This is a genomic window from Pirellula sp. SH-Sr6A, assembly GCF_001610875.1.
GTDB lineage: Bacteria > Planctomycetota > Planctomycetia > Pirellulales > Pirellulaceae > JBKCUI01.
In genome coordinates this window covers 2929518-3044860 of record NZ_CP011272.1, presented here as the reverse complement: position 1 = coordinate 3044860, position 115343 = coordinate 2929518, and the positions used below count along the sequence as shown (strand labels likewise).

The 115343-nt window shown below is 55.8% G+C and carries 79 protein-coding genes (2 of these 79 cut by a window edge); 41 read left to right on the top strand and 38 right to left on the bottom strand.

Annotated features, from left to right (window positions below; translation table 11 throughout):
* From VN12_RS11850 to flhA, 4 genes are all read right to left on the bottom strand, one after another.
* Positions 1-47, bottom strand: the start of a protein-coding gene (locus VN12_RS11850) for a PQQ-dependent sugar dehydrogenase (protein ID WP_240491404.1). It extends 1459 nt beyond the left edge of the window; 47 of the gene's 1506 nt are visible here — the first part of the coding sequence; its start codon is at positions 45-47; the stop codon falls past the left edge of the window.
* Positions 48-99: 52 nt separating this feature from the next.
* Positions 100-3801 carry a family 16 glycoside hydrolase gene (locus VN12_RS11845; protein WP_168164352.1) on the bottom strand — a complete coding sequence of 1234 codons (3702 nt, stop codon included), beginning with the start codon at positions 3799-3801 and terminating at the stop codon, positions 100-102.
* A 253-nt stretch (positions 3802-4054) separates the two neighbouring features.
* Positions 4055-5752, bottom strand: a complete 1698-nt coding sequence (locus VN12_RS11840; RefSeq protein WP_168164351.1) for a methyl-accepting chemotaxis protein — start codon at positions 5750-5752, stop codon at positions 4055-4057.
* A 480-nt stretch (positions 5753-6232) separates the two neighbouring features.
* Positions 6233-8311, bottom strand: coding sequence for a flagellar biosynthesis protein FlhA (gene flhA, locus VN12_RS11835; RefSeq protein ID WP_146677035.1), 2079 nt, complete (start codon positions 8309-8311; stop codon positions 6233-6235).
* Positions 8312-8556: 245 nt separating this feature from the next.
* Here flhA and VN12_RS11830 point away from each other — a divergent pair, with 245 nt between their 5' ends.
* Positions 8557-9618 (top strand): sulfotransferase family protein, encoded by a 1062-nt coding sequence (locus VN12_RS11830; RefSeq protein ID WP_168164350.1) that lies wholly within the window; start codon positions 8557-8559, stop codon positions 9616-9618.
* Between the two features lie 14 nt (positions 9619-9632).
* On the opposite strand, the gene VN12_RS11825 is transcribed toward VN12_RS11830, so the two are convergent.
* Positions 9633-10166 (bottom strand): DUF456 domain-containing protein, encoded by a 534-nt coding sequence (locus VN12_RS11825; RefSeq protein WP_146677033.1) that lies wholly within the window; start codon positions 10164-10166, stop codon positions 9633-9635.
* A gap of 289 nt (positions 10167-10455) precedes the next feature.
* Here VN12_RS11825 and VN12_RS11820 point away from each other — a divergent pair, with 289 nt between their 5' ends.
* The 3 genes from VN12_RS11820 to VN12_RS11810 all read left to right on the top strand — a co-directional run bounded on the left by VN12_RS11820 (position 10456) and on the right by VN12_RS11810 (position 11965).
* A complete protein-coding gene (locus VN12_RS11820) occupies positions 10456-11070 on the top strand; it encodes an HNH endonuclease (RefSeq protein WP_146677032.1) in 615 nt (204 codons plus the stop codon).
* A 15-nt stretch (positions 11071-11085) separates the two neighbouring features.
* Complete coding sequence (locus tag VN12_RS11815) at positions 11086-11637, top strand: DinB family protein (RefSeq protein ID WP_146677031.1); 552 nt, start codon at positions 11086-11088, stop codon at positions 11635-11637.
* Positions 11638-11731: 94 nt separating this feature from the next.
* Positions 11732-11965 (top strand): hypothetical protein, encoded by a 234-nt coding sequence (locus VN12_RS11810; RefSeq protein WP_146677030.1) that lies wholly within the window; start codon positions 11732-11734, stop codon positions 11963-11965.
* A 94-nt stretch (positions 11966-12059) separates the two neighbouring features.
* Here VN12_RS11810 and VN12_RS11805 read toward each other — a convergent pair whose 3' ends face one another.
* Positions 12060-13403, bottom strand: coding sequence for a ThuA domain-containing protein (locus tag VN12_RS11805; protein WP_146677029.1), 1344 nt, complete (start codon positions 13401-13403; stop codon positions 12060-12062).
* 486 nt (positions 13404-13889) lie between these two features.
* On the opposite strand from VN12_RS11805, the gene VN12_RS25815 reads away from it, so the two are divergent.
* The gene (locus VN12_RS25815; protein ID WP_168164349.1) at positions 13890-14495 is read left to right on the top strand and encodes a hypothetical protein; all 606 of its coding nucleotides are present in this window, start codon (positions 13890-13892) and stop codon (positions 14493-14495) included.
* Positions 14496-14999: 504 nt separating this feature from the next.
* Positions 15000-16343, top strand: coding sequence for a glycosyltransferase family 4 protein (locus tag VN12_RS11795; RefSeq protein WP_146677027.1), 1344 nt, complete (start codon positions 15000-15002; stop codon positions 16341-16343).
* On the opposite strand, the gene VN12_RS11790 is transcribed toward VN12_RS11795, so the two are convergent.
* On the bottom strand, positions 16340-17959 hold the full coding sequence (locus VN12_RS11790; RefSeq protein ID WP_146677026.1) for a M28 family metallopeptidase: 1620 nt from the start codon (positions 17957-17959) through the stop codon (positions 16340-16342). The genes VN12_RS11795 and VN12_RS11790 overlap by 4 nt on opposite strands.
* A gap of 213 nt (positions 17960-18172) precedes the next feature.
* Positions 18173-18346: a DUF1328 domain-containing protein gene (locus tag VN12_RS11785; protein WP_146677025.1), complete on the bottom strand. Its 174-nt coding sequence runs from the start codon at positions 18344-18346 to the stop codon at positions 18173-18175.
* A 545-nt stretch (positions 18347-18891) separates the two neighbouring features.
* Here VN12_RS11785 and VN12_RS11780 point away from each other — a divergent pair.
* Genes VN12_RS11780 through VN12_RS11770 form a run of 3 tightly spaced genes read left to right on the top strand, consistent with a single transcriptional unit; the run spans position 18892 to position 20177 of the window.
* Entirely contained in the window at positions 18892-19146 is a 255-nt protein-coding gene (locus tag VN12_RS11780) for a hypothetical protein (protein WP_205855252.1), read from the top strand.
* A 55-nt stretch (positions 19147-19201) separates the two neighbouring features.
* Complete coding sequence (locus VN12_RS11775) at positions 19202-19726, top strand: hypothetical protein (RefSeq protein ID WP_146677024.1); 525 nt, start codon at positions 19202-19204, stop codon at positions 19724-19726.
* A gap of 31 nt (positions 19727-19757) precedes the next feature.
* Entirely contained in the window at positions 19758-20177 is a 420-nt protein-coding gene (locus VN12_RS11770; RefSeq protein ID WP_146677023.1) for a hypothetical protein, read from the top strand.
* Positions 20178-20220: 43 nt separating this feature from the next.
* Here the strand turns inward: VN12_RS11770 and serS are convergent, their stop codons facing one another.
* Positions 20221-21498 (bottom strand): serine--tRNA ligase, encoded by a 1278-nt coding sequence (gene serS, locus VN12_RS11765; RefSeq protein ID WP_146677022.1) that lies wholly within the window; start codon positions 21496-21498, stop codon positions 20221-20223.
* Positions 21499-21775: 277 nt separating this feature from the next.
* Here serS and VN12_RS11760 point away from each other — a divergent pair, with 277 nt between their 5' ends.
* Both VN12_RS11760 and VN12_RS11755 read left to right on the top strand, forming a co-directional pair.
* Positions 21776-22972 (top strand): redoxin domain-containing protein, encoded by a 1197-nt coding sequence (locus VN12_RS11760; RefSeq protein ID WP_146677021.1) that lies wholly within the window; start codon positions 21776-21778, stop codon positions 22970-22972.
* A 50-nt stretch (positions 22973-23022) separates the two neighbouring features.
* Positions 23023-23940, top strand: a complete 918-nt coding sequence (locus VN12_RS11755) for a flagellar motor protein MotB (RefSeq protein ID WP_146677020.1) — start codon at positions 23023-23025, stop codon at positions 23938-23940.
* Here the strand turns inward: VN12_RS11755 and VN12_RS11750 are convergent.
* Complete coding sequence (locus VN12_RS11750) at positions 23918-26605, bottom strand: ComEC/Rec2 family competence protein (protein ID WP_168164348.1); 2688 nt, start codon at positions 26603-26605, stop codon at positions 23918-23920. The genes VN12_RS11755 and VN12_RS11750 overlap by 23 nt on opposite strands.
* Positions 26606-26818: 213 nt before the next feature.
* Here VN12_RS11750 and VN12_RS11745 point away from each other — a divergent pair, with 213 nt between their 5' ends.
* Positions 26819-28468 (top strand): sigma-70 family RNA polymerase sigma factor, encoded by a 1650-nt coding sequence (locus VN12_RS11745; protein WP_240491403.1) that lies wholly within the window; start codon positions 26819-26821, stop codon positions 28466-28468.
* Positions 28469-28577: 109 nt separating this feature from the next.
* Here VN12_RS11745 and VN12_RS11740 read toward each other — a convergent pair whose 3' ends face one another.
* The 4 genes from VN12_RS11740 to VN12_RS11725 form a co-directional block, all read right to left on the bottom strand.
* Positions 28578-28781: a hypothetical protein gene (locus VN12_RS11740; protein WP_146677017.1), complete on the bottom strand. Its 204-nt coding sequence runs from the start codon at positions 28779-28781 to the stop codon at positions 28578-28580.
* 22 nt (positions 28782-28803) lie between these two features.
* Positions 28804-29853, bottom strand: a complete 1050-nt coding sequence (locus VN12_RS11735; protein WP_146677016.1) for a DUF1559 domain-containing protein — start codon at positions 29851-29853, stop codon at positions 28804-28806.
* A 418-nt stretch (positions 29854-30271) separates the two neighbouring features.
* The gene (locus VN12_RS11730; protein ID WP_146677015.1) at positions 30272-30460 is read right to left on the bottom strand and encodes a hypothetical protein; all 189 of its coding nucleotides are present in this window, start codon (positions 30458-30460) and stop codon (positions 30272-30274) included.
* Positions 30461-30507: 47 nt separating this feature from the next.
* On the bottom strand, positions 30508-31617 hold the full coding sequence (locus VN12_RS11725) for a DUF1559 domain-containing protein (RefSeq protein WP_168164346.1): 1110 nt from the start codon (positions 31615-31617) through the stop codon (positions 30508-30510).
* A 601-nt stretch (positions 31618-32218) separates the two neighbouring features.
* Between VN12_RS11725 and alaS the strand changes: the two genes are divergently transcribed.
* The 3 genes from alaS (at position 32219) to VN12_RS11710 (ending at position 38508) form a co-directional block, all read left to right on the top strand.
* Positions 32219-35035, top strand: coding sequence for an alanine--tRNA ligase (gene alaS, locus VN12_RS11720; protein WP_146677013.1), 2817 nt, complete (start codon positions 32219-32221; stop codon positions 35033-35035).
* Positions 35036-35260: 225 nt separating this feature from the next.
* Entirely contained in the window at positions 35261-35788 is a 528-nt protein-coding gene (locus VN12_RS11715; RefSeq protein WP_146677012.1) for an RNA polymerase sigma factor, read from the top strand.
* A 125-nt stretch (positions 35789-35913) separates the two neighbouring features.
* Complete coding sequence (locus VN12_RS11710) at positions 35914-38508, top strand: VWA domain-containing protein (protein WP_146677011.1); 2595 nt, start codon at positions 35914-35916, stop codon at positions 38506-38508.
* A 107-nt stretch (positions 38509-38615) separates the two neighbouring features.
* Here VN12_RS11710 and VN12_RS11705 read toward each other — a convergent pair whose 3' ends face one another.
* Entirely contained in the window at positions 38616-40004 is a 1389-nt protein-coding gene (locus tag VN12_RS11705) for a hypothetical protein (RefSeq protein WP_146677010.1), read from the bottom strand.
* A gap of 267 nt (positions 40005-40271) precedes the next feature.
* Here VN12_RS11705 and VN12_RS11700 point away from each other — a divergent pair, with 267 nt between their 5' ends.
* Together VN12_RS11700 and VN12_RS11695 are read left to right on the top strand one after the other, a co-directional pair.
* Positions 40272-41879, top strand: a complete 1608-nt coding sequence (locus VN12_RS11700) for a Na+/H+ antiporter (protein WP_146677009.1) — start codon at positions 40272-40274, stop codon at positions 41877-41879.
* Positions 41880-42064: 185 nt separating this feature from the next.
* Positions 42065-42286: a hypothetical protein gene (locus VN12_RS11695; protein WP_146677008.1), complete on the top strand. Its 222-nt coding sequence runs from the start codon at positions 42065-42067 to the stop codon at positions 42284-42286.
* 56 nt (positions 42287-42342) lie between these two features.
* Here the strand turns inward: VN12_RS11695 and VN12_RS11690 are convergent, their stop codons facing one another.
* Positions 42343-42612 (bottom strand): TIGR03643 family protein, encoded by a 270-nt coding sequence (locus VN12_RS11690; RefSeq protein WP_240491402.1) that lies wholly within the window; start codon positions 42610-42612, stop codon positions 42343-42345.
* Between the two features lie 240 nt (positions 42613-42852).
* Here VN12_RS11690 and VN12_RS11685 point away from each other — a divergent pair, with 240 nt between their 5' ends.
* Positions 42853-43653 carry an enoyl-ACP reductase gene (locus tag VN12_RS11685; RefSeq protein WP_146677007.1) on the top strand — a complete coding sequence of 267 codons (801 nt, stop codon included), beginning with the start codon at positions 42853-42855 and terminating at the stop codon, positions 43651-43653.
* 159 nt (positions 43654-43812) lie between these two features.
* On the opposite strand, the gene VN12_RS11680 is transcribed toward VN12_RS11685, so the two are convergent.
* The 4 genes from VN12_RS11680 to VN12_RS11665 all read right to left on the bottom strand — a co-directional run bounded on the left by VN12_RS11680 (position 43813) and on the right by VN12_RS11665 (position 54375).
* Entirely contained in the window at positions 43813-44193 is a 381-nt protein-coding gene (locus VN12_RS11680) for a GxxExxY protein (RefSeq protein WP_146677006.1), read from the bottom strand.
* Positions 44194-44371: 178 nt separating this feature from the next.
* A complete protein-coding gene (locus VN12_RS11675) occupies positions 44372-50401 on the bottom strand; it encodes a hypothetical protein (protein WP_146677005.1) in 6030 nt (2009 codons plus the stop codon).
* 8 nt (positions 50402-50409) lie between these two features.
* Positions 50410-51798 (bottom strand): DUF1501 domain-containing protein, encoded by a 1389-nt coding sequence (locus VN12_RS11670; protein WP_146677004.1) that lies wholly within the window; start codon positions 51796-51798, stop codon positions 50410-50412.
* 18 nt (positions 51799-51816) lie between these two features.
* A complete protein-coding gene (locus tag VN12_RS11665) occupies positions 51817-54375 on the bottom strand; it encodes a PSD1 and planctomycete cytochrome C domain-containing protein (RefSeq protein WP_168164345.1) in 2559 nt (852 codons plus the stop codon).
* Between the two features lie 187 nt (positions 54376-54562).
* On the opposite strand from VN12_RS11665, the gene VN12_RS11660 reads away from it, so the two are divergent.
* The 5 genes from VN12_RS11660 to VN12_RS11640 are packed head-to-tail and all read left to right on the top strand — an operon-like array spanning position 54563 to position 60116.
* Positions 54563-56149: an HD domain-containing protein gene (locus VN12_RS11660; RefSeq protein WP_146677002.1), complete on the top strand. Its 1587-nt coding sequence runs from the start codon at positions 54563-54565 to the stop codon at positions 56147-56149.
* Between the two features lie 8 nt (positions 56150-56157).
* Positions 56158-57468, top strand: a complete 1311-nt coding sequence (locus tag VN12_RS11655) for a DUF58 domain-containing protein (protein ID WP_146677001.1) — start codon at positions 56158-56160, stop codon at positions 57466-57468.
* Between the two features lie 8 nt (positions 57469-57476).
* The gene (locus VN12_RS11650; protein WP_240491401.1) at positions 57477-58565 is read left to right on the top strand and encodes a tRNA dihydrouridine synthase; all 1089 of its coding nucleotides are present in this window, start codon (positions 57477-57479) and stop codon (positions 58563-58565) included.
* A gap of 4 nt (positions 58566-58569) precedes the next feature.
* A complete protein-coding gene (locus VN12_RS11645) occupies positions 58570-58920 on the top strand; it encodes a hypothetical protein (protein WP_146676999.1) in 351 nt (116 codons plus the stop codon).
* A complete protein-coding gene (locus VN12_RS11640; protein ID WP_146676998.1) occupies positions 58917-60116 on the top strand; it encodes a DUF1080 domain-containing protein in 1200 nt (399 codons plus the stop codon). Before VN12_RS11645 ends, VN12_RS11640 begins: the two co-directional genes overlap by 4 nt.
* A gap of 14 nt (positions 60117-60130) precedes the next feature.
* Here VN12_RS11640 and VN12_RS11635 read toward each other — a convergent pair whose 3' ends face one another.
* The 5 genes from VN12_RS11635 to VN12_RS11615 form a co-directional block, all read right to left on the bottom strand.
* Entirely contained in the window at positions 60131-62089 is a 1959-nt protein-coding gene (locus VN12_RS11635) for a TolC family protein (RefSeq protein ID WP_146676997.1), read from the bottom strand.
* Between the two features lie 248 nt (positions 62090-62337).
* Positions 62338-64083, bottom strand: a complete 1746-nt coding sequence (locus tag VN12_RS11630) for a cation acetate symporter (protein ID WP_146676996.1) — start codon at positions 64081-64083, stop codon at positions 62338-62340.
* A gap of 69 nt (positions 64084-64152) precedes the next feature.
* Entirely contained in the window at positions 64153-65307 is a 1155-nt protein-coding gene (gene mqnC / locus VN12_RS11625) for a cyclic dehypoxanthinyl futalosine synthase (RefSeq protein ID WP_146676995.1), read from the bottom strand.
* Positions 65304-66263 carry a menaquinone biosynthetic enzyme MqnA/MqnD family protein gene (locus tag VN12_RS11620; protein WP_240491400.1) on the bottom strand — a complete coding sequence of 320 codons (960 nt, stop codon included), beginning with the start codon at positions 66261-66263 and terminating at the stop codon, positions 65304-65306. The genes mqnC and VN12_RS11620 overlap by 4 nt, the downstream gene beginning before the upstream one ends.
* Before the next feature lie 153 nt (positions 66264-66416).
* Positions 66417-68234 (bottom strand): hypothetical protein, encoded by a 1818-nt coding sequence (locus VN12_RS11615; protein ID WP_146676994.1) that lies wholly within the window; start codon positions 68232-68234, stop codon positions 66417-66419.
* A gap of 473 nt (positions 68235-68707) precedes the next feature.
* On the opposite strand from VN12_RS11615, the gene rimO reads away from it, so the two are divergent.
* Genes rimO through VN12_RS11600 form a run of 3 tightly spaced genes read left to right on the top strand, consistent with a single transcriptional unit; the run spans position 68708 to position 71765 of the window.
* Complete coding sequence (gene rimO / locus VN12_RS11610; RefSeq protein WP_146676993.1) at positions 68708-70132, top strand: 30S ribosomal protein S12 methylthiotransferase RimO; 1425 nt, start codon at positions 68708-68710, stop codon at positions 70130-70132.
* Positions 70129-70701: a CDP-diacylglycerol--glycerol-3-phosphate 3-phosphatidyltransferase gene (gene pgsA, locus VN12_RS11605; protein WP_146676992.1), complete on the top strand. Its 573-nt coding sequence runs from the start codon at positions 70129-70131 to the stop codon at positions 70699-70701. The genes rimO and pgsA overlap by 4 nt, the downstream gene beginning before the upstream one ends.
* A complete protein-coding gene (locus tag VN12_RS11600) occupies positions 70698-71765 on the top strand; it encodes a CPBP family intramembrane glutamic endopeptidase (RefSeq protein ID WP_146676991.1) in 1068 nt (355 codons plus the stop codon). The genes pgsA and VN12_RS11600 overlap by 4 nt, the downstream gene beginning before the upstream one ends.
* Here VN12_RS11600 and VN12_RS11595 read toward each other — a convergent pair.
* On the bottom strand, positions 71754-72623 hold the full coding sequence (locus tag VN12_RS11595) for a hypothetical protein (protein ID WP_146676990.1): 870 nt from the start codon (positions 72621-72623) through the stop codon (positions 71754-71756). The genes VN12_RS11600 and VN12_RS11595 overlap by 12 nt on opposite strands.
* Before the next feature lie 266 nt (positions 72624-72889).
* Here VN12_RS11595 and VN12_RS11590 point away from each other — a divergent pair, with 266 nt between their 5' ends.
* From VN12_RS11590 to VN12_RS11570, 5 genes are all read left to right on the top strand, one after another.
* Entirely contained in the window at positions 72890-73138 is a 249-nt protein-coding gene (locus VN12_RS11590; RefSeq protein ID WP_146676989.1) for a hypothetical protein, read from the top strand.
* 13 nt (positions 73139-73151) lie between these two features.
* Positions 73152-73874: a 1-(5-phosphoribosyl)-5-[(5-phosphoribosylamino)methylideneamino]imidazole-4-carboxamide isomerase gene (hisA, locus tag VN12_RS11585; protein ID WP_146676988.1), complete on the top strand. Its 723-nt coding sequence runs from the start codon at positions 73152-73154 to the stop codon at positions 73872-73874.
* A gap of 198 nt (positions 73875-74072) precedes the next feature.
* On the top strand, positions 74073-74699 hold the full coding sequence (locus VN12_RS11580; RefSeq protein WP_146676987.1) for a hypothetical protein: 627 nt from the start codon (positions 74073-74075) through the stop codon (positions 74697-74699).
* Between the two features lie 69 nt (positions 74700-74768).
* Entirely contained in the window at positions 74769-75980 is a 1212-nt protein-coding gene (locus VN12_RS11575; protein WP_146676986.1) for a TadG family pilus assembly protein, read from the top strand.
* 23 nt (positions 75981-76003) lie between these two features.
* Positions 76004-76504 (top strand): TadE/TadG family type IV pilus assembly protein, encoded by a 501-nt coding sequence (locus VN12_RS11570; RefSeq protein ID WP_146676985.1) that lies wholly within the window; start codon positions 76004-76006, stop codon positions 76502-76504.
* A gap of 10 nt (positions 76505-76514) precedes the next feature.
* Here the strand turns inward: VN12_RS11570 and VN12_RS11565 are convergent, their stop codons facing one another.
* The 4 genes from VN12_RS11565 to VN12_RS11550 form a co-directional block, all read right to left on the bottom strand.
* Positions 76515-77354 (bottom strand): TrmH family RNA methyltransferase, encoded by an 840-nt coding sequence (locus VN12_RS11565; protein ID WP_146676984.1) that lies wholly within the window; start codon positions 77352-77354, stop codon positions 76515-76517.
* Positions 77351-78523, bottom strand: a complete 1173-nt coding sequence (dusB, locus tag VN12_RS11560) for a tRNA dihydrouridine synthase DusB (protein WP_146676983.1) — start codon at positions 78521-78523, stop codon at positions 77351-77353. The genes VN12_RS11565 and dusB overlap by 4 nt, the downstream gene beginning before the upstream one ends.
* Positions 78524-78583: 60 nt before the next feature.
* Positions 78584-79486 (bottom strand): alpha/beta hydrolase, encoded by a 903-nt coding sequence (locus VN12_RS11555; protein WP_168164344.1) that lies wholly within the window; start codon positions 79484-79486, stop codon positions 78584-78586.
* A gap of 455 nt (positions 79487-79941) precedes the next feature.
* On the bottom strand, positions 79942-80211 hold the full coding sequence (locus tag VN12_RS11550; protein ID WP_146676981.1) for a carbon storage regulator: 270 nt from the start codon (positions 80209-80211) through the stop codon (positions 79942-79944).
* A gap of 518 nt (positions 80212-80729) precedes the next feature.
* Between VN12_RS11550 and VN12_RS11545 the strand changes: the two genes are divergently transcribed.
* The 5 genes from VN12_RS11545 (at position 80730) to VN12_RS11525 (ending at position 87393) form a co-directional block, all read left to right on the top strand.
* Positions 80730-82130, top strand: coding sequence for a c-type cytochrome (locus VN12_RS11545; protein WP_146676980.1), 1401 nt, complete (start codon positions 80730-80732; stop codon positions 82128-82130).
* The gene (locus VN12_RS11540; RefSeq protein WP_146676979.1) at positions 82120-83193 is read left to right on the top strand and encodes a COX15/CtaA family protein; all 1074 of its coding nucleotides are present in this window, start codon (positions 82120-82122) and stop codon (positions 83191-83193) included. The genes VN12_RS11545 and VN12_RS11540 overlap by 11 nt, the downstream gene beginning before the upstream one ends.
* Positions 83193-84140 carry a heme o synthase gene (gene cyoE, locus VN12_RS11535; RefSeq protein ID WP_146676978.1) on the top strand — a complete coding sequence of 316 codons (948 nt, stop codon included), beginning with the start codon at positions 83193-83195 and terminating at the stop codon, positions 84138-84140. The genes VN12_RS11540 and cyoE overlap by 1 nt, the downstream gene beginning before the upstream one ends.
* A 98-nt stretch (positions 84141-84238) precedes the next feature.
* Positions 84239-85738 (top strand): MATE family efflux transporter, encoded by a 1500-nt coding sequence (locus VN12_RS11530; protein WP_146676977.1) that lies wholly within the window; start codon positions 84239-84241, stop codon positions 85736-85738.
* Between the two features lie 236 nt (positions 85739-85974).
* The gene (locus tag VN12_RS11525; RefSeq protein WP_168164343.1) at positions 85975-87393 is read left to right on the top strand and encodes an alkaline phosphatase family protein; all 1419 of its coding nucleotides are present in this window, start codon (positions 85975-85977) and stop codon (positions 87391-87393) included.
* Positions 87394-87481: 88 nt separating this feature from the next.
* Here VN12_RS11525 and VN12_RS25810 read toward each other — a convergent pair whose 3' ends face one another.
* The 3 genes from VN12_RS25810 to VN12_RS11510 form a co-directional block, all read right to left on the bottom strand.
* On the bottom strand, positions 87482-89200 hold the full coding sequence (locus VN12_RS25810) for a hypothetical protein (RefSeq protein WP_168164342.1): 1719 nt from the start codon (positions 89198-89200) through the stop codon (positions 87482-87484).
* A 222-nt stretch (positions 89201-89422) separates the two neighbouring features.
* Positions 89423-90691, bottom strand: a complete 1269-nt coding sequence (locus VN12_RS11515; protein ID WP_146676974.1) for a TIGR03000 domain-containing protein — start codon at positions 90689-90691, stop codon at positions 89423-89425.
* A gap of 101 nt (positions 90692-90792) precedes the next feature.
* Positions 90793-93582, bottom strand: coding sequence for a S8 family peptidase (locus VN12_RS11510; protein ID WP_146676973.1), 2790 nt, complete (start codon positions 93580-93582; stop codon positions 90793-90795).
* Between the two features lie 390 nt (positions 93583-93972).
* Between VN12_RS11510 and VN12_RS11505 the strand changes: the two genes are divergently transcribed.
* Positions 93973-94515 carry a hypothetical protein gene (locus tag VN12_RS11505; RefSeq protein ID WP_146676972.1) on the top strand — a complete coding sequence of 181 codons (543 nt, stop codon included), beginning with the start codon at positions 93973-93975 and terminating at the stop codon, positions 94513-94515.
* Between the two features lie 138 nt (positions 94516-94653).
* Positions 94654-95073, top strand: a complete 420-nt coding sequence (locus tag VN12_RS11500; RefSeq protein WP_146676971.1) for a hypothetical protein — start codon at positions 94654-94656, stop codon at positions 95071-95073.
* A gap of 194 nt (positions 95074-95267) precedes the next feature.
* Here the strand turns inward: VN12_RS11500 and VN12_RS11495 are convergent, their stop codons facing one another.
* Both VN12_RS11495 and VN12_RS11490 read right to left on the bottom strand, forming a co-directional pair.
* A complete protein-coding gene (locus tag VN12_RS11495) occupies positions 95268-95516 on the bottom strand; it encodes a hypothetical protein (RefSeq protein WP_146676970.1) in 249 nt (82 codons plus the stop codon).
* Positions 95503-96315 (bottom strand): (5-formylfuran-3-yl)methyl phosphate synthase, encoded by an 813-nt coding sequence (locus VN12_RS11490; protein ID WP_146676969.1) that lies wholly within the window; start codon positions 96313-96315, stop codon positions 95503-95505. The genes VN12_RS11495 and VN12_RS11490 overlap by 14 nt, the downstream gene beginning before the upstream one ends.
* 111 nt (positions 96316-96426) lie before the next feature.
* Here VN12_RS11490 and VN12_RS11485 point away from each other — a divergent pair, with 111 nt between their 5' ends.
* Positions 96427-97617, top strand: a complete 1191-nt coding sequence (locus VN12_RS11485) for a ribonuclease D (RefSeq protein ID WP_146676968.1) — start codon at positions 96427-96429, stop codon at positions 97615-97617.
* On the opposite strand, the gene bioD is transcribed toward VN12_RS11485, so the two are convergent.
* Entirely contained in the window at positions 97614-98285 is a 672-nt protein-coding gene (bioD, locus tag VN12_RS11480) for a dethiobiotin synthase (RefSeq protein WP_168164341.1), read from the bottom strand. The genes VN12_RS11485 and bioD overlap by 4 nt on opposite strands.
* Complete coding sequence (locus VN12_RS11475) at positions 98279-100306, bottom strand: M13 family metallopeptidase (RefSeq protein ID WP_146676966.1); 2028 nt, start codon at positions 100304-100306, stop codon at positions 98279-98281. Before VN12_RS11475 ends, bioD begins: the two co-directional genes overlap by 7 nt.
* A 118-nt stretch (positions 100307-100424) precedes the next feature.
* On the opposite strand from VN12_RS11475, the gene VN12_RS11470 reads away from it, so the two are divergent.
* A complete protein-coding gene (locus tag VN12_RS11470; protein ID WP_146676965.1) occupies positions 100425-101489 on the top strand; it encodes a methionyl-tRNA formyltransferase in 1065 nt (354 codons plus the stop codon).
* Entirely contained in the window at positions 101486-102268 is a 783-nt protein-coding gene (locus VN12_RS11465; RefSeq protein ID WP_146676964.1) for a Nif3-like dinuclear metal center hexameric protein, read from the top strand. Before VN12_RS11470 ends, VN12_RS11465 begins: the two co-directional genes overlap by 4 nt.
* A gap of 30 nt (positions 102269-102298) precedes the next feature.
* Here VN12_RS11465 and VN12_RS11460 read toward each other — a convergent pair whose 3' ends face one another.
* Positions 102299-115343, bottom strand: the 3' portion of a protein-coding gene (locus VN12_RS11460; protein ID WP_146676963.1) for a GEVED domain-containing protein. Its footprint extends 2000 nt past the window's final position; the window shows 13045 of its 15045 coding nt (coding positions 2001-15045); its start codon lies beyond the right edge, outside the window; it ends in the stop codon at positions 102299-102301.

Below are 115343 nucleotides of genomic sequence, written 5' to 3'. Positions count from 1 at the left end.
GTGCATCGCATCGAGAGCGCTCGCGTCATGATTCTCTTTCTCTTCATTTCAATCGTCTGACTATGGATGTGTTCATTGAATTCGTATGGCTACTCGACATCACCAATCGATTGTCTGTGTGATCACGGTCTCGCTTCCAACGGGGAGTTCCGCTCTCCACTCGACGCGGCCCTCGATTTGCACTCGCTGCAGCGGTATTCCATCGATTCGCACCGTGGTGCGATCATCGAGCAAGTATTCGCCACTGGGCCGTTCTTGGATTTCCCCGGCGGCGATGCGAAAAACAACCCGCTCCCCTGATAGCTTGTCGATGGAGGGAACGCGAATTTTCAATGTCCGTTTCAATTGCGTCTCGCCGTCACTCGTTTCGCTCTCCTCTTGGGGGCGGTAGGGAATGATCGTATCGGTAACCGAGCAGTCTCGAATTCGATATTCGAAGCTCGGTTGCCCGGCTTCATTCAGCCGGTAACCGCCGAATCGGAATCCACGCTGCCGACTCGTTCCCCCCGGCCATTTCGAGTCGAGTGACTCAAGAAGGGCTATAGGAGAAGTGTTTTCAATGCGCACTACGGAATCTCCCAACGGACCTTGATTTCCCGGTCCTCGTCCCACCCAGTGCTTGCTCGCATCGATAAACTCATTCTTCCAAATCAATCGAAGCGCCATCTCGTTGGCATCCCAAGCGATATTCACTTTTTCCGGATAGCCTACAGCGATTCCACGCGGCGTCAGTCCCTCGAGGAAATTGCGGTAAAGGATCGGTCGATCGGTCGGAGTTAGGACAATCGCCTCCCCGTCCAAGCCAATAGGGCTCTTGGCTTGCGTCCCTTCGGATAAGTAGGCCCAAAGTGCATCGATTTGTTTGTCAGCATCGCCGTGAAAAATACTGGTCACTGCGGACTTGCCATCCGGGAAACTGAGGGGCATTCGAGTCCCCGGTCGGTAACGCGTTGGATCGAGCATGTACCGATGAAACCAATCTTCCCGAAGCCGACTGGTCATCCGCAGCAAATCCATCGCTTGGATACCGGGCGTCGACTTGCCTCCAAACACGTGGCACTTGATACATGCCAACCCATCGCTGCCAACCAGTTTTCTCCCGGCGATCGAGAGCTCTTGACCTTCCTCGCTATCTCGCGGTGGAAAGGGCTTCTCTCGCATGGATTCGCCGTCTAGCCGAATCGTATCTTCCTTCACGAAAGCATGGGTCAACCGTTCCGAGACTGCGGCCCCGAACCCGGGCATTCGGGTCAGCATATAAGGTCGATCTTTTGCTCCATTTGCAACAATGCTCGCCAGCACCTCTTCTTTGAGCTTTCTCCCGACGTCTTGGATCATCGGAGGTACTCGCCCCTCGTTGCCCATCTCTTGGGTTGTGGTCAAAAAGAGCCGATCGCGCGTTACTTCCGGACCACCGATCTCGCCCCGCTGGTGGCAGGCGTAGCAGTTCGATGCCATGAGTTGATGGTGCAACGCATTGTTCTGAGACTGGGGGTCGCGGAGGCTCTGCAACGCCCGTTGCAAGACGTGTCGTTGCTCACGGGTCAAGTAATACTGGGGCAGGCCAACCGGAACCTTCCCACTTAAACAACCTTCAGAACCGCTTAACTCTTCTAAACGCTTGGCTTGCAAAAGACCGGACGGAGCCTCTTTCGACTCCATAGCGTGGCACTTCACACATCCCTTATCGAAAAAAATCTGCTTCCCTTGTTCGACGAGCGAATCATCCGGTCGGAACTGAGAAGGAATCAGCTCCTGTTGCACTTCGCTCTTCGGGTCCAACGTGACGAGCATCGAAGCGGGTACTCGGCCGGTGTCGGGAGACTCGACTTCGAGGGAGAGTGACTCCTGACCATTTCCTTCGAAATACTCCAATCGCAAACGATGAACGCCCGCTTCCAATCGCACGCGCCCCGATTTCTCCGTGTGGGGATGGATACCGTCGTGGCGAATCACTTCTCGGTCGTTGATCAGCAGTCGGCTCCCATCGTCCGAGCCCAGAAAGAAACGGACTTGTCCCGCGTTGGCTAACGGTAAGTAGGCTTCGAACACCATCGCAAACTGATCGGAACGCCCCGCGAACGATAGATCCAAACCGTTTGTTTTGCCGCTCTTTACTGGAGTCAATTTGGAAAAGTCGGGCAATCGATCCCATTCGCCGTGAAACACAGTCGTTTGAAACTGCTCGGAGGAAGGAGCCAGAATACGGTCACCGAGCAAATAGCATGCGATGTCCCTAGCCTCGGTACGGTTCTGAACCAGTTTGGGCATCGCTCCCCCGGCGCGGATAGCGTGAGGGTCTAAAAGGAAATCACTCAAACTCCCGACCGTGTATTTCTCGGTCAGATTCCCAAGGGGAATGCCACCGAGTGCTTCCGACTTCTCATCGCCCCTTGGAGCATGGCATGCCACGCATCCGATGGAGTGATAGAGTTTCGATCCTCGTTCGGCAGCTGCTGCATCCCCAGGGCGGTCGACGATTCGGCCGGTGGTTGCTAGGTAGCTTGCGAGGGCTCTCCCCGCTCTGTCCCTCTCACCTTCCGGGAGCCCGTGCAGCAGGTCCGGCATCGTGGTCCCCGGCTTGGCATGGGAGGGATTCGATGCAATGGCTAATAAGTGATCTGGACGGACGCGTTTCCCCACCGAACTGAGATTCGGCGCCGGTTGCGGTACGGGCAACGATTGACTCGATGCGTGACAGGCGGTGCACCGAAGTTGGGTTAAGAGCGCAATCCCCGACGCACTTTCGTCGGATTGAAATCGCTCGAAGCCCGCCACCCACGGGCGTATCGCATCGCGTTGGGAGTCGCGAGGTACTAACCAAATATTGCGGTAGAGGACCGGGCTTTCGTGATCCTGCAGGTGTATCGGTCCTGGGTTAGGCCCTTCGTTCTGAATGGACGAACGGGTCGCCGAAGGGACGGATACATTTCGTTGCACCCATTGGCCGTTGAGACGAACACTTAATGTCGCTTCACGGATCTTGTTTCCATGGGTATCGAATCGCGCGGCGGTGAAGTCGACATCGTACGTTTGCCAAACTCCCGGCGGCAACGCTGCATTGAAAACCGGAGCGCTGACCTCATAAATACTGCCCGCATCTCGATTCGTGGGGTTCAATCCAAAAGAGTCGAGAACTTGTGTTTCATATCGACCTTGATGGTAGACCCCGCTGTTGCCGCGGGATTGACCTTCCGCCTGGGGTTCAAAGGGAATGCGAAACTCCAGGTGAAGGGAGTAGTCTTGAAATCCCTGTCGTGTCGTCGCGCCGGCCAGGAGCGCCCTTTCATCCCCTGCCGATTGCTCGCTGAACTTCGCCCCGGGTAGCCAGTTCCGTTCTAGCGATTCCGCCGACCCATCGAATAGTACCATGGCTTCGGCGGGAGGCTTGGTACCCAGAGTCGGGCTCGAGCGCTCTGTTTTTTTGACGCCACGCACCGAAGCGATTCGTCGGACCGTATCACGATCACCTTCGATCCGCTCAGGATCCAGTCGATCCCACCCGGCGCCAGGAAGGCCTCCACCGAAGAGGACGATCTCGAACGAATCGTCCCCCAAGGCGATGACTTGCATCGCCGAGCTTTTTCCTGCGTATTCCCCTTGGATCGAGAAGTCCTCGTCTTGGGGAGTCGCGGTCGCGATCGTCGCATGGTTCGCCGTCAGGCCGACACAAAGCATTAGGAGCCGAACAAGCCATAACGTCCGATGTTGAGAAACATGGGCATGTGCCCCTCGCGAATTCGACGCGTGGGCGGGCATGCAATCGTGGGAGCCTACGGGCGCAATCTGGAACGGTGTCATAGGGAGGTATAGGAAAAGGAGGGGCATCCAGCAGATTGGCGAGAGTACTCAGGTGGGATTGGAATACCGGGGCCATGTCTGCCGTGGAGGGACATCGACGGAACAGGGCTAGTATAGTCGAACTTTTTTCCTTTGCGTTCGAAACGAAATGACCTCGAGGCAGAGCGAACTCCACCTCGAGGTCATCAAGATTCCCTACCAGTAACTGCCTGTCTCGATTGAGTCGGAACAGGCAGGAACGGTCGATTTCTATTTAGGTTTGAAACGCGGAAGCCATTTCGGAAAGTTGCGAATCGAACATATCGGTGACGCGTCGCAAACCTGCTCCTGCCACTTTCGTCGACTCCACTTCGCGACTGGTTTCCTCTGCAATCACATTCACATCGTGGATACTCTTGCTTACTTCGCGAGCGGCCACAACAGTTTCTTCCACGCTGTTCGCAACAGACGACGTTCTTTCGGCTGCTTCTGCCAACTGATGGGTCACGAGATGAATCGTGCTGCGTTGGTGCTCAACGGCGTCCGACGTCATGTTCATACCCGAATTGATACTATCGATAACCGTTTCAATCTCGGTCATCGCTTCCACGACGACAGAAGAGATGTTTTGGATCGATTCAATGCGGCGTCGGATTTCGTTTGTGGCACTTGCTGTTTGATTAGCAAGCTGCTTGACCTCGGTGGCCACCACCGCAAAGCCTTTGCCTGCTTCTCCGGCCCGACTTGCTTCGATCGTGGCGTTGAGCGCTAGTAAGTTGGTTTGGTCCGCGATGTCGCGAATGACACCGATGATTTCACCAATTCCGTTGGCTGCTTGCTCCAGTTCACGGATTTGTTTGGTACCGTTGCCGGCGAGTTGCCGAGCGTGCTGCGCCACATTCGCCGACTCTTGCGTGCTGGACGTAACTCGGTCGGTGCTTTCGATAATCTCGCCAGCTGCATTCGCGACCGCTTGTACGGTAGAGCTCACGTCTCGCAACGATGATCGCATGGACTCGAGAGCTTGGCTCATCTGTTCGGACGCGGCTGAGACCGTGCGGCTGCGCGAGGTGGTTTCGGTCGCTGCGTTCTGCATTCTGTCGGCGGTGGTCCCCAACTCGCTCGAAACCGATTCCAGTTCCTTGGAACTGCGTCGCATATTACCGATCAAGGCTTTGGTCTGCTTTGCGATCGTATTGATACCGATCTGCAGCTTTCCGATTTCGTCCTTGCTGGTTACAGCGATGTCTTGCCGGAGATCCCCTTGCAACAGTTTCGAAAAGGCGCGAGTCACTTCCTGGATAGGATTGATGACCGATCGATTGAGGATGAAGACGAGCACGACGCAAGCCGCGAGGCTAGCAAGCCCGACCAAGGCGAATCCTTTGAGCGTGGCTTGGAATGCCCGTTGGTCGGCATGGTCGAGGGATTGAATGATCTCGAAAGCGCCGTGCAAATCGCCGGAAGCTAGATTCTCCATGCGGTGACCGGTTGGATCCATTCCTTCGCTATTGCCCCACAGTTCCTCCGACAGCTTGGGGCTGCCATGGCACATGATGCATTCCTGCGAGAGGCGAATCGGTCGGAAGTAACGTATCTCGTTCTTTTGGCTATCGAGTTCAAAGTATTCCGTTTTGCCCAGCGCGAGTTGATCCAACGCCCGCATCTCCACTTCGTCCGGCTCGTTCTCGGGATTTCTAGCACCGCGTCTCGGTGTTTTGAAGCGATACCCCCCTTCCTTCGCACGAAGCATGACGGCTTCCCAAGCGGTGACTATGGGGACGGCTCCCAAGATTCGCTCCACCTGTTTCTCTTTAGCCCATTCGCTCACGACCTTCTGATTGAAGACGCCGAGCTTCCATTTTTCTTCCATGCCGTGGCGTACCGACTCGGCCATATCGACCACTCGTCGCGCTTGGGCGATCGTATCTTCCTGGGCCGCTGTCCGCACTTCACTTCGGAACAGCGACATAAAGCCAATCCCTACTCCTAGTAACATCAACGCCACGATTGTTACGAGCTTTGGACGTATACCCAGGTCATTGAATCTTCTCAAAAACCCCATGATGGACTCATTTCAAACAAATATTGATTCAAGCACTCGGTGTCATCAGTCAGACGATTTCGCAGGCGCGAATTGCGATCTAGGTTCAGGCCACCGTACTAGCGGAACTATTCACCGCTTTTCGAACCTGTCAAAAACAGAAAGAGGCTTTGCGCGCTTTATGCGGCAAGGCGCATTCAATACAAGACAGCAAGGTACGTTTTAAACGACTTGCTGATGTCAGATGTCCTAAACTATGTCAATAGATAGAAATGAACTAACGATTTTCATCCGTTATCGAAGCAGGGTATCGGTGCGGGCGCAACTCTCATTCTATATGTGACAACATAGCTCACATGAGACACAATGCTGCGCTGAAGTTCTAATTTTACGAAGTTAATTGGGCGATCAATCGCTGACCATTGCTACCGATTCGACTGTCGTATCGCGCGAGACTTCGTTGTAACTCAGTATCCGAATGTTGGGGAGATTGTCTTGCGTGATCTGACGCAAGGGGACACGAATCTTCGGGCTTACCAAGACGCAGAGGGTTCTTCCCTGCTGCTCTAGCTTCTTGAGCCCTTCGGCTATCTTTTGGCAAGTTTTCTGAATGGTCTCCGGCGCCATGCGAATAAAGATACCGCGATCGGTTTGTTCAGCCCCCGCTGCGATTCGATCCTCCATGGCCGGATCCAGCGTGACGACTTTCAGAACTCCCGCATTGTCGCGATACCGATGCGAGATGGTTCGGGCCAATCGGTGTCGGACGTACTCGGTTAGCCAGATTGGGTCCTTCACGCGATGGGCAAAGTCACCTAGCGTCTCGAGGATCAGCCCAAGCTGTCGAATGGGCACATCCTCCCGGAGCAGATTCTGTAGGACTTGTTGAACGTCGGAGAGTTTCATCAGTTGAGGAATCAGCTCCTCCACCACCGTGGGAGCACCCTTCTTCAACTGATCGATTAATTGTTTTGTCACTTCGCGTGTCAGCAGTTCCTCCGCGTGACGCCGTGCGGTTTCTTGGACATGGGTGGCGAGGACCGCGGCGCACTCGGCGACTTGATAGCCGTAAATCTCGGCCTGCTGTCGTTGTTTGGGTTCGATCCAGAAGGCGCGTTTGCCAAAGGCGGGGTCGGTCGTCTCATCCCCTTGAATCGGCCCCAAGGTCAATCCGCTATCGATGGCCAGCAGCCGATCAGGGCGGAGCATGCCGGAAGCGATGCGATTTCCGTTCATCGATAGTTCATACGAGTACTCGGGAAGACTCATCCGATCCTTGATCCGCACCATTGGCAAGAGGATTCCCATTTCGGTCGCCAGTGTGGCCCGAACGGTCGAGATTCGTTTCATCAGATCGCCACCTCGATTGGGATCTGCTAAAGGAATGAGTTTGGCCCCCAGTTCCAGTCGCATCGGATCGACTTCGAGATAATCCTCTGCCTTCTTCTCAGGTGGTGGCTCCTTCTTGGCCTCGCTTTCGGCCTGCTTCTTGGCCGCCTCCTGCAGGGCTCCCTTTTTCACTTGGCTCTTCATCAGGACCGCAAGCCCGATGCATCCGGCTCCCATCGAAAACATCGGCAACGTCGGAAGGCCGGTGAAGATTAACATCATCAAGAACGCACCGGAGATGATCAGCGCCTCGGGGCGTGAAAAGATCTGCTTCAAGAACTCGTTGGAAAAGTTCGACTTCTGGGTGCTGCGAGTCGTGAGCAATGCGGCGGCCAACGAAATCAAAAACGCGGGGACTTGGCTAACCAATCCGTCGCCGATCGTGAGCTTCGAATAGACGTTCGCCGCTTCGACGAGGGTCATGTCGGCGTACATGTAACCCATGTACAAACCGCCGAACAAGTTGATCATGGTGATCGCGATTCCGGCGATTGCATCCCCTCGCACGAACTTCGAAGCACCGTCCATCGCTCCATAGAAGTCGGCTTGCCGCGTGATTTCTTCGCGCCGCCTTTGCGCCTCTTTCTCATCGATCGCACCGGCGCTTAAATCGGCATCGATGGCCATCTGCCTTCCAGGCATCCCATCCAAGGCGAATCGGGCCGCGACTTCGCCGATCCGCGTCGCACCTTTGGTGATCACGATGAAGTTGATCAAGAAGATGATCACAAAGAGAATAATCCCGACTTCGATCGAGTCCCCGGAGACAAACTCCCCGAACGCTCGAATAACATCTCCCGCTGCATCGAGTTTTTCCTCGCCCGCATGCGTCAAGATCAGCCGGGTCGTGGCTAGGTTCAAAACGAGGCGAGAAAGAGTCGTCGCCACCAGCATGGCGGGGAAAATGTTGAACTCGAGGGGTGATTGGATATAGATGGTGGTGAGGAGGACCACCACTCCGATCGCGATGTTGGCCGACAAGAGAACGTCGAGCAAGGACGGGGGAAGAGGGACGAGAATCACCACCAGGCATGCAATGATGCCGATAGGCACGACCGCATCCGTGTAGCGTTCCAATCCTCGCAACCAGTTGCCCATAACCGACTTTCCCCGATGAGACTTGAAGAATTCCCGCAAGATTTCGGAAAGTAGCCGGGAATCTTAGGGGATGTCTATATCGGTTTCTGCGATAGATTTGTAAGGTAGTGCCGGCAGGTCGCTTCTCCGGAATCGAAGCCGGCCCACATGACAGCTAGCTAACGCGATTACCATCTTCAGGAATGTCCTCGGCCGATCCCGCTATCAACGCTTACCCATCTTGGGCTCCCAGATTCTGGCACGGAATGCCGTCAAAGATTTGGTTCCGCCATCTGGCGCGCAATCGGTTTCAATACGATTGGAATCGATTCCATATTGTCCTGGGCGTTAGCTGCTTCATGCCGGGTTCCGATTTGCTTTGCCTCGCACAGCATCTATTGTTTGGCAAGAAAATTGCCGCCACCCCTTTGGTTGCTCCCCCTCTTTTTGTGCTTGGGCATTGGCGCAGCGGAACCACGTTGCTCCATGAACTCTTGACGCTCGATCCGAAGTTTGCCTCGCCAACGACCTTCGAGTGCTTCGCCCCTTCGCACTTCCTGCTGACGGAGGATCTGGTTACGCGATTCGGGGGTTGGCTAATCCCCAACAAGCGTCCCATGGACAACATGAAGGCAGGATGGGCGCTACCTCAGGAAGACGAGTTCGCTCTGATGAACCTGGGGGCTCCCACCCCTTATGCTCACATCATGTTTCCACAACATGACTTTGTGGATGAGAACACGCTTTGCAGCGAGGGATTCTCCCCCGAACAACTTCGCGAATGGAAGCGGCTGTTGGACTGGTTCCTCCGCGCCCTGACGTATAGAACGCAGAAACCCCTCATCCTCAAGAGTCCTCCCCACACGGGACGCATCCAGATTCTTCGGGAAATGTACCCGGATGCCAAGTTCATCCATATCGCTCGCGACCCTCGCAAGCTGTATCCCTCGACGATGAAACTTTGGAAGTCCCTCGAGGCCGTGCAGGGATTGCAGCGTCCGACCGACCATGATCGCTTGTCCGAATTCGTCCTGCGATCCCTTCAGTCCATGTACCAATCATTCGAGAAGGGGCGCCGGGATATGTCGGAATCCCAAATCATCGACGTTCGCTACGAAGAGCTGGTAGCGAATCCTGTCGAAGTGGTGGAGAGGATCTATCGCCAATTGGATATTGGCGACTTCCAGTCGGTCCGTCCGGCCTTGATGGCGAGATCCGATTCGGAAAAGGAATACCAAACCAACCGTTTCGGTCTGGATCCGGAAGTCGAACAACTCGTCATGACGCGATGGCGAGACTACGCAGAGCGGTACGGCTACGGGACCTGAAGGCCAGGATGGCATTAGGTCCAAAGCGCGAGGAGGAGGATGGCGAGTGCTACCGTGCCGCATATCGCCTTGAGCAACGTTCCCAGCAGTTTGCCCCACAGCGCACCCCATCCAATCCGTACTGCCACGTCCCATTCTTTGCCGTCCCAACGCTCCCCCGCGACTGCCCCGCCGAACGCACCGAGCCCGCCGAAGAACAAAGCGGCGATCACATTGCCGACAATGGGGATCGGCGTTCCGACAAAGAGTCCCACCACCGCACCAACAATCGACCCCACCAGGGCGAGGACGGTCCCTTTGCGGGAACCACCCAATTGATTGACCCCCGCAGCCCCGGCGAAGAACTCAACAATCTCCCCCACAATCGCCAACGCGAAGATGCTTCCTAGGGCGAGGATTTCCACCCCTATGGAATGCTCCCCCGGTGCGAAATAGGCCACCCCTGCCGCCAAGGCTAGCAAACCCCAATTCCCTGGCATCCCCAGGAGAGTCAGGGTCCAAAAACCAAAAGCGAGGAGCGAGAGCAGAACAACAACCAGCCAAATCACAAGCAGTCTCCCGTGCGTTCATCCAACGTGTCTGCCGATCGAAGACGGGGCGAAACAAGCTTGGAAAATAGACGTAAAAGGGTCAGTGAAAATTCGAACAATTCAGTCGGTTCTTGGGTCTAACTTTGGAACTCGGATCACAAATGCGGTATTATTGGGTCGAACTTTTCGATCGCAATCCTAGGCGTCCAGCGCCATAGAATCTCGCAGATTCTCTAGCGCTTCGTGCTTAGGAACATCGTGGCACGAGGTTTGGCATTCGGCAGAATACTTACCGGGAGGAGTCAGGATGGGCGATAGCTCTTCATTGGATTGTAGCGTTTTGGTTTTGAACCGATTCTACATGGCGGTTCGCGTCGTCGACGTGCGCCGCGCCATGACGCTCCTCTATCGCGGTTGCGCCGAAGTCATCACGATCGACGAAGACCAGTACTCGAACTACGACTTTGAAAGCTGGTGCGAACTGTCGGAACTGCAGGCGCTTGAAAAACAATCCGACGAGGATTACTTGCGCACTCCCACTCGGGAATTGAAGGTTCCTCGCATCGTTCGGCTCGTTCTCTACGACCGGATTCCCAAGTCAACCGTCCGATTCAATCGCAAAACCCTCTTCGCGCGCGATGGCTACCGCTGCCAATACTGTGGCCAAACCCGACCGATGAGCCAACTCAGCTTGGATCACGTCGTGCCCCGCTCGCAAGGAGGGAAAACGACCTGGGAAAATGTTGTCTGTTCCTGCTTGGGCTGCAACAGCAGAAAGGGTGGAAGAACACCTGTTCAAGCGAGCATGAAGCTGCTCTCGACACCGGTTCGCCCTCAGTCCAACCCCGGCATCGCGATCACTCTCAAAGACCCCCGATACGAATCGTGGAAAACCTTCCTAACCCCAAACATCGCAAGCTGACGGAGTATCTCACGCTTGAATGCTCCCGACTTAGTCCGCCGACTGCATCAGCATCGCATGTGGGTCAGTCATCGTTTGCTGACAGCCGTCCAGTCCTTGTCCGACGATGAGCTCCGTCGGTCATTTCCAATCGGTCAAGGAAGCGTATGGAGAACGCTGACCCACCTGTTTGCTGCCGAGAATGTCTGGCTAGAAGCGTTGCTCGGTAACGAATCGTTTCGAGTACCAGGGGATGTGCCTGGTAAGTTGCCGGGAAATCAAGAGGGAGAAGGAGCGATTGCATCCCTGAGAGAGCTCGTTTTGAAGTGGAATGAGCTCGATCGAAGATGGAATGCCTACCTGGAACGACTCAGCGAAACAGCGCTCGACGATGTCGTTTACAGAACAAGCAGTAGTGCCGGCGCGGCAAAGAGATTTGGAACCAAACGTTCCGACATATTGCTCCACGTGTGCACGCATGCCCAGTACACCACGGCGCAACTCAATAACATGCTGCGTCAATTGGGGCAAAGCACACCGCCCGACGTTATGCTCATCACCCTCGCCAGACAAGAATCCGCTCTCTAGTCCCGACTCTTCATCCTCCTCCTACCCAAATCAGCCAATGCAAGAATGGAACCCTGTGCGAAACGTGGACTGTGTGCCACGGAAGGAATCTACCTTGACAGGTAAAGACTGGTTCTCGCGATTCCTGTGCGCGTTCGCTGTTTCGTTCGTCGTTCTCTGCATGGTGCATTTGTTTCGAGGACGCCAGCTTGTTTTATCGGTAAGTTATGGGTTGGTCTGGGGGCTGCTCACGGCATCGCTTTTTACGGTAATAGGTTACACGAAGTACCGACGATGTCGCGCGTGTGTTACACGCCCTCCCTCAGGTGGCTCGCCGGCCGAGTCATAACCCCTATGCGTCTTCGCCAGTTGGGCAGTCTCTGCAGGCGTACACGCACCACCAAACCAGATGACGCTGTCAACGGAACGAAAGCTGATTTAAGTTACTTCACCCTCGCGCCTGGCAACACAAGCTCGTTGAAGCGATCGATGGGTTCGCGGCAGGACCAAGCGATTCCTCGCAGTAGGACGACGCGAAACAGCGGATCGTCGAACGTCCAGTTGTAATGACCAGGAATGGCAACGAACACTCGCCCTTTTGCCCGTTCGTAGCACCAGATTTGGGGCCAAAGTTTTCCCTCCTCGGGACTGGATGCGAGCAGCGTGATTTGCGCAGGGTCACCGGCCAATGTCCAATAGCTTTCATCGAGCAAATCCAATTCGTCCAAATTCCGGAGAATGGGGTGGTCTGTATTCGCTAACTCCAATCGAAGCGGACCATGGCGGTAACGAATCGCACCCGCTTTGGACGCCATCCCGATCCTTTCAGCAAATGGCGCGGCGCGATCTCCCCCATTCACTGCCCAGTGCAAATAAATCGCTCCGCCCCCTCTCTCAAAATACGCATCCATCTTGCTGGCCCGATCGTCATTCCAATCTCCCTTCTGGAAGAAGATCAAAACATCGGCGGTTTGAAGTTGTTCCTCGCTGGGAAAGTCCCACGCAGTCTCGATCGTGGATTCTTCGGCGGCGGTCAAAAGACTACCCCATTGAACTTGCCAGGCGGGATAATCGTGTTCGCCCGGTCCATGATCTTTCTTTCCCGCCACCAAAACAATCCGCAGGGGCCGAAGCTCTTTGGGCAAAGGAAGAGAGCCGGCCAACGCATCCGAAACCTCCTTCATCGATCGCATCGGTGGTGCAGCAACCTTGCCAGCGATCGGCATGCTGGGTGGCGGCGTAAGCAGAAAGGTCATCAAATCGCGGACCTCCACTTCGGATAGCGGGTCCAGCAAGCCTTCCGGCATGACCGATCGTGCGAGGGATTTCTTCTCGCGAATTCGATCTTTCGCGAGCGGCTGAAGCGCGCCGGTAGAATCCCCTAGAAACAGCCGGCCATCGACCGTTCGCAATACTCCCGATCGTTTTGAGCCATCATCGAGTTCGACTTCGTAAAGGGTGAATTCCGGACGGACCTCTGCGCTAGGCTTCTTAACATCTTGTAGCACCGAAGTGTAGTCCCGTCCGGCGAGAGCACTTAAATCGGGTCCGAGTGATACGCCCACTCCCCTTGCCGTGTGGCATCGAAAGCATCCCGCTGCACCGCTGTGAAAAATGCGACGTCCGCGTCCCCAATTTCCGCCGGCGAGCTCGGGCCCCGAGCCTTGCTGCTCGGAATTGGGTGCCGCACTTTGGGATGGGCGAGATTGGGCAGAAGCGTTTTGGTTGTGGAGTGCGAAAGAGACTGCAACCAGCAGAAACGAAAGAAGCGAGGCGGAGGTAGACATGGACGGGCTCCCGGGAAAGGAAAAGGGAAGCGAAGCATCCGTCTCAGCATAGCAGAAAAGATTCGAGGCCCGAGTTCCGTCGGTGATCGGAGGACCGCACCTCAGCCGGTACGGTTGACGCTCTGAGGTCCCTGGCTACCGCTTTGAATAAGCAAATCAAAGATTTGGGCGGTTATGTAAAAAATCAGCCCATCGGTTTGACGCGATGGGCTGATTTTGATGGGTCATGTCTTACGACAGGCAGTCTGTATTCGCCAATTAGCGGATACGGGTGCTGCTTGCTTGAATGACATGACGCTTGGTGTTCAGGTAAGCGTGTGGGTCAGCAACTGGAGCAGCGGCAGGAGCAGCAGCGGGAGCAGCTACAGGAGCCGATCCGCAGGAGCTGCATCCAGCAGGAGCTGCATCGCAAGCGGTTGCACAAGGATCATCACAGCAAGCGGATTTCTTGCACGAGAAGATCTTCGAGAACAAACCACGCTTCTTGTGTCCACAGCCACTGTCGCAGCTTGGAGCTGCACAGGGATCGCAAGCAGCGATTTCAGCGCCGCAGCTTGGTCCTGCGTTGCATGGATCGCAAGCAGCGATTTCAGCACCACAGGTTGGTCCGCAAGGATCGCAAGATTCAACGCCACAGCTTGGAGCGTGGCTGTGAAGCTTGTGCTTCATTCCTACGAGCTTACACTTCAGGTTGCCCTTGAGCCCCTTGAGTGCATCCAAAACTGGAGTGCGAACGCTGCAGCAGCTTGGTTCGCATGCCGGTGCACACGCTGGTGCACAAGCTACTTCAACACCGCAGCTAGGAGCTGCGTTGCATGGGTCACAAGCGGCGATTTCAACGCCACAGGATGGATCGCATGCGGTTTCAACGCCGCACGAAGGATCACATACCGAGGTATCGCAGCAAGAGCTCGACGCTCCGCAGCCTTTCCCTCCGAGCAAACGGTTCAGAAGGTCGCCACCAAAGCTTTGTCCGCTAAGGGTAGCTCCAATAACCATCGAACCGACAACGATATTCCATTTCATCTGAGCCAAATCTCCCTACGTATATGGTCACTGACCGTCACTCACAGGCCAGAAATGTGCGGTTGAGCGGAGACCGATTTCGGCGCACGAAGTCGCCGCCGAAATCGCCCTCAACTGGCGTGGCTTCTATGCAGCGTTACCGCCACAATGACTTCGTTAGCCTCGTATCCGAGACAGCAAACCTCCTGTTGATTCGCCATCTCACCACACATCCCTGCGTCCAACTTGACCCCTCTGTCAAGCCAGACTTGTAACAGTTGCCGGTCGGGCCCTCCTAGGCCCGTTCAGTACTGGGTCACCGGCAATTCATCGACCGCATCTTGCTACCTCGCCAGAACGCTCTGGTGAGTTAAGATGCGAAGCCGAGGGAAGTATCGGTCAGATTCGGAAACACCCTTGAGGTAGGGAGTTCATTTTTCGAAAAATGACACCACACAAGAACTTACGTAAAATTTGACGCTTGCTGAGACCTTGCTGGCCGCCCGCTTTGTAGCGCCGCAAGGTTTGCCTATCTTTCCCTTCGAGCCCATCAAACATTCATCAATCGATAAAGTCGACCTGGCTTAACCCATGCATTCCCATCCACCCAAGATCGCTTACCTAACCGCCGGAGCTGCAGGGATGTTTTGCGGGTCCTGCCTGCACGACAATGCCCTCGCCAAGGAACTGATTTCCCTCGGCCATGATTGCTTGCTCATCCCCGTGTACACGCCAATTCGAACCGACGATTCCGACGTCAGCATCGACCGGGTATTCATGGGTGGAGTGAATGTGTACCTACAGCAGAAATTTCCTTGGCTAGCTTACACGCCCAAGTGGCTCGATAGCTTTCTGAATCAACCATGGATTATTCGCGCTCTCACCAAGAACGCCGGTAAGACATCCCCCAAACTGCTCGGCCCCCTCACTCTCTCGATGTTGCGCGGTACGCAGGGACGGCAGCGGAAAGAGTTTCTTCGTATGCTCGAGTGGCTCGAGGCGGACGTGCGGCCGGATGTCGTGATATTGACCAACCTACTCATCGGAGGAGGAATTCCAGATTTGCGCCGCCGACTCGATGCGAGTATCTGGGTGACCTTGCAGGGGGATGACATCTTCATCGATTCCCTTTTGCCAAGGCATCGTGAGGGAGTTGTCGAAGCGATGCGAAAACTGGTACCCCTCGTCGATGGCTTCATCGTCCATTCGCGTTCGTATGGGACCAAGATGGAACAGCTCCTTGGGATCCCTGCTGAGAAAGTCCACGTGATACCGCTGGGAATCCCGACTCGAGACTTCCTGACACCTCCCTTACCGGAGCACGATTCCAACCCCAAAGAGCCAAAAAGAGACGAGGACGCTCCATTCACCATCGGCTACTTCGCGCGCATGGCGACGGAGAAGGGATTGCATCGATTGGTAGACGCGTTCGTGGAGATTGCCAAGAAGCCCCAATACTCACACGTTCGACTCAAGATGGCGGGCTGGATGGGACCGCAACACGAAGCGTATTGGAATGAGCAACTCGCCAAGCTTCGAATTCCAGAACTGGAAGGGCGATGGGAATATGTGGGGGCGATCGATCGAAAGGAAAAGACCGCCTTTCTGCAAAGCATCGATCTATTCTGTGTCCCCACCGTTTACGAAGAACCCAAAGCACTGTTCTTGCTCGAGGCGATTGCGAGCGGGGTCCCTTATGTACAGCCCGCTCACGGCGCATTCCCCGAGATCCACGCGAGGGTCCATTCGACCGAGGGGGCTCCTGTCCTCGGTCGGCTGTTCCAGCCCGATGCGCCTGATCATCTCCGCATGGAACTCATTCGTATGATCGAAGAACGCACGACGCGTATCGCTCCTACCGCATCCCTTTTGGAAGAGATCGGAATCCAAAAGCATGCTGAGCGGGTTGCCTCGCTCGTGACTGCGAAGCGCTAGGGTTTCGCTTCGACTGCAGTGGGTGCTGCGGGTGTGGTAACCGGCGTGGGTGCCGCGGAAGTTCCCTCCGCTTTCACCGCTTCGGTTTTGGGAGGCTCCGCTTTCGCAGCCTCTCCCTTGGCTCCCTCCGGAGTGGCTGGCTCGACGGGGACTTTCAATGGCCCCTTTTCGGCTGCCATGTGCGCGGTCAAGTAAAACAACTTGGCCGCTGCTGCGATCTTGTCGTAATTGATCCGCGAGGGAAGGTCGGTTGGTCGGTGGTAATCGGGATGGAATCCTCCGAACAAGAATGCAACCGAGATCCCTTTCTTGAAGAAGTTCGCTTGGTCGCTTCGTCCGAAGACTCCCTCTTCATCAAACTCAAACTCCAAATTCACGTGCTTGTTTGCTTCCATGATCACATCGTGTAGGGACTTGTCTCCCTTTTGGCTGCCCACCAGGTGAAGGGATCGCAGGTTGTCCTCCGGTTTATCCCCGTCCTTCTCCTCGTTGCGCCCCACCATGTCGATATTGAGCATGCACACCATCTTGTCCAAAGGCAGGACAGGGTTGTTGCAGTAGTGGGCTGAACCAACGAGACCCATTTCCTCAGCTGCAAACCAGAGGAAAAGCACGCTTCGCTTTGGCTTGACCGGGTTCGTCGCCATCGCCTTGGCGATATTCAGCAACGCGGTGGAACCCGAACCGTTGTCGTCGGCACCAGGATGGATCTCACCGCGGCTCACTCCCAAATGGTCAAGGTGAGCGCCGATGACGACGTACTCGTTATTCAAGCTGGGATCTGAACCACGTTGCCATGCGAGCACGTTCGGTACTGCAACCGGTTCTTCTCGCAATCGGATTTGGAGTGTGAGCGAATCCTCGACGGTTTTTGACTCCATCGCGGCATTGTCAGGCATGTCCATCCAAGTCAACGGAACACCGGCGGCATTGGAGATGAGAGTTGCTGCCACTCGAGAAATGGTCCCGGCGGCGCTGTTCGACGTTCGGCCTCCACGCTTCAACTGAGGGGTCGATTGCGGCTCCTTGTCCGTGACCTGCATCATTCCAATGGCTCGCTGCTGTCCAAGTAAGAAGCTAGCTCGTCCCTCGTTCTTCGCGTCAGCGACGTAAAGAACAATCCGCCCCGCCAAACTCTTCTCTTCAAACCGGGGCGAGTCCCCGACCAACCGAACAAACGCTAACTTGCCCGCCAACTCGGGTTGGGAAGGAAAACGGTCCAGGCCTACATTCTTGTCCAGTGGAATGATCAATCCCCCCGGCCCAGCCAGCTTCGACTGCGCGCCATCGACGAACAGCTTGGTCATGGGAAGCATCTGGAAATAAGTTCCTCCATCCCCCATCGGCTCAAGCCCGAATTCGGCTGCCTTCCCAGCGACCCAGTGCGCAGCCCGAACATAACCCAATTGGCCTGTCCCGCGACCTTCGAAGCCTGGCCCTGCCAAAATACCGAGCCAGTCCTGCGACTGCTCTTTTGTAATCGAATCGAAGCCCACGGAGAGAGGTTCGGGGGCTGGCAAGGACCCATCGTATTGAGCTACCAGCAGCGTGGACGAACAAAGCGACGTGGCCCAGAAGCCACACAAGCAAGAGAATCGATTTAACGCACGAAACATGGATCAACCTTAGGAAGAATGCACCGGACCCGCGGCGAGACTACCGTCCCATCGACTCTCCAATGGTAAACATGTCACCCATGAAAATCGACCGTTTTCCGCGCTCCCGATGGAGCTTTCCTCCCGATTCTACCTCTGTGCCAGCCCCGTACTCTGTGCCAGCCCCGTACCCAATAAAGCCCAGGAGCTGGCGACCAGCATCCTGCCAAGTGGTTAAACCGCCGATCGTCCATTCGTCAAATTCGCGATCAAGCTCAGTGCGAACAAGACGATGAAAACGAAAAACAGGATCTTGGCAATTCCAGCCGCGCTCGCAGCGATGCCACCAAACCCGAATGCAGCAGCGATCAAAGCCAAAACCAAAAAACTAAGTGCCCATGACAACATGATATTTGTTCCTATCTGAGTGATTCGTTGGTGCGTGGGATCTGAGAGTCTTCACCCCCCGCTTTTCACACGCTTCTGCTGGAACGAATCGCAATCGGGATGCCAATCGATGCCTTGGGGCAGAAGCCTTGGCGATTTAGTGAGATCCTTTGCGAAATCGATCGCTCATCGCTCAGTCCTGCACCACCGCTGCGCGACGGACTCCCATGCTGACCGCCCAGCATGCCTCGTCGCGTCGCCCAGGATAGACCTTTCCCCATTCAACTCCCGCGGTAGATAGCGAAAGCCCCTCTACCGATTTGCGGCACGTCGATTGCATTACAGAGAAATACCATACCGATGGCAATGTGCGGACGCCGGTGCATTCATCGCATCGTGAATCGAATAGGGAATCACATTGTCACTCACATCGTGAATCCCATCGTAACTCGCATATTGAATTTCACAGCAGGGTGCACTGCCGAGCTCGATAGGTGGTCTCGATTGTAGATCACGCGTTGAATCGACAGTCTCTCAGTGCTCATCCCACGAAGGAGTACCAGAACATGGCAACGATCGAACACGAGTCGACGCTTTCGGAGAAGATCTCGGACAGCATGCAGGGGAAGGACGAGCCGATGGAGACCAATCATCCGCTTGCCCCTGCTGCGTTGGTCTTCCTGACCTATCCCTTGATCCTAATGGTGGCGACGCTCGTCATTGTTGGAACGCTTTGGTTTTTCGGCGTCTTTGGCGGAGCGGGGTCGACAACCCCTGCGGAATCCAATCCTGCTCTCCCGCCACCCATCAAACCCTTGTAACTCTAGTTTCGTCTATCTGCACGGTTATTAACAAACAAATGCACCGAGGAAAATCATGAACAACTCTTGCAAAAATACATCGGCATCCACACCGCTTCACAAGCAACTCACCAATGAAGATCCTTTGACCGGCGAATCTGGCGCGCATCCCATTGGGACTGGGCTGGGGGCCGTGGTAGGAGGGGCGGCGACCGGTGCTGCGGTCGGTTCCGTCGCCGGCCCTATCGGGACCGTTGCGGGGACGGTGGTCGGAGGTATCGCGGGTGCCTTAGCGGGCAAGGCGATCGCCGAGGAAGTGAACCCTACTGTCGAGCTCGAATATTGGCAAAGCGAGTACCGCAATCGCCCGTACTACAACGAAGCTTTTCCGTTTGAGTGGTATGCACGTGCTTATCGAGCCGGATGGGAAGCTTCTAACGACGGGCATGCTTGGGATCAAGCCGAAGCGTCCGCCAAGCAAAAGTTCGAAGTGGCCGCTTGGGAGAATGAAGGAGGTGCACTCAGCATGACTTGGGCGGAAGCAAGGGAAGCGGCGCGGGATGCGTACGAGCGAATTCAGAAACGCCGCCGGGGTCAGTAACCCAAAATTTCACCCCCAAGGAATCTCCAATATGAATTCCCACAGTTTCGCCGAGGAAGTCAACGATCCCAATTCGATCGAGCGCGATCGTATCCCGGTCCTGAAGATCCTGGCAGAACATGATCACAACACGGGCCGAGTCCACGAACTCCTATGCCATGCGAGAAATCAACTGTCAGAAGAGTTCGATGCGTGGCACCGAGCGCACGTCACGGGCGAGGACGATCGTTCCGTCGAGATTCTGGACCGAATGCTGGAGCACGCCAAGCAAATCGAGGCCGACGCGCTGGTGTACGAGCTGACGACACTCGGGCTGTTGATTCGACAGGTTGCAGCCAGCGAACGGGTTGCTCAGGCGACCGCTCGAATGCAAACGGAGCTGCAGGGTGTCTTGGTGGAACTGAAACGATGGGAGCTTCGGGAACGCTTGGACGGGCTCGCCGCTGGATAACCGTGCGAGCGGGTCCGGCATGAAAGAAAACCTGAGTCGCTTATCAGCCGATACGTTCTTTGCCCATCCAAGGCTGTAAGACCTTGGGAACGACAATCGAACCATCCGCCTGCTGATGGTTCTCCAGAATGGCAATGATCGCGCGGCTGATCGCAACGGCAGTCCCGTTTAACGTATGGACGAAATGCGTTCCTTTCTCATTCTTGTTCTTATAGCGAATGTTCAATCGTCTCGCTTGGTAATCGGTGCAGTTGGAGGTGCTGGTTACTTCGCCCCACTCTCCGGTCTCACCCCGTCCGGGCATCCACGCCTCTAAATCGTATTTGCGATAGGCAGGGCCGCCCAAGTCGCCGGTGGCAGTATCCACCACGCGATAGGGAACTTCCAACGCATCGAACAGATCGCACTCGATCTGACGAAGCTCTTCGTGGATCGCATCGCTTTGGCTTTCCAACGTGAAGGCGAACATCTCTACCTTCGTGAACTGATGGACGCGATAAAGTCCCTTGGAGGCGCGGCCTGCAGCGCCGGCTTCGGTGCGGAAGCAATGGCTGATACCGACTAGCTTGAGGGGCAATTGCTCCGCTTCTAAGACCAAACCGGAGTACATTCCCCCGAGCGTGATTTCTGCGGTGGCTACCAAATTCAAATCGGAATTCTCGACACTATAAATCTGCGTCTCGGGTCCGCGAGGAATGAACCCGATGCCATGAAGGGTCGAGGTATTAGCGAGATCGGGTGTCGAAACGGGAACAAAGCCTTTCCGAACAAGCTGCTGCACCGCAAATTGCTGCAGAGCCAACTCGAGCAAGACGGCATCGTTTTTCAAGAAGTAGAAGCCTGCTCCCGCGACGCGTGCTCCCGCTTCAAAGTCGATCAGGTCATGAAGCTTTCCGAGCTCCAAGTGATCCTTGGCGGGAAAATCGAAGTGGGGAATCGGCGTCTTGCCTCGCGCGATCTCCAAATTGGCTAGGTCGTCACCCCCGATTGGCGCCGCAGGATTGGTCATGTTCGGGATATGCGCGAGGATTCCGAGAATCTCTTTGTCCAAGGCGTCGTGCTCGTGCTGAGCCGCCTCTTTCTGTTCTCGCAGCAGCTTCCCCTGCTCCTTCAACCCTTCGCGTTCCGCAGGGGTGGCGGACTTCATCTTGGAATTGATGTCGTTCGCCTTCCGATTCAAATCCTCGGCTTCCGTCAGTTTGGCGCGCCGCCTCGTCTCGACTTCGACGAATCGGTCCAAATTCGATGCGGGCACGCCTCGGTTCACACAATTCTGTTTGACGGCGTCCAGGTTTTCGAGAACGAACTTTCGGTCGAGCATAGGTAACTTATTCCGTGGTCAAGAATCATGGCTGGGAGCCGGGCCTCAAGGGGGGAGAGTGTATCGAATCCAGTCCAGGTTTCCAACGGAGAAGAGGCGTTCCGGAGCATTTCTAACAAGGGATCGAATTTTTCCCCGTTTCCCTTCCCAGGGGAGGCGGATATCCTCGTAGGGTCCGCATCAGGCAACCGGGGCGCCGTGCGGATGGGTTCGAATTCCCTGAGTACCGTTTGAAGGCCCTGATGACACCGACCGTGCCGGACTGCAAGGACCCTACATGAAGATGACCCATTCCGTGAACATCAAGCGAGTTTGGAAGAACGTTCGACGAGCAATTCTCGCTTCCTGCATCGCTTGCACCGCCATTCAACTTTCCGGTGCAACCCTTCGGGCCGAAGAAAAATTGACCATTGGCTCGACCGCTCCTGCTCTCGATATCCAACATTGGATCTCGAACGGTGAAGGCAAATTCAAGCCGGTAACCAGGTTCGAGAACGGCAAAATCTATGTCGTCGAGTTCTGGGCGACTTGGTGCGGACCCTGCGTGTCGAGCATGCCCCACTTGGTGAAGATTCAAAAAGAGTTCGCGGACAAAGGGGTCCAGATCGTCAGCGTCAGCGATGAAGATACCGATACGATCAAGGAATTCTTGGACCAGAAATTCGAGGCTGACGACGAAGCCGCCGAGGGGGGCAGCAAAAAGGAAAAACTGACCGCCAAAACGTACCGAGAGCTGACCAACGCCTACTGCTTGACGGCGGATCCAGATGCTTCCACGCACGAAGCCTACATGAAGGCCGCCAATCAAAACGGTATCCCTTGTGCCTTCATCGTCGGAAAGGACCAGAAGATCGAATGGATCGGACATCCAATGGAAATGGATAGCGTTCTCACGCAAGTCGTCGATGGAAAATGGGACCGCGCTGCGTATCTGGCTGAGTTCCAAGAAAAGGAAAAGCTAGAAGAGCTCTTCGGCAAAATCGGCAGCAGCATGCGACGAGGAAAACCACAGCAAGCCATCGAACTGATCGATGAAGCCCTCGCGACATCGAAAAACGAAGAGATCATCACCCAACTCCGACTCGCCAAACTCCAAGTTCTTCTCCAAGACAAAGATTCCGCAGACAAACTCCCCGCTGTCCTCACCGAAACGTATGCGTCTTACGAAGGACGCCCCGAAGTCATCAACATGGTGACATGGACCATTTATGAGCTGGCCGATGCTGGTGAACTCAAAGATAAAAAATTGATCAAACAGGCCCGACAGGCTGCTCAAAAAGCTGCCGAGAAAGCGTCGGCTGACATGAAGGCCGGTATCCTCGACACCGTGTCCCACCTCCAGTTCGTTGAAGGAGACACGGCCGGAGCGATCAAAACGCAAGAGCTAGCAATCTCTCTCGTCAAAGACGAGTCCAAGGAAGAGTACCAAGTTTTTCTAGATGAATTGAAAGCTGCCTTAAAAGAAAAGCGATAGATCCCAAGTTCGGCTTGATCCAGTCCCTTGGAATTGATACAGCATCATTCATGGGTACCAAGATCGAACTGCACAGCCAAAACGACGCACAGCGCTCCCGCATTGCCTGCGGGAGCGTTTTGCTTGCGCTGTGTTGGGCATCGCTCCTTTGTCTCTCCGGTTGCAATCGAAGCAATCCGTACCTCACGGCCAGCCCCTCGGGCTTCACGCTTGCCGGAAATCAGCCCATTGCGCCCGAAATGCAACAGCAGTTCTCCGCGCAAATGGCGGAAGTCGAACGGCGGGCCAAGCTGCTCGATGAGAACAATCGACAGCTCACCACACAGCTTGCCCAATCGCAGCAGCAGATGCAACTGTACAAAGAGCGAGCGGACCTCATGCAACGCCAGCTTGCTGAGGTCAACAATCAATTACAAAACACGCGCATGGCCAATGCTCAAACGAGCCAACAGGCGCGTGGGTTGGCGGACCGTCTTCAAAGCATGGAATCTTCTCAACAGAGACGCGGTGGCGCGAAACTGACGGCGAACACCAGCGGGCGAGTCAGCAGCGGATCGCTCCGTGAGTTGGGGCTGGCCGTGGAAGAAGACAATGGGGTCATTCGGGTTCGTGTTCCTGCCGACCAACTCTTTCAGACTGGAACCTCCCAACTCTCCCCCTCTGCTTCGGGGATCCTCGATCGAGTCGCTCAGGTTATCGCAGCCGATTACAAACGGCAGCGCATTGCGATCGAAGGTCACACCGACAATGGCCCGCTCTATGGAGGAACCTATTCGACCAGCCATCAGCTGGCGGCCGCGCAGTCCAATGCCGTCTTGGAGCATCTAACCCGGCGCAATCAGCTCCCGCCATCCCAACTCTTCACCTTGGCGCACGGCGAGAACTATCCTGTCGGAGACAATCAGACTCCTGCAGGTCGATTTGCGAATCGACGTATCGAGTTTGTTATCTATCCGGAAACGTGGTAGCGAGCTCCCATTCACCCTCTCGCCACAACTTCGCAACCATCCCGCCGTCGCTGCGGATTTCAAATCGAATGGCGCGGTCGCGCGCGGTGAGATAGAGCTGGCGTCCCGAAGCCCCAAACAACGCCTCCACTTTTGGGGAAAGGGTCTTGGCCGATCCACTCACCACGACGGCGTCAGGCTCACACCACGCAACGACTTGGTCGGCCCGGGCGCTCAACGAACCATGGTGGGGAGCCATCAGCAAATCAACATCGATGTGACGCAGCCCGAGCAACTGCGACGTTCCCGGAGGCTCTAGATCTCCAGGCAGCAGCAATCTTCGACCGGCGTACTCGATCAGCAAGCAAAGGCTATCGGCGTTGTCGCTCCCGAGGCTACCTCCTTGATGCGGATGCAGTGCCATCAAGCTCCAATTGCGTCCCTCTTCTGCATGCCCAGCGCGCCACGTTTCCACCGGAACCTTCGCGGATTCCAGGCGAGTTAGCAGGTCGCGAAGGGCGGGATCGGAATGCTCCCAGACTTGGGGTGTAGTCACCAAGCGGCGGATCCAGAACCGCTCGAGCAATCCGGGTATGGCATTGAAGTGATCCGCGTCGGCATGCGAAAGAACCAACGTATTAATCGTGGCGTGGTTCATCGCCCATAACGAATCCGCCATGACCCGATAGCTCTTGTCGTGGTCCCCCATGCGACCTGCGTCGTAGCACCACAACGCGCGATCGGGGGTTTCGACCCAAACATGGCATCCATGCCCCACGTCGAAGAATGTGATCGATAGTCCGGGGGACGGCATCCATGTTCGCTCGATCCACCGCCGGACTGGATGGTAAGCGAGCCCCACCATCATCCACGCCATAAGCAGATAGAGCACGCGACGTCGACCGCGAATCCGACGCACGCCGTGCCACCATGCTGCCCCGATACCGAGGGCATAGAACGAGAACAACCAAACCATCGGCGGAGCGGGAGCCCAAAAGTGCCCGCCAGGCAGTCTCTCCCCCCATGCCACGAATACATCCACCAGCCCTAACGATCCTCCGCAAATTCCCCCGAGGATCGCTCCGAATGGGTCCAGCCAGCCTAACAAGATCATGCCGAGCCCGGCTGTCAGCGCGATGAGCATCAAGGGGGAAAGCAAGACATTTAGCGGGATCGCAACAGGACTTATCACATGAAACCCGCTCCATACCAACGGAGCGGTCAAGAACCAAACCCAGAAACTTGCTCGGAACATGTCGATGCACTGAATGCGAAACGAGCGCATGGTTCGCCGGACTTTCCCATGCCTCGCTTCGATCAACGACAGGAGGGGTGCTGCCCGTCGCACCAAGCGTTCGCCGGAGAGTATCAGCACTGCAACAGCTAAAAAGGATAGCTGGGTTCCTAGTTCGAAGAACACGGCCGGCCTCCCCAGCATCAGTACCAATCCTGCGAACGCCAAGTTGTTGAGGCTGGACGATTGCCAATCCAAGAGCCTGGCAACAAAGGTCACGCTCAACATAATCGCAGCTCTCATCACCGGTGGGTTGGTTCCGCATAGGAGCGTATATCCCCAAATCACGAACCCCACGGTGAGAAACAAGTAGGTGCGGCGCAGAGAGCAAGCCGTACCCATCAATAAGAGGGCTGTCGACAGCATCTCGATGTGCATTCCCGAGATCGATAGCATGTGAATGGACCCCGTTGCCAACAGGTCTTCTTGCAAACGCCATGCGACCATGTCGCGTTGCCCTAAGATCAAAGCAGACGCCAGCGGGAACTGTCCGAACGGAACATGCCTTTCCATCGATTGCAGCGCAATGTGCCCCACCCATGCCAAGAACCGATCCGCTCTCCAGCGATCGGGGGCGGAGCGGATTCTCAGTTGATCCGGACCGTCCGCTCGAGCTTGAGCCGAGTAGCCTCGATCTGCATAATACGACGCCAAATCGAATTGCCCTGGATTGCGTGCTTGGCTCGGTAGCTTCCACTGGCAGAAAACTTCTACCGAATCGCCCGGCAGGATCGCATCCAATCGGCCATCGACAATGAGCGGAACGCGAGCCTGCACTCTCTTCCAGGTCCCCCCAATCCGAACCTGCGAGACTTCTAGTACCGTCTGCGATTGCCAGTCCTCCTGGGTGACGGTCCCCGGACGCGCAGTGGAATCGGTCTGCTTGGAACCGGGGAGGGGCATGACGGCCCGTCGATAACGAACAGGACTGTCGACCGAGCCTCGCAGCGCGACGGGGCTCCAGTGAAGAGGGTCCAAGCCGGTTAAGCTAGCCGCGGCCTCTTTCCAATGGGCCAGTTGGCGCTCGGCTCGCGTCCGTTGATTCCCCGCATAGAAGCTAAAAGTTGCGCCGAACAAAAGACAGAGCGGGAGGAACCAGACTTCGATACCGAGACGCGAGCCAACCTGCGCGATTCCTCGCAGGGCCATGGCGGTACCGACGAGAAGCAATGTCCACGGTACCCATCGACCCACCCAGAGTTCAAGAGTGACTGCCAGCAGTACCGCCACCAGCCCGCTCACCATCGGGAGACGGGAGGCCATCGGGAGACGGGAGGCATGTCGAACCATGTTGGTCAGGACCGGCCGAAACCGTTCCAGGCAATACCATGGCAGGCGCGGATAGGATCGAGGGGCGTTGTCGATCGGCATCATGTTGAAAAAAAACGACATCGGGGCGTGGCGAATTTTCGACGACCAAATTCTCTTGAATCGGTGCGAACTCGAATTATAGACGCATGAACCCAGTCTTTTCATTGGTGGCGACACTTTCTCGCCATTTTCTTCCCGTCCTGCGGCACGCCCCCTGCATTGAACTCCTGTCACCAAGACGGAACCAGTTGCTCCGACGACGCATCACAGTCACTCCACACGATGGGCCAAGCTATGACTCGACGAACCACCTCTCGAACCACCCGACGCGGAAGCAAAGCCGGATTCACGTACGCCAACGAAGATCGCGATTACGGCAGCTGCTACGAAGGCCTCTACGACGGAAACGTCCAAGAAGAGGAAGAAGAAGAGGACGTTGAGAGCGACGACAGCTTTGATGTCGAGCTCGACGAAGAAATGGTCGACGAAGAAACCGGACTGTTCGATTCCGAAGACGGTGAAGTCGTCGATGCCACCGAAGATCCTGTCCGCATGTACCTGATGCAAATGGGCGAAATCCCTTTGCTCACCCGCCAGCAAGAAGTCACGGCGGCTCGCCTTATCGAGATGACACGTTCAGCCTACCGCCAGTGGATGCTCGCAACCGATTTCATGTTGCAAGGAGCCACCAAACTCCTCGAGCAAGTCCGAGACGGGAAGCTTCGACTCGATCGCACCATCGAAGTCAGCGTTACCAATGCCGCAGAGAAAGTCGCCATCATGCGACGCATCGGACCCAACATCAAAACCCTTCGTCACCTCCTACTCCGCAATCACGGCGATTACTACACCGCCATCAGCAAAGGGAACACCATCGAAGCTCGCCGGGCTGCTTGGAAACGACTCGTCTGTCGTCGCAACAAGGCGGTTCGATTGATCGAAGAGATGAACCTTCGGGCCAATCGCTTGGAACCCATGTTCACCAAGCTGACTGCGATCCAATCGCAAATGTCGGTTCTGAAGACTCGCATTGAAGAAGCCAAGAAGAATGGCCACTGCGACGGTACCCCGCTCAAGCAGCTGTACGATGAACTCCGATACTTGATGCGAATCACCTACGAAACCCCCGCAACCCTTGAACGCCGCGTATCGAAGGTACAAGCCAATCGCATGAAATACGATGCGGCCAAACGAGAGCTCTCCGCAGGAAATCTACGCCTAGTCGTCTCGATCGCAAAGAAATATCGCAACCGCGGACTCAGCTTCTTGGATCTGATCCAAGAAGGAAACACGGGGCTCATGCGAGCGGTAGACAAGTTCGAGTATGAGCGAGGATTCAAGTTCTCGACCTACGCAACTTGGTGGATCCGACAAGCGATCACCCGAGCCATCGCAGACCAAAGCCGTACGATCCGAGTCCCCGTGCACATGATTGATACCATGAGCAAAGTACGCCAAGTCACCCGCGACCTGATCCAAGAATTGGGCCGAGAACCAAGCGTCGAAGAAACCGCCGAGCGAGCTGGATTGTCCCTCGACGATGCTCGCGTCGTGATCAAGATGGCTCGCCAGCCCCTCTCGCTCGATCAACCGGTCGGCGATCACGACGATAGCTTCTTCGGCGAATTTCTCGAAGACTATCGCGACGATGATCCCTTGTACGAAACCAACCAGCAAACCCTTAAGCAGCAAATCCAAGAAGCGATGCAAACGCTGAACTATCGCGAGCGAGAAATCCTCAAGCTCCGATACGGCTTGGCAGATGGCTACGCCTATACTTTGGAAGAAGTTGGAAAGATCTTCCAAGTCACTCGTGAGCGTGTTCGCCAAATCGAAAGCAAAGCGGTAAAGAAATTGCAGCACCCGCAACGAAGCAAATCCCTCTCGAGCTTTGTCGATGGCGTCGATATCCCCGCCTATCTCGAACACAGCCAAGGGGAGTAAACCCCGAGGCAATCGAACACAGCCAAGGGGAGTAAACCCCGAGACCATTCGACAAAAAAACCCGGCGATCATCGCCGGGTTTTTTTCTGTCCTGTCACAACAGCACGACCTACAGATCGAGCTTGGGTGGCGGAGCGGCACCTGCGGCCGGTGCATCGCCCCCGCCACTTTCTGGACCGCCCCCTGAGGACATGGATGGCGGAGCCGCGGGCAAGGTGCTCTTGGAGTAATCCGATGGAATGGATGCGTCTTGCGCACCGCAACCCAGGGCGAAGAGACTGAATCCAATACAGAGAACACAGAATCGTTTCATGAATGACTTTCTAGCGAGTGAATTAATCGTTCAAGGTAGTGGTGTTGCCATCCGACATGGCCGAGATGTACTGGTACGTGGTGTTGTCCATGTTAGTGGAAATTGATCGGACCGAACCATCCATCAGCGAAACGGTAATGATACCGGTGTGTCGACTGGCGTACTTGTAATACATGTACGGCTGCGCGCCACCAATACCCCAAGCGGTTGGCATCGGTCCTACGGTCCATGAATAGGACCAAGTTCGGCCTGAGCCGCGAGCGGCATCGGTGAACGAACCCATCGCTTCACCAAACGCGAGAACATTGGAGGTCCCGTCCGAAATAGAACCGAAGGTAGTCTTGGTTCGGTTACCAAATGGACCTTTCCATACGTTCCATGCAGGAGATTCCGTCGTACCCAAACGACCGGCGTTGCCTAGGTAGTTGGTGCGTCCCAGCGTTGCGCTGAACGGAACCCCGTAACCGGATCCGCCGACCGTTCCCGTATTCCCAGTACCCCAAGTGTGCAGGATCACCATCGTGGCAGCCGTGTTGCTGTATGCATCATCCGATGGGCAGAGGAGGGATGGAACGCGGTATTGGTGCCAATCCCAAAGGGTATCGATGTCAGATGGATCTCCGTCGTATCCCGTGGCACCATTGATCCAAAACTGGAACTTTTCCCCATCGGTCGTGGTGTTGCCTGTGGGAGCCGCAGTCGGATCGGTGTTGCGCAAATCGGACCAAGGCTGGTAGAGGGCGTTCTGTTCCATGAAGGGGAACAGGTACACCAAATGCCCGATCCATTGAGCACCGCGACGCTCGGGGCTCGTCGTGGGGGTCGTAGAATAAACAACGTCTCCCTTGCTTCCCAAGTATCCGGGTGGAATTCGTTTGTATGCGCTCTCAAAGTTATGAGTCGCCAAGGTCAGCTGCTTCACATTGTTGCTGCATTGCATTCGACGAGCAGCTTCCCGCGCGGCTTGGACAGCGGGCAGCAAGAGCCCGACCAAGATCCCGATGATGGCGATCACAACGAGGAGTTCAACCAACGTGAACCCTCTACTACGCGGTGCGAATTTCTTCCGCATGCTATTTCCCTTCAGGTAACGAACAAAAAAAGCGCATCCAACGCCAATAGCGATTGGAAAACATCAAGTTCGAGAGGAACTGGGCTTAAATGGGCGCAGCGAGCGGGGCGGGAGGGCGAGAAAGGCCGGGCGGGGCATCAAAAAGCCGTCGGCTGATTGAGACGGATTCGGTGTGTGCGAACCGTCCTCCTAATAAAGTCGGTCGGCCATCCTTTGTCAATCGCTTAACTCTTTGTAAAAGGGTGCGACATTCCGCACATGCGTCCATCTTTGCGAAGGCCGCTCTGTAGGCAGCGGGAATTTTGAGTCCTTGTGATGCTCGATCCAACAGATCGCGGGACCCAAAAGCAAAGACGGCCGAGCCAAACAAGGCCCGACCGTCTTTTGAAAGAATGAAAGGTAACCAGCGAGCGGTTCGTTACTGCTGTGGCGCAGGCGAAGGAGCCGCGGTCGATCCTCCTGATTTTGCAGCTCCGCCAACGCCCGCAGGGGCACTGGGACGCTCCTTGACGGGGTTTGCTGCAGGGATTGCTTCGGTCGACGAGCTGCAGCCCGTGACGCAAACCAAGCTAAGGCAGAACAAACCCATCAGACAAAAGCTCTTCATCAAATTCTCCGTGAGATAATACGAACTAAGGGTTGAATACAATGGACCTAGTCTTGGAACGAAGCAACGGTTCCTTCCTTCATTCCACCCAGGTTAAGCCACAAAGCGCCGTCCATGTTGACGGTTGACGATCGGACCGACCCGTCGGCAAGTGCCAAGTTCACGATGCCAGTGTGCATGCTGCTGAACTTGCTCCAGTGTGGGAACGAAACGTTGGCGATACCGCCCCACCATTGATCGTTGGGGTCTTGGGTGGTCGCAGGGACCATGTAACGAGTGAAGACAGGACCGTTGCTAACCCACCACATCGACATGAATCGACCGGAGCGTCGAGCGGCTTGCTTGAATCCACCGGTAACTTCGCCGAACAGGATGGTGTTGCTCGTACCGTCGGTGATTTCGCCGATCTTGGTCTTGCTGCGGATGTAGAAAACACCGGTCAAGGAATCTGCTGGGAGACCGTTGGTGGTGGTGGCACTCACGCCGGACGATCCAACAACGCCGTTTCGCCCACCGCATCCAAGGTAGTTCGTCTTTCCAACGGTCGCATGCCAAGCTGCGTTCTGGGTTCCTTCATAGTACATGCTGAAACCAGGCAAAGCGGTCGCAGCTGTCGTCGTCGCGAAGTTGGTGAGAACCGAGTACTCGGTGCCAGCCGAAGCGGTGTCGCTTGGGCAGAGCAAGGTTGGGATGGTGTATTGGGCTGCATCCCACGAGTCGGTGTCCCACCAGTAACGGTTCATCAGCTGTTGGGAGGTGCCGGAGACGGCTCCGATGCCGTTGGTATCGGGGTTGAGGTTCGAAGCAGCCGAGATTCTCTCGTAGAGAGCGGTCTGCTCGGTGTAGGGGAACAGGTGGACCAAGTGCCCGACGCCGGAGTGTTGGCCGAATTCAGCCAAAGGTGCTTGGTACAATCCGTTCGAGCCACGCCCTGCTCCGAGAACCCCTGGAGGGAATCTCTTCAAGGCCGATTCGAAGTTGTGAGCGGCCAATCCCAACTGCTTGAGATTGTTGCTGCACTGCATTCGTCGTGCTGCTTCGCGAGCGGCCTGAACCGCCGGCAACAGAAGTCCAACCAGAATACCAATAATGGCGATGACCACGAGAAGTTCAACCAGTGTGAACCCCTTGGTGCGAGGTGCGAAATTCTTCCGCATTGCAGAACCCTTCATTTAAAAACCGAAAAAATAACTCCCCATCTGCAAACGCAGATGGAAGACAAGAAACTCGGGAGGATCCAGGCGTTGACGAGGCGTGAAAAAAGAAGCCAAAACGTGTTGACAGCCAGCTGTGTGTGCGAGCGCAACCGAATCAATTAAGACCTCCAACAACGGTTTGTCAACGGTTTGGTTCCGGTCCTCCAACCCATACAAAACGCCTGACCCACACGATCTGTACATCGATTTCTTGCAATGTTAGAAATTTCGCTGGGAATTCGCAAAAAAATACCATCAACCCAATTGACGAGTCCCCTCAAAAAAATTTGGGAAAAAATCGCGGGATTAACAAAATTGGAAATGAGTTTTTTGAATAGTGCATGGTTCGGGTGTTTTGATTGCGAATTGGGCAGACTGGGAGGGGGGCCGGCAGGGAGCGAGGGGAAGGCACGATGCACTTCAATGTTTCCGTGGTCATCTCTCGTTGGCGAAACGGGGCTTCGACGGTAAATTCACGCATTCTCTCGGCGATCGGCCTTTCGAGCGATTGCCCGGTCTACTCAGCCTCCAGAGCGGGGCCCATCAGGACACACAAGCGGCTATGAAAACGGACGAACTACGCGAAAAGTATCTGACTTTCTTTCAATCCAAAGGGCACCATCGCCAAGCCAGCGACGTTCTCGTCCCGACTTGGGACCCCTCTGTCCTGTTCACCCCCGCCGGGATGAACCAATTCAAGGATCACTTTCTGGGGAAAGTCAAACTCGACTTTACTCGCGCTACGACTTGCCAAAAGTGCCTCCGGACCGGGGACATCGACAATGTGGGTCGCACGGCATACCACCACACCTTCTTTGAAATGCTTGGGAATTTCAGCTTCGGCGATTACTTCAAGCAAGAAGCGATTCAGTGGGCGTGGGAGTTTCTCACCGACAAAAAATGGCTGGCCCTCGATCCCAACCGCCTCACCGTGACCGTCTACAAAGACGATGACGAGGCGGCCAAGATTTGGAACGAAAAGATAGGCCTCCCCACCAGCCGCATCGCGCGCATGGACGAAGACGAAAACTTCTGGCCTGCTTCCGCTCCGAGTCAAGGACCCGATGGGGTTTGCGGTCCGTGCAGCGAAATCTACTACCAGCTCGACAACGGCAAGTCGGTTGAGATCTGGAATTTGGTCTTCACGCAGTTCAATCGCGTCGGCAATCCCCCGGACAATTTGCGCCCCTTGCCGAGCAAGAACATCGACACGGGTATGGGACTGGAACGGACCGCGAGCGTGCTGCAGAACGTCCCTACCAACTTCCACATCGACATCCTCTTCCCAATTGTGCAAGCCGCATCGGAAGCTGTCGGTCAAAAGTACGAGTACGAAAGCGACAACGGTCGACGCCTTCGTCGCATCACCGATCACGTTCGAGCGTGCACCTTCGCCATCCATGAAAATGTTTATCCTGGACCGAAGAAAGCCCGTTACGTCATCAAACGTCTTCTTCGCCGCGCGGTCCTCGATGGCCACCAAATGGGGATGCGAGAGCCCTTCCTTTACCAGCTGGTTCCGGTCGTCGCGAGCATGATGAAGTCGGTTTATCCCGAGCTGGCCACGACGACCGACCGAGTCGCTAAGGTTATGAAACGGGAGGAAGCAGACTTCTTCGCGACCATCGATTCGGGCTTGGAACGCATTCACCGAGTCTTCGATGACATGACCTCCGCGGGGCGCGTAATGGTCGATGGACGGGAAGCGGCTTCTCTCTACCAAACCCACGGCGTCCCGCCCGAGATGTTCCAGCAAATTGCCGCCGAAAAGAACTACACGTTCGACTGGGATGGCTACCGCAAAGCGATGGCTGAACACGGAGAAATCAGCGGTGGCGAGCAAGGTGAATTGTTTGAAACCGGTCCCATCGAAACGCTCAAAGAAGCGCTCCATCGCTGCGATTTCCTCGGGTACGAATCGTCGTCCTCCTCTGCCCAAATCAAGGGGATCATTGTGGGGAAACCGAAAGAGGACCGCTTGGTTTCGAGCGTTTCCGCCTCCACCAACGAAATGATTCGCATCGTCCTCGATCAAACTCCTTTCTACGGGGAAAGCGGTGGGCAAGTCGGTGACTCGGGGCGAATCGAAACCGCCAATGGCGTGTTCGAAGTCACCGATACCCAACGCAGCGGTGAGCTGATCATCCACTATGGGAAGATGATCTCGGGCGAACTGAAGGAAGGCGACACAGTCCAAGCGACGGTCGATACAGTTCGCCGCGACGCGATCAAACGGGCTCACTCCGCCACGCATATCTTGCACCATGCTCTGCAAAGCCATGTCGGTGGTCACGCGCAGCAGCAGGGAAGCAAAGTGGACGCGGATTGGCTCCGCTTCGACTTCAGCAATCAAGAATCGTTGCCGGACGATCTGCTCCAAAAAGTGGAAGCATTGTCCAACCAACGGATCTCGGAATCCGCTCCGATCGATTGGAAGCTGGTGCCACTGGGTACCGCTCGGGAAGCGGGGGCGATGATGCTCTTTGGTGAAAAGTATCCCGACCCAGTTCGCATGGTCTCCATGGGGTCGTTTTCCAAGGAGTTGTGCGGTGGAACCCACGCATCGAACACCAAGGAGATTCAAACGCTGGAGATCCTGGCCGAGGAAAGCGTTTCGTCCGGAACACGACGTATCACCGCCCTCACCGGTGCGAAAGCTCTCGAACATCGCGCGAAGATCGAGAGCCTCGCCAAATCGACTGCCGGAATGCTCGGCTGCACGATCGACAAGCTTGGCCAATCCGTTCAGGACTTGGTCCTAGCCGTCCGGAAATTGAAGAAGCTCTCCATCGGTGCGGGTAACGAAGCGGTACCAGCCCTGGTTGGGGGAAAGGCAGGATCGACAGGATCGGTGCCCGCCTACGGCGTCACACGAGCCTCTTTCCGGCAAGCCGCTCGGTTGCTGAATGTCTCTTACGAAGAGGTTCCAGAGCGTCTCGACGCGTTGCTCAAGGAGCAGGTACAGCTCCACGAGCAGATCAAGAAACTGAGCGAAAGCGGCGGGAGTATTTCTGTCGAGAGCTTGCTCGAGCAAGCCACCGAGGTGGAAGGTACGCGGCTCATCGTCGCGGAAACCCCGAACGCCAATGCAGGTATGATGCGTCAGTGGATCGACCAGCTGCGCAAGAAATCGGTGGAGCCGGTAGCGGTGCTACTCGCCAACCGCGCGGACGACAAAGTGACTCTCATCGCAGGCATTAGCCAATCGCTCGTCGAACGCGGGTTGAGCGCTGGCAAATGGATTACTCCTGTTGCCGAATCGGTCGGCGGCGGTGGTGGTGGCAAAGCGGATTTGGCGCAGGCAGGTGGGAAGATCCCCGCCAAGCTCCCGGATGCCCTCCAAATCGCCAAAGAGACTTGGGCTTCGATGCTCGCCTAGCGTGCATCCCCCGAGACCAGCCAACCCAGGCGAGGGGCGGATCCGTGCCCGTCCGTCCTTCGCACTTGAATTTTTTTCTCAACAATTACGACACGGAGACTAAGAGACACCCCCGGCCGGCGTTTACCTCATTAGCCCGGCCGATTGCAACCCAGCGGCCGAGTGCCTCTTCTCATTCCTTATTCCCAAAATCCTTATCGCACGTTTGCGACGGACAGGCGCGGCATGAACGAAACGCCAAACGGCCCAGCCTCGGATCGCGAATGGCTTCGATCGCTGTTTGCTAGATACGAGCGTCCGTTGGTTTCGTACGCGGCGAAACTCCTGGCCGGGGATTGGGATCGCGCCCGAGATTGCGTCCAAGACACGTTCTTAAGAGTGTGTCGGGAGCCGCGATCTGCTTTGGAGGATCACGTCGAGGCATGGCTTTTTAAATGCTGTCGCCATCGCGCGATGGATTGCCATCGCAAGGAGTCTCGAATGTTTATCCAATTTGCTAGCGAGCAGGTCGATCGACAATCGGCGCCGTCGCCAGATCCGACCCAATCCCTCATCTCTTCCGAAGAGCGTCAACATCTTCAACGCGAGATCGCTGCCCTCCCACCGCGTGAGCAGGAGGTCCTCGTGCTTCGGCTTCAGCAGGGGCTTTCTTACAAACAGATTGCGGAAGTCATGGATCTGAGCGTGTCTCACGTCGGCGTCTTGATCCATCAAGCCGTGACGCGATTGAAACAGTGCGTTGTGGATACTTGAAACGCTCGAGAAACGCACCGTTTGTCCGAGCCGACGAACCGCTCCAGCGATACGAACCGTTACTTCGGTGCTTCGGTTTGTTCTCCATCTTATACAGAATTTATCTTGCATCATAAAGACCTATCATGTCATCCAATGAATCCCCGTTCAACGCATCCCATTCCATCGAACCTTGGAAATTAACCGCCTATCTCTTAGGAGAGTTATCCGAGTCGGAAAGAGCGCAAATCGAGCGCCGCTTGGAAGTCTCGCCGGAGTTGCGGGCAGAATGTCAGTCCTTGCAAAAAACACTTGGGATCCTCCAGGCGACCTTGGGGGACGGTGTTGCACCAGCGCAGGCTTCGCTCACCCCAGAGCAGCTTTCGTCCTTGGAGACGGCGCTCGCAAACAACGCTCTCTCGAATGCGACCGTCGAGCCAAATCGATTGCTTCAATTGCCGTTTTATCGCCGTCGTCGATTCGCCGCAGCTCTTGCCATCGCCGCGTGTGTTCCCGTCGCGTGGCTCACGTGGAACTCGTTGGAACGACCAGGGAGCGATCTCGCATTGGCTCCGAAGACGACGAGCATCGACGTGGACGAATCGATCGCGGCGCCCGTCGATCCCATGGCCGCCCCCAATATGGCCACGGTCGCGAAGCCTAGCGATGCAAAGACGTCCGAAGCTATGCCGGTAGAAGTGAAACAAAATGCTGCACCGAATCCAGTCAAGGAGGACGAGGTTGCATTGTTGACGACGGAACTAACTGGCTCGGCCCAAAATTCGGGCGCGCCGGCACGACCGCTCGATCTCTACCGAGACAACGCGTACGGTGCCAACGGGCAGGGAGACGCAACCGGTACGGCGGCGACTCCCCAATTGAAGTTCGCCCCGGGCAGTGGTGGTTACGGGATCGAAGCGAAGGGAGCTGGCTTGGACGGCTCAGGACCTGGAACGGGTCAGTTTGGAACCGACCGGTTAGCAGGCGGTTACGGGGGTGGTTACTACGGTGGTTACGGGGGGAGTGGTTACGGCGTGGGCAGTGAAGGGTTCGGTGGTTACGGGGCTGGCATGGGAGGGCTCGGCGGGTCCGTTCCTGGCGTCGGTGGCCCCGCAGCGGCCCCCCCAGCACGAAAATCGCTGGATGAATTGGAGACCTTTGCAATTCAGCCGAACCATCGATTTCTTGAGCCGGGCGCTCAAGGGGGAGCTCCTGCTCTCCCACCCGAACTCCGTTCGAATTTGAAGCGATTCCCACCCGCTCCTCCTGTCGTGGAGTCATCGGGGGATCGATTCGATCGCATTGTAGAGAAACCGTTCACGGAAGCGGAAAAAGAACCTGTCACGACCTTTTCGATCGACGTCGACACCGCCTCGTATAGCAAGATCCGTCAATCGATCCAGCAGCGTGGTCAGCTACCGACGCCCGACATGGTTCGGATCGAAGAAATGATCAATTACTTCCAGTACGAGTATCCAGCACCTGATGAAGATTCTCCCTTCGCGGCCAGTCTGCGGATGGTGGATTGCCCATGGAATCGTTCGCACAAACTCGTTCGGGTTGGAATTCAAGCGAAGAAGATCCAAACCGAGGATAGGCCCCGGTGCAACCTTGTGTTCCTGTTGGATGTGTCTGGATCCATGAACGAGCCCAATAAGCTTCCTCTCGTTCAACGTTCGCTTTCCTTGCTCGCTCAACGCCTGCGAGAAGACGATCGGGTTGCCATTGTGGTCTATGCTGGGGCTGCAGGTTGTGTTCTCCCGAGCACCCCAGGGAGTGAAAAAGACCGAATTCTCGCGGCCATCTACAATCTCCAGGCAGGTGGTTCGACCAACGGTGGGGAAGGCATTCGTTTGGCCTATTCGATCGCCCAAGAGAACTTCATCGAAGGGGGATCCAATCGCGTTATTTTGTGCACCGACGGGGACTTCAATGTCGGCGTCACTAACACCGATTCCCTCGTCGATTTGCTCAAGGAGCAGGCGAAGAAGAATATCTTCCTGACTTGTTTGGGCTACGGAGCCGGTAACTACAACGATTCGATGATGGAAAAGATTTCCAAAGACGGCAACGGTGTCTATGGGATGGTCGATAGCGACCGGGAAGCCAAGAAACTGATGGTGGACCAGCTCACCGGCACCTTGGTCACCATCGCCAAAGACGTGAAGATCCAGATGGACTTCAATCCGAATTTGGTCCGTTCTTATCGATTGATCGGGTACGAAGACCGTCAGCTGACCAACGCCGACTTCAGCAATGATCGCAAAGATGCAGGGGACATCGGCGCCGGCCACTCCGTGACGGCCTTCTATGAAATCGTTCCCACCAGCTTGGTCGAACCGAATCTGACTCCTGCCGAGAGCGAGTCGAAATACAAGCGATCGACGGCGGCAGCAGAACCCAATAAACGAGACGTGGAGGAAGAGCTGCTTCGGGAATGGCTGACGCTTAAGATTCGCTCAAAGCGTCCCGACGCTTCCGAGAGCACGAAGCAAGAGTTCATTTTGTCCTATCGCCCCGAAGCGTCCGATAGCGAACTTGATCGCGACTTGCTCTGGAGCACCGCCGTCGCGGAATTCGGGCTGTTGCTTCGTCGGTCCAAGATGGCCCCTCAAGCCAATTGGGACGCGATGCTGGAGCGAGCAAGCCGCGGAGCGGGGGGAGACGAGCATCGCGCTGAATGTTTGGAGCTCATGCGAACCGCCCAGTCGCTCGCAGGGCGAGTAGCGAGTAGCGAGTAGCGAGTAGCGAGTGGTCGCTCTTTTGGGATCTATGTCGCAATGCAAAAAGCCCCAGTCGCTTGAAGTGACTGGGGCTTTTGCAATGGTTCGGCTCGGTTCAATCGTCCTTACCAGGTGTACTCTGCACCGACGGTGAAGCCTTGGTAGACAACTTCTGCGTCATGGTTGATGGTAGGGACTCGGGTCGAACTGGCGTTGAACAGCAGCGGTGGATCGCTGTTGAAGTTCTCGGTTGCCAGGGACACGCCATCGATGTAGATCAGCTGGTAGGAGGTCTTGAATGCCAAGGAGTAATTCAATCGGTACCAGAGTTGCGTCGAGAATTGCGTGATGTAAGCATCGTCGTCATCCCTTGCAAACTCGCGGAATTCCCCGCTGATGGAATTACCGAGGATGGTGGTGTCTTGATTGGTACTGTTGTTGAAGATACCCGACTTGAGTTCACCACCTACCTTCACTCCTGGCATCAGGTTGTACCAGAGGTCACCACCGAGTTGGAAACCGACCAAAGCGTTGCGCGTGTTGACGCTGTACTCGAAGAATCGCGGACCGTTTCGGTCGATGCCGTTGTCGTTCTCGCCCGAGGCGCTGAAGACGCCGTTCTCATCGATGTCCATATACCGGACACCTCCCAAGAAGCTTCCTTGCCAGAAACCTTCGGGCTCCGACCATCGGCGTCGGAAGTTGATTTCGCCGTTATGCAATTCGCTCTTGTAATCGATCCGCTGAACTCGCGATCGGTCGGAGTCATCGAATCCGTTGGGCGGTAATTGTCCGAAGTCACTTATGAAGGAGAAGAACTGAGGCGAGTTGGAAGTCACCTGAGCGGATTCGTCCCAATCGTTGAGTCCAAAGTAGAGGACTTCCAGATTCGAGCCCGCACCGGTTTGGATGTTAGCTTGTACGCCTAGCCCGGCTTGGAGCGAATCCATGTCGACCATGTCGGCGGTCAGGACACGCGGGCCGTTGATACCGTCGCTTGTAAATGCGAAGTTCGAGGAGCCTTTGGTTCGCGCCAGGAAGACGCCGTCGGCGGAGATGTCGAACCATCTCTGGGTCGCGATACCCCCTTCACCGTAAGGACGCAGGATACCTCGTTTGGAGGCGAGCCATCCTCGCATGTTGTGTCGGAATCCGGTGAGGGAGCGACCGTAGACATCGCATCGTTCGCCGCCGTAGCCTCGGCCAAAGAGACCACAGCCATGGTGTCCGCATTCGGGTCCGCATTGAGGGCCGCAGGCTTCGCCGCCGTAGCCCATCATTTCGGCTCCCATAGCTTCCTGCCCCATCGCTTCCGGCATGGGATAAGCGGAGGGTGCTCCGCTCGGAGCCCCGGCCTCGTCCTGTGGATGGGACGCGAACATCATTGGGCTTTGCGGCCCCATGGCGTTGGAATATGGGCTGCCGGGCATCATCTGCGCTTCGAGTTGCCCTCCTGCGGTGGCCATGACCAAGCCCGCGAGTAAACGTATTTTCCAGCCTTTAAGCAACTTCATCGAAAAATCTCCAACGCATAATTGCGATTGCCCCCGAATGCTCGAGCGCAATTCCCCCCGATTGGATCAGATGCTATGCACCTGCTGGTGGACGACTCGTCGTCCTGACCATGGAATAATCGGCTTGACACAATCGATCTCTCGAACGAGAACGATCGGAATTCCCGATACCACCGGCTTTATCGGCAAGACCCGAACGGAAAGTTCGGGCAAAGGCTGTTTTTCTCGATACAGGCGGCAGATTTTACCCTCCGCGAGGCTTTCGTTTTGCTAGCAACGGTCACTCCCCTTTTTGAGATCTCGACGGTCTTGATGCTGCTTTGCCTGGTGACGCTTTTAGCTTTCGCGACTCGAAAATGGTTGGTTCCCTATCCCACCATTCTTGTCGTGGTTGGGGCGCTTCTCGCGTTGGTTCCAGGATTGCCCGATATTCAGCTAACTCCGGATGTCGTGTTCCTGATCTTCCTCCCACCCCTTCTCTACTCGGCGGCTTGGCAAACCAACTTCCAAGAGTTCTACCACCATATTCGACCGATCGCTTTTCTCGCGTTCGGACTGGTCGTCGCCACCACCATCGTCGTGGGATCCGTCTGCAAGTGGATGGTTCCGGAGATGTCCTGGCCTGTCGCGTTCGCTCTCGGTGCGATCATTTCTCCTCCCGATGCGGTCGCTGCGATGGCGGTGACGAACAAGCTTCGAGTCCCCAAGCGAATCATCGTGATTTTGGAAGGGGAGAGTCTGCTCAACGATGCCTCGGGGTTGGTAGCCTACCGCGTCGCGCTCGCGGTCGCGGCCGGGGAGGTTTTTTCATGGTCAGGGACACTGATGAGTTTCCTCTGGGTCGCGTCGGGAGGGCTGTTGCTGGGGGCGGTGGTAGGCTGGTTGGCAATCCGGGTGCATGAACGATTGGATGAACCGGTGGTCGAAACTGTCTTCACTCTGCTCACTCCCTATGCCGCGTATATCGCTGCGGAAGCATTCCATCTGTCCGGCGTGATGGCTTGCGTTTGCTCCGGATTGCTGGTGAGGGCATTCGGTGCGGAGCTTTTCTCGGCAGCAACTCGACTGCATGCTTCCGCTGTGTGGGAGAGCGTGGTCTTCGTTCTGACAGGTTTGACGTTCATCTTCATCGGGCTCGGGCTTCGGGGCGTTCTGGTGTCGATCGCCGATGAATCTCTTCTCGTGCAATCGCTCTCATTGAGCGGAGCGGTCCTCGGGGTGACCATTCTGGTGCGGATGGCTTGCGTCCTCCCTTTGGCTTGGATGCCCGCCTTCATCCTTCAGGGCAGAAGAGAGTGGGAGCCGCTTCCGTGGCGTTTCCTTTTGCTCATCGGTTGGACGGGGATGCGAGGAGTCGTCTCCCTCGCGGCGGTCCTCGCTTTGCCAGCCGATTTTCCTCACCGCAATTTGATTTTTGTCACGGTCATCGGTGTGATCTTCGGCACGTTGATCATTCAAGGAATATCGCTCCCGTTTGTTGTGCGATGGCTCCGACTGCCCAAAGAGGGACGCCCGGCCCCGGATCAAGAAGTGGATGCGAGACTACTGCTGCTCGCCGAAGCGAATCTGTTCCTGAACGCACGACGGGAGTCAGGGGGGGCCGAGTCCGAAATCGATTACCTCCAAAACCATTTTCAGACCCAAGCCGACGCATGGCTTTCTCGACTCGCATTCAACACCGCTGATGGTCTGATTGAAAACCAATCCCGCCGCTGCCAAGCTACCTATCTGCACGTCCTGCGCAAACAACGAAAGCGACTCCATCAATTAGCAAAGGATTCGATTGTCGATGAACGGGTTGTGCAAAAGATCGAACGGGAACTCGATATGGAAGAAACGAGGCTAACCTCGGTGACCGGATCCGCGCACGAGTGAATGAGATTGGCGTTATCGAGAACCCGATGTGGCAATGTGGCGCGGATTTGCACGGTGTGACTTGCGCTGTAAGATTCGAGCGACCAAGCTGTCTTGACCGGTACCAAATCCATACGCTACTTTGATGGTTTCTCCCGCGTCGTTCTAGGGACCGGCGAACTCTGTTTTTTAAATAAGGTGATTTCGTGACGATTACTCGTGTAGGTACCAACAACAAGTACGCTTCGAACTGGGACTCCATTTTCGGCAATACGAAGAAGAAATCCGCTCCCGCGGCCACCGCCTCGAAAGCGGCTGCGAAACCGGCAAAGGCAACCGCGAAGGCCGTGAAGAAGAGCGCAGGGGCCGTCACCAAAAAGGCCGCTGCTAAGCCAGCCAAGAAGGCTGCGAAAGCAAAGAAGAAGTAGTTTCGACTCTATTGGCTTCGGCGAGAGAATCTGCCTCGACAAAAGTTTTCTTTAGATCACCGCGAACCCGGGCGATCCGGACAACGGAATCGCCCGACTAAGAATCCGCGCTTCTCAACATGCTTGGTCTGCCTACCTGCCACCCGTCTTCTCCACAAACGGAACGAGGTAGGCTTTAACTCCGATCGCATCAACGCGATGACATCCCCCTGGGTGAGACCAAACTGATCTTGGATCGCGTCAAACGAGGTGCGATCCTCCCACGCCATCTCGATCACGCGGTCGATTTCTTCCCGGGTGAATTCCCTGCTGTTTCGCTTGTGCACGGATGCTAACTCCTCGGCCGACCGCTCGCATGGAAAGATGGCTACGAAGCCTTGAGGGGGCCCCAGACGCGGTGGTATGCCGATGGTGCTATCCCCCGCCTCCATCATGTGGAACTGTCAAGTCGAGTTCCTATTTGAAAGAGAATCCCGAGACGATTGCAGACGATCGCGTTATCATGGGCCTGCCGTCGAAGGGTGCTTCATGAACGGCATCTTCCCCTCCCCGCGAAATGTGAATCCATGGACTTTTTGGCGCTTTCCCATAAACGAGTCGTTGTCTTCGGTGTTGCAAACCGCAAAAGCGTGGCGTACGCGATCGCCAAAACACTCGAGGAAAACGGAGCCTTGGTGGAATATGTTGTCCGAAGCGAAAAACGTCGCGAAGAGCTCGGCAAGCTGCTATCGGGTCGAACGATTCACTGCTGTGACGTCGAACATCCTGAACAAATCGATTCGCTAGCCCAACAGCTGGCGAAGAACGCACAACCCATTTCCGGCGTCGTTCACTCGATCGCCTTCGCGGACTACAGCGACGGAATCAAACCATTTCACGAAACCACTCGCAAACAGTTCCTGCAAGCGATTGATATCTCGTGCTTCTCCTTGATCGCGATCTGCAATGCCCTTAAGCCGTTGCTCGCTGAGGATGCATCGGTCGTCACCATCAGCATTTCGACAACGCGGATGGCGAGTGAGAGCTACGGCTTCATGGCACCGGTCAAAGCAGCGCTGGACTCGTCGCTGGCGTTTCTAGCGAAGTCCTTCAGTCGCTTCTCGCGTGTGCGATTCAATGCTGTCGGGGCCGGTCTGCTGAAGACAAGCGCCTCGGCAGGGATTCCAGGCTACGTCGACGCCTATCTGTTCGCCGAGAAGGCGATCCCGAGAGGCGAAGGCCTCACGACCCAAGAAGCGGCCAACACCGCAATCTTTCTACTCAGTCCCCGTTCGTCCGGCATCCAAGCGCAAACGGTGATCGTCGATGCGGGAATGTCTACGAACTATTTCGATCGGCAAATCATCGAAAGAGTAGCGGGGCAGTAGACCACGGAAGAAGTGTAACCACGGAACACACGGAACACACGGACGAAAACCAAAACGTGCCGTAGAAATGCTAAGAATCACAGGGCTCGCGAAGCAACTCACACCGCGTATTTGGCGTCTCCGGTGGTTCTAGCTGTTCGGAGTTCTCGGTATCTCGATTCATCTTACAATTCTTTCGATGGTTGCTTTGGGGTAATGGCCGAAGTTGATGAGAAAGCCGAGCCGAAGCCTAGTCGCTTTCAAGTAATTGTGTAATTGGGCACGATGTTCGTCCGAGAGCTCTTTTGCCGCTTTCAGTTCCACGATGATCTTGCCGTAGCAGATGAAATCAGGTCGGTAGATTTGTTCAAGCTTTTCGTGCTTGTAAAACAATTCTAAGGTTGGATTTGGGACAAACGGAACGGACTGTTTGGTGAACTCCTTTTGCAAACACTCTTGATAGACGGCCTCCAGGAAACCACAGCCCATTTCGCGATACACTTCGAACGCAGCCCCTCGGATCACATAACTTTCGTCTTGGAATAATAAATCGGTTTCCATGATGGCTCCTTGAGTGGCGTGATGAATGAACCATGGAAGTCAAGGAATACACAATAACTAGGTTAACTACAGAATACACGTAAGCAGAGATCAGGTTTCAGATCTCAGGGATAAAGGATTTCTTGGCATGTGTTTTGAAACGGTATCCCTTCCGTGTGTTCCGTGTGTTCCGTGGTTATTAGCGTTCTTTGGAAGATGGTGTTGCGATGGCTTGGTAGTAAGCGCGGATGGCGGCGTCGAATTCAGGGTCAAAGGTTTCGCGCGTACCCTCGAGCACTTGCTCCGCCTTTTGGGTACGCAATCGCCCCCAGTCGCGATTCTTGCCTTGAACGGAGCTTGGTAGAAAGTAATCTTCCGAACGATCCGGTATCGAAGGGTTGAGCCCGCGTTGCGGTGTCTTGCTAGCGCGCTGATCTCGCAAATAGGTCTGGCCAATCGGATTTCGCTGGGCTTGCATCTGTCGCTGTTGGCTCATTTCCGACGCGAGAGACTGCGCCATGGACGTCACCGCGGACTGGAGGGCGGATGCCATGCTCCCCTTATGATTTCGCACTTGATTGGTATCCGAATTGGCGTCCAATCGGGAGACATCTTGTACCGCCGATTCGTTGGAGTCCCCTGTTTCCGTAGGAACCATCGGGCCGTTTTGAGCGCGATCCAGTTGGTCTAGGAGCCTTGCCATTTCGACTCCTCGCTGTTGGGCCTCCGCCGAGGCAGAGGCGGATTGCTGGCCCTCCGGAGTGGGGCCACTTGGCGACGCCGGTCCCGATTCGGTCTGTGCACTCCCACCGGACTTCTGACCGCCGGATGGATTGGAGGCACCTATCGGGGAATTGGCCGCAGCTCCTTGCTCTGTATCGGATGGTGCATCTTTTGGTTTTGATTTCTCGCTGTCCGACGAGCTTTCTTGAGATCGAGCCAGCGATTCTTGCAATGCAGCGGCCTGCTCCTTCAACGCTTGCTCCGCTTGGGACAACGCCCGACTCGAGTCGGTGGTTTCCGGTCGAGCGATCGCAGGGCTGTTTTTCTGTGTCCGTGTCGTATCGCTTTGTTCCTGCTGTGCCGCCTGCTTTGCTGCCTGTTGAAGCGAAGACGTCGCGGGTTTCAATGCCTCGGTATTAATCGCTTCGACGGACGCCGCTTGCCCTTGGAGCGACTGACTCGCCGATGGATTGCCAAGCCGTTCTTCGTGCCGAGCTCCTCGCTCCAAGTCCTTGGCTACTTGGGAAACATTCTCGCGGGTTCGTTCTTGCTCCAACGCGGCTTGCTCGAGTGTGCTGGAAGGGGGCTTCGGCTCTGGCAAGGATCGGGCGTCCGAAGTCAGCTCACCCGTCTTGTCTTCCAGCTGCTGCAAAATCTGAGATGCCTGCTCGAGTTGTTCTTCAATCAATGCGCCATAGGGGTTGGGGGTATTGAGTGAATTCTTCGCTCTCTCATCCAAGCCTCGCGCGCGGTTCTCAAGATTGGATACGATTTGCTGAGTCCACCTCGAAGTCTCTTGATTCCGGTCCCGTGATTCCCGCAGCGTTTCTAAGCTTCCTTCGGATCTCTTTTGTTGCTCGGCTAAGCCCCCATTTGTGGGATTCTTGGCCGCTTGAGCGATCGTTTTTTGCAATTGCTCCTGCTGTCGATCGATCTCCTTGTCCAACCGCTTCGTTTCGTTATCAGCGCGTTCGAGCTGGTCTTTCCATTGCTTGACCAATCGATTGGCTTCCGCTCGAACATCATTACGGATGGAATTTTGTGCGTTGCCTGCTTCGGTGACCCGATTGAGCCGTTTTTGTTCATCCCTCTCGACCGATTGCGAAACCAGCTCTCGAGCCTGATCTTTCAAATTCGATACCGCTTTCTTTCCTTCCGCGAATGCATTCTGAAGCGCTCGCGTCTTCGATTCGATCTCGTCGCTCGAGGATCTCGCATTGACTTGCCTCGCGGTCTGAAGCGAAGCTCGGAGGGATTCGGTTTGTTGCCGCAATTCGCTTCGCAGTTCGTCGTAGGATTTCTTCGCCGAAGGAATGCGGTAGGTTAGTTGCTCTCCCTTCTCGAGCAAGGTCTTGGCGAGTCGATCGGCCTCATCCACGAGCGCTTGCAATTCGGTGACTTTGCGAGCCTTCTGAGCCGCGAGTTGAAGGTCCTGATTCTCCAGCTGCAAATAGAGTTCATTTTCCTTTGCGGCCGCGCGCTGGAGTTCCTGGATAGCATTGTTCGCGGCCGCTTTGGCGATTTCTGACAGTTCCCGCTGCATCGCCGGATTGTTCGGTAGCTCCTTTTCCAATTCCTGGAGAAGAGCGTTGGCGTCGGCAGAAGCGAGCTTCTGCAATCGATCGGCGCGCTCGTAAGCTTCCTCTCGCGACGCCTGCGATTCCATATCCTGGTTGTCCAAGGCTGACTCGAGGGTAGCGTCCAAACTGTCTTCAAAAGATGGCGAATCGTTATTCGTCTGAGTCGTGTCGCGGTCTCGGGGGGAAAAATGTTTCGCGATGGTCTCCATGGCTTTTGCGGCATTGGACTGATCCGCGATCGCTTGTGCCATGGCGGTTTCCTCCTCGGAATTCAATGCTGTGTCGAGTGAATCGTTCAAGCGATCCATAACCCGTTCCACCAATTCCGCTGCTTGATCACCATCTTTCGCTAAGGCCATTTGGTCAGGCTGAAGGAGATTTTGCTGCGAGGCCATCTCCGAAAGTGCCTGCCGCAACTCTTCTGCATCCTCGTTCAATCTCTCTCGTTCTGCATGGATTTGCTCTCGGACGTTGCTCGTATCTGGCGTTGTCGTCTCACGCGATTCCTTTTGTTTCTCGGAGGACTCTTTCAGTTGCCGAGCGGATTGAGCGGCTTTCTCAGCCAGCTCCGAGACGGTGGGTGCAAAACGCCTCAGCGTCTCTCTTGCTTCCTCGAATACGGGCACCATTTCACGATCGCAGCCATGGAGATACGTCATCCATGCATCCAAATGGGGTGCTATGGTCGCGAAGGGTCCAAGGGGATCGTTCACGCGTCGATAAAGTTTGTCGGTCGCGATCGTGTAGTCTGCCTGCCACAACACCGCTTGCAGACGGTCCATGGCTTTGTTATCCATCCGTCCCGTTTCTCGCAAGCGACGGTGTGCATTCTCCAACCCCTTCGCAATGGCTCCCAACGTCGGGGAAGCGTAGGCCAAGGCCTCGAACGGTTTATCGGTGTATCGCTCCGAAGCCGCGAGAGCCGAGAGGGCTTGCTGAGCGTCGTGGAGCTCGTGGGCACCTTCTAAAACTCGAATCGCTTGTGCCACGAGTTCGAGATTCCCGCGTGTCGAGTCTCGGTCGCTCGGGCTCTGAAACCACTGCGATATGAGGGCCTTCCATGCTCGCGAGGCGAGTCCCATGTCCGCGGAATAGGCGGTGTCCTGGGACTTCCGCAGCTGGTGCGTCGAACGCAATAGCAGCAACCGTCCAGAAGAGGATTCACCCACCATCCGCCACTCCGTCTCGATCGCCTTCATACTGTCGGCTAAGTTTGCAGTGGAGGTGCTCGGATTCTTCGCGAGACTATCGTGTGCGCGAAGTTTCTGGAGGATGGATTCGAGCGAGTGGTAAACAGGTTGCCGCTTCCCCATGATCAGCTCACTGCGGGCACCCTGGGCTTGAGAAGGAATATTGTCGTATCGAAACATCCAGCTTCGATCGTGAAGTTCGCTCGAATCGATACGGATCCGTTCGCGGATTTTGTTCAATTCAGCTCCTCCTTGAAGCGGTTCCAAGGTATCGCGAATGCGTTGACGCGAATCCTCCATCCACTTTTGCCAATCGGCTAGTCCGTCTGCGGTGCCACGGGGCAACTCTGCTTGGTAGCGACCGATGCGCTCCTTAGCATCGATCCATACTTGGTCCGCGATGATCTGCGATCGCTTCCATTGCGGTAGGGTCCAGTTTTCGGATCCATTGCTATTTTTCTTCTGAAGGCTTGCAAGTTCGTGCATGTCGCCTGTGAGCGTTGCGAGCATCTCGAATGCCGCACTGACCTGCGCCAGATGAGAGAGATGCCTGGAGACGTCCTGGACGAAACGGGTTGAATGGATCGTTTGTTGGATCCGCTCCCGATCCATGTCGGGGAGTTTGGAGGTCTCCCCGGCGTTCGGTTGCTCTCTCACCATGGCAATTGCGAAGTCGATGCGCGGCAACTGTTCGCTCGTAAGCGTTTGTATCGCCTGTGCGATCCACTCCAGATCGCGTTGATCAATACCCCGTTCGAGTGTTGGAAGTTCCTCTTCCACGATCTGAAGGACTCCCTGCAGGGAATTGCGAACCTGCTGGCTCCAGTCACTCAGTCCCTGCAAAGCTTGAAGTCGATCTGCCGCGACGCCATCTGGCTGGGCCGTTGTCTTGTCCGGTTGGCCCAGCGTCTTGATCCATTCGTCGATCTGCTTCGATGAGCCTTCGATAGAGTTCTTGAGTGCCACAAGGGGTTTGGCAACTCGCATTCGACTCTTGAGCACATCGTATCTCTTCGGGTCGTGCGATTCGGAAGTGATGGCATATCGGAGCAACGCCGAGTAGGAGGACTGTTCCGCCTTGTCCACGGCTACCAACCTTAGTTGAATCGTATCTCCTGCTTTGGCTTGGCAAGTCATGGGGTCCCAATCCCACTGCATCATGGCGCTGTATCTCGATCCATCGTCGGTTTTCCATTGCGGAGATGGGGGCGGACACGTTGCATTGTAGGGGCAGGCCTTCCACACTTCATCGTTGAGCGAGTACTCCAGAACAAGCGACTGCACCTCCAGGTTGTCCGTGACTTTGGCACCGAGCGCAATGGGGACATCCAGAGTGGTGATCCAGGTCTGGTCTGGAAGTGGCGGTTCCTGCCACAGGGTTCGGTCGGTAGGGAGCCACTGGATCTCGCTGGCCGGATCGGCAACAGCATCGATTCGATATCGAGTGCTTAGAGTATTTCGCAGCGATTCTCCTCCGAAAAGCGTCTTGGAATCGAGTTGCAGTTGGTATTTGGCTGATCGATCGGCTTTCCAGTCAAATGTCCATTCCCGGTCCTCGGAACCACGAGCCATCTTCCTTTCGAATTGTTCACCAGTCTCCAGGTCTTCGATGGTTACGGTGGCTCTATCCAAGGGTTGATCGACCGCGATGCGAAGGGCCACGCTGCTCCCTGCCAGGACCTGCAAATCCCCTTGCTCCTGGTCGATCGAACGCCGTTCCAGCCCTGAGTAGGCAGGGGAAGTCACGATTCCTTGAAAGCGAATGGGGTGGGGACGCAGAAGCGGGACGAGGGTACGCCAGGAAGAGGCAGCATCATCGATCACCGCTCGGTATCGAACCGCTTGCTCACCTATCGGGACTTTGGCGATGAAGACATCGCTCCTGCTCGCGTCCGGTTTGAGAGCAACGGTAGAGAAACGGTTCTCCGGTGCATGGGTGTGTTCGTCGGAATGAAACTCGATGACGGCCGTTTCAGGGTTCGTCGTTTGATTCTTTAAAGAGTGGGCGCGGACGGCTATTTCAATGATTTGCTGCGAAGGTGCTTCAAAGCGTTCCGCTTTGGGCGAAAGGAATTCGATTCGCCATGAGCGAGGGAGTTGGACATCCAGAAATGGGAGGGCTACCCGCAGCCAGCGCTGCTGAAACTGAAGATTCGGAAAGAGCGATAGGCCAACGGCTGATATGCCCAGGAGAAGGAGGGCCAGAGTAGACTGCTGCAACTGTCTCCATGGGATCAGCGATCTCCAATCCAGCTGTCTCAACTCTCGGAGGGCCGCATGCATGGTTTGTTGTACAAATTCCAGCGAGAAACCCCTCGATGCGGTCGCCGGGGTATCGAAATCGACGCTGGCAATGAGTCTTTCTTGAAAATGAGGGTGCCGTTGCTCGATCTCTCGGGCGCGGTCTACCAACGAGCTGGATGAGAGCAATTCGGATAAGCCGGTTCGCCACGCAATACCGAACGCAACGAGCCAGAGTGCGATGGCGAGTGGGATACGGACCCACGGCTCCAGCCACAAGAATCCGTCCAGCAGGATGGACAGCATCCAACCGATACCAAGAACAAGTCCGAAGGCGATGGATGCACGCGCGACGTTCCATCGGAGACGCATTCGCGCATAGCGTTTCACAGAATTACGAATCGATGTGGCGATCGAGTCCGAGTTCGAATCAAGTCGGACTCCGGGAGAGGAGGTAGACAGGCGTCCCGTCGGGTTTGCGATTCCTTGGCTCATGGGTTTTCTCAACCGGTGATGAGTTTCTTTTGGAATCGTCCTTCGTTGATCGTGGGGCGTTCGATTCGACCTTTGTGGTCGTACGTCAGTTTCATGTTGTCCAGACCGAGCAGCCAAAGAATGGAGGCGTGGATGTCGTGAACGTGCATTTTGTCCTCGATCGCGTAGAGGCCGAGTTCATCGGTCGCTCCGATCGTTTGCCCTCCTTTCACGCCACCTCCTGCCATCCAGATCGTGAAGCCGGTCGGGTTGTGATCGCGGCCATTTCCTTTTTCACTCATAGGTGTCCTGCCAAATTCGCCCCCCCAAATCACGAGCGTGTCGTCCAGCAGTCCTCGCTGCTTGAGATCTTTGAGCAATCCCGCTACCGGCTTGTCCATCGATCTGCAAAGATTTCCGTGGTTCTTTTCGATATCCGCGTGCGAATCCCACTTGCTCCCTGTACCGCTATAGAGCTGGACAAAGCGGACCCCTCGTTCGACCAACCGCCGGGCGAGCAGGCAGTTGCGTCCAAAGGATTGCGTTTCCTTTTGGTCCAGTCCGTATAACTGTTGCGTTTCTTCGGTTTCTTGCGAGAGGTCGAGCGCTTCGGGTGCTTCTGCTTGCATGCGGAAAGCCAACTCGTAGCTGCGGATCCGGGCTTCCAGTTCCGACTGTTGCGGATGCAATGCGGCGTAGGACTGGTTGAATTGCTTCAGCAATTGGAGCTTGGTTTCCAGCCGGCTGCCGGTTTGATCCTCAGGTGTTCGCAAGTTGGGAATCGGCTCGGCTTCTCCGCCTTGTATTCGAACGCCTTGGTAGGACGCAGGCATGAAACCACTTCCCCAATTGCGAGGACCGTTGACGGGGCGACCGGCGTTATCGCACAGAACGACGAAGGCGGGCAAGTTCTCGTTTTCGGTTCCGAGTCCGAAGTTGACCCAAGAACCGAGGGAGGGACGTCCTGCAAAGTTTAGGCAGGTGTTCATTTGGCAAACCCCCCCGGCATGATTGATGCCGTTGGTCCAACAGGACCGGATCACCGCGATGTCATCGAGGCATTCACCGATGTGGGGAATCCAATCGGATGCGTAGAGCCCGCTTTCGCCATATTGCTTCCACTGGCGAGGCGATGCGAGGAGGGGCGCTCCTTTTTCTCCCATCGCAGTGATCGGTTCGCGGAAGCTGCTCGGAAGCGGCTTTCCTGACAACTCGTTCAGCAAGGGTTTGGGATCGAGCAGATCCAGATGGCTTGGCCCACCCTCCAAGAACAACCAGATCACTCGCTTGGCTTTGGGGGGATGATGGATCTCTGCAACCGCTTTCTCGTTCGAAAGCATCCAGTGGAGGGCGATACCCCCAAACCCCATTCCTGCATTTTGAAGCCATTGTCGTCGATTGACTTGGAACGTATCCATGGGAGCCTTTGGTTGCGACTACTCGAGGTAAAGAAACTGGTTCGAATTGAATAAGATATGGCAGAGATCCGAGAATTTGTCCGGATCAAATTGAGGTCCGTCTTCCCCCGTGGAGATCTGAAGGTACTGCCGCGCTCGATCCATTTCTGCATCGGAGGGATCGACACCCCAGCTCCAACGAAACGCGAGATGGATGGCATTCTCGGGGTCGGAAGATTCCTCTCGAACTCGTTTTGCCAGTCGTTCGGCTCGCTCGCGCGCGTATTTGCCGTTGAGGAGCAACAGGGATTGCGTCGGCGTGGTGGTATTGTCGCGGACGGCGACGCTTTGCAAGCCATTGGCGACATCAAACCCGTGCAGGAAGGTATCGTTTTGATTTCGGAAACTCTTCAGGTAGAGAGATCGACGCGGTTGATCTTCCGTGACGCTCGGTCCTCCGGTTTGGCTGGTTAGCTCTCCGGTCGCGACGAGCATCGCATCCCGTATCTGTTCCGCTTGCAATCGTCGCACCCGTGCTCGCCACAAGAGCCGTTCGTTGGGATCGATGGTCTGCTGGGCTGAGGCCTCGGGATGTCGGGCCGATTGCTGCCAAGCAGCGGAAAGGAGGATCTGCTTGTGCAGCCATTTGAACGACCAACCGTTCTCGATCGCTTGGGTGGTTAACCAATCCAGCAACTCGGGGTGGGTCGGTTCGTCTCCCAAGCGTCCGAAGTCGCTAGGGGTGCCAACGATTCCTTGTCCAAAGTGTTGCTGCCAAATTCGGTTGACGATGACGCGATTGGTGAGTGGATTCTTCGGATCCGCGACCCATTTTGCAAAGGCGGTTCGCCGACCTGTCGATCCCTTTCGAACCTCGGACGCAGCGGTCTGCGCAGGGAGACCATGCCCCTCCGAAAGGACTTCTAGGAATCCTGGCGCGACCGGTTCTCGTTTCGAATCTTCCGGAATGACGGTTGGTGAAACCAACCCATCGAAGTCGGAGACGGTCATCGCTTCGGGCAAGGGCTGGGGCTTCAAGTGATCGAAAGCGGCCAACTCCTTCATCAGAGCATCTCGCTTTTCGACATCTTCCTTCTTCATGCCCTTGTAAGGCCCCCCGGCCTCTTCCATGTATTGCCGTGAGACCAAGTACGCCATCTGTTCCTGCCACGAAGTTCTTTCTGTCTGCGGCATATGAAAGCAAGCTTGGATATCGAGCGGAAACTTGTCGACTGTCGAGAGCCACTTCTTTTTCTCATAGGGCTCAAGCAAAGCTCGCAATTGAGACTGGATCGGTGCAGTTTCTTGTTCCCAACGCGCGAGCTTTTCCTGATACTCTTTCTTCTGCTGTTCGGTGGCCGCGACGAGATCATCGCGCCAGCAAACTGGCTCGAGGATCGCTCGAAGCTTGAAATAGTCTTTTTGTGGAATCGGATCGAATTTGTGTTGATGGCATCGGGCGCAGGAAACGCTCATTCCCAAGAACACATCCCCGACGACATCGGTCATTTCGTTCATGATGTCGTTCCATTGCCCGCGCGCATCCCGTTGGTTGTATTCGTAAACACCCAATCGAAGGAAACCTGCGGCGATGAGGCCATCAGGATGATCCGTGGGGGATTCATCGCCGGCTAGCTGATCGAGAACGAATTGGGGATAGGGCAGGTCTTTGTTGAAAGCACCCACGACATAGTCTCGATACCTCCAAAGGGCAGGTCGATACGAGTCGAGATTCCAGCCATCGGATTCCGAGTAGCGAACCAGATCGAGCCAGAAACGAGCCCAATGCTCCCCATAGCGAGGATCTTCCAGCAATCGATCGACGACTTGCTCGATCGCCGTCTCAGAGCCATCGGCCAAGAACGCGTCCATTTCGGCGGGTGTCGGGGGTAGCCCGATCAAGTCGAAGTAGAGGCGCCGCAGCAAGACTGCTCGGTCGGCCATGGGTGCAGGACTTAGTTTATTCTCGCGCAGCTTCTGCCAAACGAAGCGATCGACAGGGGTTTTCGACCATGCGTCCTCGGGATCGATCGGCACATCGGGTTGGCGAAGCGGCTGGAAGGCCCACCACTGACGGTCCCCTTCGGTGATGGCCCCTTCGCTCTTGCGGAGCAGTTCTCCGTTTTTGGGCCAATGGGCACCATTGGCGATCCATCGTTCAATATGCAAGATCTGTTTGTTTGCGAGCTTGCCAGTAGGCGGCATTTCGGACCCGCGGTAGTGGATGGCATCGACCAAGATGCTTTCTTCGGGTTTGCCAGGGACGATCGCCGGGCCGCTGTCTCCACCTTGAAGGAAACCGTCCAAACTGTCGAGCCTGAGGCCCCCCTCCTGCTTCGACTCCCCGTGGCATTGGACGCATTGGCCGGCCAGAACCGGACGAACCTCCCGCTCGAACTGGGCGATTCGCTCGGCCGCTCGCGCATCGGCGTCCACCGCGTTGTCGGAGGCCAGAGCAGAGGCTGCGGGAGGGCCCGAGTCAGGCGCGGCGCCCGCGGCAGGAGGCGTCGCTGGATGGGCGATCACCAGCGTAGGCCAAACGCCCAGGCAGAACATCGCCCCGGCGAGCGACAGGAGTCGTCGTGTTTGTGAACGCATGGTAAGACCGTGGGAGACGGCAATCGGTGGAGGGTGGGGGAGGAGCGGTCGGCTCAATCCCCCATTGTAGCCAAGATCGTTGGGCAAAGCCAAGCTCGACCCCATTTTCAAGGGTTAGCGATGGCTGGAAACGTCCGGTGGGGTATTATCAGGGTATCGCTTGCCACTCGTCCTCGCCGGAGATCCCATGTCGACCGAATCCACGCCTCGCAGCACCGTCAGTGTCTCCCCGCAGGCAGCAAGGCCCGTGGCGGTCGTCGATATCGGTGCGACCAGCGTTCGGATGGCGATTGCCGAAATCGATTCGATCGCCAATGTCCGGATCTTGGAAGAGATCAGCCAGGTGGTGTCGCTCGGACACGATACTTTCTCGACGCAGAAAATCAGCCGCAAAAGCATCGAGGAGTGCGCGGTTGTCCTCCGCAGCTGCCGCCGTTTGATGCGGGAGTACGGCATCACTCGTCCGGACCAAATGCGAGTCGTCGCTACCAGCGCCGTTCGGGAAGCGACCAACCGATTGGCCTTTATCGACCGCATGTACATCGCGACCGGTTTTGAAGTCGAATCGCTCGACGAGGCCGAAGTCAACCGAATTACCTATATGGGTGTCCAGCCCTTGCTCCAAAGCACCCCCCAACTGGCCTCGGTCAAAACGGTCGTGGTAGAAGTGGGGAGTGGGAGCACCGAGATCTTGGTCGTCCGCGGGGGCAATGTACTATTTTCCAATACCTATCGTTTGGGATCTCTTCGCCTGTTGGAACAGGTCGACCGACTCAATACTTCGATCGCCAAACAACGAACCATTATCGAATCGCAGGTGCATCGGTTTGTTCATCAAATCTACGAGCATGTCGACTCGGATCGACAAATCCAAATGGTCGCGTTGGGTGGAGACATGCGATTGGCGGCGAACAATTTGAATTGTTCCTCCCTTGGACAAGAGTTGCGAAGCGTGTCGTTGGAGGACTTGACCGAGTTCGCGCGGATGGTCGGGACGCTTCGCGAAGAGGATTTGGTCGCTCGTTTTGATTTGAGCTATGCCGATGCAGAGACCTTGTGGCCGTCGTTGGTCAGCTATATCCATTTAGCGAGAGAATTTGAGGTCCCGGAGCTTCATGTTGCCGAAACCAATTTGCGCGATGGTCTTCTGAGCGATCTTGCAGTCCGAGATGCTTGGACGGCAGAATTCCGGAATCAAATCATCCGGTCTGCGATCAATCTGGGTCGCAAGATGTCGTTTGACGAAACTCACGCGAGGCATGTCGCGACCCTTTCTCGCAAACTTTTTGCAGATCTCGCTGAGGAGCACCAGCTCGATCAACGGATGGAGCTGATCCTCTATCTGGCCGCATTGCTGCATGAGATCGGGATGTTTATCAATGCGAGGAGCCATCATAAGCATGCGATGTACATCATTCGCAACAGTGAATTGTTCGGATTGTCCGTCAAGGATTTGCTGCTGGTCGCCCTAATCGTTCGATACCATCGGCGTTCATCACCTCAGCCCGATCACGAGGGCTACGCCACACTGGACCGCAGCGATCGAGTCGCCGTCGCGAAGCTGGCAGCAATCTTGCGATTGGCTATCGCTCTGGACGAGTCGCGATCCCAACGCATCAATAACATTCGATGCAAACGGGATGGCGATCGGCTGATCATTACGACGCATGGGATCGAAGACGTATCTTTGGAGCAACTTACCGTTCGGCACTCCGGCGAGTTGTTCGAGGAAGTCTTCGGGATGAGCGTCTTCCTGCGAAGCGATCCAGGATAAGTCCTTTCATGGTGCTTCTACCGCTGATCGCCGCTTTGCTGCTCGTCGGAATCGCGACGGGTTCAAGCTGGTTTGCGTTGGCGACCAGCGCCATGTTGACGACGTTCTATTTGGCGAAGACGTTTTCGGAAAAGTGGGCCGATAGCGTGCGAGTGGAGCGAACGCTTTCGACACGCGAAACGGAGATCGGCGATCGAGTCCGAGTGGGCTTGAAGCTAACCAATCGAAGCGGTTGGCGGATCCCTTGGCTAATCATCGAGGATCTCTTGCCCAAACGGGCTATGTCTCCACCTGCGAGCGGACTGCAACTGGGAGGAGCGACGACCAAGCTTCTTTTCTTAGGGGCCAAGCAGCAGCGCATTCACACCTACGACCTTCTCACGTTGAGACGAGGCTTTTATCGCATCGGACCGACGCTGGTCGAGACAGGCGATTTGCTGGGGTTGCATCGAAAGCATCGCATCCTCGCTGAAAGCGACTATTTGCTGGTGCTCCCAAAAATCGTTCCGTTGGAAGGACTCGAAATTGCGACTCGGCGTCCGATGGGAGAGATGCGCGTGCATGATCGCATCCTCGAAGACCCAACCCAGATGGTCGGCATTCGCGCGTATCGAGCAGGGGATCCACTGAATCGGGTGCATTGGAAAGCGACTGCGAGAACGGGAACTCTGCATTCACGAGTATTCCAACCCACCTCGATGCAAGGAGCGATGCTCGTTCTCGATATGCACCGTGCTACCAATCCAGACCGCAATGAACCCATTCGAACGGATCTTGCGGTGACGATGGCGGCATCGATCGCTCATGCTCTCTACCGCATGAACCAACCCTTTGGCCTGATTACCAATGGCCGAGATGCAGCCCAGCGTTATTCGTTTCAAGACGCGAGCGGAAGCTTTGCCGATCGGGCTGCGATCCAGTCCGCAGCGAGCTCGGAACGCAAGTTGGATCGACTTCGTCCCATCGTCCAAGCGGCGGGTACAGGCCCCGAGTTGTTTTTCGAGTTGCACCGCACGCTCGCCCGGTTGGAACGAACCGACGGCCTGCGCCTGGAAGATCTGATCGCCGAAACGGAAAGCCGGATGCCACGCCATCTGGCGATTGTCTTCGTCGTACAAGGGGTCGATGAATCGATGTCCCTGGCGCTCGGGTTGTTGCGCAAACGAGGATTCAGCGTATCGGTTATCCTCAATCGCCATCCGCTCGACTCCGTGGAAGATGCCGCGGCGATGCTCGTCTCACAGCGGCTTCCCCTTTACCTCTTACCGAGCGAAGAATCCATTCCTTCCGTTTGCACAAATCTACTCCTCATGCGATGATCCGAAGCATGAGTTCTCTAGCACCTTTTCCTGAAACACCGCTGATCGAAGGGATCCGTCCCCTTCAAATCGGCAATGTCGCCATAGGCTTTCCGGTCGTGCAAGCGGCGTTGAGCGGCTACAGCGATTGGGCGATGCGCGTCCTGGCGCGTCGCATGGGTGCTTCGTACTCTCTTTGCGAGGTCATGCTCGACCAGTTCTTGGTGGGGCTTAAAGATCGAAGGAGGACGCAGCATTTCCTCTACAACACCCCGGAGGAACACCCCGTTGCTGGACAGTTGATGGGCGCCGAACCGGAGCAGTTTTCGTTGGGTGCGCAAAAGCTAGTTGAAGCCGGTTTCGCAGTGATCGATATCAACTTCGGATGTCCTGTCCGAAAGGTGTTAGGGCGTTGTCGTGGTGGGTTTCATCTGAGTCAACCTACGGTGGCGCTGGAGATTGTAAAACGAACACGCGATATCGTTCCCGCTTCGATTCCAGTCACCATCAAAATGCGTCGGGGAATCGACGACACCACAGAGAGTCGAGATCGATTTTATGAGATTCTCGATGGCGCATTCGCGTACGGGATCGCAGCGATCACCGTGCACGGCAGGACGGTGGAACAACGATATATCGGACCGAGTCGTTGGGAGTTTCTCCGTGAGGTCAAACGGCATGTCGGCGATCGAATTATCCTCGGGAGCGGCGATTTGTTCAGCGCACGCGATTGCCTGCGCATGATGCAAGAGACCGATGTCGACGGGGTGACTGTCGCCCGCGGATGTATCGGCAATCCGTGGATATTTCAACAGGCTCGAGCCTTGTTTGCGGGGCAGCCGATCCCTCCCCCGCCAAGTCTGTTTGAGCAGAGAGAGGTCATTCTCGAACATTTTCGCCTCGCCGAAGAGCTATATGGTGAAGATCGAGCCGGAGTTCCCATGCGAAAGTTCGGGATCAAATACTCCCAATTGCATCCCGAGAGCCTCGCGGTGCGAGCCGAATTCGCGCGGGTCAAGAACCTTCAAGAATGGAAGAGCGTTTTGGAGAAGTGGTACTCGGAGGATCTGCCCGGAATCTACCCGCAGTATTCCGAGTTGGAGAGCGAGTGCGAGTAATCGGATGCTTGCTCACCAACCGCATCCCCACCGCATCAAGCTGGCTCCATCCCCTGGTTGGCAATGGGAATCCACCGTGGAGCATAGGGCGGCGTCAAGGTCCTTTCAGGGGACTACTGGATTGCTCGAGGCAGGTTCAGTCCGACTTTTCCTCCATTCGCTCCCCCCCCCCTGTTCCCTCGAGCTCAACGAAGAGATTATTCTAGTCCAGAGCGGCCTCGCGCCGGTCGAGCTGAACATTACCAAGTGGCTCCGCTCGCGCAACCGCATTTCCCTCCGATGGCCGCAAGGCGATGAAGATCCGTCGCCACAGCTGGCGATACCATTTGAACTCTGGATTGAGATCGACACATGACCATACGACGCTGGACTTTTCCGAAGTGGGTTCTCTTGGGGTTGGCAGCGACCTTCGCCGTCGCACACGAGTCCTTCGGGCAAGACAAGGCTCCCGTCGAGGCATTGCTCGCCGCGCGACTTCCTGCCGAGGAGTTAGAACAAGGCTGGATTCGCTTGTTCGATGGCAACACGATGATGGGCTGGGTCGACGCCGGGAAGGCGAATTGGCGAGTCGAAGATGGGACCTTGGTCGCCGACCAGGGAGAAAACGGATTGCTTTGTACGACCGTCCCGTTCCGCAATTACGAACTGCAAGTCGAGTTCTGGGCCGACGAGAGCACCAACAGCGGCGTGTTCCTTCGCACGCCACCCAAACCGACCGATCCGGGAAAGGATTGTTTCGAACTCAATATCGCTCCCGTTACCAATGCCTTTCCTACGGGTTCGTTTGTTTACCGACAGAAAGTTTCAGAGCAAGTCGATGCACCGAAGTCCCGAGAGTGGCACCGCTTTCAGGTGTTGTTGGAAGGTGACAAGGCGAAAGTTTGGTTGGATGGAAAAGAGTGCTTGTCCTACACCGACCCTACGAACTTGAACAAGGGACGCATCGGGTTGCAATTCCGTGAAGGGAAGGTGGCATTCCGGAATATCAAATTGAGGCCGATTGGCGACACCATTTTGCCTGGCAAGCAAGAGGCGTTTCTACCCGCCGTGAAAGTGGAAGCTAGCTGGGGAAGCGATGGATCTCTCACGATTGTCGGAGGTCGAGGTCACGTGGAGACGAAACGGCAATTGGGGAACGGGTTTGTGCAGTTTGCAGCGACGACCCTTACCTCGAATGTCAACTCCGGCGTGTTTTTTCGATGTATCCCCGGGGAAGATATGAATGGTTACGAGTGCCAATTGCACCATGGATTCAAGGCGGATCGGACAGATCCGGTCGATTCAGGCACCGGTGCGATTTTCCGACGACAGGCAGCCCGAGCGGTATTGTCTGACGAAGGTAAGAAAGCATTCGTCACAATCGTTGCAGAAGGGCCACGCATTGCCACTTGGGTGCATGGCGTCCAAGTGGTGGATTGGGAAGACACGCGCAAGGCAGATCCCAATCCACGCCGCGGGTTGCGAACCGAGGCAGGTAGCTTGATGTTGCAGGGGCATGACCCTGCCAGTCAAGTTCGCTTCGAGACGTTGCGGCTTGGCGATACCGACTGATCTAAAGGCTCTGACTACTCTTCGCCTATCGGCGTCGGAACGGCTTCGACAACGGGTGTTGACAACGAGGGAGTTCCAACGGTGCTTGGATCAAACGCTCCATTGCTGACTCGGCCTCCTACGACGACTTCTTCTGGATTGTCGCGTGGCGTGAAGTAACGTCCTCGATCGTATGCGGCTCGGACCGCAGAACCGTCGAGCGCGTCTTCCGACAAGTTGACTTGGTTGTAAGACAGCAACGAACCTTTTTCGCGGTGGAAATCGCGAAGAGCCAAGTTGTAGTCGACGAGAGATCGATAAAAGTCGCTCGTACTGGTTGCTAGTCGCTGTTGTGCTTGCAAGAGGAACACAATGTCGGTAAGCCCACCTTCATACCGCTGTCTCAACGCTTCGACAGCCTGGTTGTCCGCCTCGATTCGATTGTAATTGGTCTGCATTTGCAGATAGCTACGGGAAATCTGTCTCGATGCGTTGCTCAGATCGTGCGAGATCCTCAGTTGCTGCTCTTTGAGCAAGGCCATTTCTCGGGCCAAATTGAGTTGCGCGTGACGGACGGCTGCCGAGGCTTGGCGAAGCCCGATGTTGTATTGCCACTCGAGACCCGCTTGCCACTCTTGGTAGTTACCTTCGAGCAGGCTTTGAGAGAAGCTGTTGAACTCGTTGTTGGGATCCCGTTCGTCGATCAAATGGTCTCCCAACCCTCGCCAACGGTACTGGGTGAGAGCATCGAGTCGCGGTCTGCGATTCAGTCGGGCAGCGATCAATTCCAGTTCTCGTCGCTTCACGGTCCATTCTTGCCGGCGAACTTCAACCCGTTGGGTCAAAGCGTCTGACATGGCCGATTGCCAGTCGAATGCCACTTCAGCCTGAAGAGGTTCGTCGGATGGTTTGATCAGCCGGCCGTCCGATGGTGGCAATCCCATAATGTACCGAAGCCGTTGCTCCGCCGCGTACAACCCGTTGGGACCGGAGAGACCGTCGTTGAGCTGGGATGTAAAGATGTAGAAGTTCGAGCGAGCTTGCCCTTCGGCGTCCGGCTCGCCACCCTTTCGACCGACTCGACGGAGTTCGTTGACGCGTTGCCAAGTCTTCAAGGAGCTTTCTCGTCCATCGGCGATGGCATCGAGCGCTCGGTAAGCAAAATAGAGTTCCCAGTAGGCGCCTTCCACATCGTTGATCAGTCTCACGACGCCCGTCTCGAAGTCGGCGATGGAGATGTCGGTGTTGATACGTGCGATGAGAACGCCGTTGTACTGACCGATTTGCCCGTTCGGGCCCGCGATACGATTATACGTTGTCCCCGCTCCACGCATTAACGGTTGTCGCCATTCGGCTTCGATGAATCCCGTGAAGTCGCTCGGGAAGAATCGAGTGGGGTTGTTGTTGCGGTCGTAAATCACATTGGTGCGCAATGCGTACGATGCACCGGTCGCCGTTCGCTTAGACAACTCGTTCACGTAGGTTCCCGACGTCTGGCGGAATGCCGAGGGAACGAACTGAATAAACGTGTTGTTGTTGGGGCGATCGTTCTTTTGCCAGTACAACTGCGAAGAGACCTGCGCATCGAACGCAGCAAGGGCAGCCTCAACACCACCGAGTGGGTTCACGTCGCTCAATGCCGGATCGAGCTGGGTCGACTGAGCTTGAGGGGCGTTCACGACCGAACCGCCCAAGTTGCGGAGCACTTCGCTGGTTTGGAGCGCTTGCTGAATCGCGTCTTGCAAGGTGAGGTCGTATGTCGGGAGATCGCTCGGATTCTCGATCGCGAGAGGCAACGGTGCATCGACTAGTTGCGGATCGAGCGGTGCAGCGACATCGGGATATTCAATCCGCGTTACGTAATCTTGGAAGTACGAAACGTTCGAGTTGTCTTTCCAGGCGCGAAATCGCTCGGTGGGCTTGCAACCGGCGATGCAGCTTACCCCAACACAACCGGCAACGATCCATTTTCTCAATTGCTCGCGAACTACCATTTTCGCTCCCGCGTCCTCTACTTGGTCCCTAACGCTTTAACCATCGCAACTGCGATAGCAAGCATGAATGGATTTGCAGAACAAATCCGTGCATAGGGATCTATCGGTCCAAGCGATACAAGTGATCAGCGACGGATTCCGATAGGAACGAATATTCACGAACTAGCGGGTGCAGAACTCGCAATACAAAAACAGTCTCCCCAGGTACGAGAACCGTTCGAAGCGTTACAGTTTGCCAAATCGGTTTCCTATCGCGATGGGGCGGAGGCCTTGGAGCGAGTGGCGAGGGAAACCACGTAGATGACAAGGAAGCTCATGGGGATCGTAAAAATACCAGGTTGACTGAGGGGTACCCAGGCTTTGTCCGCTCCCAGTCCATACATGTTTTTGAACATGTCGGGCGACACGAGGACCCAAGCGAGCGAAACGAGGACTCCGCAGAGAATGCCAGCAATCAGTCCCTGTTTGGTGGTTCCTTTCCAAAACAGGAGCATGAGCAAGGCGGGGAGGTTGGCCGACGCGGCGATGGCAAAGGCCCAGCCGACGAGATAGGTGACGTTCATCCCTTCGAATGCTAGGCCGAAACGAATGGCCAGAATCCCTATGGCGATCGATGAAATCTTTGCGACGCGAATCGCGCTGTGTTCCGAAAGTTTGATCCCAAAGAATCCACCGACGATGTCGTGCGCCACGCTTCCCCCTGCCGCCACGATGAGCCCGCTGACGGTTCCGAGAACCGTCGTGAAGGCGATGGCGGATACCGCAGCGAAGAGCAGGTTGCTGAAGCTCTTCGCAAGCAACGGGGCGGCCATGTTGGAGTCGGTGGGGTCGAGTGTGCCACTGACCATCGCGCCTAGCCCAATATAGAGAGTGAGGATGTAAAAGAATCCGATCGATGTGATCCCGACGATCGTGCTCTTCCTCGCGGCCGCTTGGTCTTTGACCGTATAGTACCGAATCAGAATGTGCGGCAGCGAAGCGGTACCACCAAACAGGGCGAGCATGAGCGAAATGAAGTCGAGTTTGGGAAACCAGCTATCGCCACGGATCCCTGCAAACGAAGGAAGATTGCCAGGGGTGAGCAATTCCGAGCCCGTATACGTTTTGGGCGTCAAGGTTTCGACTCGTCCGTCCGCGGTCTTCTCCACTTTGCGCGTCGTGATTTCGATCTCGGACTGAGCCAGCAAACTGAGATATCGAATCGGTCCGAGGGGGCCCGTTTCGGTCATTCCGCCCGGCAAACTCTTGAGGTAGCCCACAGGCTTGACGTTCGATTCTTCGGCGCCCAAACCTAGGGGTTTGCCATCGATCGTTTTGTTGTCCTGGGCATCCACAACGATGGTCTGTGTTTGGTTTAGTTTTTCCGCAGGGGCGACCTGCAGACCGCGCGCCAGGATCAATACCGTGAGCAGGAGGGAGAAGAGGACCAGCAAACCACCCTTTAAGAATTGAACATACGTCGTGCTCACCATGCCGGCCGTTACCACAATAACCATAACCACAGTCCCCACCATGACGACCCCATGCCAGTACTCGAGCCCGAGCAACGGCTTGATCAAGGTGCCCGCACCGACCATCTGCGGGATGAGGTAGAAAAGACTCACAATCAGCGTGCTGACACCCGCAGCTGCTTGAATGCCTCGCGATTGAAAGCGGCTGTCGAGGGCGTCCGCGAACGTGAACTTTCCAAGGCGTTTGAGGGGTTCGGCAATGACGAGTAAGGCGACGATCCAGCCCGCCAAATATCCGATGGAATACAGAAATCCATCAAATCCGTAGAAAGCGATCATGCCGCAAATCCCTAGAAAGGATGCAGCCGAAAGGTAATCGCCGGCGAATGCGATTCCGTTGACGAACCAATGGATCTGGCCACCGGCGGCGAAGTAGGCCGCGCTGCTTTTGGCACGAGCCCCCAGCCAAAAGCTAAATCCAAGTGTTGCACCGACCAAGGCAACAAAGACGATGATGGCGAGGGTATTGGCTTCGTAGAGCATTCGGAGAGGATCAGGGTTTGAGCAGGGACACTTCGTACGCGGACGAGTAGTTTAACTCAAATCGACCTCTCACTGGGCGATTGGCAACGCTTGTTTCTTTCGATCGTTCTTTCGGTTCGCGTCGATGGCCCTCTGTTCCAGGTCCTGCGATACCAATTGGTAGTGGACGTCTCGCTGCCTCGCCTCGAATCCATACTCCTCGATCGCGGAACGGATTTGATCCAGCGTGAGGTAGTGCACCGTCCCAGCCTCGGCGACAACGTTTTCTTCGATCATGAGTGACCCCATGTCGTTGGCACCATAAGAAAGGGCGAGCTGCCCGATCTTCAGCCCCTGCGTGACCCAACTGCTCTGAATGTTGGGGATGTTGTCGAGATAGAGCCGTGACACGGCCTGCGTTTTGAGGTACTCAAACGATCCTGTCGGAGGGATGTGGGCCAATTGCGTGTGGTCGGGTTGAAACGTCCAGCAGATGAAGGCGGTGAAGCCATTTGTTTCGTCTTGCAATTGACGGACTCGGTCCAAGTGTTCGATCCGTTCGGCGAGTGTTTCCACATGGCCAAACATCATGGTCACGGTGCTGATACCACCTAACTCGTGCCAAACGCGCATGACGTTTAGCCAATCATCTGACATGACTTTGCCACGGGTGATTTCGCTTCTAACTCGATCGACCAATATCTCCGCACCACCACCAGGGATGCTTCCTAAGCCCGCTTCCTTTAATCTTTCCAGGACGGTGCGAATCGGGAGCTTGTTCACTTTCGAGAAGTGATGGAGTTCCGGGGGGCTGAAACCGTGAATGTTGACTTCAGGGAAATTCGAGCGAATGTCCCGCAGCAATTCTTCGTACCAATCGAGGGTGAATTTGGGATGAAGGCCCCCCTGCATCAAGATCTGGTTTCCACCGAGCTCTACCGTCTCTCGCACTTTTTCGAGCAGTTCTTCCCGCGGCAGTACATACCCTTCATCGCTTTTCGGAGAACGGTAAAACGCACAAAAATCGCAAACGGCGGTGCAGATGTTGGTGTAGTTGATGTTCCGATCGATGTTGTACGTGCGATAGCGCTGGGGATGCTTTCGCTCGCAAATTTGATTGGCGGCGTTTCCGATCTTGGCCAGCTCATTGCTCTCTAAAAGACGAAGCGCGTCCTCGTTCGAGAGTCGATTACCATCGAGTACTCGATGCAAGATGGCGTCGACGGAATGCGTGGTAGCGATCATGGCTTCCCCGTTGCTGGCAAGGTGTTTTCGGTACGAACCAATCCGAGATCGTGACATTTGCGGCGGAATTCTTCAAGTCCCGCTCGTGCTTCTTGGTCGACTTCGAAGTGAATGTAGTTCGTCAAGTAATCCAGGCATTGTTCATGCGTTAACTCGTACGACTCGGAAAGGCGGGTCGAAATCTCTGCGACTCGCTCTCGGCCATAGTCTCGCATCCTGTCGAGCCATTCCCCAATCCAGAGCCTGTCGAATGCGATCGGGCGGGCCACCCAAGCCGCAAACACGAAAGGTAGTCCGGTTCTTTCCCACCAGACTTGCCCAAGGTCCCAATTGCTCACGAATGACTCGGCATACCGCTCCGGGTGCATGGCTCGGTCACCGATCAGTAGCACGGCATCTGCTTCGACCGATTCCGGATCCGCGTCGATTGGCAGGAGTTGAGTTTCCGGAATGCGTCCGAGCTCTCCGTGTAAAAGAACTTTTGAAAGGGCGGCGCTCGTCCTGGACCCTTCGTCGAGCGCGAGTGTACGGACTTTGGAAGGATCGCACCGAAAGAACAGTCGAACCGACCAAACAGGACCACGACAAACAATTCCGGATGTCGAAACAAGATGGAAAGCGGGATTTTGAAAGTACTCAAAAACCGGGATCAGCCCGATATCGATCTCACCTCGGTGCAATTGATCCGCTAGACGGCTCGGCAAATCGGTCGACAGGTGACCGTGCTCGCCGAGCGACAGTCCCAGCTCTTCGATCAACGGTTTGGAGTTCAGGTAAGAAACCGCTCCGATTCGCAGCTGCCCTACACCTGCCAGTTCTTTTGGAAAGGAGGGGAGGGAACGCAAAGGTGATACCCGAGGGAAAGGAAACGGAAACGCAGCCGAATCCATCGTACCGGCTAAAGGCCGAATCCCCAACCCGAGAGTCGCAGAGTGGCAAGGCAGTTTTGGTCTCATAGCTCTGGGTTCCTTCAGGTGTATACGAAAGAACCGAAGAACGGGGCCGTTCATAACGGCCATTCGTAACCGGGAACGAAACGAAGCCAGCCGGAGCGAGATCGCTGCCGGCTGGCTTACTTTCTTTTGTGGACCGTGTCTCAGCTACAATGACTAGAAGTTGTAGTTCAATCCGAGGACGGCACCGTGGAGGATCAAGCTGCGATCGTTACTGATCTTGCTGATCTCAAGACCGTTGGAGAAATCGCGTGGTATTTGTCCAACGGCAGTCGCGACACCCGATACGGCGACGACGCGATATCCGCAGTTCGCGCTCCATCCTCGCCACAGGCAGATTCCCGTTCCGAGTGTTCCCTCGCCAAGGAACGCGATGTCGTTGGTCGAATTGTCGTAGGCATATTCGCGGCCATCGTAGGTAGAGGACGCGGACATCACGGTCGCAGCTTGGGTGGTGGTTCCCGCAAACGTCGCGGCGCGAATGTGGTTGTTGTAGACTCCGAAAGCGGTGCTACCGTACAGATTCACCCGTTTGCCTGTGCACCACGTCGCAAGGGTGCCAAGCTGGAATCCGACCAAGTCATTGGTGACATTGTTGCGATAATAGAAGTCGTCGGCGCCCCCGAACATAGTGTCGTTTTCACTGGTGGCATACTCCAGGTCATCCCCGAAGCGGAACCAGCGAACACCCCCGAACATGCTGAGCCTGAGACGGCTGCACTGGGCTCCGTACCATGGTGCGCACGGACCAGTCGGCCCCGTTGTGGGTGCACAAGAGGTTCCGCAGGCATCCGCTCCCATACCGCCTCTACCCAACAGTCCGCAATGGCCACCCGTCCCGCAGTCCGCGTAGGCTTGACGAGCCCCGCCACCCAGGGCGAATGAGAAAAGATTGAGTTCGACGTTATGAAACTCCGAGTCTCGCCGGATTCGGTGGGCCGCCGCCATGTCGTACCAGTCGTAGACGTTTTGAGCTGGCATCGTGATACCGTAGGGATCACCCGGAGTGGCCGTATCACCAGGCCGGCGAAGCGTGAAAGGAAGATCTGATCGCAGATTACCGCCTGGAGGTGGCGTGATGACCGTCGACTGCTCGTCATTGTAAATCCCCCAATAGGTTCCGACCAAAGCGAATCGGCCGCATCCGAAGTAACGTCCCACCGAACCCTGCACGCCCCCTGATGTTCGCATGCGAGCATCGGCAGTGGTGAGCAACGGGTAGGTTGGCATGTTGCTGTCGCTCGTCAATCGGACAGGCGCGTCGTCGATACGCGTGAAGATCAGAGCCCCTGCACCGAAAATCCAAGGATTCGGAGAAACGATCGATGGACCGCACGTCGGCGCAGTTTCACAATACGCATCGGACGAACCACCTAGGCCATAAGCGGGACTGAGCAACGTGGAGTTGCCGCCATGAACAGAGCAATTACCTGTCGCGCAGGTCGGACATCCGCTGTCGGAGCCGCTCGGAGCCAACTGTGACGAATAGCCATCGCCGGAATACGCTGGTACGGCGCTGGGTTGAACCACTTCACCCTGATATTGAGGATTGGGATACTGAGGTGCGGAGTGCTGGGGAGCGGGCGAAAGCTCATAAGGGAGCGGTTGACCGAGCGTGTAGGGCTCGGGGGTTGCGTTCGGCATCGGGAGTTTCCCGGGAGCCGTAGCAGGTGGAGCCGGAGGAAGGGGAACATGCGAGTAAGGGTCGAGCGCGCCACTTCCGATGGTTCCTCCCTGCTGGGCGTAAGAAACCATCGCGTTTTGAGGCTGGCTGGTTGAGGGAGATCCCATCGCGGCACGAGGCGCCGCCGGGGTACCTTGGCCTGGAAGAGGGGGTAACTGAAACGAACTGGGGCTGAGTCCGCCATTGGCCCCCCCGTACTGGGATTGTCCCGCATATTGGGCTTGAACCATTGAGGGCAGCGTCGACATCCCCAGGGACAGTGCCAGCCCATGAAACCAAATTTTTTTCACCGCAAAGCTCCTTGCTTAATACGTCTTTCCTTAGACGTGGCATCCATTCCCCACGACTCGGCCCGATCGACTTCAATAGGCCATGACAAAGCTCACCCTATCCAAAGGTGTGCTAACTCACGTTGTCGAACATCGGAATTCGACGTGCGCGTCAAGCAATCCAGGGACGGGAACTCGAGTCAAAATTCCGGTGCGGCAACTCACAATCCGCACAAGCAGAACGAAAGGAGCGGCCATATCCGAAGAAAAATGCGCGTTCACGCAACCGGAAAACTCTTCGCCGTCGGTTCGCTCGGCAGAATCCCCCCCGTCCGCGCCCATACGAAGGAATTATCTACTGGCACGTTATGGGGGGCCTGTTATCATCGGAGGGATTAGAACATTTGATTTGGACCAGACGCGGCTCGAACCGCCTCTCGCGTCCAACGCTTACGAACCGTCTATTCAGCTTTCGTACCGGATTCCTCGATCGCATGCGTGCTCTACCTATCGTCAACGTGGATCAACCAGCACCTAGTGCATCCCCCATGTCCTCCGATGCGGGTCGAGGTTCCTACTCGTTTATCAGCTTGGGGTGCCCCAAGAATCTGGTCGACAGCGAGCAGATGCTGGGACTCCTTCAAAAGGATGGTTACCGTCTCGTATCCGACCCCGAGAACAGCGATTTTGTCGTCATCAACACGTGTGGCTTCATCGACAACGCGAGAAAAGAGTCGTTCGATGCCATCGATCAAATGCTGGAGCTCAAACGCCAAGGGAAGATCCGAGGGGTTATCGTTACCGGGTGTTTGGCCGAACGGCAGCAGGAAAAACTGCTGGAGGCCCGTCCCGAAATCGATGGAATGGTGGGAGTGTTTGGGCGAGACGACATCACCACGATTGTAAATCGCTTCATGGATGGCCTCGATGAGCAACGGAGCATTTTTCGCCCCGCTCCCATTCGCGCTCTTTCAGACGACTATCGGTTGCAAGTCACGCCGCCCCACTTCGCCTATTTGAAGATCTCCGAAGGATGCGATCGTCTCTGCACCTTTTGCGCCATTCCCAAAATGCGGGGCAAGCACGCCAGCAAACCGATGGACAAAATCTTGGACGAGGCCCGACGGTTGTCCGACCAAGGTGTGAGAGAGTTGATCATCGTTGCCCAGGACACGACCTACTATGGTATGGATATGTTCGGAGAAGCTCGATTGTCCGAACTGCTTCAGCAGCTCGACCAAGTCGACGGGATCGATTGGATTCGGTTGATGTATTTCTATCCGATGTACATCGATGACCATCTCATGGAAACCATCGCAACGGCGAAGCGAATCCTTCCCTACATCGATATTCCGCTTCAGCATATCAACGACCAGATGCTCAAACGGATGTCGCGGCGCGTGACCCAAGAACAAACCCATGCCCTGATTACGAATCTGCGGCGCAACATCCCGAACTTGGCCCTGCGAACCACCATGATCGCCGGTTTTCCGGGAGAGACCGAGGAACAGTTCGAAGATCTCGAAGACTTCGTCGCGGAAATGCAGTTCGAACGACTTGGCGTGTTCGCCTATTCCGTCGAACCCGATACACCCGCAGCCAAACTGCCAGATCACTTGCCAGAACGTGTGAAAAAGGAACGTCGCAATCGTTTGATGGCGATTCAGCAACAAAACGCATTTGCTTGGTGCCAAAAGCAAATTGGGAAACGACTCCCAATCTTGATCGACAAAGCGGTCGACGCCGCGCAGAACGTCTGGTTGGGGAGATCGTATGCCGATGCTCCGGATGTCGACTCCACGGTATTCGTGACCGGAGATGCCTCGCGCCCCATTCGCATTGGGGATCTTGTCGAGTGTGAGATCGTCTCGTACAAGGACTACGATTTGATCGGTGCCGCTGTGGGGGATGCGCCGTGAGCGATAGGGACCTGAAGCTCTCCTCGAATTGGAACGTTCCCAACGCACTATCCGGCCTGCGATTGCTTTTGTCGTTCGGTGTTTTCTATCTCATCGAAGCAGGTAGTTACCTACCCGCCATGATTTGCTTTTTGATCGCAGCCAGCACCGACTGGATCGATGGTTGGTGGGCCCGTCGCTTCAATCAAGTGACCAAGCTTGGCAGGATACTCGATCCCTTTGTGGACAAAATTATTATCTGCGGCGCGATGATCGCGATCGCTGCTATTCCAAACAGTCCCCTTCGCCCATGGATGGCAACCTTGGTCGTAGGCCGCGAATTACTGGTCACCAGTCTGAGAGCGATGGTAGAAGGACAAGGTGGAGATTTTTCCGCTAAGCAGCTTGGGAAATGGAAGATGGTTTTGCAGTGCGCTGCAGTAGCCATGGTCCTCTTTCAGTTTTACCAGGGGGATACAAGTCCAATTTATCGGATTGCGACCCAAGCCGTTGTCTATCTGGCCATGGGACTTACGGTGATCTCGGGCTTGGAATATGTGATGCTCGTCGTGCGAAAGCCCCGAGGATGAATGTCGAGAACTTGACGCCCGAACAAGCCTTTTACGCTTCGGTGCAGGGGTTTGTCCTCTTTGCCATGCTGGCAGGAATCGTGGCGGCTTGGACGCTGCTGTCGAACGTTCCGTCACTGCGGAAGCGTTTTCCACAGGCCAAAGGTCCCTTGGCGACGATTGGATTGGTCGATTGCATTCTCGTCGTCGCACTGGTCTTTTTCTTTCAAATCTCCGTCGAAGTTTTTCGGCGAAGTCTCGTCGGGGAGAAAGAAGTCGCGGCGCAGGTGGTCGACGAACCGCCGAGCAACGACACGCCGACCGAATCGGTCGCTCCGATGCCGGATGCAACGGAACCGGTAGCGGGGACCGACTCCGATAGACCATGGGGGAAGGTCACGCCGGATCGAATCATAGCGGGTGGGATAGGGACGAGTTTTCAGTTGTTAGCCATGGCCATCGTGATCGCTATGATCGTGGCACGCACGTCCTGTCCTGTTGCCTCGCTAGGTTGGAGGACAGGACGGGTTGGAGAAGACATCCTCTTCGGCGTCTGGCTTCTCTTTCTCCTGCTTCCGCTCCTGTTTGGCCTTTCGTACGCAGTCAATATGTGGAGTGGTGTGGAGTACAAGCATCCTGTGATCGATACGATGGAGGCTTATCCGTGGTTGTTCGGCCTCGTGGCGTGGATGGCAGTCATTGTCGCACCGATCACAGAAGAGTTCTTTTTCCGAACCCTGTTGATCGGATGGATGGAATCGATTCACTATGGTGACCGACCTCGCTCGATTTGGAGTGGCTGGCTCCCTTCCGCACGGGTTTCTCTGCAAGACGGTGAACAACCGAGTGCACCGTACACCCCCCCGTGGTGGCCGTCGATTGTAAGCGGCGGATTGTTCGGATTAGCGCATTTGAGCTATGGAATGAGCTGGGTACCGCTGGTTTTCTTTGGGATTGCGTTGGGCAGGATTTACCAGTGGAGGCAGAGCCTGGTGACATGCATCACCATTCACATGGTATTCAATGGACTTAATCTATTGAATTTGTGGCTTCGGCTAGGTTGGGACCCTACTTCAGGCGGGTAATCGCCGGTTGGTCGGTTTGCTTGGGGAGACCACCAAGCTGGACATTTTTTCCCATGAGCCGTCTTCGAGGCGTTGGATCGTTTCCCCGGCCTGATCCAATCCCTTTTCGATCCGATGCACGAGATGGGATCGCATCAACCCCATCGAATCGAACAGATTGGGGTGGATCATTCCTAAGGCTGCTTCGGAGATGAGTTGGTTGACCCGCGGAGAGACGGGGCGGTGAGCGACGTGTTTGTTCAGCCAGGCGCGGCAGCTGGCAATCAACAACGACCAAACCAATTTCGATTGCTCTCCCAGCATGCGGTCGCTGTATTCTTCGGAGAACTCCGCGACGCGAGTCGGGTTATGCGAGTACTGAATGGCTTCAGTGTGGTTGGCAAAGTAACCGAGCAGTAGATCGGTCCAATGTTCCAAGTAATGGCGCAAGGAATTGAGTTCGTCCGCCTCTGGATTTCCCGACAGGATTCCTTGGGAGATGATTTTGAGGCAGCGGTGTCGGACCTCTTGATGGGTTGTGTAGACGTTGTGGAGGATTGCTCGCGTGTCATCGTCGATACGTCGCGATTCGAGTCTGGCCGCGATCGCCACGGAGACGCGGGAAAGCGGCTCCGCTAGCAGGATCTCTTCCAACAGCGACTTGAGCTTTTGCCAAGCCTGGATACGGCTCCCCATGCTGAGAGATTCCATCCGGCGCTGTTGGGCTGTCAGCAAAGCATTCCAACTGTTAAAGCGAGTTCGGTTTTGAACCCAGAACGCATGGACGGCTTCGGAGGGAAAGGGCAGGTCTTCTTCGACGCGAGCGGAAGCGTGGTAGGCCCAAACACTGGCGATTTCGACAAGCCAACTGGAATGCATAGCGGTACGGCATCGAGAGAGTGGAAAGTTCCTGGGAACATCCACATTCATCCAAGCAGGGCGCGAACTCAAGGGAACTCCAACTCGTCTTTCCGTTTCTTGTCGACTGCCGAAGGTGTCATCCGAACAATCGACACATTCGGACGATTGTCGCATGCGGCTCGGTTTCGCTGGACTTTCTACTCAATCCCGATAAGCTAGCATCCGATCGTGTGGCAGGTTGTGGCAGTATCCCTGTTTCTTCACCTACCTTACTTTGAAGCATCATGAGAAACTTCCAATTCATTACGGCAGCGTTAGCCTTGGTCGTCGGTTTCGGCTTGAACCTATCCACGGCAGAAGCCCGTCAGTACAAAAAGATGGTCAATGGTCGTGAAGTCGTTGTTCACACCAACCCCATTCCAGTTGTCCTCCACCGCATGGTGCCTCCGCAGCACGGACGTCACGTGACGCAGCGTGAAATCGCCGGAGGAAGCGCTCCGTCGGGCCGAGCCGTGAGCCAACGCAGTAAGTAGAAAGTGATTCGACGTGGAGATTTGGCCAGCTATCGATCTTCTTGGGGGCAATTGCGTCCGTCTGCAGCAAGGGGACTACGGTCGCGATACCGTCTTCTCCCATTCCCCGGGCGATGTGGCGAAACGCTGGTTTGACGAAGGTTCTCGATTTCTCCATTGCGTCGATTTGGACGGCGCCAAATCCGGTAGCGTGGTCAACGAAACGGCCATCCGCGAGATTGTTGCAGCGGCGAATGGACGCCCTGTTCAGCTGGGCGGGGGCGTTCGGAACGTCGAAACGATTCAACGCTTGCTCGATCTCGGCCTTTCCCGATTGGTTGTAGGGACTTCTGCCCTGAAAGATCCGCCCTGGTTCGCCGAGATGTGCGATCGATTTCCCGGGCATCTCGTCCTCGGCTTGGACGCATGGGATGGAAAAGTCGCAACCGAAGGATGGTTGAAGACGTCGGAAACGACCGCGAGCGACTTGGTCATCGGCATCGGGAAACTGACAAAGAACTGCGTCGCGGTGGTCTACACCGACATTTCCAAAGATGGGATGATGTCCGGCCCCAATTTCGACTCCTTGGCCGAACTGGAAAAAGTTAGTCCCTTCCCCGTGATCTGCTCCGGGGGCGTTACCACATTGGATGATATCCGTCGGCTGGTCGCGCAAGGCACTCACGGGGCCATTTTAGGACGAACCCTCTACGAAGGGCACATCCAGCTGGCGGATGTCCTAGCCATCGCACGATAGATTCCTCCCGCATATTTGGAATCTTCGTTACATCTTGCCGCTACCCGTGGCAACTTTCGGCAATTGTCGACCAAGATCGCTCTCCTCCTGATCTTCCATAACGGCATGACCTAGTCTTCCCTTTGGAACTGCTTAGCCCCTGCAGGCCGACGCTCATCGTTTTCCTATCCCACGGCAGAGGTCGCTATGAATCATTTCATGTTGAGCAAGTTGAAGAGGTCGTTGTCAGTCGCCTGCCTGATAGGCTTCGGCGCATCGATTGGTTACGGTCAGAGCAGTTTTGATATTGTGAAGGTTGAAGAAGAGTGGGCACTCGTTGTCGAAACCCCCGATCCGCTTCAAGATGCTCCGCAAGTCAGCACATGGATGAGTCCCTCTGCCTCGATGGATGGCGTGTACTTTGGTGTCGAGCTCAATCACGCACAACGACCCGAATACGAAGGGGGTGGGTTTCAGACCAAGGCGATGATCGATGCCGATCAAGTCGACGATCGATTGGGGCATCAAGGGGAGAATCTCGCCATCGCCGGCGAAACGGTCCGTTGGACCCAGTCGCTCTCCATCAGCAATGGCGAACTCTCCTTCACCATCAAGTCGGGTACTTCCCAAACCTGGGGGAACTTCGGCGGTCCATCGATGTTGGTCAAGCTATCTACGTCGCTGACAAATCTCAACGATTACTCTCCCACACTGTCTGCCGATTCCTCTGGCGTTGGGTTTGCAGCCAATCGAGTCGCGTCGCTGAAGCTGGTAAAAGTCCGCTTGTTCACATCTCAAGGGGGTGTGAACGAGTTCAACTTTGATCGAGAGATCGTTCAGCAATGATGAGTTTATCACTCTTCATTCGAGACTCCTTTGAAACCATCTAATCGAAAATAACAGAGAGTACGGACCATGCGAACCTTTTTTCCCACCCTCCTCGCCACCAAAACCAAACGTCGACTAATCAGAAAGTCTCAGCGTCATCGATCGAAACAAAAGCGTCGCGGAGCCGCGATGATCGTAGGGGTCATCATGATGGGAGTCCTCGTCAGCATGCTCGCCTTTGCAATCGATATCGGTTACATCGCGGTCAGCAAAGCAGATGCGAGACGAACCGCCGATGCGGCCGCTCTAGCGGCTTGCTGGAAGGTCTATGATGGAGCAGTTAGCAACGTCAACCCGGCCCTGCTCGAAAACGAAGTGCTCAATGCCGCTTCCTCGATCGCGTTGTCCAACCCTGTTTGCAATTCCGGTCCGCTTCTCTCGCGTCAGGAACAGAATGCGGACTTTGAGTTGGGGTATATGGCGTCCCTATCCGGTAACGATCCCATTGTTTCCGATAATTCCAAACCCTATCGCGCGGTACGTGTCCGCATTCAGAAGACAGAAGGCTTGAATGGTCAAGTTCCTTTGTACTTCGCTCGAATCTTTGGCCAAACGGGGCGAAATCTCTCGGTGGAATCCACGGCAGCTATGGCGACTAAGATCAAAGGTTTCTCGGTGCCGAGCGGCGGGTCTAGCAACACGCTCGATCTCTTGCCGTTCGCCCTCGACCAATCCACTTGGGATGCCATGCTGGCCGGGGGAGGCGCCGATCAATATCGATTCGATGCGCTACAGAATAAAGTTCTCAGTGGTTCGGACGGAATTCGCGAAGTCAATCTGTATCCGCAAGGAACGGGTTCGCCGGGAAACCGAGGGACCGTCGACATCGGGGGAGCCAATAACTCGACCTCGGATATCGCAAGGCAAATTGTGCATGGAATCTCGGAGGACGATCTGATAGATCTCGGTAAGCCCCTCGTTCTCGCGGACGACGGCAAGATGTCGCTCAACGGTGATACCGGTATCAGCGCCGGGGTCAAAGACGAATTGGCAAGTATCATCGGGCAAACCCGGATCATCCCTATCTTCTCCAACGTCTCTGGGAATGGCAACAACGCCATGTACACCATCGTCCGCTGGGTCGGTGTCCGTGTCTTGGCTGTGAAGCTGACTGGACCCATGAATGGAAAGTATCTGATGGTTCAATCCGCCCCCATGATCGTTCGCAATGGAATCCCTGGTGATGCAAGTCGCCAGTGGAGCGACGCGGTTTATTCCCCTGTCGTGTTGGTCAAGTAGTGGATTAACAAGGAGTTTCACCGATGCTGAACATCATCCACCAACCGCTTTCCAAGAATCGAGGCTCTCGTGGGCGCCTCGATGTCTCGTGCCGTCGCAATCCTGGCTTGGGGCACCGAAAGAGATCGGTCCGGTCCAACAGTCGCGATGGTGCGGCCCTCGTCGAGTTTGCTGTCGTCGCACCGTTGATGATCCTGTTCACCCTAGGGCTAATCGATATGGGGCGAATGACCATGGTGAAGCAGCTCTTGATCAATGCGTCGCGCGAAGGGGCTCGATCAGCCACCCTTCCCGGCGCAACGACCCAAAGCGTCCGCAGCGATATCTTGGACATGCTCGAGAGTTCCGGGGTTACCGGGTCGGTAACCTTGAATCCCACACTCCTTTCCGATGCGGCACCCGGCACCAATATCACGGTGACGGTGCAAGCAGAGGCGAACAGTGTGAGTTGGCTCGGCAATTCCCCCTTCATGTCGGGGAAAATTCTCCGTGCCTCGACGACGATGCGTCGTGAGAGCCTCTAGGCTTGGCTCGTTAACGAGCGGGACGCCGGCGGTCACGCTGGCGATATGCTTCGTAAAGAAGGAGTGTGCCGCTCATCGCGACATTCAATGACTCGACCTCGCCCTTCATCGGGATGGAGATGATTTCATCCACCTGATCCAAGACCGATTTGCTCAACCCGCCTCCCTCGTTCCCTAATACGAAAGCGGTGGGGACAGTGAGATCAAAATCCCAGTAGCTTCGACCGCCTGCCGCCGCACCGAGGATTTGAACTCCGGCACTTCTCCATTCGCGAAGTTTCTCCTGCAAATTACAGGTCGTGGGGGGCCTTCGAAACCACTGCCCTGCTGTCGATCGCAAGACTTTGGGATGGTAGGGATCCACCGAACCTTCGCTCAGTAACAGTCCCTCTGCCTCGCACGCCACGGAGGATCGAACCAAGGTTCCTACATTCCCGGGGTCCTGCAGTCGCTCGACAGCCACGATCAAGGGAACGGCCCTTAGCGAATTCGTGTCTTCCGGTACCCCCTTTTGCTCGACGAAACAACCGATGGCTAAGACCCCATCGGGAGACTCGGTCGTAGCCAGTTTGGCCATCACCGATTCCGACACGGGCTGTATCATCAGCTCAGGCGAGAAAGGCCCGAGCTTCTCCGCTCTCTCGCGAAGATATCGCTCGGTCATGGCGATCCGCTCGATCGGCCAGCCGGTTCCGATCGCTTCCTGAACCGCATGTTCTCCTTCGATCAAAAAGCGTCGCTGGGCGTATCGATCCCTCGCACGATGAAGCTGAACAACATGCTGCACCCAAGTGTTTTTGGTGCTCGCGATGATGGGCTGGATGTGGCTCTCCCCGGACCACGACTTCACGAGCAGGAACTTTCGTTGCAAGCCGATTCGGAAACACTCAGTGAGTCTTTCTGTGTGTCATTCTGCGGGTCATCGCGATCTTGGGGGCCCTGCGGATCGGCATACTTGGGGAAGTACTTCTCCACGACGTTGTAAAACTGCTCGGGGGTCTCCACTCTCCCGACATGGGTTCGGAAGTGCCGAGCACCGTGTTTGTTCTGGGCGTAACAGCAAGCGAATTTGCGCATCAACATCGTTCCTCGATGGGAGCCGAATCGATCGACGACCAAATCGTAGTGCCTGAGCATGCACTCCCGCTGCTCGTCGATCGTGGGATCGGGGGGAATCGGCCGCCCTGCGATCGCCGCGGCCGCCTGCGCGAACAGCCAAGGCCTACCGAGCGATGCGCGTGCAATCATGACGCCATCGACACGATACGTTCGAAACGCATGTACGACTTGCTCTGGCGTCTGCAGGTCGCCATTGCCGATCAGCGGAATGCGTTCGAGATGCTCTTTGATTTCGGAGATCCGATCCCAATCCGCGGATCCTTTGAAGAAATCCTCTGCCGTCCGTCCGTGAACCGTCAATGCCGAGGCTCCAGCGCGCTCGACTGTTTTTGCGACCTCGATATGGTTCATCGTAAGTCGCGTGCATCCCAATCGAATCTTGGCCGTTACTGGAGTGGGGTGGCACGCCTCGACGAGCCGCGAGATGATCGCATACATGCGCTCGGGATCTCGCAATAAGTAGGATCCGCTGTGCGCCTTCTCGGTGACCTGCTTGACCGGGCAGCCGAAGTTGATATCGACGACGGAAACTTGGTACTCCTCGACCAACCTCTTTCCGACTTTTGCCATCACCCCCGGGTCGTTGTCCCAAATTTGCACAGCGAGCGGTCGCGCTTCGTCCTTGATACCCCACAAGCGGTCCGGGTGCTCGCAGTCATGTTCGTCGAGCCAGACAAAGCCGCGAGCGTTGACCATCTCGGTCGCTTGCAATCCCGCGCCACCAAACTCCCGGACGATTTGCCGAAACGCGTAGTTGGTGTACCCCGCCATCGGCGCCTGGAAAATCGGCGGATCGATGGTCAAGTTCCCAATTTGAATGGGTCGGACGAACGGCAGGGGCCCGGAAGCGGAAACGGCCTCAGTCCTGACAGGATCTGTGCTGGGTGGGGCAATCGACATGGCTTCCAGAGGGGTACGGATGAATGAGAGCAAAGCAATCCACCAGAGTGGAACAATTCCCTATTGTGGTTTCTTCTGGGGTAATGGCCAAGCCGAATCTGGTTGAAGATGCTCATCCATAAAGCAGAATGACTGCTCGGCAATCTGCATATCGACGAAGGTGGTCAAATGCCCTTTGCCGGGGACTTCCACAAACTCGTGCTCCACTCCGCACTCCCGTAGCTTTTGTTTCATCACGTCGGAAAACAAGGTGGGGACAAGCCAATCCTTTTCGCCGTGAAACAAAAAGATGGGGGGAGACTCCGAATTCACATACTCGATCGGCGAAGCCTTCTTGTAGATGTCCGGTACCTCTGCGGGGGTGCCCCCAAACACGGCCTTGAGCGTCTGCGTATGTTTCGGTATCAACGATAAGTCGAAAGGGGTTCCGCCGCTCACACAGACTTTGATCGCCGGTTTCGATTCCTCTTTCTGCAATGCGAGCAAGGCGGCGAGATGCCCTCCCGCGGAATATCCCCACACTCCCAAGCGATCGGGATCGACTCGAAGACTCTCCGCATTTTTCACGACCCAGTCCAAAGCCCGTTTGCAGTCTTCCAGCTGGGAAGGAAAGGGGTGAGCGGGGGCCAGTCGGTAATTGATCGACATGACCCAGTACCCTCTCTCCGCGAGACGCTTAGCATGGATCGTGTCGTTGACTTTATCCCCCAGCGTCCAAGCTCCACCGTGGATGACTATGACAGCAGGGAGCCTCGACGAAGAATCCTTAGCCAAATCCCCTCGCACATAGATATCCCCTCGGTGCATCGGCTCGCTTTCATCGCCATACACCACATTTCGCTCCATCTTGACCCAAGGCTTGGACTCGCGAACTCGCGGCGTGGGAGTCTCGGATCTTGCAGAGGGACCGACTCCAAGCAGCAGAAATCCGGCTGCAACAAGTAGGAGAAATCGTGCAACCATCTTCCTGTGCTCTGTGATTGAAAATGCTGTCATCGCCCCCTCACCATCGAACACACTCTTAGGCTGTCTCTGCACACTGCATCGCAGCATCCCTCTCGAACATCCTACAAACTGGGGAATCGCGCGAGAAATCAACGGGACGCTCTGCATTGTCGCATTCCACTACAGGTCGTACCAATTTGCGACGCTGTTTCGAAACAGCAGCTTGCTCGATGCCAAGCCAGATTGGCCGCTAAGAATACACAGGTTATTGAGAATGTTCGTTCATAAAACGAACAAACGGCTCTGGAAGATCCAGAACCGTTTGCATGCATTACCGCGACGCGTCACGCGGGATGGCGCTGTGCTGATCAGAAACGCCCTCGCGCGCAACGCGTGCACGATTAGAAGAGACCAGCCGTGCTCGGCCTATACCCTAAAGGAGATGGGAAATCGTAAATGCTCATGTGCGACGACTAGCCCACCTGACGTTGCAAAGGAAGTACAGCCGCAGCAAACTCGCGTAGCGAAGCAGGCTTTCCTTGCAACGATTTGGTGGATAGGGGGTTGGAACTGCCCCCTTCTACCGCGAAATCACTCTCTTTCAACTCTCCTCGAACAACCGTCACATCCTTCGGCGCCTCGATTCCGATCGCAACTCGATTTCCGGAAATCCTCGATACCACCAATGTGATGTTTTCGCCGATGACGATTCGCTCGCCTTCTTTTCTGCTCAAGACTAACATCGTGCCGTCCTCCTTGCTTTCGCTAGCTAAATAAAATTGTCAACCTGACAAAAAACCTACATGTTTCAAACGTTTTCGAAGCGAAATCCGTTCCAGTTGTTCGCAATTTTCTCACGATAATTGGAAAAAGGGCGAGATTTGCTCAAGAACCTCTTAACGCTTGTCGCGTTGACTTCAACTGGGCCCGAAAATTTCTGGCGTGTGTCGCCAAATCTTCAATCGATTACAAAATTTTCGCGAGCTTTTCCTTCGAAATCGCCGGCTGCCGTTGCGACGACTGGTCGCTTGCAACAGTACTACTTTTCGCAGATCGCGTGACACGGTTGGTCCCGCCTTCCCAGAATCTTCCCTCATGACGCAATTTTCTTCCGAAAAGCCCCCCTCGGAGCCCGATTTGGGGTGCGCTGCGGCGATTTGACCCTCCGAAATCGTGTGTTTCCTGTCACAATTTCTCGGGTCATCTGCCAGAGGCATCCGCTGATGATTCGAAACACTCCTCCCTTGAGTTTGTTGATTGCATGGGTATTCCGACCGCGAAGTTCAACCGCAGGGCGCCCGCCTTGGTCCCATCTCATCCTTTCGTCGTGGACGCGGACTGCCGAAGCCAGGTTTGCTGCGCGGACTCGGCCCACGGTTTCGTTCGCCCGTGCGTGGTTTGGATCCCTGTCGTTCGCCAATACGTGGCTCGGATCCGTTCTCGATGTGCGGTCGATTCGAGCTTGATGTGGAAAGCATCCTTGCTGGGAATCTTCCTCCTGGTCGGTTTCGCGGGATGTTCGGAGCCTCGGTTTGTTCCGAATGAACTTGCTGCCGCAGGCTATTTGCAAAGCGTGCATCCCGGAGATGTCGAACCGTTGGCCTCCGAAGCCTCCGCCCAAGTCCTCACGCTGTTCGGGACTCCTGATGCACCGAAGTGGCCGAGTGAACTGGCTCCCATCGTCGACATGGAAGAGGTAGCCCGAAGCGCAGGACCTGTCGGACGGGCGTACGACAAAGTGGAGCGTGGGCTTTATCGCAAACACTGCGTGCAGTGTCACGGGATTTCGGGGGATGGGCTCGGGCCCGCGGCCAGCCTCCTGGCTCCCTATCCTCGCGATTTCCGCCGTGGGACATACAAATTCAAATCGACTCCGATCGGTTCCAAACCGACCAAGGCGGATTTGGTACACGTTTTGGAGCGAGGCATTCCCGGTACCTCAATGCCCTCGTTTGCTCCGCTTCGGAACCGCGAGGAGTTCGCTACCGACATAGAAGCTTTGGTGGAGTACGTGATCTACCTGTCCGTGCGAGGCGAAGTCGAGCGACGATTGCTTCGCATCGCAGCGAATGATGAATCCGAAGTGTCCGAGGAGACGGCTTTGGCTGAAGCCCAAAAGGTTGTCTCGGCATGGAAAGAAGCCCCCGAATCTATTCCCGCCCCAATCGATGTACCCGAGCTTTCCGCCGCGGAGCTCACGGCTTCCATCGATCGAGGTAGCGAGCTCTTCCGTAGCGAAAAGACCGCTTGCTATCGATGCCATGGAAACGACGGCAAAGGGGATGGGATATCCCAGGACTACGACGAATGGACGAAAGACTGGACCATCCGCGCGGGCATCGATCCGGCCAATAAAACAGAGTGGAAATTGATGAAGCCTTTCGGCGCTCTCAAGCCGGTTGTCAATCGCTCCAGAAACCTGCACCTGGGGGCCCTGAGAGGGGGCGATCGCATCGAAGACCTTGCAAGGCGTATTCAGCTGGGGATCGACGGGACGCCGATGCCAGCGGCTACGGTCGCAGAAGATTCGCCGAATGTTTTGAACGTCGACGAGTTCCGGGACTTGGTCCGATTTGTTTTCGCCATTTCGCACAACGATGCGAATACGAGCAGCGAGGATTCCGAACCAGCCGAAGTGAAAGAGGTGCAACATGGAAAGTAGGCCCGCCCACCTGGCACCTTCGCGAAGCCAAGCTGTTTATCGCTGGTCCTTTTTCATCGCAGCACTGACCTTCCCCTTGATCTGGCTCGGTGGGTTGGTCACGACGCATGATGCGGGCATGGCGGTTCCCGATTGGCCAGGCACATTTGGATACAACTTGTTTTTGTACCCTTGGACAACATGGCTTTTTGGCCCGTTCGATTTGCTTGTGGAACATGGCCATAGGCTTCTGGCTGCGCTGGTCGGCTTTCTAGCAATTGTCCTCGTCTTCGTTTCTCGAAAAGTCGAGCAGCGACCGTGGGCGCACCGATTGAGCTGGTTGTTTCTCCTCGCGGTGATTTCCCAGGGGCTTTTGGGCGGGGTGCGCGTTTTGCTCGACCAACGCATCGTCGCCCTGATCCATGGATGTGTGGGGCCCTTGGTCTTTGCGCTGGCCTGCTTGATTGTGATGGTGAACGCGAAAGATTGGAGCGATGCGACCTTGGCTGGGAAAAAGGAGCCACCGGATTTCGCTCCGATCGGTTCGGGGCTGCGATGGGGCGCTCGGATTCTATTTCCTCTCACGATTGGGCAGCTCATTCTCGGGGCGCACCTCCGGCATGCCCTTCCAACTTGGAAACCCGCTCTGTTTGTTTCCTTTGTTCACACCCATTTGCTCTTTGCCACGCTGATCACGTTTTTAATTCTCGTGGCATTGGTGGCAGTCTACCTGCCTCGATATCGGAAACAGCGAGCATTGAGGACGCCAGTTCGATGGTTGAGTTTTTTGCTTATTCTCCAAGTGGCACTCGGATTGGGGACATGGGTTACCAATTACGCCTTACCCTGGCCGGAATGGAATGCTTTTTTTGCGAATTACACCATTGCAGGGCGGGGTTTTTGGGAAACGATGATCATTAACGGGCACCAGGCGACCGGTTCGCTGTTGATCGTTTGCTCGCTTTGGTTACTATGTCGCGTCGAGCGTCGGGCCGCAACGAGTCGTTTCGAGGTGGTTCCGAGCCGATCTTCCTATCCATCCATTCTGGCTGTTGAACGCCGGGGGGCGGAATTGAGTTCCTGATGAGTAGCGTCGCCACTCCAACTCGCCAAGATTCTCCATTGACCCCGGTTGCGGTGGCCAACGAACTCCCCATTGCTTGGTGGAAGGATTACGCGGCCCTGACCAAGCCCAAGATCTTGGTCATGATCTTGCTCACGGTCGTTGTTGCAATGTTTGCCGCGCAGCAGATGTACGGTCTGTACGTTTCATGGTGGACATGGATTCACACGCTGATCGCGACGTCCATGATCGCTGGCAGTGCGAGCACTCTCAATCAGTGGTACGAGCAGGAACGCGACCGACGGATGAAGCGAACGCAGCGGAGACCGCTCCCTAGTGGACGACTATCGAGTTTTGAAGCCGCTGCATTCGGTTGGTTTTTAGCCATTGCTGGCTGTCTCTATTTGGGGATCGCGGTGAATTGGGCTGCGATGGGGTGCGGTCTGGCCACTTGGTTTGTGTATTGCTGGGTTTACACGCCTCTCAAAACAGTTACTTGGTGGAACACCGCGGTTGGGACCTTTCCGGGAGCGCTGCCTGTCATGATCGGCTGGACCGCCGTGGGGGGGAGTTTGACGGATTGGAATGGCTGGGCTTTGACCTGGATCGTGATTCTCTGGCAATTCCCGCACTTCATGGCGATCGCATGGTTGTATCGCGAACAGTATGCGGGAGCCGGCTTTCGAATGCTGACTAAAGAAGAGCCCACGGGAATTGCAGCGGGTTGGCATGCGGTATTGGGAGCCCTCGCCCTGGTTCCGCTTTCGATAGCCGTTTTGCAACCTGATTCGATTTTGACTTGGATCGTTGCCTCGCTCGGTGTTGTCTCGTGTTTATGGCAAGCCATTGCATCGATTCGATTCCTTCAAGCCCGGAACGATATCACAGCTCGGCGTCTTTTGAGGGCATCTCTTCTCTACCTACCAGCCATCTTGATGTTGGTAGTAGCTCGATGGATTGTGAATTAATTCCTTCGTGCGTTGAACCTTGCGAGATGTTTTAGAATCTCCAACTCTCGCCGCAATCACTTAGTCCCGACCCGCGCACTCGAGCCCCAGACCCAGGAATGATCCAGCACTTACGACGCGATACGGCGGAGGTGATCGCAACCGCTTGGCCTCTGATGCTTTCAACGGGTTTGTTCTCGATTACCCTGTTTGTCGATCGCATGCTCCTCTTTCGATACAGCGAAGGGTCGGCTGCGGCGGCGATGGCGGCGGGGACTCTCTTCTGGGCATTAACATGCTTTCCGTCGGGGTTGTGTGGCTACACGAGCGCGTTCGTTTCGCAATATCTTGCGGCGAAGCGACCTGATCGAGCGTTGTCCGTGGTATGGCAAGGGATCTTGCTGGCTCTCGCTGTCGGGCCCGTTTTGATCGGCTTTGGTTTTTTCGCAAAGAGTTTCTTCCTGGTCTCAGGTCACCCCGAGGAGCTGGCATCCCAAGAGGCCGCCTATTTCGTTTGGCTCGTTCCGGGAGCCTGGGGGACAGTCGTCGCTTCGGCCTTGGTCGGACTTTTCGCTGGGAGCGGAAGGACGCGAGTTCTGATTTTGTCTGACTTGGGTGCGACCGTCATCAACGTCGTTTTCGATTTCTTATTGATCTTTGGCTTGTGGGGATTTCCCGAATTGGGCGCTGCGGGTGCCGCTATCGCGAGCAGCATGTCATTACTATTCAAGCTTTTCGTCATAGCCATGTTCGCGCTACCCGATCTTCGCGCCGGGTTCGTACGAACCCGATCCACCGAGACGGGCAAACTGGTCTGCGATCTCTCGCATGTCCCTCCTGGCATGCGAAGCCCCGCGCTCCGTTGGGAGTTGCCATTGATGATGCGATTGGTTCACTACGGTTGGCCTGCGGGGGTATCGGTGCTCGCGGAAGCATGGAGCTTTACCATCATCATGATGATTGTCGGCGGATTGGGGGAGCACCCCGCAGCAGCGACGACCCTCGCGCTCGGTGTGAACCTGCTCGCGTTCATACCCTTGGTGGGACTCGGTATTGCGGTTGGGGTTTTGGTTGGGAAGTACCTAGTTCACGAGCGGAGGGACATCGCTCGTAGGATGGTCTTCAGTGGTCTGGTCATCGGGCTGGCGTACAGTTCTATTTTTGTCGTCCTCTATGGAGGCTTCCCCGATGCGGCGATGACCGTTTACTCGCTGGATATCGATCCCGCCCGATTCGATGCGATGAGACCCACACTGCGCCCCCTTCTGTACTTCATCGCGGGTTATTGTGTGTTCGATGCATTCCAGACTGTCTACGTAGGAGCGCTCAAGGGTGCGGGCGATACTTTTTTTGTACTCTTTGGACATATTCTCGCGGGTGGAACGACCGTGCTCGGTGGGCTAGCTGTGAGCTACCTCACGGGCTGGAATGGTCTGTACTACTGGTGGAGCGTCATCACGTTCTGGGTGATCTTGTTGGCCTGCATCTTCACTGCACGCTATCTGCATGGCGGCTGGCAAGACAAGAGGGTTATCGAGCCCGCGGTCATCGATGAAGCTCTCGAAGATGAAGAAGCTATACAAGACATAATTGTCGTACCTTTACCTTCGCGAGATTGAGAGACACTCGCCCACGCGACGAGCACGAAATCGAACCACGCTAGGGAGGGCGAAGGAAGAGAAGCTGCAATAGGTGGACTGCTCATGCGTCCAGAGATCGCATGGATCTTCCCAAAGGATTCATCCAACCTTTACTGGAGCCAAGGTTGCAACTGGGAACGGCTGCGACGATGATAAACACGAATCGAGTCACCGGCCCGGTCACTTCCCTCCACCCAGCCCCACCCAGGAATTCTATGCGTCGAATGATATACGGAACCGCATCCCGATGGACGCGTTCTCATACAATCGCTCTTGTCCTCGCCTTCACGCTTGTCCTCTTTCCCTCGCCACTCAAGGCGCAGAACAAAGAGCTGGACCGACATGTGATTCTCGTTTCTCTCGATGGTCTCGCGGCCTATTTGCTCGACGACCCCAACGCTTCGCTTCCAACGCTGCGAAAGCTTGCGAAGGAAGGGGCTGTTGTTCAAGGTGGGATGAAGGTTTCGAACCCCTCTGTCACTTGGCCGAATCACACGACCTTGATCACCGGCGTTCGCCCGGACAAACATGGCGTCCTCGCCAATGGCGTTTTGGTACGAAGCGGACCAGGGGTTCCGGTTCGAATCGATCCCGCTCGCGACCACGCGGATCTCGTCCGAGCCAAATCCATCATCGATACGATGCGCGAAATGGGACTCCGCACCGCGGAAGTCAATTGGCCGTGTACTCGAAACTGTTCGTCCTTCGACGATAGTATCCCAGATGTGCCTGATGCCCTTCGATACACCACTCCCCGATTGCTGAACGAACTCACCGGTTTAGGGGTGCTTACCAAGAAAGAAGACAAGCACGTGTTTGCTGTACCAAGCTCGGTCGGTAAAGACTGGGCTTGGACCGAAACGGCTTGCCATTTGATCAAAACGCGAAAGCCCCATTTGCTCTTGGTTCACTTGCTCAATGTGGATAGCACCCACCACGCTTTTGGGTCTCAAACCCCTGCTGGCTACACTGCGAATTCTTATATCGATCTCTGCTTAGCGAAAATCATCGACGCGACGCGCGAGGCAGGAATTCTTTCCAACACCACCTTCATCGTTGTGTCGGATCACGGGTTCATGACGACCCCCAACGCCATCAAACCCAACATCGTGCTTCGCGATGCTGGCTTGCTTCACACCGAAGGGAAACGTATCGTCGATGCTCGAGTGCATGTGGTCCCCGAGGGTGGGATCGGACTCGTCTATTGCACGAATCCTTTGGAAGCCAAAGAACTGCGTGGCTCGATCGAAAAGGCATTTGAAAGGAAAGAAGGTGTCGACCGTATCCTGTTTCCCGAGCAATTCGCTGAATTTGGATTGCCACTGCCCCGCGAGGTCGAGCAAGCACCCGACGCCGTGATCGCAGCGAAGGAAGGATACTCGGTATCGGCGTCCGTGGAAGGCTCTGAGTTTGTGGAGCCTAATACCAAAGTCGGTACGTCACTCGGATCTCACGGTTTTCTTTCCACGCATCCGCGGATGAACGCTACCTGTGTTCTCTGGGGACGCGACATCAAAGCCGGCGAAGTGGTATCGGGAATCGAAAACACCTCGATCGCTCCAACTATCGCACAATTGCTCGGACTGCCCCCTGCGGAATGGGACGGAAAAGCGATTCAAGCAGCTTTGAAGTAGATGAAAAAAGAGGGGAGAGCAAATCTCCCCTCTTCCCATGGCTGAACAAGCACTGGCTCGGAGGGACTGGGAGCCAGTCCTCCTCTGGTTACGATCGTGTCTGCAACGATCGCATGTGGTCATCGACTTGGCTTTGCAAATCGGCAGCGCGGGAAACAAGCTTTGGATAGTCGGTTGCGATCGTCTCCAGCATGGCTTTGAATCGGCTCGCCAGGATTGCCTTGCGATCCCGCGACTCATTCTCCGATTGCATTGCGAACTGGTAGTCGCGGTGCGCTGTATTCAACTGCTTGATGACCTCGAGCCGAGTTTGATCGAACGAGCTGTAAGTTTGGATCTCCGATCCCAACTCGGCAACTTGAAAGGCCATGGTTAGCAGTTTTGCAGCATCCCCTGAAACGGGATTCATGGAAAACGAAGAGTTCTGCCACACCGATGTCAATTCGTCAGCATCCTCTTCAACGTCCTCCTCGTCGAAATCTTCGAAGTAATCTTCCCCGTCTCCGTCCAGGTCATCCTCGCCGTCCAGGTCGTCCTCGTCGTCCTCGTCGTCCAGGTCATCCTCGTCGTCCATGCCGAGGATCTCTCCTCCCATACATCCACCGTTGTGCTCCCACTCTTCGAGCGTGCTGCTCAGGGAGAATGCGAAGTCATCTTCGAGTTCCAGATGATGGCCGTCGAAGAATAGGAAACTGGGACCGAATTTGCCGGACGCGATGGCATCGCAAATCGGACAATCGCAGGACTCCCCATGTTGATCTTCGGCCGCTATCAATGGCATGCGTTCGCGCTCGATTTGGATGATTTCGGCCGGAGTAAGCCCGTCCTCTTGCGCGGTGTTTACCCAGGTTAGCAGCACCTCTTTCATCGTTTCCTTGAGACGTTGCTCCAGGTCGGCGGCCGATTGGTATTGTGGATTTTGGATCAACCAAAACCATCCCGATGCAAGCAGCGTGCGGCACGCTTCGAAATAGAGGATGACTTCATGCGATCCCATCGGTGCCGTTTCGTAACCGGAGAATTCCCGTGGGAGGGGAATAGGACGGAGTCCGTGTTCCATGCGGTACCGCTGGTTGGTCGACAGATCGGAAATCCAATTTTTGGCAATGTGCAAGTCTTCGCGAGGCGTTCGGTCATCGAACGCGGGGCAAGGTGTCATGAGCCACTTTCGATGGATTTCCACCGTCAGTTCTGGCTTGCCCACACGCATCCCTTTTTTGGTTGTCTTCGTCCACTCGATTCCTTCGCGGACCAACCTCGCCATTTCAGAAGCGAAGAAGCGGATGCACTCGTCGCCCCAAAGTCCCGTACGATGGGGTAGGACCCGAGTGGGAGGCTCTGTTCGGCAGTCAAGGATTTGGTTCGGTGCAACATCTCGTTGCAGGACCCACCAGGGCGCGACGTTCAAATAGATCGACTCTTGTGGGACATTCTTTCCGCCTTCTCCGTTTCGGTATAAGTAAGGGGAACTCGGTCCGCTAACGACTTTGCATTTCTGCAAATCGACCGCGATCCAATGGGTGCGATCGCGAAGGGATTGGATAACCTCTTCAAGAGAAAGAGTGGTCCACGGCAGATCATTGATCTGAGATACCGCATCCTCGCTGGTGCGACAATGCGGCCAAATCACTTCGCAGTCTTCCCAGTTTTTCGCATCCGCTTCCGCGCAGGCGATCAAGGCGAAGAGGTTGGCTTCCGAACAAGTGGGAATCCATTTCGCGGTCTTCTCATCAAGAATTACGACGAAAGCATTCCTGTCCAGCGATCGAACGTCGTCGCTGGAGCGAGCAAAAGATGTATCGGGCATGACATAAAACCATTGGGCGAAAGAAGCTCTCGCGATAGGCTCGCCGACGGCGAGCATCGAAACGCACGCGAGAGAAACCTCACGTATTGTGGAGGATCGATTCTTATTTTGCAAACAATGGGAAAAAAAAGAGCCCACGGGTTTTCCGTGGGCTCGTGTTGATTATCCGCATCGAGCGAGGAAGTTGTTCGCTCCCGTCTCGATTGCGCCTTCGAGGATTGCTTACTTGGCTGCCAATCGATCCGAGTTGGAGTCGTCGAATTGGAAGGTGAGTTCGACTTGGTCACCGCCGATCAATCGAATGACTCGCTCTTTGGTCTCTCCTTGGTAGGTGACTTCGATGCGATAATCATCCCATGCTTCCCCTTCGCGAAGGTGCTTGGTTCGGTAGATTCGTGACGAACCTTCGGTCTTGGTCTCGTTTTCAGCGAGAACCACTTTGGCGCCAGTCGGAACATTCAACGTGAGAACGGTTTCGACAGTTTGCTTGGCTTCGTCCAAGTCGAAGGTGACTTCGTCGGCCGATCCTGCGGACAGGACCAGTGTCTTGGTTTTGCGAACTTCGTTCCCTGCCTCGTCGGTGAACAACGCCTTCAATTCGAATCGGTAGGATTCTTCAGGACGGAGATCTCGACTCACGAAATGACGCGAGCTACCGGTCGAGGTCGTTTCATTGCCGTTCACCAAAAGCTTGGCATTCTCAGGCATATTGACGACCAAGTGGATTTCGTCGATGCGAGCGGAGCGAATGATCGACGCTAATTTGTTGGACGAGTAAGTTCCGAGGGATGCGGCGGGCTTCGCACCTTCTCCATCTGGCTTCGCAGAGGATCCTGGAGCGCCGGGCAATCCGGGGGTCGCAGGAGCTGGTTGAGCAGGTGGTACGACCGTCGACGGAGCGCTCTCGATCACTGTCCCTTCGTAGGTCGGGGAGACTTCGTAGGTCCCGTATTGCACGGAGCCTGAGCTTCCATAGGACGATACGCGTCCACCAGAAGAACCACCAGAGGATCCGCCCGACGAGCCATGTCCATAGTGATAGATCGGGGAATAGGAACCACCCGAGGATCCGCCACCCGAAGAGCCGTAGCTGGCTGCGTAAGGAATCCCGCCGGAACTGCCACCCGAACTGCCCCCCGAACTGCCATAGTAGGCGGCTCGACGCGCTTGCTTGGCAGCGAAGTGGTCGTGGATGTGATTGTGAAGGCGTCGAAGTGGACCGACGTGCTGAGCCGTTCCACCGGACGATCCACCTCCATACGCGTAATAGCCGCTGGAGCCATATCCTGCCGAATAGGTACCGCTGGAGCCATAACCACCGCTTGAACCATACCCGCCGCTCGAGCCATAAGACCAGCCGGCATATCCGCCGGATGATCCTCCGCTGCTACCGCCGCTGGAGCCGAATCCGGCCTGCAGCGCCGGGGCGAAGGCCGCAACAACTGCAAGCACCGCCGAGGCTGATAACCAACGAACCAAACTATTTCTCATGACGCTCCTCCAAGTTCCTTTCAAACAGTGCGAACTCCCGCAACCGATCGTCTCTGAGAATACCCCGATCGATTGGTAGTTCAAGAAGTCTAGGTAGATTTTCACGACTGGGTGGAATAGGAAAACCCCTTCTCCAGCTCGGAAAATAATAGATCCAACGTTTTTTGCTCCCTATCTGGCCCCGCTTGGATCAACGCCTCCACAGCGTCGAGCATGGCTTCTGAGGTGGCCGGCCGGCGGACGAAGGTGTCAGGAAACCACGCACAGCCCTCTTCTGAGTCTTGTTCTGCTTGGCTTCCCAATTTCCAGTCCGCCGCGATGGGATCCCCCATACCCCCTGCCATGGGATGAGCGGAGCTCAAGCCGTTCGCGGCCCAGTTCCCGCCCACTACCATGTGGGATTCGGAAAACACCCCGGATTCGGACGGCCATTCCGCGACCTCTTGCGCGACGAACGGCGATGAGAACTGCGGGGCCGTAACCGGCGTCCCTGCAACAAATGTTTCGATTTGGTCAAAGCTTCGCGCGACACTAGCGCGATTATTTCCTTCCATCCCGACGAAGTCCGCACCGCTGGTTAGCCGGCCTCCTGCTGGGGCATAAACGATCGCGCGATCGACACCCCCAGCCATCGAGAATCCTTCGACCGATTCGAATCCCCTCGCAAAAGTCGAGAAGCCATTTCCAACAATGGAAGTCACTTCACCGCTCGTGCTGAACAAGTCGTTGCCCACCGAATCGTACAGGAGCGCCCGATCAACTCCTCCTTGATTGGAGTAAGCGAATATGCGTTCAAACCCCGACAGATAGTTGAAATACCCCGTACCACTCATGCTTGTGAATTGCGGACGGGCGCTGAGAGTGTCGTTGCCAACTGAATCGTAAACAAAGGCTTGGTCATCGCCACCTTGAAGAGCATGGACGAAAATACGATCGACCTGTTCGACGGAGAATTTGTAACCAACCCCCGTCAACTCCGCTCGATTGGGGTTCACGACCAATCGGTCGTCTGTCGCTGCATCGTAAAGGTAAGCGCGATCCGGCCCCCCTCCTCCCGCATACTCAATGGTTTCGATCTGGTGAATGGCTAGGTGCAGCCGTTCGTTCGTCAAGGTCGCAGATCCCGGGTGCAACTCCACCTTGTCTGCCAACGAACTGCCTACAATGCGGATGGAATCATTGTTCTGCATTCCGTCGACGACCACCGTGCGGACTTGATCGTTACTCCAGCGGTACGACACGCCATCGACAGTCGCTTGGATGCCGTTGCTCAGATCCAATGCGATCGCATTGGCACTCTCGTTCCCGCGAATCGTCAGCGCATCCCCTTGCACGCTCGCAAACCATGGAAGCGAGGGGGTGGCGTTCGCGGGAGAGAAATCCCAGTGGAACGAGTAGCGGCCGATCGAAGCTCCGTCAGATATTCGAATGCCGATGCTCTCTCCAGCGACGACGGAGAAACTGGCTGTACCTGCGTCGATCGGCAACGAAGTCTCTTGGCCGTTGCGAAGCAAGGTGATAGATGGATCGCTTAAGTGCTCGGTATCGAACTGAAACTGCAATGTGCCCGACTGACTGCTTTGAAGCCGATACACATCGACATCGGAAAGTGTATTGATCCAGCCATCGGTGGTCCATCGGTTTTGCACCGATTGGGCGCTGGCGGACTCCCACTGATTTCCAACTTCGTCGCGAGGTAGGATCGATTCGATGGCTGCATCGAGATCGAGAGCTTTGTAAATCTGATTGGTAACCGAATCGAAAACGTTCGACGCCGTATTGCGGAGCGTGTCATAAATCGATTGAGGAGTGATGGAATCGATTCCTACCAAGTCCATCGCTTCGCGCAGTAATACGCTCGCGCCCGCAACATAGGGAGCAGCCATGCTCGTTCCGCTTGCCTTGGCCCAGTCGTTGGCGACACCATCTTTTCCGTAGAAGTAATCGGGCACCGAGCTCTCGATGCCACGCCCCGGTGCGGCGATCACGCGGCTGTCGCGCTGACTGAAATCGCTGATTTGCTGATTGGCATCCAAACTCGCTACGGGCAATACGTATGGGCTTGCCGCTGGATACGCGAGCCCCGGAGATTTGTATTGTTGGAAGGAGTTTCCTGCCGAAACCACGACGACGATGCCATCGCGTTGCAGTTGTGCCAACTCCTCTTCCAGGCTTGCCCATGCCGGAATGGTGCTCGAGTTCCAACTCGCCCCGAGTGACAAGTTGACGGTGGTGATCGGATTCTCGAATGCGTTTCGATTTTCGTGCACCCAGCGGAGAGCGGATTCAGTCCAAGCCATCTCCCCTTTACCGAAGTCGTTGAATACCCGCAGCGCAACCAAGTCGACTCCTGGAGCGACACCTTGGTGCACCCCATAGTTGGCTCCGACGATCCCCGCCACGTGTGTTCCGTGGAATCCACCAGGTGCGTCATCATAGGGATTCGAATCATTCTCGGCGAAATCCCAGCCGCCGACGACACGGGCTCCACCTCCGAATCCGCGTCCGAGTGCGTAATGGTCGTATGCGATACCGCTATCAATAATGGCTACCGTCTGCCCATTCCCTTGCAGTCCATATTGGGAAGCGACTTGCGTCCAACCTGTCTGCTCATGCGCCCGAGCTAAAAACGGCTCTACGTCAGGTGCATTTGCTGCCAAGGCTGGGCCAGGAAGCGTCTTGGGTGCGGTCGCGTGGTACTCGGGATCCGGTAGTGGGTCGGAGGACCAATCCCCTGGCATCCAGGGCATGGCAGAGAGGGCAAGGCGTTGTTCGCATCGATCGATCTCCAGCTTGAAAGCGCGAAATCCCACCGGCGAGGCGGCGGAATCACCCGGTTGAGCTGGACGAGGAATCGTTCGCTTGGAAAGCAATCGCTGGAACAAGAACATTATGAGGCTTGGATGAGGTAAAACGGCTATCTCAGCGAAAACCTAGGTTGGAAGAATCGAGGCTGGCAGAATTCTCTCCACAATCTTTCCCAGCTTTGGAACTCGATTGCTGTCATAACGCGACCCTCTGACAAAATCAGCAAGTTGGAGAAGATGTGCCTGCGCAAGAGAACCGGTTCAACAGGGATAACCATCTCAACCGATACTCCACGTGTGGCCAATCAGTGGCCGCCGCCGTCTCAAGACGGGAATCGGACTGCACGGATGCAACTTGATTTCCAAGGTTCTGTAGGCTGGCGATTGCCGAGAGGGGGGAAGGAGAGGGCAAGGATGCGTCTCCCAACTCCCTAACCGGTCTCTCTTTTTCAAGGTCTCGAATCAGAGGAAATCATGGCTCGCCTCAGTTGGCTCCAACGTCTCTATTGGCGTTATCTCTCCAAGCCGGCGAGTGAGAGGGACCTCTTCCTGCACGTGCTGGAAACACCGATTGCCTCCATCCTGGAAATCGGAATTGGATCGGGGGAACGAGCCAAACGCCTGTTGCCCCTGTGCACGAAAGCGGAGGGCGTTGCGCAAATTCGATACGCGGGCGTGGATCCTTTTGAATCGGCACCTGCGGGTCAGCCCCACCTGCATCTCAAGCAAGCGCATCGGATGTTGGCGGAATTGGGCGTCAAGGCGCATCTCATCCCTGGCGACCCTCAATTCGCGATCTCCCGTGTCGCGAACACGGTCCTCCCAAGCGATCTTGTCATCATCGATGGATCGTTCGGATGCGATAGCGAAACCGGCAAAGCGATTGCGACTTGGCTACCCCGCCTTTGCCATTCCAACTCCACCATCTTCGCCTGCGACCAACAAGGTGGCACCTTGGTGATGCAGCCATTGCCTGAACAAGTCGTGGATGCATCGAGCCTTCGCAAAGCGGCTTGACGAAGAATGCCGAGATATCGGCAAGAGCCCTGTGAAGCGATTCGGCAATAAGAGCGCGAACGGACGGTACAACGTTGCAATGTGGTAGGATTCCGTCCGCATCCTCAGGGACTTACCTTATCGAATGCGGCGTTACCCATGGCGATTCTTGTACGAAATGTTTTTGCTGTCCTCGCTGGCATCGTGCTGGGTAGCGTTGTCAACATGGGCATCGTCACCATCGGTCCGCTGTTGATTCCCCTTCCGGAGGGGGTCGATCTGTCGAATATGGAGACCTTCGCCGAGAATCTCCAGCGCCTTAAAACGGCTAACTTCATCGCGCCTTGGTTGGCCCACGCGATGGGAACCTTCGCCGGTGCTTATCTTGCTTCCAAACTGGCTGCCTCGCACAAACTGGCTCTCGCGATATTCATCGGAACATTCTTTTTGCTCGGTGGTATTACGATGGTGCTGATGGTAGGCGGCCCAGTGTGGTTCATCGTCGTCGACCTGCTAGGAGCGTACCTGCCGATGGCCTATGTAGGTGGTGTGCTAGGGCAACCAAAGAAGCTGCAATAGAACCCATATGGATCGTTTATCCTGCTAGCCATAAACAGTTCAACGGTCAGCCGTAGCCGAACACATCCCAGCGAAGGGGCGATGATAAAATTGGCTCACCGATGGCTTGGACATTCGGGGTGGCTGCGACACTCTGGGGGGATCCGTGTTGCCCTCGAGCGCCATCCATGCGGCTCCTAGCAACACAGTTAGATCTACTCGCTTTCGATCCGTGGGTGCCAGACATGGCGGAACCAAGAAGGGAGTCGGAATGTGTGAGGGTTGGTGGGGAGGGAAGGAATCGAGGGTCGGCTTTCTTCAATCTGCATGCGAAGCTGTCCATAGCAATGATTGAACTCTCGGATAAAGACCTCGCTCGCATCCGGAATGCAAATGGACCCTACGACCTTGTTTCCTTGTCGGATAACGCCTGAAAGTGGCTCGCGTTCGCTACCGGATGACATGAGAGGATTCCGTCCTTGGATGGGTTGATTCGCTGAACTGACGAAAGGCATCGCACAACTGTTGGAGGGAATCTGCTCCGATGCGCGCTGTCCGAGTTTGCCCTTCGCAGAGGTCACCTCGAAACCCTAAGTAGGAGGCACCCAGCCCCCAAAGCGCCGATAGCTGACTCTTTCGCAATGAGCCCGCCATTGCCATCTGCAGCCCCATGGCATGGGAGTGAGCCGCCATATGCTTGAGGGTATCAACACGAACGATATCCAACAATGAGTCGCCCCGCTTTTCCCAAGTATCGACCAGGATGTATTCGCACTCCAACGCTTTGCTTACCTGGAGAATGTCATCCCAAGTGGGGGCATTCGCTTTCTCTGCATCGGCGTAGTGGACCAAGATCCACTGCGAAGGCTTAGAGACGGACTGCACCAAATGGGCAACTCGGTCCTGCCATCCGCTGTGCGCATCGCAGCCAGCCAACGCGATTTTCCAATAAACGTCCCCGCCATAAGGCCTGCAGTAATCCTGCAGAACCTCGTCGGTCGAGTCCATCAACTCCCCGAGCGCGATGCTGAAGGAGGGGCGAACGGGTGCATCGGCCATTCGCCGAAGAAACTCCTGGTAAATCGACCAGGCCACGTCTGGGTCGGGCCGGCCTAACGAGCCGCGGCTCGGCTCTTTGAGATCGATCCAAGGAAGATCCTGTTCCATCGCGATCTGGAGTTCGGCGAGACTCCGAATGCTGACCAACGGCTGTGGAATGGGAACGGTTTTATCACCAGCTACCGTTCGTGTTGTTGTTCGCATTTCCGATTCCGAGTAAAACTACAGACGCCTGGACCGAGCTTCGATCATCCGCAGCCTGGGGCAAATCATCCGTCGGCATCCATCTGTGAACGCAATTTATTAGGGGCTCGGTTGAACGCGCGATTTCAGTATATCACAAACCAAGATTCTCTTCATCAGCTTTGCCGTCAGATCGATGAGGACAAAGTCGTCGCATTCGATACCGAGTTCGTCGCAGAGGATTCCTATCGCCCCGAACTCTGTTTACTTCAAGTTGCAGTGCCGGACGGCATCTATGTGATCGACCCCTATACTCTCGATAGCTTGGACCCGTTCTGGAATCAGCTGACTTCATCCGAAACGCAAGTCGTTGTTCATGCGGGTCGTGAGGAAACGCTCTTCTGCTATCGGGCCACGCAAAAACTGATTCCCAATCTATTCGATATTCAACTGGCTGCCGCCTTCTTAGGGCACGAGTATCCTGCCTCCTATGCGAACTTGGTGCATCGCTACACAGGAGTCAATCTGGACAAGGAAGAAACGAGATCGGACTGGCGGAAGCGACCTCTCTCCAATCAACAGCTTCAGTACGCAGCTCAAGACGTCAAAGATTTGCTTCGACTCCATCGATCGATGGAAAAGGAACTGGGCAAGCTCGATCGGGTCCATTGGGTCCGTGAAGAAACGAGCCGTTGGCAAGAAGATTTGGAGCAATTCGAATCGAGCGAGAATTGGTTTCGGATCAGCGGCATCCAAGCCTTGAGCGGCAATAGCTTGTCCATCGTGCGGGCTCTCTGGATGTGGCGCGAGCAACGAGCCAAAGAACGCGACCTACCCGCCCGGAAGGTTCTCCGTGATGATCTGCTCATCGAACTGGCGCGACGAGGCAACGGGGACGAACGCCGTATGGCCAGCCTTCGGGGCATGGAGCATCGCCACGTCAAACAATTGATTCCCGAACTGGCCAAGGTGATTGCGGATGCCTTGGACCACCCTATTCCGAGCTGGCCGCGCAAGGCGCGTTACGGTAAGGGGCAACCACCCGCCATGCTCACTCAATTTCTTTCTGCGGCGCTGGCTTATATCTGCCGCACGAAACGCATTTCTCCTTCGGTCGTTGCGACCGCCGATGATCTGCGTGACTTCGTTAAATATCGCCTAGATGGGTCCGACCCTGACATTCCTCCACCCAGCCTCGTCACGGGTTGGCGAGCCGAGATCATTGGCCGAGAGCTGGATGATCTACTCAGCGGGCGACTGGCGATGGTGCTCGATAATCCCGATAGCGACATGCCGATCCGATTCCATCGAATCGCCCCCTAGCGGGTCACGATATCATCGGCCGGCCAATCGGTCGTGCCGTGCCGAATTTCGGTAATGGGGAGGGTGCTCCATTCGGGATCTTGAGAGAGCGATTCCCGGAGCAGGCGAAGATGCGAGGCGGCCGCAGCATCGGTTTGAGGAGCTGCTTCCGAAAGCACAATTCTTTCAAACCGAATTCCGATCGATCTCGCCGCGACCAGACAGCAAACAACTTGATGCACCAAGCCTAGTTTCCATCCCGCCACTAAGATGGCGGAAGTTTCGAAGGTCCGAATCAAATCCGCATTGGTGTATCGGCGCGAGACAGGAGAAAAAAGTCCACCTGCTCCTTCTATCAATAGAAATTCGCATCGGTCTGCTTGAGCGCGCCAACCGGTGAGGATCTGTTCTTCATCGATTGTTTTCCCCTCCATCGCAGCAGCGACGGCGGGAGCGAATGGAGGGGCAAAACGTTGGGGGGAAACGGAGTCAAAGTCCCCTTGGCAGGCCGTCGCATTCCATAGCCTCGCGCCGTCGGAGCCAGAGGCTTCTGCGAACCCGCTCGCAACCGGTTTGTACGCGCGGGCTCTTACTCCCGCTTTTGTCAAATGCTCGAGCAACAGGCAACCGACGTAGGTCTTCCCCACGTCGGTATCGGTGCCTGTTACAAAAACGCTCCTCGCTACCAAATTCGAACCCGCTTTTCTGGAGCGATATACATGGGAGAACCGACGGGAATCGAAAAGGCCTCGTAGAACGCATCCAAGTTCGAGACGATCCCGTTGCATCGATACTGGCTTGGAGAGTGAGGGTCGTTAGCCAATCGCTTTTTCAACTCCGGCTCGCGGTACTTACGACGCCAGACTTGGGCCCAACCTGCGAAGAACCGTTGCTCTCCGGTCAGGCCATCAATCACGGGGGATTTTTTCCCTTCGAGCGAAAGCTGGTAAGCGGTAAAGGCGACGCTGAGACCTCCTAAATCTCCGATGTTCTCGCCCAGCGTGAACTTGCCATTGAGATTCATCCCCGGCAAGGGCTCGTAGGCATTGTATTGCGCAACGAGTTGTTGCGACCGCTTTTCAAATTCCGCTTCATCGTTCTGTGTCCACCAATTGCGAAGGTTTCCCTTTCCATCGAATTTGGCTCCTGAGTCGTCGAATCCATGGCTGATTTCGTGACCGATCACCGCTCCGATAGCGCCGTAGTTGACCGCGTCGTCTGCGTCGAGATTGAAGAAAGGAGGTTGCAAGATCGCAGCAGGGAAAACGATTTCATTCATCGTTGGGTTGTAGTAAGCATTGACCGTTTGAGGTCCCATGTACCACTCGTCCCGATTGACAGGTTTACCAAGTTTCGCCAATGCGTAATTGTGTTCGAACTCGGCGATCTGGGAAACGTTGGCGACGACGTTGGAAGGGGTGATCTCGACGGACGAATAGTCCTTCCACTTGCGAGGGAAACCCACCTTCGGAGTGAACATCGAAAGCTTTTGCAACGCTTCTTTCTTCGTTCCCTCTCCCATCCATTCAAGATTCTTGATCCGAATCTCAAACGCCTTGAGCAAATTCTGGATCAAATGATCCATCTTTTGTTGGGCTTCCTGCGTGTAGTACTTCTCTACATAGAGCTGCCCGACGGGCATGGCCAGCAGTCCGTTGCAAGCATTGACGGCGCGTCGCTCTAAAGGCTCCTGCTCCTCGACGCCACTCAACGTCGTGTCAAAAAATGCGAAGTGTTTCTTCTCCAATTCCTCGGTCAGGATGGGTGCGAAAGTGTTGAGCGTTTGGAAGGCAAACATCGCCTTCAAGGTTTCCAGATCTGCTTTCTCCACCAGACCGCTCAAGGCCTGAAAGAAACTGGGTTGGCCGACGATCAAATCGGTGTCGGACGGCAATCCCGTGGCGGTCGCGTATGCATTCCAGTCGATCGCTGGCATCGACTTGGCAAAGTCAGCCATCGGCATCTTGTTGTACTGCTTAATGGGATCGCGCAGTTGTTCTTTATCCCATTGCGACTTGGCCAACTCCACTTCCAGATCGACGATTTTGTTCGCGACGTCGGAAGCGTTGGGCCATTTCAACTCTGCCAGCATGGTGGCAACGTATTTGCGGTACTCGCCGAGAAACTTGCTGAACTTCTCGTCGAGGTAATAATCGCGATCGGGGAGTCCCGTTCCACCTTGATTGACGTAGATGGCGTATTGGTCCGATCGTCGCGCGTCGGAATCGATGTAAACGCCAAAAAGATTCGAAATTCCAAGCTTGCTTAACTTTCCAGATAGGCTCAGTAGACCCTTCTTGTCCGCTACTTTTTGGATCTCCGCCAACATCGGTTCGATCGGCTTAATTCCCGACACATTCCGTGTCGCGAGGTCGGTGTAGGATTTGTAAAGGCCGCCGACTTGCCGGGCAATCGAGGTGGAGTTGGGGGCTTGGCTCGCCTCTTCGATCAATTTACGGATCGCATCCTTCGTTTCCAAATCCAATGCGGTGAACGCCCCATAATTGGATTGGTCATCAGGGATCGGTGTGTTCTTGAGCCAGATATCGTTGATGTGACGAAAGAAATCTTCGCTGGGAGGAATCTCTTTGCTGATGTTCTCGATATCGATACCCGACTGCTGCGCCCAAAGCGATCCAGAGGGTGTGGCCCATAGCGTTCCCAGCGAGAGAACGGTAGCCAACGCCAATCGAAGGAGCTGTTTCTTCATGGAGACGACCTTCCCTAGTTACATCATGTTGTTGAAATGTTAGAACCTCGCGTATTCTATCGCTGGTTGGCATCGCTGCGAGCCACCATCGACTCGAAAGTCACGAGAAGGATTGCCCATGCGTATTGTACTGATGGGAACAGGGCCATTTGCCGTTCCCAGTTTCGAAGCGCTCCGTCAAAGCGAATTGGAGATTGCGGCTGTGATCTGCCGCCCAGAGGTCCAGGCTCTCTCCGCGAAGAAGGCGCCCCCTCCCAGTCCGGTTCGTCTTTGGGCCCAGTCGCACGAGCTGTCGGTTCACACGCCGACCTCGATCAATGACCCGATGACGATCGACTGGCTCCGATCCCTTCGGGCGGATGTCTATGTGGTTTGCGATTACGGGCAAATCCTAACTTCAGACGCTTTGAGCACCGCGAGACTGGGTGGTATCAATCTGCACGGTTCGCTCCTGCCTCGGCACCGCGGAGCAGCCCCCGTGCAATGGACCATCCTCAGTGGCGATTCCATCGCCGGGGTGACGGTCATCCATATGACCCCCGGACTCGATGCCGGTCCCATCCTCGCAGCGACCCAAACTGACTTGCTCGCCGAAGAGAACGCCCAAGAGCTGGAGAACCGATTGAGTCAAATCGGAGTGGAGGCAACGCTTCAGGCTCTCACAACGCTGCGCAACTGGGATCCTGCAACGCCTTCCCCCGGGGTTCACCAGGATCGGACGCTTGCAACCAAGGCACCGAGGCTTGCTAAAGGAGACGCAGAACTCGACCCTCGCTTCCCCTGCCGTTTGCTCGATCGGCAAGTGAGAGGGTTGCAACCTTGGCCAGGCTGCTTCGCCAATGTGGAATGCTCCAATGGCTCCACCCTCCGCCTGTTGATTCAGCGAGCCAAACCTATTCCCCTCGACGTCCCCCTGTCGAACCTACCTGTCGGGGCTGTGTTGGTAGGGGCTTCGCTCCAACGCCTGCAAACCGATGCGCCTACTTTGTCCGAAGTGAAGTTGGCGGTTGTCGTCGGCGACGGCTTACTGGCGTTGGAGCAGGTCCAGCCCGCTGGCAAGAAAAGCATGGCTGCAGCTGAATTTGCCCGCGGTTATGCCAAACAAGATGGAATGCGCATCGCCTATGTCGGAACGGCGACGAAGCTGCTGGAACGCATGGCTCAAATGGAGATCATCGGATGACCAACCTGAACGAAGTTTTAGATTTCCTGGACTGCATCGCCCCGCTTCGTACGGCCGAGGATTGGGATAATGTCGGATTGCTTCTGGGCGACCCGAAGGACAAGGTCGGCAAGGTAATGACCTGTTTAACGATCACCGATTCGGTGTTGCAGGAGGCAGTTGGAATGGGAATCGATCTCTTGGTCACTCACCATCCTCTTCCATTTAAGCCGCTACAACGCATCACCAGCTCGACCACTACCGGTCGATTGCTCTTGGACGCAGCTCGAAATCGTATTGCGATCTATTCTCCCCATACGGCATGGGATAATGCGGACGAAGGTATTAACGCCCAGCTTGCCAATATGGTGGAGCTGACACAGGTGCAGCCGATGGTTCGTCGAATGGTCGCTGGGACCCCGATAGGATCGGGCAGGAAAGGTGCTTTCACCGAGCCCGCTTCGATGGAGGAAATTCGCGAACGCCTGTCGCGGCACCTACCGGAAATGCAATGGAGATGCACCCACGAATCGAATCATTCCATTCGCTCGATGGGGATCATGTGCGGTGGCGGAGGGAGTCTGATCGCTGCGGCGAAAAGCGAGGGCTGCGAGGCATTGCTAACGGGAGAAGCAACCTACCACCAATGCTTGGAGGCAGAAGCGAGCGGGATCGCTCTTTTGCTGATCGGGCACTTCGCCAGTGAAGCCTTTGCAATGAAAAAGCTCGCGACGATGATCGCCGCGAGCTTTCCGGATCTTTTGGTTCAAGCGTCCGCGATGGAACGCTCCACATTTTAGCTCAAGCTAGTTCCCACTAGCTCGGGACCTTTAAACCAACTCGTCGAGCACCTCACCGAGGAGCAGCCCAAAACTATCTTCGGATTCTTCATCCGAGACGCTTGGTGCAACCGAGGACCAGTCAAAGCTGTCCAGCGCGAGTTGCGGACCGACTTCGGAAGGCAGCAACGCGAGGTAGTCATCGAGTCCGGTCGCTTCGAAGTCGCCGGTAACGATGGGGGCTTCCGCAACGCTGTCCGAACGACCTGTCGCCAAGGTCGGCATGGCGGTTGCCGCGACCCACATGTCGTTGACACGAGCCGAAAAACCTTCACCTTCACCCCCAGCGGACTGGGAGTTGATGTAGTTGATCACCGCTAGCACATCGATCGGACTTGCAAATCCATCGCCGTTCACGTCCAAGTAAGGAGGAACTGGGGTTCCTGGTGGCAGCCGACCCCCGCCGGTGTTGTTGATGAAGTTGACGATGTTCAGGACGTCGATTGCCGATACGAAGCCGTCCGCGTTCACGTCCAGAGCATTCGTTGGATTTTGGTAGGGGTTACTACCGATTCGAATCATGTAATCTTCGACTTCACCATCTGGTGCAGGGCCGACCGGCTCGAGGGTCTCGGTCGAACTAAATCGAACTCGCATCGCTACATCACGGTTGGTTACGGCCGTGTTGGGCACGTTAAACGTCACCGTGTTGTTGCCGTTCGAGAATCGACCACCGGTCGGGAGTTTCTCGGAAGGCTCAAATGTACCATTGCCGTTGTAATCGATCCAAGCATTGACATATCCGACTCGCGACGTCGTGATGCCTTGCACGTTGACGATGATCGAACCCGAGTAAGCCGCTGTGGCGGACACGAGCGTGACACCATCGTCCAAGTCATCGGGGCGAGCATCGGCGTCGGCCGACAAGTTCGCACCGAGCGAGAAGCCTTCGACGACCGTGTGCCGAGGACCATTATTGATCTTCTTGGTTGCATAGATCGGATCGGGAGCATCGCCGTAATCCAGTCCTTCGCCGAGGAAGATTGTGGTGACCGTCGAACCGTCTGGCTCGGTCGCTCGCATCGGGTTTCCAGCGACATCGCGGATCCCCGATACGGATTCGATATTGAGTCCTGCGACCCCTAACGCACCTTCGACAAACACACGGTTGTTGAGCGCCGTCACTTCAATACCCGGCAAGTTGCTAGCCTCGATGGCTTGGATGAGCAAGCTAGCGATTTGGCTGGCTGACTGCACCGTGAGCAAATCGATCACGACAGGGATGTTCCCGGATCGTCCAGGAGCACCGACCACTTGCAATCCTCCGTTGGAGGAGAGCAATCGCAAATCCGCTTGATCGCCGACCGCAATGTATCCGCCCGGCGTGAAGGTGGCGGTCAATCCGAGACCGGCTCCATTGAGAGCTGCAACAACCGAAGCGGAGATTCCATCGACCGTTCCCGCGAGAGGCACGGCGACATTGGTTGGGTTGCTAAGGATACCGTTCGAATCGAATTCGAAGGTCAGGATCGTGCTGCCTCGTTGTACCGAGAATGTCTGACCATCGGAGAACCCGGTTGGCTGTCCATTTTGGCTAGGTACTCGGAATCCATAGGTTGGCAGAACTCCCGTCGCACCCGATTGCGTCAATCGACTGGTGTCCGATTGCACGTGGATCAGATTGCTTCCGAGAATCTGAAGCTGGCCGTTTCCGATCGACTGGATCGTCAGGTTGAGGAGTGTGCCGCGGACTGCGGACACCATCTTCTCTGCCACGATGGTAGGCGAATCTTGCGTGTCGAACGAGACAGCGACATTGCCAGGGGTGACTACCGAATCGTTATCGAATTCAAAGGTAACCAGGCGGAATCCGTCGTCGATGCGGAAGGTGGTTCCGTCCGCCACGGTGTGCGTGATCCCGTTCCCGGTCTGAGGAACGGTCAATCGAATACCCGTGTCGAGTTCGAAGTAAGTGCTAACGTTGCGATTATCGAGAATCGTGTACGTGGCACCGTCTACCGTCGCATTTGGCTCCGCCAACTGAATCATCGATTCGTTGGTATTGATAAACCGAATCTGATAGACCGATTCGCTCTCCCACAGGCCCGCCAACGGGGTCAAGCGGATGATGTTGCTCATCGTGTCGTAACCGAAGCGATAGTCCAAGCCTTCGATCAGAATCTCGCCGTTCTTGTACACGAGAATCGAACTCGACGAGACCGTCGATCGATCGATACCGGTGCCTTGGGAGGTATTGCTGATCAAAGAGGTGTCGACCAGTTGGATATCGAAGTACGAGAAGGATTGCCCAACAACCTCCACGGTTCCAACCGATGAATTGCGATCGGTTCCCAGCGCATCGTTGTCGACTGGATTGATGGCGATCGCGATGGGTCCGGAGAAATCGGAACGATCGGATGCACCGCGATCCTTGAAGACCGACTCGCCAAGCCCTGGAGGGGCTACGACGTTTGGATCATCGACTCGGAGTTGACCGGTGATATCGGTTGCAGGGGTGATGATAGGCGATGGGAGCAATCCCAGCGGTTGTTTGACCGACAACAATGCCGCCCGATCTGCCAGTGAATCGATCGAGGCATCGATCGCTAGCGATCCAGGAACCGGATAGAGATTGCCGGTGGCTGCATTGCTGAACAATGGAACAGTCGGATTGACTACGATTGGGAACTGACCGTTGTTGGCGACGCCCGTCGAGTTCTGGGAATTGTTCTGATACAGAGTTCCACCGACCACTGTGCTGTTGCTGGTCGGGTCGACCGCGATGCCGGTCGAGTGATTGACCACGATGTTGTTCAGCAAGGTGGGGCTTGCATTGGGACCGATCGAAATTCCAACCCCGCTCGCTTGGTAAAGCAACCCGGGTCGGCTGGAAAGGGCTCCCACTGCATCGATGTCGGCACCGACCGAATCGCCACTGAGGGAACCTTGGTTCAGCTCATCGGTGAGTCGAACGAACTGGAGTTGGCTCAGGCTGTTGTAGCCGAATGCGTCCAAGTCGATGTAGCGATTATTGAACGATGCGACACCGACGCTTCGGTACGTAACTCCATCCGAACTTACTTCCACTCGTACATTCTCGGATTGACCGACTTCGTATACCACCAAATCGGGGCGAGCGTCGTTCGAGCCAGTGAGAATGTTGTTGGTGAACTGCAGTACGATGGACCCTCCGCGACCGAGCGATACAACGCCTTGACCTGCTACCGGTTCACCGATTCCCGAGTAGTCGGGCAATCCCAACGCTGCGGCTGGGGTTTGCAAGCCAGCGATCGGAACCGGGCCTCCACCAGCGGTCGGGTTGTAGCTCACCACGGCATCAGCAAACGAGACGCTACCGAGCGAGTAGAAATCGTCTGCAATAATCGATGGAGCGGGTGTGGAGACCGGTGTTACCGTTCCTCCGAGGATCGTGTTGTTGACAATTCGTGCAAACGGAACAGATGCAGCCGGAACATTTCCTTGCACCGAATCCCCTTCGATTCGAATACCGCCACCGAAGTTACCGACCAATTCGTTGTTCACGATCACCGCGCCCGGGGCGAGCCGCGCGTTGTTGAGGGTAATGGTATTGCGAACCGATCCCGGGTTAGGAGCATTGGAATTCGGATCGCGATCGCCCGCTTCCAAGGTAATACCAAAGCCGTTCGAGAAGGAAACTCGCGAGTTCTCGATCACAATCTGACCTTGCTCTCGCGGAGTGTTGCGGTCCCCTTGGAAGGTCGTCGAGCGATACAGTCCGATATTGACCGGTACGGTCGCATCGATGGTCCCGACCAAGAAGATCGTATCGGAGTTAATGCCGGTGGTTGCACCGTCCGCAGAAATCGCACCAATCTTCAGAACACTCTGTACCAAGGGAGAATTGATCAAGTCTCGAATGCGGGACGCAATCACTTGAGCGGATTCTCCGGTTAACGGATTGTACGGAACCCGAATGTTTCCAGGTACAACGCCTCGAGCGGAGGAGGTCGCCGGGAGAGATTCGTCATCGAACTCGAGCACCAACGCATTGACACCATCGCTCAATCGGATGGTCTGTCCATCCGCAATGCTGCTGGCCGCGTTGAACGTGATCGATTGCGAAGCCGACTGCGGAGCATTGGGGGCAAACGATCGAACAAGATCGAGTTCCACATTGCTTCGCGGGTTGGTAACCGTCCGCGGGCTGCCGTAATCGGTGCCGCCGCGAATCTCCAATTGGTAGGTTCCCCCCTGCGGTCCCGTGTTATTTCCGACCGTCACAAAGCTTGTGTCCGATCGGGTTCCGGTCACTTGCTCTCCACGCTCCGCGACTCCGATGATGAAGTCATCCAAGTAAACGCCTTCGAACGCGTTGTTTTGTGCCCGGAAAGCAGGCCGATTGAATGGGTTGTTGTTAGGACCAAAGTTATTGGTGCCCCACTCGGACAACGCATCCTCGGGGCGAGCCGAGGTGAGGGTGAAGGGGCCCGGCGAACTGATCTGTACGCCGGTCATGTCGAGGAACACGCCCCGCTGAGCAAAGGTGTCGAATCCATCGACGCCGACCAATGCCTCTTCCATCGCACGCTTGACTTCCGTCGCGACTTGCTCGGCCGTCATGTTTTGCGAGATGTAAACTGGAACAGCCGTGCCATCGATCAAGCCGTTTCCACCCAGCAGAGAGAGAGTCGAATTCGGCGCGAGAACGACGTCGCGAACTCCGTCGAGCTGCACGCGGTTGTCGAGAACGGTGATGTTCTGACGCGGTGTGACATCGATCACCAATTCGTACTGACCCTGTGAACCGCCGTTGGTTCCGCTTCCCGATACATTCGGGTTGTAGTTCGTGTTCGCAGAACCCGATACGCCGATGAAGTAAACACCGTTTTGCGGAACAGTGAAGACGATTCGTGAATCGCGAGTCCCAGCAAAGTCATTGTTGAATGCAAGCTGTTGGCCGAGGCTATCGAAAATCCGAACGTAAGGATCGAGCGGTGAGCCCAACGTGGTCGCGCTCGCGGTTACAACCACTTGCGTGCCCGCTTCCAACGTCATGCGGACCAAATCGATATCTCGATCGAAAGCTGGGTCCAAGTTGGCGTTGTCACCGATCGCTCCGATGCCACGGACTTGCTGCAGACCACCGTTCACGCCTACCGAAAGGGCTCGAATCAAGGTGTCCGATCCACCCGCTGGATCCGCGAAGTTTACGTTGTTGACGGGCTTCGTGTAGGTCGCTGCACGCAACGCATCGTGAATCTTGACAGCGAGCTCATTGGGGGTGTCGATCGCCGTGTAGTTGATCACTTCCCCTGCTGGAGCTGTTCCCGTGCCATCCCAGAACGTGAACGTCGTTCCGAGAACACTGAAGGTCTCGAGGTTGCGAATACCCGATCCGCTAGGCACCACGAGACGGGAACCCATCTCGATTTCGAATTGACGTCCACCGATGTTGAACGTTTGACCGTCCGATAGCTCTCGACCTGCTACCACACGCATTTCAAAGTCTCGGCCACCGGAGAAGCCATAGCCCATGCCGCCCGCGGTGCTGAACTCAAAGCGGAGGCGAACGTCTTTGTTGCCCGCCAACGAACTCAGATCCACCCGAGCTTGTCGCCATGCTACGGCAGGAGCCACGGCCCCCGCTGCCAAATTGTTGTCGATGGCTCGTTCGATAGGACTTTCCAACGTATTGTCGTTGTTGGTCACCATTAGTCGCCACTGACCATCATCCCCTGCGGCGTAGACGCGGAAGGAATCGCGCATCGGGTTGGCCAGAGCAGATGTTGCATCCTCGGTACTGAGGAAGTAATTGAAGTACAACGTCGGCTTGTCTCCCGACGCGATACCGGTCAGCGAGAAGGCCTGGCTTTCAAGTACCCCAGCGGCACCACCCGGGAAGTTGTAGGTGTTGGCAAGTGGTGTGCCGAGCGCCCGAGGCTGGGTTAAGGGATCATTGAAGTTATTGAACGTGACATTGTTGTTGGCGAACCGGTTCTCGAAACCGAAGTACCAGCTCTGTCCACCGTTCGAAGCGATATCGCTGCGGTCGGTTGGTGCATTGAGTCCGTGACCTGCATCGTTGGACCGGTTGTTGCTGACGTGCCAAAGGTTGTAATCCAAATTGGAGAAGGCCAAGCCACTCAAATTCGAAATGCCCGTCGAAACACGCGAGGTGCCGTTCGCAAAGACGTTGACAAAGTTTCCGTTGGTGTCAAACGCGTAGATGTTGCCCGCAGCGTCGGTTCCGAACAGGACGTCTTCGTACTGTCCGCCACCGGCGTTTCGAGGCCCTGCTGTGAGACCCGTGAATTGGATGCCGGTCAGATTGAACGACGAAGTAACATACGTCGCGATGTTGCCAGGGTTGTTCCCTTCCAAAGCGGACTGCGGTATGCGATACAAACCACCTTGGTTGCTGACCGCATAGAGCGCATTGCCGATCTGGGCGATACCGGTAATGTCTCCTCCAGGTGGAATGCCGATCGCCCGCGAACTGCCTGTGGTACCGATCACATTCGCATTGACGAACTGCACGACGTTTCCGTTCGCAACAGCCGACAATCCAGCAAAACCAGCCGAATTGACCGCTTGCACGAGACGAACTGCGATCGTCGCTGCCGTGTCCTCCGCCAGGAAATTGACTGCAACACGACCGCTTCCTACATTGCCGGTCGACCCGAGATCGCGTGCGACCCCACGGCTAACCAACGTCCCGAAGGATCCCGTCAATGCACCGCTGAAGTTGACGCGAGTGCCATCGAAACCAATTTGAATCCCCGGCGCGATCACTTGACGCAACGATGCGACGAACTGCTCGTTGTTCATCGTCGGCTGATAAAAGACCGAACGAACACCCGGAATCACCGGGGGAACAGGATTGGTGGTGATTCGATAGGTCACTCCGTCGATGAGGAACTGGTCGCCATCGAGGAGAACGCGGGTCGGATTGTTGATCGGATCGAATTGCAAAGTCAATTCGGGACCGGCATTGAACTCGAACACGATGTTCGTGTTTGGCAATGCCCGCAACGTGATCGTATCGCCGTCCGAAATCAAGGACGTCGTGTTCGCTGCGCGGACTTGGGTCGCCTCGGTCACCGCGACGCTCGTGGAAACCGCTGCTGGATTGGAGGTTTGAATAAACCCTCGCTCCGTAACGCTCGTACCTGCCCCCAAAATGATATCGGGAGGATCAGGGTTACCAGCTGTCACGATATTGAACGCATTCACTGCAGCCGGTGTGCTATCGCCGGCTCCCGTATTGGGATTGAACCGGTAAAGGATATTGCGAGTGCTTGGAACGCCGTTGCCCGGGGCTCGGTTTGCAACCACAAATCCCGCTTCTTGGAACCCACTGATGTTTGCAAATGTTACGGCTTGGAAGGTCAAGCCGACGTTTTGATCTGCGAGCTGAAGGTTGGCATCCAGCTGTCGGGTGGTCACACCGAAGTTACCGTTCGCAACCGCGGCACCTGTCCCTGGATCGATCAGCATGTAGTCCGCCGAAGCGTCATTGCGCACGTTGCCAATGGCACCGCGGAATCCGCGGATGTCGCCGTTCGGACGGATGGCCACATCGCGAATATCGCCGGCTGCTGTCCCCACAAAGTTGGAGAGTTCACCGGTGAACGGATTGGCTAGATACAGCTGCGAAGAACCGTTGGAGATCTCTTGCAGGAGATACATCGGAACATCGCCGAGCATATACTCCACGCGAGAGGACTCGGGCAAGAATTGAGGCACAATCGGGCCTTGAGCTGCATTGCCCAGTCGGTTGTCCACCCGATCTTCGACGATGTACTGCCCTCCATTGATGGGCTGAACCCGCACTCCCGAATCGTCCGCGGTCGCATTGCGGTTGAGTCGGTTTGCGATCACCGTCGGAACCTGCGTCTTGCTCGTTACGGCCAGGAAGTAACGGCCAGCCGGAAGTTCTACCGATCCCAAATAGGGATCCAATGTTCCGGTCGAGCCGCGTCCCAGATCGGTGTTATCGGCAGATCGAAGCGATGTGGCGCGATCGTCGAGGATGTTGCTATCTTCCCCTACATGGATCAGATTGCCACCTGCGTTGAACAAGTACATCGACATGTCCGCGCGGCCGATGCCGTCGGCGTAATCGATATCGAAAATGGTCGAAAGGTACTCTGCGAGAGGTGACACAAGCTGTTGATAATCGATGTCAAACGAATACCAATCGATGTCCGTGTTCGAAGTGAGACTACCTGCAACCGCAATGGTGCTGCGGTCCGTTTGGAGGATGTTCCCTAGGTATTGAGCTGTTGCAAACGTGTTGTTGTTGACGTTCGCATTCTCCACTTCCGCGGTCTCACCCACGAGCGGCGAATGACGAGGTACCCCGGAGAGGGTGATGCCGTTGGTCGCATAGCGAATGTCCGCGTGCGAGACGGACGAACCTGGATACTCTTGCGCTTCTCCAAGCCGGATCTGCATTTGGTAAGAACCACGCGATCGTCCCTGTCCGACCGATGCTGGATTGCTCAATGCAGGTGTTCCAACAGGCTGTCCGGGGAACTGATTGCTGCTTCGTACGCGAACGTGGTACAAGCTAGCGACGTTCTCTTGACCTGGGAGAACGACTCGGAACCCAGCGTCTTTCAAGTTGGTGCTGAAGTCATCCCTCGCTTCGCCCGCTGCCGTCGTCGCGACTTGCGACAATGGACTCTTGCGAAGCGGATTCGCCGAATTACCGGTCAACGTAGAATAAAGCGGATTCGTTCCGGGTTGGGTTTCTTCTAAGTAGGAATCGTTCGACAAAGCCAAAATCGTTCCGTCCGCGGCGATCAATTCGACCACCGTATCAAGCCCCATTGTGGTTCGATCAATATCGAACCACACTTCGGTGCGACCGTTTGCAGTGAAACTGTAAACGTCAACATCCGAAGGCTTGTTGATCGAACCCTGAATCTCAAATCCCAGCCGTGCGTTCTCATCCCCACCACTGATCTGGCGAGCGAGCTGACCAACATATTGGGCGCCCGTCGGTTGATCATTGGAGGATGGAGCGCTGGCTCGTGCGGATTCCTTCTCGGTGACGACCGCAACGTTGCGATCGTTGGAGTATGTCTGCATCGAGACGCCCGACCAGGAACCCGGAGTGGCTTGTCTCTCGATCGCGGTCGGGACCAGCTCCAAGAAGCTTGTCATCCGAGCGGAAGTCGCATTCGGTTCGACACGCCACGCGAATGCTGTTGTCACATCGGAGAGGCCATACACTCGACCCAGGAGAGGGTCGTTGATCGGCGGGAGATTGGCGGTGTTGATGTTTCCTGCCAAGCTATAGGTTGTACCGTTGGTCTCGATCGAGTTGGCCAAATTGCGGTATTGATCCGCAGCCCAGCCAAGGTAGGTCGCGTTCTGAAGGTCGGTGCCGGTTTGATACACACCACCGTGCGAGAAGCCGATTCGCTCTGCACTGTCGATGGTGTAGGCGCGGAAATCCGCTTGCCCAGGTGTGCCCGCTACATACAAGAAATCGTCGCTCGGACTTTGGATGTCCTCATCAAGATAGTTCACAAACGAAATGTCGCCCAAAGGTTGATCGCTATCGAGAATCAACGTGTTGAGCATTTTCGAGATGCCATTGTCGAATCGGGTTTCGATTCGCCAACGAACCACAGCATTGTTATTGCCTGTAAAAGTTCCTTCGCTGACGACCAAGTCCGGAGAGACAAGGGTCGGCTGTTGGGTAATCGTGGTATTGGCCAGTTCAAAGCCACCACCGTTCGAACCCAGATCGATGTAGTTGATGAAGTCGAAAATGACGTTTGCATTCACAAACAACTGACTAGCACCCTGGGCGGTGATACCCGAGGTACCGGTGAAACTGATGTTCCCGCCCACCTCCGGCGTCGCGGAGAAGAAACCAGGGGTGTTGACGTTTACGTCATTGTCGATGCGGATGCCGTTGTCGACTTCGGGGCCGGTTGGCAGTCGGACAATCGACTCGCTCGAGCCGGATGTTCCATTGTTGTCGGTGTCAAAGTTGGGGCGACCATCTAAACCAAACCCTGCACCGACTGAGTCGTCGGCCAAAGCAGTCATGACAACCGGGAAGTTCGGTTGCCCAACGATTTGGATGCTTCCGCCGATGCGGTTGGAGTAGTCGAGCGGTGTTCCGGTGGCGTTCAGTCCTGCTAGTGAGGAATCCCCACCGAATTTGACAACTAGGCTTTCATTGGCGGAGCTCTTCAATCGCAATCCGCCATAGGTGTGGAGATTATCCGAGGTGACCGTGGCGCTGACCACGTGCACCATGTCGGTGTCATCCCACACGCTTTGAGTTGTGAGAGTTTGACCACGAACCTGCATCCCATTGATCGAGTTGCGCGACAAGCGGTTACCCCGAACCAATGGCCCTTGATTCTCGACGAAGTCCGATTTGGTACCAATACCACCGGTCATGCGGCCGGGATCATTGATCAAGTCCGAGTTCAAGGAGTTTACGTCGATGCTGATGGCTGCACCTTCGTTGTCCGCGATGCGATTGTTAACCAAAATCGGCTGCGCACCTCGAACAAAAATCGCAGCGGGAGCATTGGTTCCACGTCCTGTTCGGCTCGTGGTGGTCGCGCTTTCGGTACCGTCGAGACTGAACTCGATACGGGAATTCGCCATTCGGAAATCCGACTGATGAACTTCGATCGGATTGAAGGATGCGAAACCACCTTCGATCCGAGTTGTACCCCCAGCGTAGGCGAGACGGACATTGTCCAAGGAAGCAGCGCTACCGTGTCCAACGAAAATACCTCCCCAGTCGCCAGGCTTGGGATCCAAGTTGCTTTGCGAACCTGTTGTGTCCGAAGTACCACCGATTCCAAATCGGGAATCGTTGACACTGGTGATCACAACGGGTAGCCCCGGGGAGCCTTCCGCCATCAAGTTGCCGCCGTTGCGGATCTCGATACGAGCACCTTGTGCTTTGATAATGGTTCCGCCGTCGACGACCAAACTGCCATCGAGTCGCGAACGGACCTTCACCGCAAGATCAGCGAGCGGGGCACCGGTCACGGTCCCATTATCTACGAAGCTGGTCGAAACGGCGTTGATTTGGGCGACGAAGGAATAGGTTCCGCCACCGGTTGCATCGCTTCGATAAATGCGACGAGCAACATAAGGGAGGTCGGTACTGATTGGAGGTAGATTGTTCAGCTGAATGGAACCGTTCGCAGCTACCGTCAGCGACGATGTCGGGACGGACGCGAGACTTTCGTTACCCGCTTGGTCGACATAAACCAGACGATAGTTATACGTCCCTGCCGCCAAACTACCTGCACCTGCTGTTGCCAACGTGACGATGGATACCGGTGGAGCAGCCACATCGAGAATACCGCCTCCAGGACGACCATCGATGACCAAGTTCTCACCGATCACGTGGGGAATGTCGATGTCATCGAACCGAGCGGAAACGGTAATGGTCTCCGGATTCTCGGCTACCCCGGTTCGCGTACGAATGAACAAACCGTTCAAGGTGTTGTTCACAACCCGGTTGCCGTGGATATCGGGACCGACGCGATCGTAGTCCGAAACAAAGAATCCAGTCGATTGCGAACGTGGGTCCAAGAAATTGTCTTCTCGGAAACTGTTAGGTGTCGCCGACATCGCCGCATCGGCACTTCGTGTGATCAGGTTATTGGCGACTGTTGGGCGGCTATCGACAATGTGGATCGGTGTGATGACTTGCGAGACACCATCCACCAAGACTTGTCCACCACCAAATCGAATGTCCGAGTGAACAACCGTATTGAGGAACAGCCCGTTTCTCTCTCGGTCTGCACGGGTTTCGTCGCTACCATCGATCCGATTTCGGAAATCGATTCCACCCCAATCCCCAGGAGTCGGAGCAGGAGGTGTGCGATCCGGATTGACTCCGATTCCCACGGTGTCATTGATCGAGGTAACAATAACTTTCGTGTCAGGGGTTCCAAGCAATTGCAACGCGCCACCGCTTCGGTCCACGCTGACCGTCGAGCTCCCTGCGCTGATGCGTGCGCGGCCTACCTTGATAATGGCGCCCGCATCGATCATGACCGTCACGTTCTTCGGAACATCGAATGTCGCTCCGTCGGCGAGCGCCGCACCAAAGCGATTGAATCCGATTTCGTAGGCTCGATTCTGGGTATTACCGAGAATCCGAACTACCACATTCCGTTCGCCGTTCGGGAACGCTCGCGACATCGCGTCGGCATTGGCCAGCGCGGCGGCGATCGTGTTATAAGGTGCTGCCAAAGTTCCATTGCCGCCGGTGACCGCGGCCTTGTCGACCCAAATGGTGTAAGCCGAGAGATCGGGAACGCCTGGAGTCGAGGTAGCTCGGTCCGGGCGAGTCGGAACAAACCAATAATTGAACACACCGCCGGGACGACCGTCTCCGTCGCCATCCAGTGGCGTTGCGGCTCCATTGGCATCTACCAAAGAAGCTGGGGCTGGGGGACGGTAGTCGATACGCAGTTGGTACTTTCCTTCCGATTTCCCTCCCAACCCCGAATCCTCAATGCTCGGATCGTACGATGTGTTGCCCTTAGCGCTCACACCGACGATGTACTCGCCACCTCGTACAAAATCCAAGCTGATTCGTGGGTCTTTGCTGAAGTAATCTTCGTTGGCTGCAATCTCCACCCATCGCGGAGCCGCCGATGTCCCCTCATTGCGATACAAACGAATCGATGCATCGAGCAAGCTCGAATCGGATTGTCGCTCCGCCGCAATCTCCAAGTTGATCTGTCCCCCTTGGCTGGGAAGGGTGAAGCGGTACAGATCGATATCCTTGCCTTCAGGGCGAAGAATATTTTGGCCGTGCACGATGTCGTGGGTGCCTGGGAAGACCCCTTCCGCAACTGCAGGATTCAACGGTGAATTGTTTTGGACCGTCGACTGGGGCAACTCGTCTGCGTTGCCCAGTCCGAGCAACACGCCAATCCCTCGCATGAACGAACGGAAAAGCTCGGTGCCGAAAAGCGTGTCATCTGCCGTATTGAAATCTTGGATGTCGATGACGACCGCTGAGATGGCAGGGTTCGAGGCCAATGGCCCTGCGGCGTAAGTGAGACCACCCGCTGCATTGGCTTCGATTGGCGTCAAGGCCGTGAGC

Excerpts from the sequence above, each read along its gene's own strand:
- VN12_RS11845 (WP_168164352.1), bottom strand. The coding sequence starts at position 3,801 with ATGACACCGTTCCAGATTGCGCCCGTAGGCTCCCACGATTGCATGCCC.
- VN12_RS11840 (WP_168164351.1), bottom strand. The coding sequence starts at position 5,752 with ATGTCGCTGTTCCGAAGTGAAGTGCGGACAGCGGCCCAGGAAGATACG.
- flhA (WP_146677035.1), bottom strand. The coding sequence starts at position 8,311 with ATGGGCAACTGGTTGCGAGGATTGGAACGCTACACGGATGCGGTCGTG.
- VN12_RS11830 (WP_168164350.1), top strand. The coding sequence starts at position 8,557 with ATGCCGTCAAAGATTTGGTTCCGCCATCTGGCGCGCAATCGGTTTCAA.
- VN12_RS11820 (WP_146677032.1), top strand. The coding sequence starts at position 10,456 with ATGGGCGATAGCTCTTCATTGGATTGTAGCGTTTTGGTTTTGAACCGA.
- VN12_RS11805 (WP_146677029.1), bottom strand. The coding sequence starts at position 13,403 with ATGTCTACCTCCGCCTCGCTTCTTTCGTTTCTGCTGGTTGCAGTCTCT.
- VN12_RS11795 (WP_146677027.1), top strand. The coding sequence starts at position 15,000 with ATGCATTCCCATCCACCCAAGATCGCTTACCTAACCGCCGGAGCTGCA.
- VN12_RS11790 (WP_146677026.1), bottom strand. The coding sequence starts at position 17,959 with ATGTTTCGTGCGTTAAATCGATTCTCTTGCTTGTGTGGCTTCTGGGCC.
- VN12_RS11785 (WP_146677025.1), bottom strand. The coding sequence starts at position 18,346 with ATGTTGTCATGGGCACTTAGTTTTTTGGTTTTGGCTTTGATCGCTGCT.
- VN12_RS11780 (WP_205855252.1), top strand. The coding sequence starts at position 18,892 with ATGGCAACGATCGAACACGAGTCGACGCTTTCGGAGAAGATCTCGGAC.
- VN12_RS11775 (WP_146677024.1), top strand. The coding sequence starts at position 19,202 with ATGAACAACTCTTGCAAAAATACATCGGCATCCACACCGCTTCACAAG.
- VN12_RS11770 (WP_146677023.1), top strand. The coding sequence starts at position 19,758 with ATGAATTCCCACAGTTTCGCCGAGGAAGTCAACGATCCCAATTCGATC.
- serS (WP_146677022.1), bottom strand. The coding sequence starts at position 21,498 with ATGCTCGACCGAAAGTTCGTTCTCGAAAACCTGGACGCCGTCAAACAG.
- VN12_RS11760 (WP_146677021.1), top strand. The coding sequence starts at position 21,776 with ATGAAGATGACCCATTCCGTGAACATCAAGCGAGTTTGGAAGAACGTT.
- VN12_RS11755 (WP_146677020.1), top strand. The coding sequence starts at position 23,023 with ATGGGTACCAAGATCGAACTGCACAGCCAAAACGACGCACAGCGCTCC.
- VN12_RS11750 (WP_168164348.1), bottom strand. The coding sequence starts at position 26,605 with ATGTCGTTTTTTTTCAACATGATGCCGATCGACAACGCCCCTCGATCC.
- VN12_RS11745 (WP_240491403.1), top strand. The coding sequence starts at position 26,819 with ATGACTCGACGAACCACCTCTCGAACCACCCGACGCGGAAGCAAAGCC.
- VN12_RS11740 (WP_146677017.1), bottom strand. The coding sequence starts at position 28,781 with ATGAAACGATTCTGTGTTCTCTGTATTGGATTCAGTCTCTTCGCCCTG.
- VN12_RS11735 (WP_146677016.1), bottom strand. The coding sequence starts at position 29,853 with ATGCGGAAGAAATTCGCACCGCGTAGTAGAGGGTTCACGTTGGTTGAA.
- VN12_RS11730 (WP_146677015.1), bottom strand. The coding sequence starts at position 30,460 with ATGAAGAGCTTTTGTCTGATGGGTTTGTTCTGCCTTAGCTTGGTTTGC.
- VN12_RS11725 (WP_168164346.1), bottom strand. The coding sequence starts at position 31,617 with ATGCGGAAGAATTTCGCACCTCGCACCAAGGGGTTCACACTGGTTGAA.
- alaS (WP_146677013.1), top strand. The coding sequence starts at position 32,219 with ATGAAAACGGACGAACTACGCGAAAAGTATCTGACTTTCTTTCAATCC.
- VN12_RS11715 (WP_146677012.1), top strand. The coding sequence starts at position 35,261 with ATGAACGAAACGCCAAACGGCCCAGCCTCGGATCGCGAATGGCTTCGA.
- VN12_RS11710 (WP_146677011.1), top strand. The coding sequence starts at position 35,914 with ATGTCATCCAATGAATCCCCGTTCAACGCATCCCATTCCATCGAACCT.
- VN12_RS11705 (WP_146677010.1), bottom strand. The coding sequence starts at position 40,004 with ATGAAGTTGCTTAAAGGCTGGAAAATACGTTTACTCGCGGGCTTGGTC.
- VN12_RS11685 (WP_146677007.1), top strand. The coding sequence starts at position 42,853 with ATGGACTTTTTGGCGCTTTCCCATAAACGAGTCGTTGTCTTCGGTGTT.
- VN12_RS11680 (WP_146677006.1), bottom strand. The coding sequence starts at position 44,193 with ATGGAAACCGATTTATTATTCCAAGACGAAAGTTATGTGATCCGAGGG.
- VN12_RS11675 (WP_146677005.1), bottom strand. The coding sequence starts at position 50,401 with ATGAGCCAAGGAATCGCAAACCCGACGGGACGCCTGTCTACCTCCTCT.
- VN12_RS11670 (WP_146677004.1), bottom strand. The coding sequence starts at position 51,798 with ATGGATACGTTCCAAGTCAATCGACGACAATGGCTTCAAAATGCAGGA.
- VN12_RS11665 (WP_168164345.1), bottom strand. The coding sequence starts at position 54,375 with ATGCGTTCACAAACACGACGACTCCTGTCGCTCGCCGGGGCGATGTTC.
- VN12_RS11660 (WP_146677002.1), top strand. The coding sequence starts at position 54,563 with ATGTCGACCGAATCCACGCCTCGCAGCACCGTCAGTGTCTCCCCGCAG.
- VN12_RS11655 (WP_146677001.1), top strand. The coding sequence starts at position 56,158 with ATGGTGCTTCTACCGCTGATCGCCGCTTTGCTGCTCGTCGGAATCGCG.
- VN12_RS11650 (WP_240491401.1), top strand. The coding sequence starts at position 57,477 with ATGAGTTCTCTAGCACCTTTTCCTGAAACACCGCTGATCGAAGGGATC.
- VN12_RS11645 (WP_146676999.1), top strand. The coding sequence starts at position 58,570 with ATGCTTGCTCACCAACCGCATCCCCACCGCATCAAGCTGGCTCCATCC.
- VN12_RS11640 (WP_146676998.1), top strand. The coding sequence starts at position 58,917 with ATGACCATACGACGCTGGACTTTTCCGAAGTGGGTTCTCTTGGGGTTG.
- VN12_RS11635 (WP_146676997.1), bottom strand. The coding sequence starts at position 62,089 with ATGGTAGTTCGCGAGCAATTGAGAAAATGGATCGTTGCCGGTTGTGTT.
- VN12_RS11630 (WP_146676996.1), bottom strand. The coding sequence starts at position 64,083 with ATGCTCTACGAAGCCAATACCCTCGCCATCATCGTCTTTGTTGCCTTG.
- mqnC (WP_146676995.1), bottom strand. The coding sequence starts at position 65,307 with ATGATCGCTACCACGCATTCCGTCGACGCCATCTTGCATCGAGTACTC.
- VN12_RS11620 (WP_240491400.1), bottom strand. The coding sequence starts at position 66,263 with ATGAGACCAAAACTGCCTTGCCACTCTGCGACTCTCGGGTTGGGGATT.
- rimO (WP_146676993.1), top strand. The coding sequence starts at position 68,708 with ATGCGTGCTCTACCTATCGTCAACGTGGATCAACCAGCACCTAGTGCA.
- VN12_RS11600 (WP_146676991.1), top strand. The coding sequence starts at position 70,698 with ATGAATGTCGAGAACTTGACGCCCGAACAAGCCTTTTACGCTTCGGTG.
- VN12_RS11595 (WP_146676990.1), bottom strand. The coding sequence starts at position 72,623 with ATGCATTCCAGTTGGCTTGTCGAAATCGCCAGTGTTTGGGCCTACCAC.
- VN12_RS11590 (WP_146676989.1), top strand. The coding sequence starts at position 72,890 with ATGAGAAACTTCCAATTCATTACGGCAGCGTTAGCCTTGGTCGTCGGT.
- VN12_RS11580 (WP_146676987.1), top strand. The coding sequence starts at position 74,073 with ATGTTGAGCAAGTTGAAGAGGTCGTTGTCAGTCGCCTGCCTGATAGGC.
- VN12_RS11575 (WP_146676986.1), top strand. The coding sequence starts at position 74,769 with ATGCGAACCTTTTTTCCCACCCTCCTCGCCACCAAAACCAAACGTCGA.
- VN12_RS11570 (WP_146676985.1), top strand. The coding sequence starts at position 76,004 with ATGCTGAACATCATCCACCAACCGCTTTCCAAGAATCGAGGCTCTCGT.
- dusB (WP_146676983.1), bottom strand. The coding sequence starts at position 78,523 with ATGTCGATTGCCCCACCCAGCACAGATCCTGTCAGGACTGAGGCCGTT.
- VN12_RS11555 (WP_168164344.1), bottom strand. The coding sequence starts at position 79,486 with ATGGTTGCACGATTTCTCCTACTTGTTGCAGCCGGATTTCTGCTGCTT.
- VN12_RS11550 (WP_146676981.1), bottom strand. The coding sequence starts at position 80,211 with ATGTTAGTCTTGAGCAGAAAAGAAGGCGAGCGAATCGTCATCGGCGAA.
- VN12_RS11545 (WP_146676980.1), top strand. The coding sequence starts at position 80,730 with ATGGGTATTCCGACCGCGAAGTTCAACCGCAGGGCGCCCGCCTTGGTC.
- VN12_RS11540 (WP_146676979.1), top strand. The coding sequence starts at position 82,120 with ATGGAAAGTAGGCCCGCCCACCTGGCACCTTCGCGAAGCCAAGCTGTT.
- cyoE (WP_146676978.1), top strand. The coding sequence starts at position 83,193 with ATGAGTAGCGTCGCCACTCCAACTCGCCAAGATTCTCCATTGACCCCG.
- VN12_RS11530 (WP_146676977.1), top strand. The coding sequence starts at position 84,239 with ATGATCCAGCACTTACGACGCGATACGGCGGAGGTGATCGCAACCGCT.
- VN12_RS11525 (WP_168164343.1), top strand. The coding sequence starts at position 85,975 with ATGCGTCGAATGATATACGGAACCGCATCCCGATGGACGCGTTCTCAT.
- VN12_RS25810 (WP_168164342.1), bottom strand. The coding sequence starts at position 89,200 with ATGCCCGATACATCTTTTGCTCGCTCCAGCGACGACGTTCGATCGCTG.
- VN12_RS11515 (WP_146676974.1), bottom strand. The coding sequence starts at position 90,691 with ATGAGAAATAGTTTGGTTCGTTGGTTATCAGCCTCGGCGGTGCTTGCA.
- VN12_RS11510 (WP_146676973.1), bottom strand. The coding sequence starts at position 93,582 with ATGTTCTTGTTCCAGCGATTGCTTTCCAAGCGAACGATTCCTCGTCCA.
- VN12_RS11505 (WP_146676972.1), top strand. The coding sequence starts at position 93,973 with ATGGCTCGCCTCAGTTGGCTCCAACGTCTCTATTGGCGTTATCTCTCC.
- VN12_RS11500 (WP_146676971.1), top strand. The coding sequence starts at position 94,654 with ATGGCGATTCTTGTACGAAATGTTTTTGCTGTCCTCGCTGGCATCGTG.
- VN12_RS11495 (WP_146676970.1), bottom strand. The coding sequence starts at position 95,516 with ATGTCATCCGGTAGCGAACGCGAGCCACTTTCAGGCGTTATCCGACAA.
- VN12_RS11490 (WP_146676969.1), bottom strand. The coding sequence starts at position 96,315 with ATGCGAACAACAACACGAACGGTAGCTGGTGATAAAACCGTTCCCATT.
- VN12_RS11475 (WP_146676966.1), bottom strand. The coding sequence starts at position 100,306 with ATGAAGAAACAGCTCCTTCGATTGGCGTTGGCTACCGTTCTCTCGCTG.
- VN12_RS11470 (WP_146676965.1), top strand. The coding sequence starts at position 100,425 with ATGCGTATTGTACTGATGGGAACAGGGCCATTTGCCGTTCCCAGTTTC.
- VN12_RS11465 (WP_146676964.1), top strand. The coding sequence starts at position 101,486 with ATGACCAACCTGAACGAAGTTTTAGATTTCCTGGACTGCATCGCCCCG.